This is a genomic window from Sphingosinithalassobacter sp. CS137 (assembly GCF_014334115.1).
Classification (GTDB): domain Bacteria; phylum Pseudomonadota; class Alphaproteobacteria; order Sphingomonadales; family Sphingomonadaceae; genus Sphingomonas.
Window position 1 is genome coordinate 800,001 of the sequence record NZ_CP060494.1, and the last position, 113,250, is coordinate 913,250.

At 67.5% G+C, this 113,250-nt stretch carries 107 protein-coding genes, 1 tRNA gene, 2 other RNA genes and 1 pseudogene (2 of these 111 running past the window's edge); 46 read left to right on the forward strand and 65 right to left on the reverse strand.

Going from position 1 to position 113,250, the window contains the following annotated elements:
• Positions 1-584: the 3' portion of a transcriptional repressor LexA gene (lexA, locus tag H7V21_RS03710; protein ID WP_188055395.1), read on the forward strand. It extends 100 nt beyond the left edge of the window; only the last 584 of its 684 coding nucleotides appear in the window; its start codon lies beyond the left edge, outside the window; the stop codon is at positions 582-584.
• Positions 585-649: 65 nt separating this feature from the next.
• The gene (locus H7V21_RS03715; RefSeq protein WP_188055396.1) at positions 650-793 is read left to right on the forward strand and encodes a hypothetical protein; all 144 of its coding nucleotides are present in this window, start codon (positions 650-652) and stop codon (positions 791-793) included.
• 105 nt (positions 794-898) lie between these two features.
• Here the strand turns inward: H7V21_RS03715 and H7V21_RS03720 are convergent, their stop codons facing one another.
• Positions 899-3,043, reverse strand: coding sequence for a ComEC/Rec2 family competence protein (locus H7V21_RS03720; RefSeq protein WP_188055399.1), 2,145 nt, complete (start codon positions 3,041-3,043; stop codon positions 899-901).
• A gap of 28 nt (positions 3,044-3,071) precedes the next feature.
• Between H7V21_RS03720 and gltX the strand changes: the two genes are divergently transcribed.
• Together gltX and H7V21_RS03730 are read left to right on the forward strand one after the other, a co-directional pair.
• Positions 3,072-4,526, forward strand: a complete 1,455-nt coding sequence (gene gltX, locus H7V21_RS03725; protein ID WP_188055402.1) for a glutamate--tRNA ligase — start codon at positions 3,072-3,074, stop codon at positions 4,524-4,526.
• A 16-nt stretch (positions 4,527-4,542) separates the two neighbouring features.
• Positions 4,543-5,826, forward strand: a complete 1,284-nt coding sequence (locus H7V21_RS03730) for a citrate synthase (protein ID WP_188055405.1) — start codon at positions 4,543-4,545, stop codon at positions 5,824-5,826.
• 63 nt (positions 5,827-5,889) lie between these two features.
• Here the strand turns inward: H7V21_RS03730 and H7V21_RS03735 are convergent, their stop codons facing one another.
• Both H7V21_RS03735 and H7V21_RS03740 read right to left on the reverse strand, forming a co-directional pair.
• Positions 5,890-6,708 (reverse strand): ferredoxin--NADP reductase, encoded by an 819-nt coding sequence (locus tag H7V21_RS03735; protein ID WP_188055408.1) that lies wholly within the window; start codon positions 6,706-6,708, stop codon positions 5,890-5,892.
• Positions 6,705-7,127, reverse strand: coding sequence for a hypothetical protein (locus H7V21_RS03740; RefSeq protein WP_188055411.1), 423 nt, complete (start codon positions 7,125-7,127; stop codon positions 6,705-6,707). The genes H7V21_RS03735 and H7V21_RS03740 overlap by 4 nt, the downstream gene beginning before the upstream one ends.
• Before the next feature lie 154 nt (positions 7,128-7,281).
• On the opposite strand from H7V21_RS03740, the gene H7V21_RS03745 reads away from it, so the two are divergent.
• Positions 7,282-7,533 carry a hypothetical protein gene (locus H7V21_RS03745; RefSeq protein WP_188055414.1) on the forward strand — a complete coding sequence of 84 codons (252 nt, stop codon included), beginning with the start codon at positions 7,282-7,284 and terminating at the stop codon, positions 7,531-7,533.
• A gap of 50 nt (positions 7,534-7,583) precedes the next feature.
• Here the strand turns inward: H7V21_RS03745 and H7V21_RS03750 are convergent, their stop codons facing one another.
• From H7V21_RS03750 to mprF, 6 genes are all read right to left on the reverse strand, one after another.
• Positions 7,584-8,975, reverse strand: a complete 1,392-nt coding sequence (locus tag H7V21_RS03750; protein ID WP_188055417.1) for an ATP-binding protein — start codon at positions 8,973-8,975, stop codon at positions 7,584-7,586.
• Positions 8,972-10,090, reverse strand: coding sequence for a DUF2336 domain-containing protein (locus tag H7V21_RS03755; protein ID WP_188055420.1), 1,119 nt, complete (start codon positions 10,088-10,090; stop codon positions 8,972-8,974). Before H7V21_RS03755 ends, H7V21_RS03750 begins: the two co-directional genes overlap by 4 nt.
• A gap of 35 nt (positions 10,091-10,125) precedes the next feature.
• Entirely contained in the window at positions 10,126-11,301 is a 1,176-nt protein-coding gene (locus H7V21_RS03760) for a hypothetical protein (protein WP_188055422.1), read from the reverse strand.
• Between the two features lie 49 nt (positions 11,302-11,350).
• Positions 11,351-12,550: an exo-beta-N-acetylmuramidase NamZ domain-containing protein gene (locus H7V21_RS03765; RefSeq protein WP_188055424.1), complete on the reverse strand. Its 1,200-nt coding sequence runs from the start codon at positions 12,548-12,550 to the stop codon at positions 11,351-11,353.
• The gene (locus H7V21_RS03770) at positions 12,547-13,173 is read right to left on the reverse strand and encodes a DOMON-like domain-containing protein (protein WP_262503996.1); all 627 of its coding nucleotides are present in this window, start codon (positions 13,171-13,173) and stop codon (positions 12,547-12,549) included. Before H7V21_RS03770 ends, H7V21_RS03765 begins: the two co-directional genes overlap by 4 nt.
• A gap of 266 nt (positions 13,174-13,439) precedes the next feature.
• Positions 13,440-16,121, reverse strand: a complete 2,682-nt coding sequence (gene mprF, locus H7V21_RS03775; protein WP_188055427.1) for a bifunctional lysylphosphatidylglycerol flippase/synthetase MprF — start codon at positions 16,119-16,121, stop codon at positions 13,440-13,442.
• A 171-nt stretch (positions 16,122-16,292) separates the two neighbouring features.
• Between mprF and tyrS the strand changes: the two genes are divergently transcribed.
• Both tyrS and H7V21_RS03785 read left to right on the forward strand, forming a co-directional pair.
• Positions 16,293-17,525: a tyrosine--tRNA ligase gene (gene tyrS, locus H7V21_RS03780; RefSeq protein ID WP_188055430.1), complete on the forward strand. Its 1,233-nt coding sequence runs from the start codon at positions 16,293-16,295 to the stop codon at positions 17,523-17,525.
• An 87-nt stretch (positions 17,526-17,612) separates the two neighbouring features.
• Positions 17,613-17,936, forward strand: coding sequence for a PilZ domain-containing protein (locus tag H7V21_RS03785; RefSeq protein ID WP_262503997.1), 324 nt, complete (start codon positions 17,613-17,615; stop codon positions 17,934-17,936).
• Positions 17,937-17,951: 15 nt separating this feature from the next.
• Here H7V21_RS03785 and H7V21_RS03790 read toward each other — a convergent pair whose 3' ends face one another.
• Both H7V21_RS03790 and moaA read right to left on the reverse strand, forming a co-directional pair.
• A complete protein-coding gene (locus tag H7V21_RS03790) occupies positions 17,952-18,722 on the reverse strand; it encodes an NAD kinase (protein ID WP_188055433.1) in 771 nt (256 codons plus the stop codon).
• Positions 18,719-19,720: a GTP 3',8-cyclase MoaA gene (gene moaA, locus H7V21_RS03795; protein ID WP_188055436.1), complete on the reverse strand. Its 1,002-nt coding sequence runs from the start codon at positions 19,718-19,720 to the stop codon at positions 18,719-18,721. Before moaA ends, H7V21_RS03790 begins: the two co-directional genes overlap by 4 nt.
• Before the next feature lie 88 nt (positions 19,721-19,808).
• On the opposite strand from moaA, the gene H7V21_RS03800 reads away from it, so the two are divergent.
• Entirely contained in the window at positions 19,809-21,770 is a 1,962-nt protein-coding gene (locus H7V21_RS03800) for a putative bifunctional diguanylate cyclase/phosphodiesterase (RefSeq protein ID WP_188055439.1), read from the forward strand.
• Positions 21,767-22,222 (forward strand): YybH family protein, encoded by a 456-nt coding sequence (locus H7V21_RS03805; RefSeq protein WP_188055442.1) that lies wholly within the window; start codon positions 21,767-21,769, stop codon positions 22,220-22,222. The genes H7V21_RS03800 and H7V21_RS03805 overlap by 4 nt, the downstream gene beginning before the upstream one ends.
• Here the strand turns inward: H7V21_RS03805 and H7V21_RS03810 are convergent.
• The 3 genes from H7V21_RS03810 to H7V21_RS03820 all read right to left on the reverse strand — a co-directional run bounded on the left by H7V21_RS03810 (position 22,219) and on the right by H7V21_RS03820 (position 26,522).
• The gene (locus H7V21_RS03810) at positions 22,219-22,704 is read right to left on the reverse strand and encodes an acetyltransferase (protein ID WP_188055443.1); all 486 of its coding nucleotides are present in this window, start codon (positions 22,702-22,704) and stop codon (positions 22,219-22,221) included. The two genes, H7V21_RS03805 and H7V21_RS03810, sit on opposite strands and share 4 nt — an antisense overlap.
• Positions 22,701-26,156: a transcription-repair coupling factor gene (gene mfd / locus H7V21_RS03815; protein WP_188055445.1), complete on the reverse strand. Its 3,456-nt coding sequence runs from the start codon at positions 26,154-26,156 to the stop codon at positions 22,701-22,703. Before mfd ends, H7V21_RS03810 begins: the two co-directional genes overlap by 4 nt.
• A 99-nt stretch (positions 26,157-26,255) precedes the next feature.
• Positions 26,256-26,522 carry a succinate dehydrogenase assembly factor 2 gene (locus tag H7V21_RS03820; RefSeq protein ID WP_188055448.1) on the reverse strand — a complete coding sequence of 89 codons (267 nt, stop codon included), beginning with the start codon at positions 26,520-26,522 and terminating at the stop codon, positions 26,256-26,258.
• Positions 26,523-27,015: 493 nt separating this feature from the next.
• Between H7V21_RS03820 and H7V21_RS03825 the strand changes: the two genes are divergently transcribed.
• The 4 genes from H7V21_RS03825 to H7V21_RS03840 all read left to right on the forward strand — a co-directional run bounded on the left by H7V21_RS03825 (position 27,016) and on the right by H7V21_RS03840 (position 30,135).
• Positions 27,016-27,258: a hypothetical protein gene (locus H7V21_RS03825; protein ID WP_188055450.1), complete on the forward strand. Its 243-nt coding sequence runs from the start codon at positions 27,016-27,018 to the stop codon at positions 27,256-27,258.
• Between the two features lie 115 nt (positions 27,259-27,373).
• Entirely contained in the window at positions 27,374-29,437 is a 2,064-nt protein-coding gene (gene recG, locus H7V21_RS03830; protein WP_188055452.1) for an ATP-dependent DNA helicase RecG, read from the forward strand.
• A gap of 88 nt (positions 29,438-29,525) precedes the next feature.
• Positions 29,526-29,600: transfer RNA gene (locus tag H7V21_RS03835), tRNA-Asn, on the forward strand.
• 307 nt (positions 29,601-29,907) lie between these two features.
• A complete protein-coding gene (locus H7V21_RS03840; RefSeq protein ID WP_188055455.1) occupies positions 29,908-30,135 on the forward strand; it encodes a hypothetical protein in 228 nt (75 codons plus the stop codon).
• A 932-nt stretch (positions 30,136-31,067) separates the two neighbouring features.
• Here the strand turns inward: H7V21_RS03840 and H7V21_RS03845 are convergent.
• A complete protein-coding gene (locus tag H7V21_RS03845; protein ID WP_188055457.1) occupies positions 31,068-31,841 on the reverse strand; it encodes an RHS repeat-associated core domain-containing protein in 774 nt (257 codons plus the stop codon).
• 260 nt (positions 31,842-32,101) lie between these two features.
• Between H7V21_RS03845 and H7V21_RS03850 the strand changes: the two genes are divergently transcribed.
• Positions 32,102-32,686: a CC0125/CC1285 family lipoprotein gene (locus H7V21_RS03850; RefSeq protein WP_188055460.1), complete on the forward strand. Its 585-nt coding sequence runs from the start codon at positions 32,102-32,104 to the stop codon at positions 32,684-32,686.
• A gap of 115 nt (positions 32,687-32,801) precedes the next feature.
• On the opposite strand, the gene secA is transcribed toward H7V21_RS03850, so the two are convergent.
• From secA to H7V21_RS03865, 3 genes are all read right to left on the reverse strand, one after another.
• Positions 32,802-35,564, reverse strand: a complete 2,763-nt coding sequence (gene secA / locus H7V21_RS03855; RefSeq protein WP_188055462.1) for a preprotein translocase subunit SecA — start codon at positions 35,562-35,564, stop codon at positions 32,802-32,804.
• 114 nt (positions 35,565-35,678) lie between these two features.
• Positions 35,679-35,936 carry a hypothetical protein gene (locus tag H7V21_RS03860; RefSeq protein ID WP_188055464.1) on the reverse strand — a complete coding sequence of 86 codons (258 nt, stop codon included), beginning with the start codon at positions 35,934-35,936 and terminating at the stop codon, positions 35,679-35,681.
• A gap of 95 nt (positions 35,937-36,031) precedes the next feature.
• Entirely contained in the window at positions 36,032-36,904 is an 873-nt protein-coding gene (locus H7V21_RS03865) for an energy transducer TonB (protein WP_188055466.1), read from the reverse strand.
• An 85-nt stretch (positions 36,905-36,989) separates the two neighbouring features.
• Here H7V21_RS03865 and argJ point away from each other — a divergent pair, with 85 nt between their 5' ends.
• The gene (argJ, locus tag H7V21_RS03870; RefSeq protein ID WP_188055468.1) at positions 36,990-38,213 is read left to right on the forward strand and encodes a bifunctional glutamate N-acetyltransferase/amino-acid acetyltransferase ArgJ; all 1,224 of its coding nucleotides are present in this window, start codon (positions 36,990-36,992) and stop codon (positions 38,211-38,213) included.
• A gap of 39 nt (positions 38,214-38,252) precedes the next feature.
• Here argJ and trxA read toward each other — a convergent pair whose 3' ends face one another.
• From trxA to H7V21_RS03920, 10 genes are all read right to left on the reverse strand, one after another.
• Entirely contained in the window at positions 38,253-38,573 is a 321-nt protein-coding gene (gene trxA, locus H7V21_RS03875; RefSeq protein WP_188055470.1) for a thioredoxin TrxA, read from the reverse strand.
• 51 nt (positions 38,574-38,624) lie between these two features.
• Entirely contained in the window at positions 38,625-42,071 is a 3,447-nt protein-coding gene (gene addA / locus H7V21_RS03880; protein WP_188055471.1) for a double-strand break repair helicase AddA, read from the reverse strand.
• 18 nt (positions 42,072-42,089) lie between these two features.
• The gene (addB, locus tag H7V21_RS03885; RefSeq protein ID WP_188055472.1) at positions 42,090-45,041 is read right to left on the reverse strand and encodes a double-strand break repair protein AddB; all 2,952 of its coding nucleotides are present in this window, start codon (positions 45,039-45,041) and stop codon (positions 42,090-42,092) included.
• A gap of 169 nt (positions 45,042-45,210) precedes the next feature.
• Positions 45,211-45,921, reverse strand: coding sequence for a DNA helicase (locus tag H7V21_RS03890; protein WP_223177042.1), 711 nt, complete (start codon positions 45,919-45,921; stop codon positions 45,211-45,213).
• A gap of 282 nt (positions 45,922-46,203) precedes the next feature.
• A complete protein-coding gene (locus H7V21_RS03895; RefSeq protein WP_188055474.1) occupies positions 46,204-46,965 on the reverse strand; it encodes a nucleotidyltransferase family protein in 762 nt (253 codons plus the stop codon).
• Positions 46,962-47,945, reverse strand: coding sequence for an aminoglycoside phosphotransferase family protein (locus H7V21_RS03900; protein ID WP_188055476.1), 984 nt, complete (start codon positions 47,943-47,945; stop codon positions 46,962-46,964). The genes H7V21_RS03895 and H7V21_RS03900 overlap by 4 nt, the downstream gene beginning before the upstream one ends.
• The gene (gene tsaE / locus H7V21_RS03905; RefSeq protein WP_188055478.1) at positions 47,930-48,373 is read right to left on the reverse strand and encodes a tRNA (adenosine(37)-N6)-threonylcarbamoyltransferase complex ATPase subunit type 1 TsaE; all 444 of its coding nucleotides are present in this window, start codon (positions 48,371-48,373) and stop codon (positions 47,930-47,932) included. Before tsaE ends, H7V21_RS03900 begins: the two co-directional genes overlap by 16 nt.
• Before the next feature lie 43 nt (positions 48,374-48,416).
• Positions 48,417-50,753 (reverse strand): PAS domain-containing sensor histidine kinase, encoded by a 2,337-nt coding sequence (locus H7V21_RS03910; protein ID WP_188055480.1) that lies wholly within the window; start codon positions 50,751-50,753, stop codon positions 48,417-48,419.
• 136 nt (positions 50,754-50,889) lie between these two features.
• Positions 50,890-52,299: an adenosylhomocysteinase gene (gene ahcY / locus H7V21_RS03915; RefSeq protein ID WP_188055482.1), complete on the reverse strand. Its 1,410-nt coding sequence runs from the start codon at positions 52,297-52,299 to the stop codon at positions 50,890-50,892.
• 145 nt (positions 52,300-52,444) lie between these two features.
• Positions 52,445-53,005, reverse strand: a complete 561-nt coding sequence (locus H7V21_RS03920) for a YqgE/AlgH family protein (RefSeq protein ID WP_188055484.1) — start codon at positions 53,003-53,005, stop codon at positions 52,445-52,447.
• A gap of 106 nt (positions 53,006-53,111) precedes the next feature.
• Between H7V21_RS03920 and H7V21_RS03925 the strand changes: the two genes are divergently transcribed.
• The 4 genes from H7V21_RS03925 to H7V21_RS03940 all read left to right on the forward strand — a co-directional run bounded on the left by H7V21_RS03925 (position 53,112) and on the right by H7V21_RS03940 (position 56,863).
• Positions 53,112-53,591, forward strand: a complete 480-nt coding sequence (locus H7V21_RS03925; protein ID WP_188055485.1) for a peroxiredoxin — start codon at positions 53,112-53,114, stop codon at positions 53,589-53,591.
• A 118-nt stretch (positions 53,592-53,709) separates the two neighbouring features.
• Positions 53,710-54,030: a hypothetical protein gene (locus H7V21_RS03930; protein ID WP_188055487.1), complete on the forward strand. Its 321-nt coding sequence runs from the start codon at positions 53,710-53,712 to the stop codon at positions 54,028-54,030.
• 72 nt (positions 54,031-54,102) lie between these two features.
• Positions 54,103-55,542, forward strand: a complete 1,440-nt coding sequence (locus H7V21_RS03935; protein ID WP_188055489.1) for an AMP nucleosidase — start codon at positions 54,103-54,105, stop codon at positions 55,540-55,542.
• 103 nt (positions 55,543-55,645) lie between these two features.
• On the forward strand, positions 55,646-56,863 hold the full coding sequence (locus H7V21_RS03940; RefSeq protein WP_188055491.1) for an SDR family oxidoreductase: 1,218 nt from the start codon (positions 55,646-55,648) through the stop codon (positions 56,861-56,863).
• Between the two features lie 69 nt (positions 56,864-56,932).
• On the opposite strand, the gene H7V21_RS03945 is transcribed toward H7V21_RS03940, so the two are convergent.
• On the reverse strand, positions 56,933-58,777 hold the full coding sequence (locus H7V21_RS03945; RefSeq protein ID WP_188056339.1) for a M2 family metallopeptidase: 1,845 nt from the start codon (positions 58,775-58,777) through the stop codon (positions 56,933-56,935).
• A gap of 59 nt (positions 58,778-58,836) precedes the next feature.
• Complete coding sequence (locus tag H7V21_RS03950) at positions 58,837-59,598, reverse strand: alpha/beta fold hydrolase (RefSeq protein ID WP_262503998.1); 762 nt, start codon at positions 59,596-59,598, stop codon at positions 58,837-58,839.
• Positions 59,599-59,795: 197 nt separating this feature from the next.
• Between H7V21_RS03950 and H7V21_RS03955 the strand changes: the two genes are divergently transcribed.
• Genes H7V21_RS03955 through H7V21_RS03965 form a run of 3 tightly spaced genes read left to right on the forward strand, consistent with a single transcriptional unit; the run spans position 59,796 to position 62,892 of the window.
• A complete protein-coding gene (locus H7V21_RS03955) occupies positions 59,796-60,242 on the forward strand; it encodes a MarR family winged helix-turn-helix transcriptional regulator (protein ID WP_188055493.1) in 447 nt (148 codons plus the stop codon).
• A complete protein-coding gene (locus H7V21_RS03960; protein ID WP_188055495.1) occupies positions 60,235-61,296 on the forward strand; it encodes an HlyD family secretion protein in 1,062 nt (353 codons plus the stop codon). The genes H7V21_RS03955 and H7V21_RS03960 overlap by 8 nt, the downstream gene beginning before the upstream one ends.
• Positions 61,297-61,302: 6 nt before the next feature.
• Positions 61,303-62,892 (forward strand): DHA2 family efflux MFS transporter permease subunit, encoded by a 1,590-nt coding sequence (locus H7V21_RS03965; RefSeq protein ID WP_188055497.1) that lies wholly within the window; start codon positions 61,303-61,305, stop codon positions 62,890-62,892.
• An 87-nt stretch (positions 62,893-62,979) separates the two neighbouring features.
• Here H7V21_RS03965 and H7V21_RS03970 read toward each other — a convergent pair whose 3' ends face one another.
• Both H7V21_RS03970 and H7V21_RS03975 read right to left on the reverse strand, forming a co-directional pair.
• A complete protein-coding gene (locus H7V21_RS03970) occupies positions 62,980-64,008 on the reverse strand; it encodes an aspartate-semialdehyde dehydrogenase (RefSeq protein ID WP_188055499.1) in 1,029 nt (342 codons plus the stop codon).
• Positions 64,009-64,443: 435 nt separating this feature from the next.
• The gene (locus H7V21_RS03975) at positions 64,444-66,681 is read right to left on the reverse strand and encodes a DPP IV N-terminal domain-containing protein (protein ID WP_188055500.1); all 2,238 of its coding nucleotides are present in this window, start codon (positions 66,679-66,681) and stop codon (positions 64,444-64,446) included.
• A 224-nt stretch (positions 66,682-66,905) separates the two neighbouring features.
• Here H7V21_RS03975 and H7V21_RS03980 point away from each other — a divergent pair, with 224 nt between their 5' ends.
• Together H7V21_RS03980 and H7V21_RS03985 are read left to right on the forward strand one after the other, a co-directional pair.
• Positions 66,906-68,210 carry an OmpP1/FadL family transporter gene (locus H7V21_RS03980; RefSeq protein WP_188055502.1) on the forward strand — a complete coding sequence of 435 codons (1,305 nt, stop codon included), beginning with the start codon at positions 66,906-66,908 and terminating at the stop codon, positions 68,208-68,210.
• 126 nt (positions 68,211-68,336) lie between these two features.
• The gene (locus tag H7V21_RS03985; RefSeq protein ID WP_188055504.1) at positions 68,337-68,786 is read left to right on the forward strand and encodes a PA2169 family four-helix-bundle protein; all 450 of its coding nucleotides are present in this window, start codon (positions 68,337-68,339) and stop codon (positions 68,784-68,786) included.
• An 81-nt stretch (positions 68,787-68,867) separates the two neighbouring features.
• Here the strand turns inward: H7V21_RS03985 and rplS are convergent, their stop codons facing one another.
• The 3 genes from rplS to H7V21_RS04000 are packed head-to-tail and all read right to left on the reverse strand — an operon-like array spanning position 68,868 to position 70,387.
• Positions 68,868-69,260, reverse strand: coding sequence for a 50S ribosomal protein L19 (rplS, locus tag H7V21_RS03990; protein ID WP_188055506.1), 393 nt, complete (start codon positions 69,258-69,260; stop codon positions 68,868-68,870).
• A gap of 1 nt (position 69,261) precedes the next feature.
• The gene (trmD, locus tag H7V21_RS03995) at positions 69,262-70,002 is read right to left on the reverse strand and encodes a tRNA (guanosine(37)-N1)-methyltransferase TrmD (protein WP_188055508.1); all 741 of its coding nucleotides are present in this window, start codon (positions 70,000-70,002) and stop codon (positions 69,262-69,264) included.
• 1 nt (position 70,003) lies between these two features.
• Complete coding sequence (locus H7V21_RS04000; protein WP_188055510.1) at positions 70,004-70,387, reverse strand: PIN domain-containing protein; 384 nt, start codon at positions 70,385-70,387, stop codon at positions 70,004-70,006.
• Positions 70,388-70,448: 61 nt separating this feature from the next.
• Between H7V21_RS04000 and H7V21_RS04005 the strand changes: the two genes are divergently transcribed.
• Positions 70,449-71,357: an NAD(P)/FAD-dependent oxidoreductase gene (locus tag H7V21_RS04005; protein WP_188055512.1), complete on the forward strand. Its 909-nt coding sequence runs from the start codon at positions 70,449-70,451 to the stop codon at positions 71,355-71,357.
• Positions 71,358-71,365: 8 nt separating this feature from the next.
• Here the strand turns inward: H7V21_RS04005 and H7V21_RS04010 are convergent, their stop codons facing one another.
• From H7V21_RS04010 to ffh, 4 genes and pseudogenes are all read right to left on the reverse strand, one after another.
• Entirely contained in the window at positions 71,366-72,778 is a 1,413-nt protein-coding gene (locus tag H7V21_RS04010; protein WP_223177043.1) for a sulfatase, read from the reverse strand.
• Between the two features lie 104 nt (positions 72,779-72,882).
• Positions 72,883-73,401, reverse strand: coding sequence for a ribosome maturation factor RimM (gene rimM, locus H7V21_RS04015; RefSeq protein ID WP_188055514.1), 519 nt, complete (start codon positions 73,399-73,401; stop codon positions 72,883-72,885).
• Positions 73,402-73,531: 130 nt separating this feature from the next.
• Positions 73,532-73,978, reverse strand: a pseudogene (gene rpsP / locus H7V21_RS04020) (30S ribosomal protein S16); the annotation flags it as partial.
• Between the two features lie 116 nt (positions 73,979-74,094).
• A complete protein-coding gene (ffh, locus tag H7V21_RS04025) occupies positions 74,095-75,573 on the reverse strand; it encodes a signal recognition particle protein (protein ID WP_188055518.1) in 1,479 nt (492 codons plus the stop codon).
• A 228-nt stretch (positions 75,574-75,801) separates the two neighbouring features.
• Here ffh and H7V21_RS04030 point away from each other — a divergent pair, with 228 nt between their 5' ends.
• Entirely contained in the window at positions 75,802-77,439 is a 1,638-nt protein-coding gene (locus H7V21_RS04030; protein WP_188055520.1) for a putative bifunctional diguanylate cyclase/phosphodiesterase, read from the forward strand.
• On the opposite strand, the gene H7V21_RS04035 is transcribed toward H7V21_RS04030, so the two are convergent.
• Positions 77,414-77,992 carry a DUF924 family protein gene (locus H7V21_RS04035; RefSeq protein ID WP_188055522.1) on the reverse strand — a complete coding sequence of 193 codons (579 nt, stop codon included), beginning with the start codon at positions 77,990-77,992 and terminating at the stop codon, positions 77,414-77,416. The two genes, H7V21_RS04030 and H7V21_RS04035, sit on opposite strands and share 26 nt — an antisense overlap.
• A 24-nt stretch (positions 77,993-78,016) precedes the next feature.
• On the opposite strand from H7V21_RS04035, the gene mtaB reads away from it, so the two are divergent.
• From mtaB to H7V21_RS04050, 3 genes are all read left to right on the forward strand, one after another.
• Positions 78,017-79,258 (forward strand): tRNA (N(6)-L-threonylcarbamoyladenosine(37)-C(2))-methylthiotransferase MtaB, encoded by a 1,242-nt coding sequence (gene mtaB / locus H7V21_RS04040; RefSeq protein WP_188055524.1) that lies wholly within the window; start codon positions 78,017-78,019, stop codon positions 79,256-79,258.
• Positions 79,258-80,196 (forward strand): signal recognition particle-docking protein FtsY, encoded by a 939-nt coding sequence (gene ftsY, locus H7V21_RS04045; RefSeq protein WP_188056342.1) that lies wholly within the window; start codon positions 79,258-79,260, stop codon positions 80,194-80,196. The genes mtaB and ftsY overlap by 1 nt, the downstream gene beginning before the upstream one ends.
• A gap of 97 nt (positions 80,197-80,293) precedes the next feature.
• A complete protein-coding gene (locus H7V21_RS04050) occupies positions 80,294-80,914 on the forward strand; it encodes a septation protein A (RefSeq protein WP_188055526.1) in 621 nt (206 codons plus the stop codon).
• A 49-nt stretch (positions 80,915-80,963) separates the two neighbouring features.
• On the opposite strand, the gene H7V21_RS04055 is transcribed toward H7V21_RS04050, so the two are convergent.
• The gene (locus tag H7V21_RS04055) at positions 80,964-81,512 is read right to left on the reverse strand and encodes a DUF4142 domain-containing protein (RefSeq protein WP_262503999.1); all 549 of its coding nucleotides are present in this window, start codon (positions 81,510-81,512) and stop codon (positions 80,964-80,966) included.
• A 276-nt stretch (positions 81,513-81,788) separates the two neighbouring features.
• Between H7V21_RS04055 and H7V21_RS04060 the strand changes: the two genes are divergently transcribed.
• From H7V21_RS04060 to H7V21_RS04065, 3 genes are read left to right on the forward strand one after another with little or no spacing between them, the layout of a single operon-like run.
• Positions 81,789-83,939 carry a TonB-dependent siderophore receptor gene (locus H7V21_RS04060; RefSeq protein ID WP_188055527.1) on the forward strand — a complete coding sequence of 717 codons (2,151 nt, stop codon included), beginning with the start codon at positions 81,789-81,791 and terminating at the stop codon, positions 83,937-83,939.
• On the forward strand, positions 83,939-84,520 hold the full coding sequence (locus tag H7V21_RS15815; protein ID WP_262504000.1) for a hypothetical protein: 582 nt from the start codon (positions 83,939-83,941) through the stop codon (positions 84,518-84,520). The genes H7V21_RS04060 and H7V21_RS15815 overlap by 1 nt, the downstream gene beginning before the upstream one ends.
• The gene (locus H7V21_RS04065; RefSeq protein ID WP_262504001.1) at positions 84,517-85,884 is read left to right on the forward strand and encodes a PepSY-associated TM helix domain-containing protein; all 1,368 of its coding nucleotides are present in this window, start codon (positions 84,517-84,519) and stop codon (positions 85,882-85,884) included. The genes H7V21_RS15815 and H7V21_RS04065 overlap by 4 nt, the downstream gene beginning before the upstream one ends.
• 81 nt (positions 85,885-85,965) lie before the next feature.
• On the opposite strand, the gene H7V21_RS04070 is transcribed toward H7V21_RS04065, so the two are convergent.
• Together H7V21_RS04070 and pspF are read right to left on the reverse strand one after the other, a co-directional pair.
• Complete coding sequence (locus H7V21_RS04070; protein WP_188055531.1) at positions 85,966-86,580, reverse strand: superoxide dismutase; 615 nt, start codon at positions 86,578-86,580, stop codon at positions 85,966-85,968.
• Between the two features lie 80 nt (positions 86,581-86,660).
• Complete coding sequence (gene pspF / locus H7V21_RS04075) at positions 86,661-87,692, reverse strand: phage shock protein operon transcriptional activator (RefSeq protein WP_188056344.1); 1,032 nt, start codon at positions 87,690-87,692, stop codon at positions 86,661-86,663.
• Between the two features lie 392 nt (positions 87,693-88,084).
• Between pspF and pspA the strand changes: the two genes are divergently transcribed.
• The 9 genes from pspA to H7V21_RS04120 all read left to right on the forward strand — a co-directional run bounded on the left by pspA (position 88,085) and on the right by H7V21_RS04120 (position 91,243).
• On the forward strand, positions 88,085-88,753 hold the full coding sequence (pspA, locus tag H7V21_RS04080) for a phage shock protein PspA (RefSeq protein ID WP_188055533.1): 669 nt from the start codon (positions 88,085-88,087) through the stop codon (positions 88,751-88,753).
• 4 nt (positions 88,754-88,757) lie between these two features.
• On the forward strand, positions 88,758-89,036 hold the full coding sequence (pspB, locus tag H7V21_RS04085; RefSeq protein WP_188055535.1) for an envelope stress response membrane protein PspB: 279 nt from the start codon (positions 88,758-88,760) through the stop codon (positions 89,034-89,036).
• Position 89,037: 1 nt separating this feature from the next.
• Positions 89,038-89,415, forward strand: coding sequence for an envelope stress response membrane protein PspC (gene pspC / locus H7V21_RS04090; protein ID WP_188055536.1), 378 nt, complete (start codon positions 89,038-89,040; stop codon positions 89,413-89,415).
• A 30-nt stretch (positions 89,416-89,445) separates the two neighbouring features.
• Positions 89,446-89,748, forward strand: a complete 303-nt coding sequence (locus H7V21_RS04095) for a hypothetical protein (RefSeq protein WP_188055538.1) — start codon at positions 89,446-89,448, stop codon at positions 89,746-89,748.
• A gap of 13 nt (positions 89,749-89,761) precedes the next feature.
• Positions 89,762-90,034 (forward strand): hypothetical protein, encoded by a 273-nt coding sequence (locus H7V21_RS04100; RefSeq protein ID WP_188055540.1) that lies wholly within the window; start codon positions 89,762-89,764, stop codon positions 90,032-90,034.
• 31 nt (positions 90,035-90,065) lie between these two features.
• Positions 90,066-90,206 carry a hypothetical protein gene (locus tag H7V21_RS04105; RefSeq protein ID WP_188055542.1) on the forward strand — a complete coding sequence of 47 codons (141 nt, stop codon included), beginning with the start codon at positions 90,066-90,068 and terminating at the stop codon, positions 90,204-90,206.
• Positions 90,207-90,228: 22 nt separating this feature from the next.
• Positions 90,229-90,480: a hypothetical protein gene (locus H7V21_RS04110; protein ID WP_188055544.1), complete on the forward strand. Its 252-nt coding sequence runs from the start codon at positions 90,229-90,231 to the stop codon at positions 90,478-90,480.
• A 74-nt stretch (positions 90,481-90,554) separates the two neighbouring features.
• A complete protein-coding gene (locus H7V21_RS04115; RefSeq protein WP_188056345.1) occupies positions 90,555-90,749 on the forward strand; it encodes a hypothetical protein in 195 nt (64 codons plus the stop codon).
• Positions 90,750-90,832: 83 nt separating this feature from the next.
• On the forward strand, positions 90,833-91,243 hold the full coding sequence (locus H7V21_RS04120) for a SufE family protein (RefSeq protein WP_188055546.1): 411 nt from the start codon (positions 90,833-90,835) through the stop codon (positions 91,241-91,243).
• Here the strand turns inward: H7V21_RS04120 and H7V21_RS04125 are convergent.
• From H7V21_RS04125 to H7V21_RS04170, 10 genes are all read right to left on the reverse strand, one after another.
• On the reverse strand, positions 91,228-91,596 hold the full coding sequence (locus H7V21_RS04125) for a (2Fe-2S) ferredoxin domain-containing protein (protein ID WP_316715494.1): 369 nt from the start codon (positions 91,594-91,596) through the stop codon (positions 91,228-91,230). The genes H7V21_RS04120 and H7V21_RS04125 overlap by 16 nt on opposite strands.
• The gene (locus H7V21_RS04130; protein ID WP_188055548.1) at positions 91,581-92,117 is read right to left on the reverse strand and encodes a J domain-containing protein; all 537 of its coding nucleotides are present in this window, start codon (positions 92,115-92,117) and stop codon (positions 91,581-91,583) included. The genes H7V21_RS04125 and H7V21_RS04130 overlap by 16 nt, the downstream gene beginning before the upstream one ends.
• 309 nt (positions 92,118-92,426) lie before the next feature.
• An RNA gene (gene rnpB, locus H7V21_RS04135) (RNase P RNA component class A) lies at positions 92,427-92,791 on the reverse strand.
• Between the two features lie 52 nt (positions 92,792-92,843).
• Positions 92,844-93,137: a hypothetical protein gene (locus H7V21_RS04140; protein ID WP_188055550.1), complete on the reverse strand. Its 294-nt coding sequence runs from the start codon at positions 93,135-93,137 to the stop codon at positions 92,844-92,846.
• 80 nt (positions 93,138-93,217) lie between these two features.
• Positions 93,218-93,919, reverse strand: coding sequence for an N-acetylmuramoyl-L-alanine amidase (locus tag H7V21_RS04145; RefSeq protein ID WP_188055552.1), 702 nt, complete (start codon positions 93,917-93,919; stop codon positions 93,218-93,220).
• 48 nt (positions 93,920-93,967) lie between these two features.
• Positions 93,968-94,825, reverse strand: coding sequence for a CheR family methyltransferase (locus H7V21_RS04150; RefSeq protein ID WP_262504002.1), 858 nt, complete (start codon positions 94,823-94,825; stop codon positions 93,968-93,970).
• On the reverse strand, positions 94,822-95,787 hold the full coding sequence (locus H7V21_RS04155) for a chemotaxis protein CheB (RefSeq protein WP_262504064.1): 966 nt from the start codon (positions 95,785-95,787) through the stop codon (positions 94,822-94,824). The genes H7V21_RS04150 and H7V21_RS04155 overlap by 4 nt, the downstream gene beginning before the upstream one ends.
• Positions 95,788-95,917: 130 nt before the next feature.
• On the reverse strand, positions 95,918-96,283 hold the full coding sequence (locus tag H7V21_RS04160) for a response regulator (protein ID WP_188055553.1): 366 nt from the start codon (positions 96,281-96,283) through the stop codon (positions 95,918-95,920).
• Positions 96,284-96,362: 79 nt separating this feature from the next.
• A complete protein-coding gene (locus H7V21_RS04165; protein ID WP_188055555.1) occupies positions 96,363-96,794 on the reverse strand; it encodes a chemotaxis protein CheW in 432 nt (143 codons plus the stop codon).
• Positions 96,794-99,118: a chemotaxis protein CheA gene (locus H7V21_RS04170; protein ID WP_188055557.1), complete on the reverse strand. Its 2,325-nt coding sequence runs from the start codon at positions 99,116-99,118 to the stop codon at positions 96,794-96,796. The genes H7V21_RS04165 and H7V21_RS04170 overlap by 1 nt, the downstream gene beginning before the upstream one ends.
• A 296-nt stretch (positions 99,119-99,414) precedes the next feature.
• Here H7V21_RS04170 and H7V21_RS04175 point away from each other — a divergent pair, with 296 nt between their 5' ends.
• Positions 99,415-100,635 carry an RtcB family protein gene (locus H7V21_RS04175; RefSeq protein ID WP_188055559.1) on the forward strand — a complete coding sequence of 407 codons (1,221 nt, stop codon included), beginning with the start codon at positions 99,415-99,417 and terminating at the stop codon, positions 100,633-100,635.
• Between the two features lie 36 nt (positions 100,636-100,671).
• Here the strand turns inward: H7V21_RS04175 and H7V21_RS04180 are convergent, their stop codons facing one another.
• Positions 100,672-101,316: a histidine phosphotransferase family protein gene (locus tag H7V21_RS04180; RefSeq protein ID WP_188055561.1), complete on the reverse strand. Its 645-nt coding sequence runs from the start codon at positions 101,314-101,316 to the stop codon at positions 100,672-100,674.
• Between the two features lie 75 nt (positions 101,317-101,391).
• Positions 101,392-101,763 carry a M67 family metallopeptidase gene (locus tag H7V21_RS04185; protein ID WP_262504003.1) on the reverse strand — a complete coding sequence of 124 codons (372 nt, stop codon included), beginning with the start codon at positions 101,761-101,763 and terminating at the stop codon, positions 101,392-101,394.
• A 42-nt stretch (positions 101,764-101,805) separates the two neighbouring features.
• Between H7V21_RS04185 and H7V21_RS04190 the strand changes: the two genes are divergently transcribed.
• From H7V21_RS04190 to mtgA, 3 genes are all read left to right on the forward strand, one after another.
• On the forward strand, positions 101,806-102,753 hold the full coding sequence (locus H7V21_RS04190) for an RluA family pseudouridine synthase (RefSeq protein WP_188055565.1): 948 nt from the start codon (positions 101,806-101,808) through the stop codon (positions 102,751-102,753).
• Positions 102,754-102,813: 60 nt separating this feature from the next.
• Positions 102,814-103,719, forward strand: a complete 906-nt coding sequence (rpoH, locus tag H7V21_RS04195) for an RNA polymerase sigma factor RpoH (protein WP_188055567.1) — start codon at positions 102,814-102,816, stop codon at positions 103,717-103,719.
• Positions 103,720-103,914: 195 nt separating this feature from the next.
• On the forward strand, positions 103,915-104,697 hold the full coding sequence (gene mtgA, locus H7V21_RS04200; protein WP_188056349.1) for a monofunctional biosynthetic peptidoglycan transglycosylase: 783 nt from the start codon (positions 103,915-103,917) through the stop codon (positions 104,695-104,697).
• A 60-nt stretch (positions 104,698-104,757) separates the two neighbouring features.
• Here mtgA and H7V21_RS04205 read toward each other — a convergent pair whose 3' ends face one another.
• The 10 genes from H7V21_RS04205 to H7V21_RS04250 all read right to left on the reverse strand — a co-directional run bounded on the left by H7V21_RS04205 (position 104,758) and on the right by H7V21_RS04250 (position 113,128).
• Positions 104,758-105,039 carry a hypothetical protein gene (locus tag H7V21_RS04205; protein WP_188055569.1) on the reverse strand — a complete coding sequence of 94 codons (282 nt, stop codon included), beginning with the start codon at positions 105,037-105,039 and terminating at the stop codon, positions 104,758-104,760.
• Between the two features lie 86 nt (positions 105,040-105,125).
• Positions 105,126-105,449: a YbaB/EbfC family nucleoid-associated protein gene (locus H7V21_RS04210; RefSeq protein ID WP_188055570.1), complete on the reverse strand. Its 324-nt coding sequence runs from the start codon at positions 105,447-105,449 to the stop codon at positions 105,126-105,128.
• On the reverse strand, positions 105,446-107,068 hold the full coding sequence (locus tag H7V21_RS04215; RefSeq protein WP_188055572.1) for a DNA polymerase III subunit gamma/tau: 1,623 nt from the start codon (positions 107,066-107,068) through the stop codon (positions 105,446-105,448). Before H7V21_RS04215 ends, H7V21_RS04210 begins: the two co-directional genes overlap by 4 nt.
• Before the next feature lie 220 nt (positions 107,069-107,288).
• Positions 107,289-107,735: a YaiI/YqxD family protein gene (locus tag H7V21_RS04220; protein ID WP_188056350.1), complete on the reverse strand. Its 447-nt coding sequence runs from the start codon at positions 107,733-107,735 to the stop codon at positions 107,289-107,291.
• Positions 107,736-107,737: 2 nt separating this feature from the next.
• Positions 107,738-109,504: a DEAD/DEAH box helicase gene (locus tag H7V21_RS04225; protein ID WP_188055574.1), complete on the reverse strand. Its 1,767-nt coding sequence runs from the start codon at positions 109,502-109,504 to the stop codon at positions 107,738-107,740.
• 109 nt (positions 109,505-109,613) lie between these two features.
• Positions 109,614-109,711, reverse strand: an RNA gene (gene ffs, locus H7V21_RS04230) — signal recognition particle sRNA small type.
• A gap of 34 nt (positions 109,712-109,745) precedes the next feature.
• A complete protein-coding gene (bla, locus tag H7V21_RS04235; RefSeq protein WP_188055576.1) occupies positions 109,746-110,621 on the reverse strand; it encodes a class A beta-lactamase in 876 nt (291 codons plus the stop codon).
• 4 nt (positions 110,622-110,625) lie between these two features.
• Positions 110,626-110,958, reverse strand: coding sequence for a 2Fe-2S iron-sulfur cluster-binding protein (locus H7V21_RS04240; RefSeq protein WP_188055578.1), 333 nt, complete (start codon positions 110,956-110,958; stop codon positions 110,626-110,628).
• Entirely contained in the window at positions 110,955-112,046 is a 1,092-nt protein-coding gene (locus H7V21_RS04245) for a cysteine desulfurase family protein (RefSeq protein ID WP_188055580.1), read from the reverse strand. The genes H7V21_RS04240 and H7V21_RS04245 overlap by 4 nt, the downstream gene beginning before the upstream one ends.
• On the reverse strand, positions 112,043-113,128 hold the full coding sequence (locus H7V21_RS04250) for a cysteine desulfurase family protein (protein ID WP_188055581.1): 1,086 nt from the start codon (positions 113,126-113,128) through the stop codon (positions 112,043-112,045). Before H7V21_RS04250 ends, H7V21_RS04245 begins: the two co-directional genes overlap by 4 nt.
• Before the next feature lie 93 nt (positions 113,129-113,221).
• Between H7V21_RS04250 and H7V21_RS04255 the strand changes: the two genes are divergently transcribed.
• A protein-coding gene (locus tag H7V21_RS04255; RefSeq protein ID WP_188055583.1) for an alpha/beta hydrolase crosses the window boundary here: on the forward strand, positions 113,222-113,250 show its beginning. 628 nt of this gene lie beyond the right edge of the window; only the first 29 of its 657 coding nucleotides appear in the window; its start codon is at positions 113,222-113,224; its stop codon lies off the right edge, out of view.

Genomic DNA, 113,250 nt, shown 5'->3' on the forward strand with positions numbered 1-113,250 from the left:
ATCTCAAGTCGAAGTCCGGCGTTCACCGGCTGATCTCGGCGCTCGAGGAGCGCGGCTTCCTCCGTCGCCTGCCGAACCGCGCCCGCGCGCTCGAGGTGCTGAAAGTGCCCGAGCGCGGCGAGGTGAAGGGCGGCTCGCGCGGCGAAGTCGTGCCGATCACGGCAGCGCGTGCGGCGCCGCGTCCGGCGCCCGAACCCGCGAACGACGTGGTCGAGATCCCGCTCCATGGCCGGATCGCCGCGGGTACTCCGATCGAGGCGCTCGAAGGCTCGACGATGCTGCCGGTGCCTGCCGCGCTGCTCGGCTCGGGCGAGCATTATGCGCTCGAAGTCGCGGGCGATTCGATGGTCGATGCCGGCATTCTCGATGGCGATTATGCGCTGATCCGGCGTACCGACGTTGCCCGAGACGGCGAGATCGTGGTCGCGCTTATCGACGATGCCGAAGCGACGCTGAAATATTTCCGCCGCGAAGGCGCGATGATCCGGCTCGATCCTGCGAACCGCACCTATGACGCGCAGCGCTACCGTCCCGATCAGATCCGCGTGCAGGGGCGGTTGGCGGGGCTGCTGCGGCGCTACTGACCAGCTTCTTCGGTTCCATTCGGATGGGCGGACCCCCATCTGATGGAGCGAAGGAGGCGCCTTGCATGAATCGGATCGAACAATTCCTGGCCGCGCGCAACAGCGGTGAAGTCACGTTGCTGGCGATCGTTGGCGGCATTCTGATCTTTGCGCTGGGAGTCGCCTTCGGCGAGGCGCTCCACCTTGCGCTGGACGCCGTCGGCGGCTGACCGCACATTCGGCGGACGGCCGCTGCACGCGCTCGCGCTAGCGTCCGCGCTACACTACCCAGCAATAGCATCCCCGCCCGTATTGCTGCCGCGAGACCCGGGCGTTCAGAAACCGGCGGCGGCCGATCGCATCTGCCAGGGATGGCGATCGCCTGGCGGCACCACGGTCGCCACTCGTTCCGTCGCGAAGGTGATGCTCACGCCGCCGGTCCGCGCGAGTGTAGCACGGTCGAGCTTCAACCAGCGCGGTGTGCAGGTGCGCGGCAGTCGCCGGTCGCTCACCACCACATCGGCGGTACGGCACAGCGCCACCAACTCTCCGATCGGAACATAATAGGCGCTGCGCGTGGCCACGATTCGCCAGTTCCGCCCGCCCTGGCGCACATCGGCGATGCACAGATCCGCGCTGCATCGTGCGCTCGGCTGTTCGGCGAGCGCAGCAAGATCCTCTTCCACCCCGCCATTCTCGCCCAGAGTGGTGCGAACATAGTCCCCCGCCCGGTCCCGCAGCAGCGCCATGCCGCCACCCGCAGTGCGAAGCGCCAGATGCCGTCCGTCGCCGGTGACGAGCAGATCCGGCGGCGGCGGCGCCAGCGTCCACAGCGCGCCCGCCGTCAGCGGAACGAGCCCGAGCAGCCGCGCCCGCGTCCGCCATAGTGCGATCCACAGTCCGCCCAGCACGACCAGCCCGAACGCACTCTGCGGCATCGCCGGCAGCGCCGCGACCGAACCGGGCGCGTTGGCAGTCGTGTGCGCGAGCCAGAGCAAGCCTTCGAGCGCGAACCCGGCGATCCACCACAGTGGCACGCCCAACCCGGCGAGGTCGAAAACGAGCGCCAGCGCCTCGATCGGCATGATGACGAAGGTGGTGAGCGGGATCGCGACGATGTTCGCCAGCGCGCCGTACAGCCCGGCCTTGTGGAAGTGAAAAAGCGCGATGGGGATCAACGTCACTTCGACGACGATTCCCGTGAGCAGCAGCGCGAGCATGCCGCGCATCAGCCGCCGCCACCACGGCTCCTCGCGGCGTGCGAACCACCCGCGAACCCGCCTGCTTTCGTGCAGCGCGACGATTGCGGTCACGGCGGCAAAGCTCAGCTGGAAACTCGGCCCGGCCAGCGTCTCGGGCCACATCAGCAGAACGAAGGTCGCGCCCGCCGCGACCAGCCGCAGCGTGATGGCTTCGCGCCCGAGGCTCAGCGCCAGCAGAACCAGCAGCGCGGCGGCGCACGACCGGATCGTCGGCACCTCGGCGCCGGTGAGCACCGTATAGCCGACCGCGGCTGCCGCGCCCGCCCCGGCCGCCACCAGCGGAAGCCGCCCGGTCCGCGCCGCCCAAGGGCTCAGTGCCAGCAGCTTGAGCACCAGCAGCATCGCCGCGCCCGTCACCGCCGTGACGTGCAATCCGCTGATCGAAAGCAGATGCGCCAGGCCCGAGCGCCGCATCGCCTCGGCATCCTCCTCGGCGATGCCGCCTCGGTCGCCGGTCGCCAGCGTCGCGGCGATCGCGCCGGCGCTCCCGTCGATCCGCGACTGGACGTGCGCCGAAAGGCGGGCGCGCAGGTCGGCTCCGGGCGCGTCGCCCGGGGCAAGCACCTCCACGGGCGCGAAGCCGCGCCCGGTCGCGCCCAGCCCGTCGAACCATGCCGCCCGCGCGAAGTCATAGGCGCCGGGCACCGCGGCCGGCGGCGGCGGCATCAGCCAGGCGCGCAGCCGCACGGTCGCGCCGCGCGTCAGCCCGTCCGGGACGTCCTTTTCGGCCAGATTGACGCGCACATGCGGCGGAAGCCCGTCGGCGCCGCCGGTTGCGATCCGAACGCGCACCAGCTCCCGCGCGGGCAGCGGCTCGACTCGCTCGACAGTGCCGAGGATCGTTGCGACGCCGGGCCGCGTCAGCACCGGAGCCGCCACATGCTCGGCGCGCCACCACATCAACCCGCATCCGAGCGCCGCAAGCATCGCGAGAATCGCCAGCCACCGTCCGCCACGTCCCGCTGCGGAGCCGGCCGCAGCGAGCAGCGCGACTGCCGCCGCCGCGAGCGCGAAGCCGGTCCATCGCGCCGGATCGGGCAACACGAACCAGGCGCTCACGCCCGCGCCGATCGCGACGGGAATCCAGAGCGGCAACTGGTCGCGCTCGGCCTCGAGCCAGTGTTCGATCGCGCCGCGCGCCCGCGCCAATGGCGCTCCCGCCGCGATTTGAAGCGGCGGAAAGCCCGTGCTAGGGGCGTGCCCGGCTGAACTGGCCATCCAATTTCCAGCTTGGGAGCAGGCGCGATTGAGCGCAAGGTCTGAAACGGGCGAAGCAACCGGCGCATCGCCGGAGGGCGGACGGGTCGTCACGCGATTCGCCCCCTCGCCCACCGGGTTTCTGCATATCGGCGGCGCGCGTACCGCGCTGTTCAATCTGCTTTTCGCCCGCCACCACGGCGGCAAATTCCTGCTGCGCATCGAGGATACCGATCGCGCGCGCTCCACTCAGCCGGCGATCGACGCGATCCTCGACGGCATGCGCTGGCTCGGGCTCGACTGGGACGACGAACCCGTCTTCCAGTTCGCCCGCGCCGATCGTCATGCCGAAGTCGCGCGTCAGCTGCTCGAGAGTGGCCACGCCTATCGCTGCTATCTGTCGCAGGAAGAGCTGGACGCGATGCGCGCCGAGGCGCAGGCGTCGAAACAGCCGTTCCGCATCCGCTCGCCCTGGCGCGACCGCGATACGGCCGAGGGCGGCGACAAGCCGTTCGTCGTCCGGCTGAAGGCGCCGCAGCAGGGCGCCACCACCATCGACGATCGCGTCCAGGGATCGGTCACCGTCCAGAATGCCGAGCTCGACGATTTCGTCCTGCTCCGCTCGGATGGCACGCCCACCTATATGCTCGCCGTGGTCGTCGACGATCACGACATGGGCGTCACCCACGTCATTCGCGGCGACGATCATTTCAACAATGCCTTCCGCCAGCTCGCGCTGCTCCGTGCGATGGGCTGGCCCGAACCGGTCTATGCGCATGTCCCGCTGATCCACGGGGCGGACGGGGCCAAGCTCTCCAAGCGGCACGGCGCGCTGGGCGTCGATGCCTATCGCGACGAACTCGGCATCCTTCCCGAGGCGCTGTCCAATTATCTGCTCCGGCTCGGCTGGGGTCATGGCGACGCGGAGATCATCCGCCACGAGCAGGCGATCGAATGGTTCAGCCTGGAAGGCGTCGGCCGTTCGCCAGCCCGGTTCGATCTGAAGAAGCTCGAGAACCTCAACGGCCATTATATCCGTGAGGCCAACGATGCTCGGCTCGCCGATCTCGTCGCCGCCCGGCTGCCGTTCGAAGTCACTGCCGATCAGCGCGATCTTCTGCGCAGCAGCATGCCCGCGCTGAAGCCGCGCGCCGCAAATCTGCTGGAGTTGGCGGAGGGAACCCAGTTCCTGTTTCGCAGTCGCCCACTGGAAATGGACGAGTCCGCGGCCGCTCTGCTAGAGGGCGAGGCACGCATGCTCCTCTCCCGCGTTCATGCCGCGCTTGACGCGGCCGGATCGTGGGATACGGAGACACTCGAAGCACGGGTACGGCACGTCGCGGAAGAAGCGGGGGTGAAGCTGGGCGCAGTCGCGCAGCCGCTCCGGGCAGCCCTTACGGGGCGCCGCACGTCGCCGGGGATCTTCGACGTCCTGGTTCTGCTGGGGCGCGAGGAAAGCCTGGGACGGATCGCCGATCAGATGGCCGTGCCCGCCGAAGGTTGAACGAAAGGACATTGGGATGACCGACACCGCGAAGCTCCACGCTGCCGGGAACGATACCGACTATCCGATCCTGAAGGGCAGCGTCGGCCCGGACGTGGTCGACATCCGCAAGCTCTATGCCAAGACCGGCACGTTCACCTATGATCCCGGCTTCACCTCGACCGCCAGCTGCGAGAGCGGCCTCACCTATATCGACGGCGGCGAGGGCGTGCTGCTCCACCGCGGCTATCCGATCGGTCAGCTGGCCGAGCACTCCAGCTTCATGGAGGTCTCCTATCTCCTCCTGAACGGCGAGCTCCCGTCGAAGGACGAGCTCGACAAGTTCAGCTGGACGATCACCCGCCACACCATGCTGCACGAGCAGCTGATGACCTTCTATCGCGGTTTCCGCCGCGACGCGCACCCGATGGCGATCATGTGCGGCGTGGTCGGCGCGCTTTCCGCCTTCTACCATGATTCGACCGACATCACCGATCCGCACCAGCGGATGGTCGCCAGCCACCGGCTGATCGCCAAGATGCCGACGATCGCGGCGATGGCGTATAAATATTCGATCGGTCAGCCGTTCCTCTATCCGGACAATTCGCTCAGCTACACGGGCAATTTCCTGCGCATGACCTTCGGCGTCCCGGCCGAGGAATATGAAGTGAACCCGGTGGTCGAGCGCGCGCTCGATCGCATCTTCATCCTGCACGCCGATCACGAGCAGAACGCTTCGACCTCGACCGTGCGGCTCGCCGGCTCTTCAGGCGCCAATCCCTTCGCGTGCATCGCCGCCGGCATCGCATGCCTGTGGGGCCCGGCGCATGGCGGCGCGAACGAAGCCGCGCTCAACATGCTGCGCGAGATCGGCCGCCCCGAGCGGATTCCCGAATATATCGCGCGCGCCAAGGACAAGAACGATCCATTCCGCCTGATGGGCTTCGGCCATCGCGTCTACAAAAACTATGATCCGCGCGCGACCGTGATGCAGAAGACGGTGCGCGAGGTTCTCGGCGCGCTCAACGTCACCGATCCGCTGTTCGACGTCGCGCTCCAGCTCGAGGAAATGGCGCTCAAGGACGATTATTTCGTCGAGAAGAAGCTGTTCCCGAACGTCGATTTCTATTCGGGCGTGATCCTGTCGGCGATCGGTTTCCCGACGACGATGTTCACGGCGCTGTTCGCGCTCGCCCGCACCGTCGGCTGGGTGGCGCAGTGGAACGAGATGATCTCGGATCCCGAGCAGAAGATCGGCCGTCCGCGCCAGCTCTACACCGGCCCGACGCAGCGCGACTACGTCCCCGCCGACAAGCGCTGAGGCATAAAGGGGGCGGACCCCGAGGCGCCCGCCCCCTCCCCCTTTTGCCAGTCCGCGCGTGCTTCAGCCGACGAAGGCGCGCTCGATCACATAGCTGCCCGGCGAGGCGTTCGAACCTTCCTCCAGCCCTGCCGCCTCGAGCAGTGCCGCGGTCTCCTTCAGCATCGCCGTCGATCCGCACAGCATCACTCGGTCGATTTCCGGGTCGAAGTGCCGCGGCCCCAGCACCGGCGGCGCGAACAGCCGCTCATCGGCGATCAGCTCGGGAATCCGGCCGCTGGTCATGAACGGCTCCCGCGTCACCGTCGGGATGTAATGGAACTGCAGCAGCGCCTGATCGCCCACCAGCGGGTCGCCCGCCAGCTGCGCGGTCAGCTCCTCGCGCCAGGCAAGATCGCTCACGCGTCGCACGCCGTGCACCACGATCACTTGCCCGAACCGCTCATAGACTTCGGGATCGCGCGCCAGGCTGAGGAACGGGGCAAGGCCGGTGCCGGTGGAGAGCATCCAAAGCCGCTGGCCGCCCAGCAGCGCATCGCACACCAGCGTGCCGGTGGGTTTGCGCGCCAGATACATCTGATCGCCGGGACGAATCCGCTGCAGCTTCGACGTCAGCGGCCCGTCGGGCACCTTGATCGACAGGAACTCCAGCTCCTCGGCATAATTCGGGCTGGCGATCGAATAGGCGCGCATGATCGGCTTGCCCTCGTCGCCGGGCAGGCCGATCATCACGAACTCGCCCGACCGAAACCGGAACGAGGCCGGCCGCTCGATTGCGAAGCTGAACAGATGCTCGTTCCAGTGGCGCACCCATTTGACGGCGACGGTCTGAAAACTGCTGTGCTCGGGGATCAGCGCGGGCGCGCTGGCATGAAAATTCAACGATCACGCTCCAGGAAAATGCCATTTGAAAGACGCAGCGCGACTTGCTCGACGGCGATCGCCAGCGTCCGCACCGCGTCTTCGCGTACCAATGTCGCTGCAAGCCGGTGCACGCGCGCGGGCGTACCTGCAAGTCCCGCCGCAAACAATACGAGCAACCGTGCTTCGTCGTCGCGCACGGAGCCGAACCCCGGAGGGCCGAAGTGCAGCTTCGCCAGCCCTTCGCGATTGAGCAGCTGCATCGCCATCACGAAATCGCGTGCCGCCTCCGGCGCGCCCGCTTGCTCGAAGCGCCACGCGAGGGCCGCACAGGCGCAGCGGCCGGTGCTGGCATGATGCACCCAGGTCCGGCTCGCTTCGAGAAGAGCCCCATAGGGCGATTCGAGCTCCTGTACGGGTTGGTCGAGAAATGCGTACATCGGCCCCTCTATTGCGATCGCCTCGCATTAGCGAATTGCCGATGACGGGTCAATCGGGAGTGCGGACGGTGGCCGCAGTAGCCCGCGACGTCGGACCGGCTTGAACTGCGCCGCCAACGGAGGTCTAACCGCAGCCAGGCATCGGAGTTCCCCTATGCGCCAGAATATCCTGATCTTCGCCGGCATACTCGGCTTCCTCGCCGGGGTGGCATTCCTTCTCCAGGGCGCGGGCATCCTCCGCGTGCCCACTGACAGCGTGATGATCGGCGACTCCGACTGGGTCGCGCGCGGCGCGATTCTGGCGGTGGTCAGCGCGATCGTCGTGGCGGGCGCACGCCTCGCGCCGACGAAGCAGGATCGGAGGGCGTCGCGCCGGAAAGACAAAGCAAGCGGCGAAGCCGAATAACGCCCGTAATCGGCGGGCAGAGGATGGCCGCTCCCGCCGCCGCTCCCGGGCTACTCCTCCCGGTAAGGAAGCGTGAAGACGAACCGTGCGCCCTGCCCCGGAGCACTGTCTACGGTGATGTCGCCGCCCATCGCGCGCGCCAGCCGCCGGGCGATGTAGAGCCCCAGGCCGCTGCCGCCGGGCTCGCTCGGGTCCACTCGGCCGAACTTCTCGAAGATGCGCGCCTGATCCTCGGCGGCGATGCCCTTGCCCTGATCGGCCACGATCACGCAGCCCATGTCGCCCTCGCGCTCCAGCCGGATCCACACCATCCCGCCCTGCGGCGAATAGCGCACCGCATTGCCGATCAGGTTCACCAGCACCTGCAGCGCACGGCGGAATTCGCCCGTCACCGGCAGGGTTTCGTTGGCATAGGGCTTGTCGATCCGCACATCGGCCTGCGCCGCGCGCACCGCGAGCAGCCCGCCCGCCCGCCGCGCGACATCGGCAAGGTCGAGCGGCTCGGCCGCGGTCTCGAATTCGGGGCGCTCGATCGCCTGCAGGTCGACCAGATCGTCGACGAGCCCCAGCAGATGCCGGCCCGCACTGGCGATATCGCCTGCATATTCCGCGTAATCGGCGCGCAGCGGTCCCTCGGTCTGGGCGCTGATCGAATCGGCGTTGGCGATGATCCGCCCCAGCGGTCCGCGCAGCGCGCGGTCGAGCCGCTGGCTGAACGAATCGGGGAAGCCGCCGAACGGCGCAGCCGGAACCGGCGCATCTACTTTCGGCCGCTCCGGCGCCGTCTCCAGCAGGTGCGCCGCGCCGACGAAGCCGGCAAAGCGCCCGCCCGGATCGGTGCGCGGCGTCGCATCGAGCCGCACCATCCGCCCGGTGCCGCGAATCTCCGCCTTCTGCCCGTCGAACCGCGCCTGCGCCGCCACCGCGCCGAGAATCGGCAGTTCGCCGCTCTCGTCCTCGGCCAGCGCGAACAACCGGGTCAGCGGCTGGCCCAGCATTCCGCTCGAATCGAAGCCATAGCGCGCACCTGCCTCGATCGAGAGATAGGTGATCCGCAGCGACGCATCGGTCTCCCACAGAAAATCGGCAGCCGAACGGAAGAAATCGCTGTCGCGCTCGGGCTCGGAGGCCGGGGCGCGCCACGCCGCCCGCGGGCGCCATCCGCTCACTTCCAGCCGCACGCCGCCCTCCTCGGGCTCCGCGCGGACCCATAGCTCGAGATCGTCCTCGCCGTCGGCGGCGATCACATGGCGCGAAATGGCGATGCCCAGCCGCTGCGCGAGCCGGGCGAGCGTCGCGATCTGCGGCACCGCGAGCGGTTTGCCCGGCGCGCCGCCGGCACGCGCGTTGAGTTCGGCCAGGCGCGATTCGGCATCGAGCAGCCGCCCCTTGGCATCGACTCGCCCGATTGCGATGGGAGGCGCAGGATCGATCGCGTTCACGGCGCCTTCTCCGTTCGCTCCAGCGCCTGCAGCGCGGCGCGATAGTCGGGATGCAGCTTCAGCGGAGCCAGTGCCTCGCGCGCCGCGTCGGCCGAGATCGAAGCGATCGTATCCAGCGTGTCGGCAAACGCCTCGAGGTCGCGGCGCGGATCGCCTTCGCAAAGCGCATAGCCGATCTGGGCGATCGGATCGCGGCCGAGATCAAGCGCGCGCAGCGCCAGCCACAGCCGGTCGGCGGCGGGATCGAGCACCATTTCGCGCGCCAGCTCGTATCCGATGCCCAGCGCATCGGCGAGCAGCGCGGTGAACAGCACGATCCGGCGGTCATTCAGCGATTCGACCAGCAGCTGCGGCAGCTCCTGCGGCTGGGCTTCGATCGCGCCGGCAAAGCGCATCGCCGCCGCCTCCAGCCGATCGCCTTCGTCATAGGCGGAAAGGCTGCGTTGCGCCGCGTCGATCAGCGCGCGGTCGAGGTCGATCGTGGCCTCGCCGGCTTGGCCGGCGACCCGCTCGCGCAGTGCCGCCGCGATCCACCAGACGAGCCGGTGGTGCAGCTCGGCGGGCAGGTCGCTCTGCGCCAGCTGTCCCGATTCGGGACTCCCGCGCCGCCGACTTTCTGCGATCATCACTGCCATCGCCCCGGTCGCCAGCACCCGATCGGGATGCTGGATATAGCGGTTGATCAGGCTCGGCCGCTCGGGATCGTCGGGCGCATGCATCGGCAGCGCAGATCCGATCAGCTCCTGGCGGACGCGGGCCATCAGCTCGGCCATCAGCTCCGAATCGCGCAGCAGCCCGGATCGCATCAGCCGGGCGAGCACCTGCGATTCCTCGCCTGCGAGCCCCTCCGCCTGATCGGCCGCATTCCGCGCGGAAAGCAGCCGAACCGCGTGCTCGCGCACTTCGCTTTCCACCGTCTCGACCAGATTGCGCAGCAATCCGCCGAGCGCCGATCGCGTCCGCTCGTCCAGCCGTGATTCTTCAGGAAGAAAGAAATCGTCCACAGCCACCGTCAACGCGCGAAAGGCGCGCAAATCCTCAGCCGCCGCGCGCGCGAGCAGCTCGTTGGCGCCGATGGTGGCGCCATCGCGCATGTCGACGGGATTGTCCGACATGACCCTCGAATAGCGGAAGTGTCCTTAAAAGGAGACTAAGCCTTTTCGCGAATTGCCTCAACCGCCGCGGCGAGCGTGGCGAAGGCATAGGCGGCGAGCAGCCCCAGCCCGGCGACCGGCAGATCGGCGAAGCCGAAGGGCGTCAACAACAGCAGATAGGCCGTCGGGCTTCCCCACCAGCGGCGGTGTCGCGCGCCGCTGCGCTCGGCCAGCAAATGGGCCGCCACGGCGAACAGCGCGAGCAGCATCGGCGTCGCCGCAGCCGTGGCGGACGTCGCCGTCCATCCGGTCAACAGCATCGCCGCTCCCGCCAACAATCCGATCAGCCCTTCGAACAGGCGCGCCCGCCGCTCCTCGCCGCGCAGCGCCGCCATCGCAGATCCGGTCGCCAGCACTGCCGCCGCGATCAGCGCCACGACCAGCCCCGCCCCGTCGAACCCGAACAGGATCGTGCCGAGCGCCCCCAGCCCCACCAGACTTCCCCCGCCCAGCAGCGCCAGCCCGGGCACGCCGCGCGCGACCAGCGCCGGCAGGGCGAGCCGCGCCATTCGCGTGAAGATCCAGCGGTCCGCCCAGGTCGGCCGCCGTTCGGTCAGCGCCGCGAGCACTGCATTGCTGCGGGATGCGAGCACTTCGGCATTGCGCACCACCGCGTGGCCGCCGCGAATCCATCCGGGCGTCAGCGGCACATGCTCGGCGCGTGCCTGCACCGCCGCGCGTAACAGCGCCGATTGGAAGTCCCAATCGTCGGGCATGCGTGCGATCGCGCCCAGATGATGCGCCGGAACGCGGGCGACACCGGCCCAGCAATCCTTCATGTCGAGCCGCTCGACCGCAGCGGGCGAATTGAAATCGTCGGTCACCAGCAGCGCCTCGGCGCCGTCGCCCGCCATGCGATCGATCACCGGATCGCTCGTCACCAGGCTATCGGCGAGCACGAGCACCCGTGCCAGCGGATGCACCTTCCCCGCCGCTTCCTCGGCCGAGCGGACGATCTCGACGCTCGCGCCGCGCTTCCCCGCACGCGATACCGCCGCCAGCAGCGCGGGAGTCACCCGCGCCACCGCCACCAGTATCTGCTCGGCGCCCGCACCGATCAGCAGCCGCACCTGATATTCGAGCAGGGTCATGCCGCCGAACGGCAGCGTCGCCGCGAGCACCCCCGGGCGATCGGAGGCGTCGTCGGTCGCGAAGATCAGGCCAACCAGCATGGAACGCCCCTAAATCCTTCGCGCGCCGATGCAAAGCCGGCCGGAGGGATCAGTAGCGCAGATACGGCAGCCGCTCCTCTTCCCACGCCTCTTCGTCGGGCGCCGTCAGCGCATCGAGATCGCCCGGAGCCGCGGCGGGATCGTCCACCCATTCGCGCAGCGCGGGCCCGCCGTTGATCACGTCGATCGCCAGCTTGTCGAATTCATATTCATACGGAAAATCGCGCCACAGCGCGTAATCGGGCCACAGCCGCCGGATCGCCTTGAACGCCAGCGCCTGCAACCGCCAGGGCCGGAACGCCTCATGGTCGTAGCCCGGCCCTTCGGCATGGATGTGGACGCCGTGGCACAGCGTCCCCGCATGCTTGTGGAAGGTCGGCTCGAAGCTCACGTCGCGCAGCGTGCAGCCTTCCAGCCATTCGGGCGCCAGCGCGCGCATCTGCGCGATCAGCGCCCGCGCGTCGAGATCGGGGGCGCCGAACAGCTCTAGCGGCCGGGTCGTGCCCCGCCCCTCGCTCAGCGTCGTACCCTCCAGCATCACCGTCCCGGCATAAGCCCGCGCCATGTTGAGATTGGGCGCGTTGGGACTGGGATTGATCCACACCCGCTCGTCGAGCGGCCAACCGTGCCCCGGCCCGGCGGCGGGCGCATAGCCTTCCATGTCGATCACGCGATAGTCGAGGTCGAGCTTGAACCGGTCGACGAACCACGCCCCCATCTCGCCCAGCGTCATCCCGTGCCGCATCGGCATCGGCCCGGCGCCGACGAAGCTCTCCCAGCCGGGGCGCAGCGTCAGCCCCTCCACCGGCCGGCCCGCCGGGTTCGGCCGGTCGAGCACCCACACCGGCTTGCCGTGTTCCGCCGCCGCTTCCAGCGCGTAGAGCAGTGTCGTGATGAAGGTGTAGATGCGGCAGCCCAGATCCTGCAGGTCGACCAGCAGCACGTCGAAGCGCGCCATCGAGCCTGCGGTCGGCCGCCGCACTTCGCCATACAGGCTGAACACCGGAATGCCGTGAACCGGATCGTCGAAATCCGGCGATTCCATCATATTGTCCTGCTTGTCGCCGCGCAGTCCGTGCTGCGGTCCGAAAGCGGCGGTCACGTTCACGCCCGCCGTCCTCAGCGCGTCGAGCGAATGCGTGAGGTTCGCCGTCACCGATGCGGGGTGCGCCAGCAGCGCGACGCGCTTGCCCTCAAGGGGCTTGCGAAGCTCGGGGTCGGCGAGCAGCCGGTCGATACCGAAGTTCATGCCGGCCGTGCTGCCGGGAGTTGGAGCGCGAAGCAAGCCGGATCGTGGAAATCGGGAGCGCCTTCGGGATGCGCCAGCGCCCAATGGGATTTCGCTCCTGATTTCTCCTCGATCACGGCGGAAAGCCCGACATGCCACGGCACGTCGACCGGCAGCGCGTGCAGCCGCTCCAGATCGAGCGTCACCTGCACCCACAGATGCTCCCTCGCGTCCCGCTTCGCTTCCGCCCGGCTGCGGATCGGCTGCGGCTTGGTCGAATCGAACGGCGGGCGAAGCATCAGGTCGATCTGCGGCGCGGCGAGCGGCTCCAGCGCCGCCATCCCCGCGCGATACCCGTCGAACCGATAGGCCGCCCATGCCGCCGAAGGCGAGAAGTTGAACTCGTAATAGCCAGGGCCGTCGCCCGGCCGCACGAACAGCTCGAAGCAGGTCCGCTGCCACAATCCGTCGGTGCGCGCTCCGGCCTCCTGCTCGCGCAAAGGCAGCGCGATGTGCCCCGCGCCGCCCGACGCATGATAGTCGATCCGCAGCATGCGCGGCCGCATCCGCGACAGGCTGGCCGTAATGGCGGCGGGTGCGCCGTCGGCACCGGCATCGTTGCGGCGGAGGGTCTGGCGAAGCATGGCGCGTCGTAGCAAGCGCCGCTGCGGGCGTCACGCCGCCGCGCGCTTCGCCCTCTCCTCTCTTGCAAAGTAGGATTTCGACTGCTTGGCTCGTGGGATGGCGCATCGCTCGCGTTCCCGTTCCGGGCCGGCCGAACCTTCACCCGCAGTTCGCTGCGCCCCCGCGTACGCGTGCGCGGGGGCGCGCCCGCGCGTTGAGGTGCGACTTTTGTGCGACCTTCGGCGGAAAAGCGCGGGTTTCGGTAAAGCACCCCCGCGGCTGCGGGTCAGCGCGGTTGCAGCTTGCGCCGCATCCGGCGCAGCGTCCGCATCTGCTCCCATCGCAGCCCGCGGATCGGTCGCCTCCAGCGGACGACCGGCGGCGCGGAAACCAGCATCGTCACGTCGGTCAGCGCCATTGCCATCGCCAGTCCGCGCGGCGCGGCCAGATATCGGCCCCGCCATTCGGGCAGGAACTTCTCCTTGTATCGCCGCAGCCCGGCATAGCCGTACAGCCGCTCGCCATGGCGAAACACCGATCCGGCCAGCCGCGCCCAGATCGGCGCGAGCCGGCGGCTCTCGATTCCCGAAAGCGGCGCCACGCCCAGCGAGACATGGGCATAGCCCTGTTCCTTGGCCCACAGCATCAGCCGCGCGAACAGCGCGTCCATCGTGCCATTCGGCATCTCGGTACGGTTTCGCATCAGGTCGAACGACAGTTCCTCGCGCGACGGCAGTGTCCAGAGATTGGCAAAGGCGAGCACATGACCGTCCTTCTCGGCCAGCGCCACCGGCCCTCCCTTCAGATAGGCGGGGTCGAACCGCCCGAGGCTGAACTGCTTCTCGCGCTGCCGCTTCGCCGCGAGCCACTCGTCGGATACGGAACGCAGCTCATCCATCAGCGGCCCCAGCTCGGCGCCTTCGACGACGCGAAAGGTGACGCCTTCGCGCTCGGCGCGGCTCACCGCATGGCGCAGCTTCGATCGCGGCTTGCCTTCGAGCGAGAAGTCGGCGAGCGGCACGCGCGCCTCTTCGCCCAGCTTCATGATACCCAGCCCCAGATCGACCGCATGGGGCAGCATTTCGGCGCCGCAGCGATAGAAGACGGTGCGGCCGCCATGCCGGTCGGCAAGCTCGCGGAACTTCCACACCAGCTCGCCCCAGCGCTCGGCCGGACCGATCGGGCTGCCGAGCGCGATGAAACTGCGCCCTCGGACGCGATACATCAGAAATGCGTCGCCGGCCTCGGAAACGAGGAAGAACTTGTCGCCGGTACGGGCCAGATGCGCCTCGGCGATGGTCGTGGCGTTCAGCGCGGCGTCCCATGTCTCCTTCGACAGCGCATGGGCGAGCGCCGGTCGCGCCGGGCGAGCAAGCCGCCGAAGCGCCAGCAGGATCGCCACGACCGCGACAGCGAGCGAGGCGCGAAGAAAGCGCGGCGCATTGGCGCCGGGGCGGATCTGCCACCACAGCGCATCCTGATATTCGACGCTCTTGTAACTGAAGAAGCCGATGAAGATGCTGCCTGCGATCACCGCCGCGATCGCGAGCAGCCAGCCGCCGCCGGGACGTTCGCCGGTGAGCGCCGACTGGCGGTAGAAGGCGGGGTGCGTCCAGAGGAGCAGCAGCGCCACCGTCGCCAGCACCGCCGCCTCGACATAGTCGAAGCCCCGCAGCAGCGCGAGGAAGGCTCCGGCGGAAAGCAGCACGACGCTCACCAGCCAGGCCACGTCGAGCCGGCGATACAGGCCCCAGGCAGTGAACATCAGGATCGTCCCGATGATGCTGCTGGCGATGTGCGAAAGGTCGAGCAGCACCGAGGGCAGGAATTTGGTCAGCGCCGCCACGCGCTCGGGCACGAAGGGCAGCGCACCGGTCAGGATCATCAGCGCACCGGCCGAAAAGACCGCCGCCGCCATGGTCAACGGCGCGATCGACCGGGCGATGTTGCTCCCGGCCCGCATCATCGGCGCGGCGCGGTCGCGCAGCCGCTCGCCTTCCAGTACTGCCAGATAGAGCAGCGCCAGCGCGAACGGCAGCAGGAAATAGATCAGCCGATATCCGATCAGCGCCGCCGCCAGATCGGTCTTGGGCATTTCCGGCAGCAGCAGGAACACCATCGTCTCGAACACGCCGAATCCGCCCGGCGCATGGGTGATCACCGCGACTGCGAGCGCCAGCACATAGGCCGCGAGCAGCTGCGGAAAGGCGTCGATCGCAAGGCTGGGTGCGAGTACGAACACCACTCCGGCGGCGAGCGCCAGATCGAGCGAGGCGGCGGCGAGTTGGGCGGCGGTCAGACCGGGGCCCGGCAACGGCAGGCTCAGGCCGAAGGCGGCAAGCGTGCGCGGGCGCCGCGCGGTCCACAGCCCATAGGCGATCAGCCCCGCGATCAGCAGCGCCGGCGCGCCAAAGCGCACGGCATCGGGAAGCGGGACCGGCCCGAGCGCGATGCCGCTCGGCAGCAGCGGCAGCAGCAGGAGGAATACCGCGAACACGCCGAGCAGGAATGCAAGCGACGCAAGCGTCACCACTCGCGCGACATCCGCCTCGTTCAGCCCGGCGCGTGTGTAGAAATAGAGCCGCACCGCTCCGCCCGTCAGCAGCGGCAGGCCGAGCGTGTTCGAAACGGCGTAGCTCGTCGCCGCGCCGCGCGCGATCAGGCCGGGCGGCACTTTCCGTTCGACGATGCGCAGCGCGGCGACGTCGAACACGATCAGGCAGGCGAAGCTCAGCACCGTCAGCAAGGCGGCGACCAGCCAGCGCTCGCCCGGAATCGCCGTGATCGCCCGGCTGATGTCGTCGATGCGGATTTCGCGCAGCACCGCGCTCAGCGCGACCAGCGAGACGATCAGGATCAGCAGGCCGACGAGAGTCCACAGCAGGTCGCGACGCCCGGCGGCCCAGCGGGCGACCGCCGCGACCGGCCCGATCCGCTTGCTCTCCGTAACCTGGCTTTCTGCTTCCATCCGGTCCGCTGCTCCCCGTTTCGCACTGGACGGATATCAGACGAAGCGCGGCACCTGTTGGTTTCCCCGCCCCTTCCGCCGTCGTGCGGCCGCAGGGCACTAGCCCGCCTGCGCGCGCAGGCCAATCGCCGGGGTGACGCGCGCCAACTTTGTGCTAATCCGCGCGGCGCCATGACCGAACATCGCTCCGATCTGCTCCGCCTGCTCGACAGCCGCGGCTACATCCATCAGCTCACCGATGCCGCGGCGCTCGACGCGCTGGCGGCCAAGCAGATCGTGCCCGGCTATATCGGCTTCGATCCGACGGCGCCGTCGCTGCACGTCGGGTCGCTGGTGCAGATCATGCTGCTGCGGCGGCTGCAACAGACGGGGCACAAGCCGATCGTCCTGATGGGCGGCGGCACCGGCAAGATCGGCGATCCCAGCTTCAAGGACGAAGCCCGCAAGCTGATGACCGACGAGGTGATCGCGTCGAACGTCGCGTCGATCAAGCGCGTGTTTGAGCGCTTCCTCACCTTCGGCGACGGCCCGACCGACGCCGTGATGCTCGACAATGCCGAATGGCTCGACCGGCTAGAATACATCCCCTTCCTGCGCGACATCGGCCAGCACTTCTCGGTCAACCGGATGCTCAGCTTCGATTCGGTCAAGCTCCGGCTCGATCGCGAACAGTCGCTCAGCTTCCTCGAATTCAATTACATGATCCTTCAGGCCTATGACTTTCTCGAGCTGTCGCGCCGCGCCGGCTGCCGGCTTCAGATGGGCGGTTCGGATCAGTGGGGGAATATCGTCAACGGCATCGAGCTGTCGCGCCGCGTCGACGGGACCGAAGTGTATGGCATCACCACGCCGCTCATCACCACTGCCGACGGCGGCAAGATGGGCAAGACCATGTCGGGCGCCGTCTGGCTCAACGACGACCAGCTCTCGGCCTATGAGTATTGGCAGTTCTGGCGCAACACCGACGATCGCGACGTCGGCCGATTCCTGCGCCTGTTCACCGATCTGCCGCTCGACGAGATCGCCCGGCTCGAAGCGCTCGAGGGCGCCGAGATCAACGAGGCGAAGAAGATCCTCGCCAACGAGGCGACTCGCATGTGCCGCGGCGATGCGGCTGCCGACGAAGCCGCCGAGACCGCGCGCCGCACCTTTGAAGAAGGCAGCGCCGGCGAAGCGCTGCCCACGCTGGCTGTTGCGGGCGGCAGCATCGGGATCGTCGACGCGCTCGTCGGCCTCGGCCTCTGCGCCTCGAAGGGCGAGGCGCGGCGCCTGATCCAGCAGGGCGGCGCGCGCGTAGAGGGCGAGAAAGTGGCCGACGACCAGCTGGCCGTTGCGGTCGCCGCTGCGCCGGTTCGCGTCTCGGCGGGCAAGAAGCACCATGGCCTGCTGACGCCTGCCGAATAAAACCTATGTTAAGCAGCTTTGTTTGAACGACTTTCATTCGGCAGCCGTTATCCCGCAAGCGCCAAACCAGAGTAGCGGGGCGCGTGTGTGAGCGTTGGAACGGGAAATCTGGCTTTCGCCGACGTCCGGCGCGAAGGACGCGACGAGGTTCATTATCGCGCCAAGGCGTTCGGCCCCGATGCGCGGGAGCTGCGGCTCCTGATCGTCAACATCTCGCCCCACGGCCTGATGGCGCGCTGCGATCAGGAATTCGACATCGGCTCGCGACTCCGGGTGACGTTGCCGATCGTGGGGGCGCTCGTGGCGGAGGTCCGCTGGGCGCTTGGCGGGCGGATCGGCTGCCAGTTCGAGACCGCAGTCGATCTCGCCAGCTATTACGAGCTTCTGTCGGCACTGGTCCGTCGCCGGTGAGCAAAGTCCTCCGGCTCAGGCGACGAACTGCTCCATCGTGATCCGATCATCGAGCGCATGTTCGGGATCGAACATCAAAGTAAGGTCGCGCAGCTGATCGATCGCGACATCGATCTCGGCGACATCGCGGACCTCGCGCTGGTCGGCCACCGCACTCACCGGCCGCTTGTCCGCATCGAGCACCCGAATGCCGATACGGGTCCGCTCCGGCAGCAGTGCGCCGCGCCAGCGCCGCGGCCGGAACGGGCTGATCGGCGTGAGCGCCAGCAGCCCCGACCCGAGCGGCAGGATTGGTCCATGTGCCGACAGGTTGTAGGCAGTCGAACCGGCAGGGGTCGCCACCAGGATGCCGTCGCACACAAGCTCCGGCAGCACGACACGCTCGTTCGCAGTCACTTGCAGCTTCGCAGTCTGGCGAGTCTCGCGCAGCAGCGAGACTTCGTTGATCGCCGGCAGCACGCAGCGCTCGCCGCTAACGGTGGTAGCGGTCATCGACAACGGCGAGACCCGGAACGGCCGGGCGCGGGCGAGCCGCTCCTCCAGGCCTTCAAGCCGCCACTCGTTCATCAGAAAGCCGATGGTGCCGAGATTCATGCCGAACACCGGAACGATCCGGCGCCGCTCCAGCATTGCGTGCAGCGTCTGAAGCATGAAGCCGTCGCCACCAAGCGCGACCAGCTGGTCGGCCTCTTCGACCGGCACCCAGTCGTAGATCTCACGCAGCTCGTCCGCAGCGAGCTGCGCCGATTTGACCGGAGACGCGACGAGCGCGCAGCGAGACGTCATCCGCCGGTCACGCTCATGTGGCGGGCGACAGCGGGTGCCGACCCCTCGGCGATCCGGAAATCGTGCCGCCGCGGCTTGATCGCGAGCGCCGCGTCGATCGCGGCGTCGACTGCCGGCAAGCCGCCGTCGCGAATCGCAGCTTTGAGATCGACCTGATCGTCATGGCCGAGACACAGATAGAGCCGCCCTTCCGTCGTCAGCCGCACGCGGTTGCAGCCGTCGCAAAAGTTCGCCGTGAGCGGCGAAATAAGCCCGAGGCGAGTGTCGGTCCCCGCCAGCCGCCAATAGCGCGCCGGACCGCCGCTCCGATGCGCGTCGCGACGAAGGTCGAACCGGCCAAGCAGGTCGTCGAGAATGTGCGTGAGCGGCAGGAAGCGATCGGCGCGGTCCTCGTCGACGCTCCCCATCGGCATCGTTTCGATCAGCGTCAGATCGAGCGCCTCGTCCGCACACCAGGCGAGCATGTCTGCGATTTCATGCGCATTGAGGCCTTTCAGCGCGACCATGTTGATCTTGACCGCGAGGCCGGCGGCCTTCGCCGCCGCGATTCCGCCGAGCACCGTCTCGATTTGTCCATGACGGGTAATGTGGCGAAACACTTCCGGATCCCGACTGTCCAGGCTCACGTTCACTCGGCGCATCCCGGCGTCGGCAAGCGCCTCGGCATGTTCGCCAAGCCGCACGCCGTTGGTAGTCATCGTCAATTCGTCGAGTCCACCATCGCCGAGATGCCGGCCCAGCCGCCGCGCGAGATCGATGATATCGCGGCGTACCAGCGGCTCGCCGCCGGAAAGGCGGATCTTGCTCGTTCCCCGGGCAATGAACCGCTCGGCGATCAGCGCAATCTCTTCGAGGCTCAACAGCCGTTCTCTCGGCAGAAAGGTCATCTGCTCGGCCATGCAATAGCGACAGCGCAGGTCGCACCGGTCGGTAACCGAGATGCGCAGATAGCTGATCGTGCGGCCGTGGCGGTCGATCAGGGGAGAGGCGCTTGCCATGCTGCAGGAGCTAGGCTTTCGCAGCCCGAGGGGCAAGCCCAGCGCCGCCCCCTTCGACAAGCGGCACGCGAAAGCGGATAGGAGGAGCATGAGCGAAGCCGAATCGGTCCCGCCGCAGCGCGCGCCCCTGTTCCTCCTCTCTTTCCGCCAGCGCAACGAGCTGGCCACGACCGTGGCGGCCGCCGGGTGGCGCAGCGTTGCCGCGCGCCGTGCGGACGAAGCCGAACGGCGCTTCGCTGCCTCCGGCGCGGCAGTCGCTCTGGTCGACGCGCGTGGAGCGCTGGCCGAGGGGCTTGCGGCGACGCAGGCGCTTGGCGAGGTCGTCGCGGAGCGCGGTGCCGCTCTGCTGGTGCTCGTTTCGCGGGGCGACGCCGGTCGAATCGGCGACTTCTATTCCGCAGGCGCAACGCATTTCCTCGCGAGCCCGATGCGCGCGGTCGAGCTGGTGCAGGCGCTGCGCTTTGCGGAGCGACACGTCGAGCGACTGGGCGGTTGGGAGGCCCGAGCCGGTGCGAACGCCGAGCCGCTCGGCTGGCGCTGGGACCCGCAATTGCGCTCGCTGCAAATCACTCCGGCGCTGGCGCAGCTCGCCGAGCTTCCCGAGCAACCGGGACGCCGTGGCTTGCTGCGCCAGCTGCCGCGCCGCGAGCGAAAGTTGGTGCATAGCGCCCTGCGGCGGCTCGGCGCTGACACTCCGGCAACTGCCTTCGCACACGATCTTCCGGGGGTCGGTCGGCTTGTCCACCATCTGCAGTATGACGCCCGCACTCGGCGTGTGCACGCTCTGGTCGAGCCACTGGGAGCCGCGCCTGATGCAGGGGCGGCAGTTCGCGACGCTTTCGAAGGAGTTCGCGACGCCACTGCCGCACGGCGTTGGCTCGACCAGCGGATCGGCGAAACGCAGACGCTGACGGCGATATTGATTGCACTCGAGCGGTTCGAGGATGTGAATGCAGCGCATGGGCGGAGCGCCGGTGACGCACTGCTTCGTGCCGTCGCGCGTCGGATCGACGAAGCGGTACGGAGCACCGTCGGCAAAAACGCGCTGGTTGCCCGGCTGGGCGGACCCGAGTTCCTGGTCGCGACCGCCCCGGGGAGCGGCACGCTCCTCCGCAGCTGCATCGAAACAGCATTCACACGCCCGTTCGTCGCGGGTGGCGCTGTCACTCCGCTGGAGCCCCGCATCGCCTGCACCGAATCGGAGCCTGACGATAGCGCCGCGACCCTGCTGCGCCGGCTGAGCGAGACCATCGCCGAGCGGGCGGCCGGCCCCGAAGCTCCCGCGCTCGACCGGTTGGCGGGCGATATCGCCAGGGCAATCGCGGACGGCGAGGTCGCAATCGTGTTCCAGCCGCAAGTCGCGATCGCTACCGGTACCATCGCGGGAGCCGAGGCACTGGCGCGCTGGCAGCATCCCGAGCTCGGCGCGATCGACCCAGAAACGCTGTTCGCGGCTGCCGAACGGGCGGAGCTGGGCCGTGCCTTGTCCGAGCATGTCCAGCAGCGTGCGCTCGCCGAAGCCGCGGACTGGCCCGTTTCGCTCGCGTCACTGCGACTCTCGATCAATGTCACTGCGAGTGACGTGAGCCGCCCCGACTTCGCCGATCGACTGCTCGGCCGAATCGACGCCAGCGGCTTTCCCCGCGGCCGCATGACTATCGAAGTCACCGAATCGAGCATCATGGAAGAGCTCGGCGAGGCGGCACGACTGCTCGCCGAGCTGCGCACCGCAGGCTGCCGCGTGGCGATCGACGATTTCGGCACCGGCTATTCGAGCCTCGCCTATCTGAAGGCATTGCCGCTCGACGTGCTCAAGATCGACAAGAAACTCAGCCAGGACATCGCCGGATCGCCGCGCGATCGCGTGGTGGTGCGCGGCGTGATCGATATGGCACGCTCGTTGGGGCTAACCGTTGTCGCCGAAGGCGTCGAGACCGAACAGCAGCTCGAACTGCTCGCCAAGGAAGGCTGCCAATATTACCAGGGCTATCTCTGCGCCGAGCCGCTCGATGCGGCGGCGCTCGCCCGACTTGTGGAGGAACGCGGATGATCCGGATCGCACTTGCCCTGTTGGCGCTGACCTTCGCCGCGCCGGCCGCGGCGCAGGAGGCCCCCGCCCCGGTTCGCGCGGAAATCCGTGCCGCGCTGAACGAATCGGCGGCGGGCTGGAACAGCGGTGACATCGAGCGCTTCCTTTCGGTCTATGCCGATGCGCCGACGACGAGCTTCGTCGGCGCCGATGTGGTGCACGGGATTGCTCCAATCCGGCGGCAGTATCTGGAAACCTATCCCGATCGCTTCTCCGGCCGCAGCGGCGAGGGGGGACGGCAGCTCTCCTTCACTTTCCACGACATCCGCATGCTCGGGCGCGACCATGTGCTGGCGATCGCCCGTTGGCATCTGAGCTCGGCGGGCGACGCCCCGGCCGCGAGCGGGATGACCAGCCTCGTCTTCCGCCGCACCCCGGCCGGCTGGAAGATCATCGCGGACCACAGCAACTAGCCGTTTCCGCTGGCTTCCAGCCGAAGGTGGAGCAGCGGAAACGGGCGTCCCTGATCGTCAGTCGGCGACCGGCCGGTCCGCACGAAACCCAGCCGCTCGTAAAAGCCGACCGCGCGCGGATTCTGTTCGTTGACGTCGACCGTGAGCACATCGTGCCGAGCGCGTGCGAAGTCCATCAGCGCCCTGCCCACGCCGCGGCCGTGGTGCGCGGGATCGACGAACAGCGCGTCGACATGCGCACCCGTCATCCCCAGAAACGCAACCGGGCAGTCGGCAGCGTCACTCGCCACCCAAAGTTCCGCGGCCGGAAGATAGTCGTCGCGCACCATTGCCGCGATCTCGGACCGATCGGCCGGCGAGAGGAAATGGTGCGTCGCCTCGACGGCGGCGTGCCACAGCGCGAACAGTCGGGTCGCGTCTTCCGGCGTGTTGCGGCGGATCCGCAGGCGGCCAGCGGCATCAGAGGGCCCTGTCGCCGTCATCCCGCCGCCTTCGCCAAGCCGCGCGAGAGCTGGAGCGCGCCGTTGAGCCGCGCCTGCGCAGTCGCCCAGCCGCGGGTGATGACGAGCTTCATGTCGGGCCGCAGCTTGGCAGTGCCTTCGAGCCGGTCGACATAGGCGAGCAGCCCCTCGACATTGGGGAAGCGATCCTCGTGGAAGTGAACGAGCGCACCCTTGGGGCCGACATCGATCTTGGCGATGCACGCCTTCCTGGCGTTCAGCTTCGTCTCGATGAGCGTGAGCAGATTCTCGGTCGGCTCGGGCAGCTTGCCGAACCGGTCGATCAGTTCGGCGGCAAAGGCCTCGACGCCCTGCTTGTCCTCGACTTCGTTGAGGCGACGATAGAGGCCCATGCGCAGATCGAGATCGGGGACGAAATCCTCGGGGATCATGATCGGCGCATCGACCGTGATCTGCGGCGAGAGGTCCTTCGGCCGCTCGTCCTTCAGCCCGCCCGACTTGGCGTCGAGAATCGCCTCCTCGAGCATCGACTGGTAGAGCTCGTAGCCGACTTCCTTGATGTGTCCCGATTGTTCGTCGCCGAGCAGATTGCCCGCACCGCGGATGTCGAGATCGTGGCTGGCGAGCTGGAACCCGGCGCCGAGCGAATCGAGATCGGACAGCACCTTCAGCCGCTTTTGCGCGGCATCGGTCATCTGCCGCTCGGACGCAGTGGTGAGATAGGCATAGGCACGCGTCTTCGAGCGCCCCACCCGCCCGCGCAGCTGATAGAGCTGGGCGAGGCCGAACTTGTCGGCGCGATTGACGATCAGCGTATTCGCGCTGGGAATGTCGAGCCCGCTCTCGACGATCGTCGTCGAGACCAGCACGTCGTACTTCTTGTCGTAGAAGGCCGACATCCGTTCTTCGACGTCGCCCGGTGCCATCTGGCCGTGGGCGACGATATATTTCACTTCGGGCACTTCCTCGCGCAGGAACTGCTCGATGTCGGGCAGGTCGGCGATCCGCGGCGTGACGAAATAGGCCTGGCCGCCGCGATAATGCTCGCGCAGCAGCGCCTCGCGCAGCACCACGGGGTCCCAGGGCATGACATAGGTGCGCACCGCGAGCCGATCGACCGGCGGGGTCTGGATCACCGAAAGCTCGCGCAGGCCGCTCATCGCCATCTGGAGCGTGCGCGGGATGGGCGTGGCGGTGAGCGTCAGCACATGCACGTCGGCCTTCAGCCCCTTGAGCCGCTCCTTGTGCGTGACGCCGAACCGCTGCTCCTCGTCGACGATCACCAGGCCGAGCCGCTTGAACTCGATTCCCTTGGCGAGGATCGCGTGCGTACCGATCACCACGTCGATCTGGCCGTTCGCCAGCGCCTCCTTGGTCGCCTTCATCTCGGCCGCGGGGACCAGCCGCGACATCCGCCCGACGTTGATCGGGAAGCCTTCGAACCGCTGACTGAAATGCATGTGATGCTGACGCGCGAGCAGCGTCGTCGGACAGACCACGGCGACCTGCATGCCCGCCATCGCGGCGACGAAGGCCGCGCGCAGCGCGACTTCGGTCTTGCCGAAGCCGACATCGCCGACGATCAGCCGGTCCATCGGCCTGCCGGCCGCGAGATCGCCCAGAGCATCCTCGATCGCGCGGTCCTGATCCTCGGTCTCCTCATAGGGAAAGCGATCGACGAAGGCGGGATAGCCGCCCGCATCGGGCTCGGCGACATCGGCGGGGCGCAGCGCGCGCTTGGCGGCGGTCGCGATGAGTTCGCCCGCAATCTCGCGGATGCGCTCCTTCATCTTCGACTTGCGCCGCTGCCAGGCCTCGCCGCCCAGCTTGTCGAGCGTGGCGCCTTCCTCCGACGAGCCGTAGCGCGTCAGCACCTCGAGATTCTCGACCGGCACGTAGAGCTTGTCGCCGCCGGCATAGCTCAGCGCGACGCAATCGTGCGGCGCCTTCTGCACCGGGATCTGCGTGAGCCCGTCGTAGCGGCCGATCCCGTGATCGACATGGACGACGAGATCGCCGGGCGAGAGAGTCGCCAGCTCGTTCAGGAACGCATCGGTCGACTTGCGGCGCTTCTGGCGGCGGACCAGGCGGTCACCGAGCATGTCCTGCTCGGTGAGCACCGCCACGTCGGGCGCCGTGAACCCGTGATCGAGCGGCAGCACGACGAGGGCGACGCCCTTGTCGGCGATGCCGAGCGCCTCGTGCCAGCTTTCCGCCGGCCGAGCCCCCTTCAGCCCGTGATCGGCGAGCAATCCCGACAGCCGCTCGCGCGCACCACCCGAATAGCTGGCCAGCACCGGCTTGCGGCCGTCCTTGCGCAGCTTCGCGACATGCGCGACGACAGCGTCATAGACATTGCTCTGCGCCGCGCGCTCGGGCGCGAAGTCACGCGGCCCCTCAACGTCGAAATCGAGCACGGTCGCGCTTACCGGCTCGCGGAACGGCGTGGCGAGATGCGCGCGCGCCTTTTCGAGATGCGACGCCCATTCGTCGGCGGTGAGATACAGCGCCTCGGCCGCAAGCGGGCGATAGCTGCCGGGATCACTCGACTGAGCGCGCACGCGATTGGCGTGGTAATCCGCCACCGCCTCGAACCGCGCTTCGGCAGCGCCGGCGGCGTTGCCGTCGCGAACGACCACGGCATCGTCGGGCAAGTGGTCGAACAGCGTCTCGAGCCGCTCCTCGAACAGCGGCAGCCAATGCTCCATGCCCGCGAGCCGCCGGCCGTCCGAGATCGCCTGGTACAGCGGGTCGCCGGTGGCGTTCGCGCCGAACTTCTCGCGATAGCGCGTGCGGAAGCGCTTGATCGATTCGGCGTCGAGCAGCGCCTCGGAAGCGGGCAGCAGCGTGAATCCGTCGATCCGCCCGGTCGTGCGCTGATCGGCGGGATCGAAGGTGCGCACGCTCTCGATCTCGTCGCCGAAGAAATCGAGCCGCAGCGCCTGCTCGGCGCCGCTGGGAAAGAGATCGACGAGGCCGCCGCGCACCGCGAATTCGCCCGCGTCGTTCACGGTATCGACGCGGTGATAGCCGTTCGCCTGAAGCAGCATCGAGAGCGTGTCGAGCGAGATGCGCTCGTCGGGCGCGAGCCGCGCGACGAGCTGGCGGATGCGGAAGCGCGTGAGCGTCCGCTGGGTAGCGGCGTTGACGGTGGTGACGACGAGGCGCGGCCGCTTGGCCGGCGTCTGCAGCGCATGCAGCGCCGCCAGCCGTTCGGACATCACCCGAAGCGTGGGCGAGGCACGATCATAGGGCAGGCAATCCCAGGCGGGATAGCTGACGACTTCGACGTCGGGCGCGAAGAACGGCGCAGTCGATGCCGCCGCCCGCATCGCGACTTCGTCGGGCGCGACATAGACCGCGGTGCCGCCCGCGCGCGCCAGATCGGCCAGCAGCCAGGGCAGAAAGCCGTTCGGCACGGCGGAAAGAGTGAGCGGCCGATCGGCCTTAAGAATGATCTTGAGATCGGGCATCGTCTGACGGTTCCGGACAGTCGCCGGTGCTGGCGTGTCGAAGCTCAGTCGCTTCGGGAGAATGGAGTGCCCTTCGGCGAGCGCAGGGCGGACGGAAGCCTATTCGGCGATCGGCACGTAGGTGACGTTCTTGAGCGCGGCCATCACCGGTCCTGCAAAGCGCACGGGCGTCGGCTGCGTTCCCAGCGCCCAGGCCATGATGTCGACATCCTGTTCCTCGAGCAGCGCCTCGAACAGAGCGACCTCGGCATCCGACCAGCCGGCGTGGTGCGCGTCGAAGAAACCGCCGATCAACAGATCGGCCTCCTTCGTCCCGCGATGCCATGCACGAAAGCGCAGGCGCTTCAGGCGCGTCTCGCGATCCACATTTCCTCCAAACAGCTTCGGGCCGGCGGCGCAGGAAAGCGCCGCCGGCCGTTCGAGAGGCGAGATAGGGTCGTGCGCACGAAAACGCCAGCGCGACCGATCCCGCGGCCGGACCGGAGCCTCGAGCGAAACGCGCGGTTTTCCGCCGAAGGTCGCACTAAGGTCGCACCTCCGCGCGCGTGCGTGCGCCCGCGCGTGAGCGGCCGGTTGGTTCTAGCGCGCAGTCGTAGCGCAGCGATCCGGTGCAGCGGGGTGCGGGGCAGGATCGGAGCGGCATGGCGGTCCTCCATCAGCGGGCGGACCCGTCAGATATGCCGAACGGCCGGCTGTAGGACAGCGGAAACTCCGCAGGAGGCGCAGGAATTCAGCCGCCGCAGCAGCGTTTTGTGGGAACACTGGGCGCTTCGGACTGTTTTGCGGCTGAACGCCGGGTTAACATGCGTCGCGGGACGCGCTAGTCTCGCGGCCGGACGAAACGAAAAGGAGTACCGGAATGAAGACCTTTGCGACGATCGCTGCCGCCGCCACCTTCGCGCTTCTCAGCGCCTGCGGCAACGAACAGGATGCCGCCGGCGACGTGGCCGAGCAGCAGATGCAGTCCGCCGAGGACGTGCTCGAGGAGAAGGCCGATCTGGCCGACGAGCGCGGCAACGAAATGCAGGAAGAGCGCCTCGACGCGGCTGCCGATGCAGTCGGCGACGCCAGCGGCGACGTGGAAGAGGCGATCGCCGAGTAACGGCACGCAGCAACCGAGTTTCGACGGGGTCTCCCGAGAGGGAGGCCCCGTTTCGTATGTGCGGCACGCGCGGCCGCTTCCGTCCCCGCCGTTCCTGCCCTAACCCGGCGGAGCGATGCGCCCCGAACTGCTCAATCCCCTGTTCGCCGAAGTCACGGCTCTCAAAGGCATCGGGCCGCAGCTCACCAAACCGCTCGACCGGCTGGGGCTGGCGCGGGTCGTCGACGTGCTGTTCCACTTGCCGACCGGCTGGATCGACCGCCTTGCCCGCGACGAGCTCGACATCGCCGACGCCGGCCGCGTGATCGCGATCACGCTGACGCCGGTCTCCTATCGCTTCGGCGGCAGCGCGCGGGCACCGGCGCGGGTCCAGGCGGTGGACGCGGCGGGGAATTACGTGAGCCTCGTCTATTTCGGCGGCAATTCCGGCTGGGTGAAGAAGCTGTTCCCGCTCAACGAGCCGCGGCGCGTTTCGGGCAAGCTCGAAAGCTATGGCCAGGAACTGCAGATCGTTCACCCCGATCATGTCCAGCCGCTCGACGGCGGCGAGCCGCTGGCAGAGCGCGAGGCGATCTATCCGCTGTCCGAGGGGATGACCTCGAAACGGCTGGCCGGGCTTGCCGCACAGGCGCTGGAGCGCGCGCCCGAGCTGCCCGAATGGATCGAGCCGGGGCTGAAGGCGCGGCACGGCTGGCCCGACTGGCACGAGGCGCTCGCCCGCATCCATGCCGATCCCGCCGACGCGAAGGCGCGCGAGCGGCTCGCCTATGACGAGGTGTTCGCCAATCAGCTGGCGCTGCTCCTGGTCCGCGGCGAGGCGCGGGCGAAGCGCGGACGGCCGCTGATCGGCGACGGGCGGCTGCGCGAGGCGCTGAGGCTGCCCTATGCCGCGACCGGCGCGCAGGCACGAACGATCGGCGAGATCGAAGGCGACCTGCGCCAGAGCCAGCCGATGCTCCGGCTGCTCCAGGGCGATGTCGGTTCGGGCAAGACGCTGGTCGCGACCATGACGCTGCTGATGGCCGCCGAGGCGGGCACACAGGGCGCACTGCTCGCGCCGACCGAGATCCTCGCGCGCCAGCATTTCGAGAATCTGAGCCGGATGCTCGCCGGGATCGACGTGCGAATCGCGATCCTCACCGGGCGCGACAAGGGCCGCGTCCGCGAGGCGACGCTGATGGGGCTGGCCGACGGATCGATCGACATCCTGATCGGCACCCATGCGATCTTCCAGGAAGGCGTGACCTATCGCGACCTGGGGCTGGTGGTGGTCGACGAGCAGCACCGGTTCGGCGTGGCGCAGCGGATGCTGTTGCAGGCCAAGGCCGCGCGGCCGCCCCACCTGCTGGTGATGACCGCCACTCCGATCCCGCGCACCCTCACCCTCGCCCAATATGGCGAGATGGACGTGAGCCGCCTCGACGAAATGCCGCCCGGCCGCCAGCCGATCGAAACGCGGGTGATCGCCGAGGACCGGCTGGGCGACGTGGCCGACGCGCTCGCCCGGCACCTCGAAGGCGGCGGACAGGCCTATTGGGTGTGCCCGCTCGTCGAGGAGAGCGAAAAGAGCGACCTCGCTGCCGCCGAAGCGCGTGCCGAAGCGCTGCGCGCGCGGTTCGGCGACAAGGTGGGACTGGTCCACGGGCGGATGAAGGGGCCGGAGAAGGACGCGGTGATGGCGCGCTTCTCCGCAGGCCAGCTGGGCGTGCTGGTGGCGACGACGGTGATCGAAGTGGGCGTGGACGTGCCCAATGCCACGCTGATCGTCATCGAGGCCGCCGACCGCTTCGGCCTCGCCCAGCTCCACCAGCTGCGCGGGCGCGTGGGGCGCGGCGGCGGGCGATCCGTGTGCCTGCTGCTGCGCGGCAACCAGCTCAACGAAACCTCGCGCGCGCGACTCGCGCTGATGCGCGAGACCAACGACGGCTTCCGAATCGCCGAGGAGGATCTGCGGCTGCGCGGCGCGGGCGAGCTGCTGGGCACGCGCCAGTCGGGCGAAATGCAGTTCCGGCTGGCGAATCCCGAGATGCTCGGCGAATTGCTGCCCGCCGCCAATGGCGATGCGCGGTTGCTGATCGACCGCGACGGAGGGCTCAAGGGCGAGCGCGGGCGGGCGGCGCGACTGGCGCTCTATCTCTTCGAACGCGACGCGGCGGTGGGTCTGTTGCGCTCCGGATAAGGCACGCCGCCTCCCCTCTTGCAAAGCGCGCGGAGGCGCTGCTATAGGCGCGCCTCCCGACGGCGGCCACGGCCGCACGCCACGGCATTCCCCGGTAGCTCAGCGGTAGAGCAATCGACTGTTAATCGATCGGTCGCCTGTTCGAATCAGGCCCGGGGAGCCACCGCCGCCGCTCAGGACAGCGCACAGGCGCTCAACACCCCTTGTAAAACGTCGCTTTCGCTCGCAGCACGCTGCTCGTGGTGGCTCACTGTTACGCAGCACAGCGCCCCCATTCCGGGGGCATTCTTGTCTCTTTCAGGGGCGCTTCGCCAGCTACCCGATGGACGACGCGCATCTGGTGGCCGCGCTCCGCTATGTCGAGAACAATCCCGTTGCCGCCGGTCTCGTTACGCGCGCCGACGACTGGCGGTGGTCGAGCGCCCGCAGCCGTCTGGCCGGCACTCGCCATGCCGAAGATCCGCTGACCGATGGGCGCGCTTTCGGCGCAGGTACGCAACTGGCGCGCCAATTGGCGCCATGGCACCGCTCTTGCCGAGGCAGAACCGCAAGCGGAAGCGGTCGCCGACGCGATCGAGCAGCGCCTGCGGACCGGACGCCCGCTCGCCACCGAAGAATGGATCGCGAAGCAGGAAGCGCGCACCGGCCTCGCCATGGCGAAACGCAAGCCGGGACCGAAAGCTACTGCCGGGAATTAGGTATTGTGTCCCTGGAACTTCCGTGTCCCCGGAACTTCCCCGCTTCCCCGGAACTCTAAAGGCGGGGGTCACGTCACCGACCCTAGGCACCAGAGCGTGACTTGTCGGGTCGAACAATTGCCCAAAATGAGAACGACACCGAAACTCCAAAAAATATCATTAAAATAGCAATGCCCCAAACCCCACGAGGAACCATCTCGATCCCACCGGGGACCCCATACAACACAATATGGGGTAGGATCAATATTATCGCTACCACAAATAGCGACCCTATTATTCCGGACAACAAATAATGATAATATCTATTCTTGTCGAATTTATACAACATAATGAATAGGGGGAGCCCTATCACCAAACTTCCAACGTATGATATTGGGGCGGCCGCCAACGAAATGTAAATTCCGCCCCCAACGTCTCCTAAAAATATAGAAGCCAGTATCAATATTGCACAGGGGATAGCAGGAGCAAATATCGCACCCTTGATTATCTCTTTCACGGTCGCGCCTCCATTTTCTAACAGTTCGCCCCAGGGTGTCTCCGGCAAAAGTTAATTCGCCCTGGCTGGGGTGGTATGCGACCCGACGGGGGGGCATCCCTGGCGCTGCCCATACGTCATTAATTAGTCCAGCTGAGTAAGAACCTGGTGCTTGAAGCGCTCCATTGCCTTCCCCAAAGTTCTGAATAACGGACGTTCCATTCGACCCCGGCGCGACTTCCCTGACAACTACGCCGTTACCAAGAGGACGCCCGGGGGGCGTAACGTTAACGACAACCGAATTACCCGTCACCTGGTTAACTGCAGAGTATGACATAACAGGACTACTCACAAACAATGTAGCAACCAATGGCGTAGCATTATTTGATGTACCTTGGGGAGTGGCTGGCGACGGGCTGCCCGGAGTAGGGTTGTTACGAACCCACTCTCTCGTCGCCTATACACCTATAGGTGAAACCTTGTTCTTTTGATGTTCATCGTAGTCGGAAGCTTGCGGGTTTGTATTCTTAAATCCATCGGGAGTCGGAACCGTTACGTGATAGTGTTTGGTCACGCACCGGGTTGTCCGGTTTTCGATGTCATTGATGCATTCGGTTCCCGTCGGGTCACGTCCATTGACCGGATCGTTTGCGACATACGCATACAGGTTCATTCCGTCGCCGTACCCGATAGGGTCGGTCTGGAGGAACCTGCCGAGAGTGGGCGAGTAGATGCGGGCCTTGTAGTGGTACATGCCCAGCTCTTCGAGCCAGATCTGACCGGTGTACTGGAACCGCCCGCTGTTCCCGGCGCCGGGAATGCCATAGTCGTCATAGCGGTTGGTCGACAGGTGATTGCCGTTGGCATCGGCAGCGGCGACGATCGATCCCTGCTGGTCGGCGAACAGATAGCGCGGCGACGCCACCCCGGCGCCGACATACTCCACCATCGGATCGTCCACCCCTTCAGCGGGACCATGGACGTAGCGCTTGAGCATGGTGCCTGCAGCGTCATACTCGGCGATCAGCGCGTCGCCGTCGTACAGGAACTGCGTCGTGCCAAACTGCGGGTCTGGGTGTGATATCTGCCACAGCCGCCCCAGCGGATCATAGGTAAGCGCGGCCCCCGTGCTGGTCGACACCAGCCGGTTCTCGATGTCGTAGGTGAAGCTGATCTCGCCGTCGGACGTCAGATTGAAGTTCGGGTCGTCGGCGTACGCATTGCCGGCCACGTTCGCAGGGAAAAGCCAGCTTCACGGGCGCGAACGGGGGCAGTCCGGCACCCGTTTCCGCCGGGCACTGCCGCACCGCCGGTGAGACGAATGCGCACATCGCCTCTGTCCACAGCTGATAAATCCGAGTATTTTCCATCACTTGAGCGGACCCGCGCCAGCTTCATTCATCTGGCAGCAAGGGACACTCCGCGATAGTGTTGCGTTGAGAGAAGACGGCGGATCGCGCCGCCAATCGCGAAACCAACCCTGGAGGGACCATGACCATCCTCACGTCGCGACCGCGCATCCGCGCGCTCACCGTGGCGCTCGCCGGCAGCCTTGCACTGGCGTCCTGCGCCTATCCCACGCCCTATCAGCCTGCAACCGGAGTCGGCCAGAACCGGACCGGCTATTGGGACGAGCAGATCGAATCCAACCGCTTCCGCGTCAGCTTCGCGGGCAACAGCCTGACCTCGCGCGAGACGGTGGAGCGCTATCTGCTGTTCCGTGCCGCGCAGCTCACGCTGGAGCAGGGCTATGATCATTTCATCCTGTTCAACCGCGATACCGAGCGGACGACGCGCACCTATGTCGACCGCAGCTTCGGGCCGGGTCCGTTCGGCTATTGGAGCCCCTATTGGCGCTACTATCGCCCGCATTACGGCTGGGGCTTCTACGATCCCTTCTACGACGATCCCTTCTGGGGGCCGCGGGGCTTCGATACCCGCACCATCGACCGCTATGAGGCGATGGCCGAGATCGTGCTCGGCCGCGGACCCAAGCCGGAAAACGTGCGCGCCTTCGATGCACGCGACGTGATCGAACGGCTCGGCCCGTCGGTGATGACACCGCAGGCCCGCTGATCGTCGCCAGCCACACCGTCCGTGGCGCCCGCATCGCCACGGACCACAGACGGAAAAGCCCCCTTCCGCCGTGCGGGAGGGGGCTTTTCTTTGGCTCACGCCGGCTTGTCGTGGCTTACGCCTGGGCGTTGTTTCCCGAAAGCGCGCCGTGGCAATGCTTGTACTTGCGCCCCGATCCGCACGGGCATGGCGCATTGCGGCTGACGTTGCCGCGCCACTCGCTGGGCTCGCCCGGCGCCGAATCGCCGCTCGGCTGCGCCATCTGGAACGGCGGGAGGCGCGTGGTGACGAGCCCCGCCGTGCCGCCGTCGCGATCGTTGGTATCATCCTCGCCGGTGAGCGGATCGATGTGGGTGGTGAGGAAATCGGGAAGCTCGGGCAGCTCCGGCGGCGGCGCCTGCATGCGGAACTGGGCATAGGCAAGCGTGCGGGTGACATCCTCGCGGATACTGCCCAGCATCCGCTCGAACAGCGCGAATGCCTCGTGCTTATATTCGTTGAGCGGCGTGCGCTGCGCATAGGCGCGCAGATGGATCACCTGACGCAGCGCATCGAGCATCGCGAGATGCTCCTTCCAGTGATGGTCGAGGTTCTGGAGCAGGATCGACTTTTCGACCTGAGTCCAGGTGTCCTTTTCCAGATCCTTCGACTTCTCCTCGATCAGCGCGTCGGCACGCTCGCGCAGCCGCATCTCGAGCGCTTCGGGATCGATCCCGTCTTCCTCGCGGATCCACTGATCGACCGGCACGTCGAGGTTGAGCACGTCGGCAACGCGCTTCTTCAGCCCCTCGACGTCCCATTGCTCGGGATAGCTGTTGGGCGGGCACGCCTCGCCGACCAGCGCATTCACCGTTTCCGCGCGCATGTCGGCCACGACTTCGCCCACCGTATCGGCATCCATGATGTCCGAGCGCTGCTCGTAGATCACCTTGCGCTGATCGTTCATCACGTCGTCGTATTCTACGACCTGCTTGCGGATGTCGTAGTTGCGCGCCTCCACCTTGCGCTGCGCAGTCTCGATCGCCTTGGTGAGCCACTTCGATCCGATCGCTTCGCCATCGGCGATGTTCGAGCGCATCATCTTGGCGAACAGCGTGTTCGATCCGAAGATGCGCAGCAGATCGTCCTCGAGGCTGAGGTAGAAACGGCTGAGGCCGGGATCGCCCTGACGACCCGAGCGGCCGCGCAGCTGATTGTCGATGCGGCGGCTCTCGTGGCGCTCGGTACCGAGCACGAACAGGCCGCCGGCAGCCTTCACTTCTTCCTTCTCGGCCGCGACTTCGTCCTTGATCCGCTGGATCGCGGCGTCGCGCTCCGGCCCCTCGGGCATCTCGCCGAGCTCGTCGTTGATGCGGAACTCGACATTGCCGCCGAGCTGAATGTCGGTGCCGCGGCCGGCCATGTTGGTTGCGATCGTCACCGCGCCCTTGCGGCCGGCCTGGGCGACGATATGCGCCTCATTCTCGTGCTGGCGTGCGTTGAGGACCGAGTGCGGCACCTTCTCGCGCGTCAGGAAGTCCGAAAGCAGCTCGGACTTTTCGATCGAGACAGTGCCGACCAGCACCGGCTGGCCCTTTTCGGCATGTTCCTTGATCGCCTTGGCGATCGCGCCGAACTTGTCCTTGGTGTCCTTGTAGAACTCATCGTCCTGATCGACGCGCTGCACCGGCACGTTGGTCGGGATCGACACCACGTTCATCTTGTAGATGTCGTAGAATTCGGCTGCTTCGGTGGCGGCGGTGCCGGTCATGCCCGAGAGCTTGGGATACATGCGGAAATAATTCTGGAAGGTGATCGAGGCGAGCGTCTGGTTCTCGGGCTCGATGTTGACCCCTTCCTTGGCCTCGACCGCCTGGTGCAGGCCGTCGGACCAGCGGCGCCCCTCCATCATGCGGCCGGTGAACTCGTCGATGATGACGACCTTGCCGTCCTTCACGATGTAATCGGTATCGCGCTTGAACATCACGTTCGCGCGCAGGGCCTGGTTGGTGTGATGCACCACCTGGGTGTTCTCGAAATCGTAGAGATTGGCGCCTTCGAGCAGCCCCGCCGCCTCGAGCATGCGCTCGACCTTCTCGGTGCCGTCCTCGGTGAGGATGATCGTCTTCTGCTTCTCGTCCATCTCGTAATCGTCGGGGACAAGCTGGCGGACGATCGCGTCGACGCGCATGTAGAGCTCGGACTTGTCGTCCGTGGGGCCGCTGATGATGAGCGGCGTGCGTGCCTCGTCGATCAGGATCGAATCGACTTCGTCGATGATCGCGTGATTGAACGGCCGCTGGACCATCGAATTGCGGTCGAACTTCATATTGTCGCGCAGATAATCGAAGCCGAACTCGTTGTTCGTGCCGTAGGTGATGTCCGATCCATAGGCTTCGCGGCGCTGGTGATCGGTCAGGTTGGGAACGATCACGCCGACCGTAAGGCCGAGGAAGCGATAGATCTGGCCCATCCATTCGGCGTCGCGCCGGGCGAGGTAATCGTTCACCGTGACGACGTGCACGCCCTTGCCGGGCAGCGCGTTGAGATAGGTGGCGAGCGTCGCCACCAGCGTCTTGCCCTCGCCGGTGCGCATCTCGGCGATCTCGCCGCGGTGGAGCACGATGCCGCCGACCATCTGGACGTCGAAGTGGCGCATGCCGAGGACGCGCTTCGATGCCTCGCGCACCGTCGCAAAGGCTTCGGGCAGAACGTCGTCGAGCTTCTCGCCGCCGTCGAGGCGGGCGCGGAACTTGGCGGTCTGCTGGGCCAGCTCGTCGTCGCTCATCGCCGAAACGCTGGCTTCGAAGCCGTTGATCTTGTTGACGACGCTGCCGAGCGAACGGACGTAGCGATCGTTGGAGGAGCCGAAGAAGGTCTTGGCAAGTCCGCCGAACATGAGGAGTTCCTGTCGTATCTTGAATGGCTGTGCGCGAGCGCGCCGCAGGCTGCGCTCGACGAAACGGGAGGGCGCCGAAGCACCCGGAGGGGCGGCGCTCCGGCCGCCCCGGCGCTATTCGAGCCGCGATCCCGTGATCGAAAGAACGTCGCGCGCGGGCGCTTCGCGCACCGCGATCGGGGCCGCCGCGGTTTCGGCCGGCTCCTGCGCAGGGCGAGAAGCCGACACCGCCGCCTCCGCCTCGACCATCGCCTGCACGCTGGCCACCGCGTCGGCGGCACGCTCCACTCGCGCCTGTTCGACGCGACGCTCGCCGGACATCGCGCCGGTAAGGCCGCTCAGAAGCGCGGAGAGGAGAAGCAGCAGTTGCAAATTACGCTTTCACGTCGTTGTGGCGTGCGAGTGTCGCCGACATAGGAACTCGGATGGCGTTCGTCTAATCAAAATCGGATCCGGCGTACCGAGCCCTAGCGCGAAACCGGCGCCATCTCCCAGCCGACGGTCTGGAGGCGCTCGTCCTCGGTCGGGGAGCCGTCAGCGTCTTGCGCGGGACGAAAGCGGAACCTTTGTTCGGTGAGCCTGCAGCTAGCCCTGTCCAGAAGAGGAAAACCGGAGCTGATGGCGACGGTACAGTCCCGCACACGGCCTTCCGTATCGATCCGGAAGCGAATGACTGCAGCGCCTTCCTGGCGCTGGCGCAAGGCGGCTGCCGGATAGTCCTCGACGCTAATGTAGCCATCCGTGAGCTCCGCCCGCACAGGAGGGTGATTACCTGATGGCACGACCGTCGCGAAGCCGCGCGAGAGCAACCCAGGCAAATCCGTTGCTTTGATGGAAATCGGCGTATCGCCTCCGGAGGACGGCTGCCCATCTGCCAACCGCTCACACAGTTCTGCCGAGAGCATGATCAGTTCGCCCCCACTGGTCACCCGGCAGGTCGGCGGCAAAATCTCTCGATCAACAACAACTCTGAGAAGCGGCCCTCCGTCGGAAGTGGTCTGGATCGGCAGTGCCCAGCGAATCGACTGAGTGCGGGTTTCGGCAATCGCACGCCCCTCCGCATCCTTCGCCGGTGTGAAACGAAAACGCTGGGACACCAAAGCGCAGCTCGCGCTGTCGAGCGATTCCGAGCCTGAGCTGCCTACAACCGTGCAATCGGTCACGGCACCATCTTCGTTGACCTCGAAGCGAATTCTGACCACGCCTTCTTCGCGGGCGCTCCGTGCCTCGGCGGGGTAGTCCTCTGCGCTGATATGGCCCGCGATCAGCTCCGCACGCGACGCAACTCCCGGCGCATCCTGCGCGAGTACGGCCGCTGCGAGCATCATCATCACCGTCATTAACATCCCCCGTTCGCCCGCATCGCGTGCGGCTGTCCCCTTCTCGCGGCGATGCTATAGCCACGTGACCTCAGAAGGAAGTCCGATGACCCGTTCCCCGCTCGCCCCCGCCGCTTTCCCTGCCTTGCCCGAGCTTCCCGGCGTAACGTTGCGCGTCGCGCGGGCGCGCTACAAGGCGTGGGATCGCTGCGACCTCACCTATGTCGAGCTGGCGCCAGGGACGAGCGTTGCCGGGGTGCTGACGCGGAGCAAATGCCCCTCGCCCGAGGTGGAATGGTGCCGCAAGGCGCTGGTGCTGGGCGAAGCGCGCGCGCTGGTGGTGAATGCCGGCAATTCGAACGCCTTTACGGGGAATCGCGGGCGCGAGGCGGTCGAGGCGATCGCGGCGCGCGTCGCCGGGCACCTGGGCTGCGCGCCTTCGGACGTCTTCATCGCTTCGACCGGAGTGATCGGCGTGCCGCTGCCGGTGGACAAGGCCGAGGCCGGGCTCGACGCCGCCTTCGCCGCCGAGACCTGCGGCTGGGAAGACGCGGCCGCGACGATCATGACGACCGACACTTTCGCCAAGGCCGCCGTCACCGAAGCGATGGTGGGCGGCAGGACGGTGCGGCTGGTCGGCATCATCAAGGGATCGGGCATGATCGCGCCCGACATGGCGACGATGCTGGGCTTCATCTTCACCGACGCGGCCGTGCGGCCCGAGTTCCTGGAAGCGGCGCTGCGCACGGCGAACGCAACGACCTTTTCGTGCATCACCGTCGACGGCGATACCTCGACCAGCGACACGGTGCTCGCCTTCGCCACCGGCGGCGCAGGCAATTCGCCGATCGGTGATGAGGACGACGAGGGGGCAGACGCGTTCATCGCCGCGCTGCACGATCTGTGCCGCCAGCTCGCGCATCTGGTGGTGCGCGACGGCGAAGGCGCGTCGAAGTTCATCACCATCGACGTCGACGGCGCGGAGAGCGACCGCAGCGCCCATCGCATCGCGATGAGCATCGCCAATTCACCGCTAGTGAAGACCGCTATCGCGGGCGAGGACGCGAATTGGGGGCGCGTGGTGATGGCGGTCGGCAAGGCAGGCGAGCCCGCCGAGCGCGACCGGCTCGCGATCCGCTTCGGCACGACCGAAGTGGCGAAGGACGGGCTGGCGGTGCAGGGCTATGACGAAGCGCCGGTCGCCGAGCATCTGAAGGGACAGGAAATCGAAATCGGCGTCGATCTGGGCCTGGGCGAGGGCCGCGCGACCGTCTGGACGTGCGACCTTACCCACGGATATATCTCGATCAACGCCGATTACCGCAGCTGAGCCGGAGCGGCGCTCACGCGCCGTCCGGCCCGGCGAACCTCAGATCTCGCTTTCGATCCACTGCTTGATCGCGCTCTTGGGCATCGCCCCGACCTTGGTCGCGGCGACCTGTCCGTTCTTGAACAGGATCATCGTCGGAATGCCGCGCACGCCATATTTGGTGGGCGCGTCGGGATTGGCGTCGATGTCGAGCTTCGCGACGGTCACCTGGTCGCCCATTTCCTCGGCGATCTCTTCCAGCGCGGGCGCGATCATCCGGCACGGTCCGCACCATTCGGCCCAGAAATCGACGACGACGGGCTTGTCCGCCCGCAGCACGTCGGTGTCGAAGCTGGTGTCGCTGATCGCCTTGGTGGCCATGTCATGTCTCCTGTATCGTTGGTGTCTAGCTAGGATCGGCGGCGGTTCGGCTCAAGCGCCCGATCCCAAGCTTTGCTCCGCGGGCTCCAATCCGGGCTTGTGGCGGGCGAGCAGCTCGGGCGGGAGAAGATGCAGCACCGGCCCGGCGGTGTAGAGCAGCGCCGCCTCCACCGCCCGATCGGGGAAGATGACCGCCAGCGCGGCCGCATAGGCCGCCATCTGCCGCAGATGATAGGGCGGGACCGCGTCGAGGCTGGCCGGGGCGCGGCGCCCGGTCTTGAAGTCGATCACGCGGATGCGATCGGGCAGCACCACCAGCCGGTCGACCGTGCCGGAAACGACCGTGCCATCGACGACGGCAGCGATCGGCGCCTCGGCAAGTGCATCGGCGCCGAACAGCTCAGCGAAGCGCGCATCCTCGATCACCGCGAGCGCGGCGGCGGCAAGCTCGTCGCGCTCGGCCGCGTCGCTCACGCCGCCCGCCCCCGCCAGCCAGCGCTCCGCCGCCGCGGCGCGATCGGCGGGGGCGACACCGGGCAAGCGCTCGAACAAGGCATGCAGCAGCCGTCCGCGTTCGGCCGCTGCGCGCATCGCGGCGGAGGGCGGCGGATCGGCGACGCGATCGTCGCCGAGCGCCGAAGGTGCCAGCGGGCGTGGCGGACGGGCCTCCGCGGGGGCCGCGCGACGCAGCCAGTCGGGTGCGGGCGCCGCCGCGGATGCTTGCGCCGGGACGCCGCGGCGGACGGCGACCGGCTGCTGCGGGACGAGGCCGTGAAACGCGCGGTCGCCCGTGTCTTCGTCGGCCGCCACGCCCAGACAATCGAGCGCACGCGCGGAAGCGGCGTACCAGCTCATCTCCGGCGGGACGCCCTTCGCCTGCGGCCCCAGCGCGCCGGCGATCACCAGCCGCTCCTCGGCGCGCGTCGCTGCAACGTAGAACAGGCGCCAATGCTCCTCCAGCTCGCGCGCGTCGGCAGCCGTCACGACCTCGTCGAGCGGACCGCCGCGTTCGGCGGCGCGCGGGCGGAACACCGGCAGCTTCAGCCCGCGCAACGCCTCGGGAACGAGCGGCCCTTCCGGCGACCAGCCGAGGAAATCGCGCGGGCTGCGCGTGGGATCGACCGTCGCGTCTGCCAGGATCACCACCGGCGCCTGGAGCCCCTTCGCGCCATGCGCCGTCATCACGCGCACCGAATCGCGCGGCTGCGCCGCGTCGCGCACGATCTCGACGTCCCCGCGATCGAACCAGTCGAGGAAGCGCTGGAGCGACGGCGTGGCGACGCTTTCGAAGTTGAGCGCGGCGTTGAGCAGTTCCTCGATCGGATCGCGTGCTTCCTCGCCGAGCCGTTCGAGCAGCCGCCGGCGCCCCTGCATCTCGCCCGAGAGGATTTCCTCGAGAAAGCGATAGGGAGTGGCGAGATCGGCGCGGGCGAGCAGCCGGTGGAGCGGCGCGAGCCGTTCCTGGGGCTGAGTCGCGCGCAGATGCCGCCACAGCCCGCCCCGCTCGCGCACGGCAGACTCCATCAGCGCGTCCTGACTCCAGCCGATCAACGGCGAGACCAGCAGCGCCGCCAGCGAAAGATCGTCCTCGGGCTGGAGCACGAAGCGGACCGCGGCGAGCAGATCCTGCACCGCCAGCGGCGCGTTGAGCCGCAGGCGATCGACTCCGGCCACCGGCACGCCTTCGGCATAGAGGCGGGCGACCAGCAGCGACGCCAGTTCGCCCCGCCGCTTGACGAGCACCATCACGTCCTGCGGCTCGATCGGGCGCCCCTTGCTTTCGAGCATCAATCCGTCGTCGAGCCATTGCCGAATCTGGCGCGCGATCCTGCCGGCAAGCGCGCGAGTCGCGTCGCCGACCCATTCCTCCTCGTCCGCCTCCGCGCCGCCCTCGACCGTGGGCGGCCAAAGCGTCACGGTACCCGGCCCCGGCACTTCGCTGGCATGCGGCTCGGCCTCGCTGAGCCTGCCCATCCCGGGCTCCGGGAGCGCGTCCAGCGCCGCGTCGACGAATTCGAGCACCGGCCGGGTCGAGCGGAAACTGTGGGTGAGCGACAGATTCTCGAGCCGGGGCGCATCGACTTCATAGTCGGGGCTCGAGCGGGCGCGCTCGGCGAACCGCTCGAATGCGGCGCGGAAGAAGATCGGATCGGTGCCCTGGAAGCCGAAGATCGCCTGCTTGTAATCGCCGACGGTGAACAGGGTGCGCACGCCCGCCTCGCGCGTTCCCCGCCCTGTAAAGAATTCGTCGGCGATGGCGGCGACGATCCGCCATTGCGGCGCATTGGTATCCTGCGCCTCGTCGATCAGCAGATGCTCGGTGGTCTGATCGAGCTTGTAGCGCACCCAGTCGCCCATTCCGGGCCGGCTGAGCAGATCGACCGTGGCGCGAATCAGGTCGTCGAAATCGACCGCGCCGGCCCGCCGTTTCGCCCTCCCATAGGTCTCGGCATAGGCGCGCCCGGCCTCCAGCGCCTGGGCCAGCAGATCAGCATAGTCGGCACGGACCTTCAGCGCGAGCAGCTCGGCGCAGCGGCCACCAAGTTCTTCGGCCAGCTCGGCATAGTCGGGATCGGCATCGAGCAGCTTCTTCGGGGGCTTGCGCGGCTCGCCCTTGCCGGTGTGGAACACCAGGACGAGTTCGTGCAGCAGCAGCGCCCGATCCGGCGCGGCCGCGGCGATCCACCGGTCGATCACCTCGACATGACCGCTGCCGGTCGCCGTACCCCAGGCACGGTTGGCGGCGGCGATGCGATCCAGCGCAGCGCAGTCGAACTCGGCATCCTCGCAGCAGCGCGCGATCTCGGCGTCGATGTCGCCGATCGGCAAGTCGAGCGCGCGGCGCAGGAACGGGCGGATGCCGCTCGGCAGCGCCGCCAGCGCATCGGCGGCGCGCGCGCACTCGCGCAGAAAGGCTTCGGCGCGTCCTTCGCCGAGCCGCAGGCTGAGCGCACCGATTGAATCGATCAGCTCGCTGCGGCCCTCGCGTTCGGCCGCCACCAGCATCTCCGCCAGCGCCTCGCGCGCCAGCACCGCCTCTTCGCGCTGATCGAGCGGGCGAAAGCCGGGAACGAGCCCCGCCTCGACGGGAAAGGCGGCGAGCAGGCTCTGGCAGAAGCTGTGGATCGTCTGGATGCGGATGCCGCCCCCCGGGGCGTCGAGGAGCCGCGCGAACAGCGTCCGCGCCCGGGCACGCAGTGCGGGAGTCGCCTCCTCGCCAAGCGATTCCAGATCGTTGAACAGATCATGGTCGTCGGCACGCACCCAATGGGCGAGCCGCCCGGTGATGCGTGCGGCCATTTCCGCCGCGCCCGCCTTGGTGAAGGTGAGGCACTGGATCGCCTCGGGCGCCACTCCGCGCAGCAGCAGGCGGAACACGCGCGCGGCGAGCACCTGCGTCTTGCCGGTGCCGGCCGAGGCGGAGAGCCAGACGTTGCGCGCGGGATCGCTGGCCTGCGCCTGATTGCCCTTGAGGTTGGGGAGCGGCGAAAGGCTCATGGCCGACCCGCCGGCGGTTCAGTCGCGCCCATACCATTCGTCCTTGCGCATCAGCTGGTCGTAATCGGCATAGGGGGCATATTCGGGCACCAGCTTGGCCGTGAACGGCGCGTCGCCGGTCAGCCAGGCCTGAACCGCGTCGCGGAAATTCGCCGCGGCGATCCCGACGAACTCGGCGGTCGGAATCCGGTCGCGCTTGCCTTCGGGGTCGACCGGCGTGGCGATATAGCCGAAGCCATCCTTGTTCTTGCCCAGCGACCAATATTCGAAACAGCCCGCGCGGCCCTCGATCCCCTCGAACCCACCGGCTTCGGCGATGAGGCCCAGCAGCCCGAGCTGGAGGCTGTAGCCCGCCCGCACCGCCTTGGCGGAAGGAGGCTTGCCGGTCTTGTAGTCGATGATCGCCAGGCTTCCGTCGGCCATCCGGTCGACTCGGTCGAAGGTACCGCGCAGCTCGACGCCGGCGAAGTCGATACTGCCGGCACGCTCGACAGCGAGCACGCGGCGCCCTTCGGCTTCCTTGCGCGCCAGCTCGGCGGCGATCCAGTCGACCGCCTCCATCAGCCGCGGCTGCCACAACGCGCGCATCATCGGGTGCGTCCGCGCGTCGGCGAGCATCGCCCGGGCACGGTCGCGCAGGCGATCGGGCGCGCAGCCATCCTCTTCAAACCATTTCTGAAGAACGGCATGTATCGCCGTGCCGCGCCACGCCGCGCTGGGATCGGCATCGACCGCGTCGAGCGGCATCAGCCGCAGCATCCGCCGGGCGTAAAAGGCATAGGGGTCCGCCTTCAGCCGATCGACTTCGGTGACGGAAATCGCGCGCGGCCGCGCCTCGACGGGCGGGCACGGCTCGGGGCGCGGAGTCGGCCGGTGCGCTTCGGGCTCGTCCAGCGCGGCGGTCCAGCGGGCGAGATCCTCGGCACGGTCGAGGCCGCCCGACAGCGCCTCCAGCCGCAGCCAGAAGCGCGAGGCAATCGTAGGCGCGCTTGCGTCGCGCCGCGCCCGCGTGAGCAGCACCTGCCGCGCACCGAGCGCACCCGCGAAATCATGCGCCGAGAGCCCGATCCGGCGTTCGAGCCCCGGCAGGCCGAGTTCGGCGCGGATGCGCGGCGCGAGCCACGGGTCCGGCGCGGGAAGGCCGGGCCAGACACCTTCGTTGAGGCAGCCGAGGATCGTCAGATCGGCGCTCTGCAGCTGCGCTTCGACAAGCCCTAGAATGGAGAGCCGGGGATGTCCCCCCTGCGGCGGCCGCACCGCGGTTTCGTCCATCAGCGTGCGGAGCATCGACGCGAGACTGGCGGGATCGACGAGCGCGGGGCCATGCGCCGCCTGCCGCTCGAGTTCGTCGAGCAGATCGGCGGCCGCCCGACCGTCGGCGCGGCTCCATAGCGAGTCGCCGCCAAGGCTGCCGGCCGCCTCGCGAAGCGCCGCGAGCAGCACGCCAGGCGGCTGTGGTCCTGCGGCGAAGGCCTCCTCGAGCGGTTCGAGGAGCGCCCGCGGCTCAGGCCACCACTGCTGCGCCGCACGACGGACATGGCCGTCGCGCCCCTGCTGCTCGGCAAGATGCCGGTCGACGCCCGCCAAACCCGGCGCCGGCCGCGGCCCGCGCAACGCGAGATCGAGTCGCCGCGCGCCTTCGAGCCATGCGAGCCGGTCATCGGGCCGCACCAGCGGATGCTTGAGCAGCGTGAGCAACGGCAAGGGCGCAAAGCCCTGCGCCGCCGCATCCGCGAGCGCGAGCAGCAGCGTGCCAGGTGGGAGCATCGACAGCGGCCGTCCGGCGCTGTCGTCCACGACGATCCCCCAACGCGCGCAATGCGCCGCCACGCGCCGCGCGAGCGCGCGATCCGGGGTGACCAGCGCGGCCGTGCGGCCGGGAGTCTCCAGCGCCTCGCGAAGCGCGAGGGCGATCGCCTGCGCCTCTTCGGCCGGTGTTGCCACTTCGAGCGCGCGGACGCCGCCCAGCCGCCGGTCGGCCGCCGGAAGGTCGGTCCAGCGATGGGTGCGCTCCGCCGGCGCCATCGCCGAGGCGATCGCGCGGCTGCGCGCCGGGGCGGCGTCATGGTCGCTGGCGGCGACCCAGAGGCGCACGTCGTCGCGGTGCGCGCGCATCCGTTCGAGCAGCAACTTCAGATGATATTGCGGATGCATTTCGAGCGACCGCTTGCGCGCCCCGGTGACGGGATCGGGCGCGTGCGGCCCCAGCATCTCCCATTCGGCATCGTCGATGCCGGTGGCAAGGCCGGGCAGCACGACCATTCCCTCGGGCAGTCCGCTGACCACGCGCAGCAGCCGCGCCACGGCGGGGGCCGAGGCAGTGACCCCGGCCGCACAGACGAAGCTTTCCGGTGGCCGCGCCTTCCACCGATCGGCGACGCGCTCGAGCAGCCGCCGCCGCCGCTCGGCGAGATCGATCCGCCCCAGCTTCTCGAGCTCGCCCGGCCAGCGATCGAGCACCAGATCGAACAGCGCCAGCGAACGCTGCCAATGCTCCGAAAGCTCCGGCGCCATCTCCAGTTCGCGCAGTCGGCGCGGCGGAATTTCCTCGACCAACAGCTGATCGAGCGTGCGCGCGAGATCGCCCGCCAGCCGCACTGCCTCGCCTGCCTCGACGGCGCCGCCCGCCTCGACGATCAGCCGGGCCAGGATCATCCGGCGCTGGAGCGGCCCCACTGCGGGAGGCACCGGCTGGGCATCATCGGCAGGATCGAAGACACTGCCGATCGCCTCGTCCAGCTCGGGATCGCCGATCGCGACCAGCCGGGGCAGCAGCAGCCCCTCACCGCTCGCGCGGACGAAGGCATCGGAGATGGTGCGCCTGGCGCGATTGTTGGGCAGCAGCACCAGCCCGCGCGCGAGCCGCATCGGATCGCCGCCGAAGCGCCGGATCAGACCCGCGACAAGCGCGTCGGCGAATGCCCGGTGCGGCGGAATGGTATAGAGGCTGGGGCGGGATCGGTCGGACATGTGCCCGCATTGCCTAGGTCAAAGCGCAGCGGCGATAAACCATGTTCGATGCAGGCCATGACCGCGCCCGGCGAGCACGGCCCCGGCCCTTCCCCGGAGTAGACGGGTACTCGCCCCACGCGCTGCCGTTCCCTCGCCGGGAGGCACCAAGCGCAGCTCGGCGGAGATCTCAGTGCCGACCGATCGCGTGCAGGCGCATCTCTCCCGCGTGGAGGAAACACGCCTTCGAGAAGAGCGCCGTCGAAACGGCGTTCGGAAAGCGAACGTCCTTCAGACCGGGCGGGCCATTGCGACCGGCAACGAACGATCGATCGATCTGTGAAATGAAAGCAAGGATCACCGCTTCGGCTCGGGCGAACCGGGCGAGCCGCTCCAGCTGCTCGCCCAGCGCCGGCTTCGTCCGCTGCTGATCCAGGATCTGAAGATAATCGACGACGCAAACGGTCCCTTTCGGCGTGCCCGTCAGATGTCCGATGATGAAATCGGCTCCGATCTCCTCCGAAGTGACGATTTCGGAAGCATGCTCCACGCCACCGAGCGACCGGATACGATCCATCGCCTCCCGCTCCGTGAACTCCAGCGTGAAGAGAACGGTTCGCCTTCCCTCTCGAGCGGCATCGATCAGGAGTTTGAGACCCAGCATGGTCTTGCCGTGCCCCGGTCGGGCGCCAAGGAGGATCATGTCTCCCTCGACAAGCGCCGGCAGCAGCGACTCCGGCGTTACGTTCGCCGCCATGCGCGACGAGAGCAGACTCCAGCTACGGAAGCCTTCCGCCTGAGCGATGCGATCCTGTGCTTCGTGCAGCGGGATCTTCGCGTCGCGGGCAAGCATCTTGGCTCGACGCTTCAATTGATGGATCGGTGCAGACAACAGCATCATGGAACCTCCTCCGAGCTATCGTCGCAATCCCTCCTCATACGAACGCTCGGCCAGATGGGTCCGATGATCCTCAGTCGCCCCGCATGTACGATGCTTCCCCGATGGGAGGGAGGAGGCGCGGGCCACGCCTGTACTAGAAAGCTACCGCAGAGCCGCAGACGGAGCAAGTCTCCGCAGGCGGTGGCGTCGCGCCGGCGAAGCGATCCCCAGATCCTGCTGGACAGAGAGATGAATCCTTCGGGAGTTCCAGTAGAACAGAGGTGGGACTCCACCCTCCCCCGCTCACATCTCCGCGAGCACGGCCTCGGTCTTTCCGACTGCCGGGGGCGTGCCGACATCGAACCACAGGCCCTGGTGCACCACGCTCCAGGCGCGGCCAGCGTCGATCGCGCGCTGCCAGAAGACGTTGGTCGAGAAGGGTCCTTCGGGCCAGTCGGCGATGATCCGCGGCGAGAGGATCTGAACGCCGGTGAACACGAACGGCGCCAGCCGCCCCGGCTTGCGCCGGCCGGTGATGCGGCCGCGCGCGTCGAGGTGGAAATCTCCCTGCCCCGGATGATTGTTCGCGCGCGCGAGCGGCACGGTGAGCAACAGCGCGTCCATCCGCTCGTCGTCCCACTGCGCCGCCAGCGTGCGGATCGCGTCGGTCGGACCGTCGATCCACAGATTGTCGCTGTTGACGCACAGGAACGGCCGGTCGCCGAGATGCTCGCGTGCCTTGACGAGGCCGCCGCCGGTTTCGAGCAGCTGCGCGCGCTCGTCCGAAACGATCACGTCGATGTCCTTCACGCGCGCACGCAGATGCGCCTCGAGCGCGTCGGCGAGATAGTGGACGTTGACCACGGCGCGGCGGACTCCGGCCGAGCGCAGCCGATCGAAGACATGATCGATCAGCGGCTTGCCCGCCACGCTGATCAGCGGCTTGGGCCGCGTCGCAGTGAGCGGGCGCATCCGCTTGCCGAGACCCGCAGCCAGCACCATGGCAGTCTCCGGCACGGGCACGCCCGGGTCGGGCCGCAGCGAATGCGTGTGAGCAGTGGTCATCGTGCGGAGACTTCCATGGGGTCGCCCCGCAGGTCGGCGGGGACATTGGCATCGAACCAGTCGGCAACGGGCTTGAGCGCCGGGTGCGCAAGATCGCGCTCGAGATAGCCCCACACCCGTGGACAGAGCGCCGGATAGCGCGGCTTGCCGTCGCGCTTCCACAAGCGGGTGAAGATGCCGATGATCTTGGCGTTCCGCTGCGCGCCGAGCACATGATAGGCGATCCGAAACCCTTCACCCGCGCCGGTAACGCGGCAATAGCGATCGAGCATCGCCATCTCCAGCGAGGGGTGCACGTCGCGCCGCGCATCCTGCAGCAGCGAGACGAGATCATAGGCCGGATGCCCGGCCAGCGCGTCCTGGAAATCGAGCAGGCCGAGCGTCTCGCTGCCGTCGATCAGCATGATGTTCTCGGCATGATAATCGCGCAGCACGGTGACCGGAGCAGTATCGAGGACCGGCGCCAGCGCCTGCTCCCAGGCGGCACGATAGCTGTCGGCATCACCCTCGATACCGATGGCCGGAAGATACCATTCGGTGAAAAGCGCTGCTTCGCGATGATATTCCGGCGCGTCATAGGGGCGTACCGGTGCGGCATCCTCTTCATGGAGGCGGATCAGCAGGTCGACCGCGGCTTCGTAGAGCCGCAACTCGCTCTCCGGCGCGGCATCGACCGTTTCGCGCATGCGCGCGTCGCCGAAATCCTGAAGCAGCACGAGCCCCCGATCGAGGCTTTCGCCCAGGATCTCCGGCGCCGCGAAGCCATGGGCGCGCAGCCAGCGCGCGATCGCGATGAACGGCCGCGGATCCTCGTGCGGGGGTGGAGCATCCATGAGGATCGCCGTCCGGCCCGGCGCCACCGCGCGGAAATAGCGGCGGAACGAGGCGTCTCCGGCGAGCGGCAGGATCGTGGCGTCGTCCCAGCCCACCTGCGCGAGGAATTCGGAAGCAGCGGCGGGAGGATTCAGGTCAGCGGCCATCGGGCCCTCCATGCCGCTGGGACCTGCGCTGTCAAGGAGCGGGTGCCGTCCCCGGCGACATCCAGCGTCAGATGCAACGCGTCGGGCCAGGCGTTCGCGCCCAGCCGCTCGGGCCATTCGATCAGCAAAAGCGAATCGGCGCGTGCTTCGTCGAGCCCCAGCTCGGCAGACTCCGACGGATCCTCGATCCGGTAGAGATCGACGTGCAGGACGGGAAAGCGCGTTTCGGGCACGTCATAGGGCTGGATAATGGCGAAACTCGGCGAAGGCGCCTCGCTCTCCAGCCCGAGCGCGGCGAGCAGCCCGCGCGCGATACTCGTCTTGCCTGCACCAAGCGGGCCCGAAAGCGCAATGACATCGCCCGGCTGCGCAACCGCGGCGAGACGCGCGCCGAGCGCGTGCGTGGCGGCGAGATCGGCGAGGATCACCCGGCACCTCCCGCCGACGTCCAAACGAGAGCGCCCCGTGCCCTCATCGCGGCAGCTCGACGATCAGCAGGGTGCCCTCGCCGGGTTCGGACACAAGCTCGATCGTCCCGCCATGAGCTTCGACGAACCGCTTCGCGAGCGGCAGGCCGAGGCCGAGCGCACGCTCGCCGCTGCGCGAAGTGCCGGGCTGGGCGAAACGATCGAATGCCTTGGCGACCGCCTCCGGCGGCATCCCGGGTCCGTCGTCGGACACGATAACACGCGCCGCCTTCTCGCCGCCGTCGACATGGAGCAGCACCCGCCCCTTTTCGGGCGTGCCGGCGATGGCATGGCGCAGCAGATGCTCGACGACTTGCCGCAGCCGCCGCGCATCGCCGGTGACGACTCCGGCCGAACCCTGCACCTCGACTGCCAGATCAAGCTGCTTCGCCTTGGCGAGCGGGGCGATTGCCTCGGCCGCGGCGTGGGCGGTGAGTTCGAGATCGACCGGGCCCCGTTCGAGCGGGGCGCCTTCGTTCTGCGTCAGGTCGAGCACATCGTCGATCAACGCGCCGAGCCGCTCGACCGATACGAGGATCGCCTCGGCATATTCGCCGCCGCTTTCGCTCAGCGCGCCGGCATAGCCGCCGTGCAGCATCTCGGCGAAGCCCTTGATCGAAGTGAGCGGGGTGCGCAGCTCGTAGCTCATATTGGCCACGAAGGCGGTCTTCACTCGATCCGCGGCTTCGAGCGCCTCGTTGCGATCGCGCAGCGCGCGCTCGATGCGGTGCCGGTCGGTCGTGTCCACCATGGTGAATAGCGCGTTGCCGTCCGGCAGCGGCACTGCCGAGACTTCGAAGTGGCGGCCGTCCTTCATCGCAATGCTGCCGCCACGCTGCTGACGGTCCTTGGCGGCGGAGCGGATGAGATCGCCGATCATCTCGGCGCTGCCCGGCCGCACCAGGCGCGGTGCGGCGTCGCGCACCAGCGTCGGGATCTGGGGATGGCCGTCGAGGAACTCCTCTTCGAATCCCCAGACGGTGCGGAACTTGCGGTTCCAGAGCTGCAACCGACCCTTCGCGAACACCGCGACTGCCTCCGTGAGGCTTTCCAGCGTGGCGGTGCGCACCTGCTGCATTTCGCCATGTTCGCGCTGCAACTCGAACTGCTGCGTGCGATCCTCGAAAATCAGCAGCAGCCCGCCCTCGGGCAGCGGCTGGGCGACGACGCGCAGATGCGTGCCGGAGATCGACCAGGTTTCCTCGACCGGATCGGCGCTGGTGAACCATTCGCGCCGCTCGGCCTTCCACGCCGGGAAGTCGCGGACGTCGGGCAGGCGATTGGTTTCGCGCATCCGCTCGAGCACGCGATCGAATTCGGGCCGGTCGGCGAGCCATTCGGGCTTCATCGCGAACATGCGGCGGAACGGCTGGTTGCAGAAGGCGAGCGTCCGATCGGGCGCGAACTGCGCGACACCCGCCGAAAGCCGGTCGAGCATGGCGCGCTGGGCCTCGGCGAAACGGCGCATGCCGCCGCGCGCCTGCTCGAGCTCCTCGATATCGACCGCATAGCCGGCGACGCCGCCCGTCGGCAGCGGAATATCGTGCAGGCGCAGCATCCGGCGCGCGCCGTCGATCGTCGCCGGCATCGCGGCGGTCTGCGGCTCGCGCGTGTCGCGCGCGATCGCGGCGTTGGCGAGCGGACCGCCCAGCCCCGCGCCTTCGACGAGTTCAAGCCCCCGTTCGACCACATCCTCCGAATCGCGGCCTTCCACGGCGCGGACATAGGCCGTGTTGACCATCAACAGCCGCAGGTCCGATCCGCGGTACCACATCGGGATCGGCGCCGCCTCGATCAGCGCAGTCAGCGCGTCAAAGGCCGTCCGCAGCCGGCTCGCCTCGCGCTGCAGCCGCGTGATCTCGTTGCGGCTCTCGGTCGCGTCGAGAAACCAGAGCACGACCCCGCCAGGCGCGCGCACGGCATCGGGCGCACGCATGCCGACCACCACCAGCGCCCGATCCGAACCCTGCGCGGTGACCGTCAGGTGAAAGGGCCGCGCCGCCTTCTGCGCGGCCGCCACTTCGCGCGCGAGCGCCTCGGCCTGCTCGGCGGGAAGCCCGCTGTCGCCGACCGTGAGTTCGCTCAGGTCGCGCGGCAGATGCGCCAACCCCAGCCAGTCCGCCAGCCTGCGCGACAGCTCGAGCCGGCCATCGGCACGCACGATCATCGCCTGTGCGGGCGATCCGGCGACCAGCGCCTCCAGCCGCGTTGCGCGATCGAGCTGATCGCGCGCCTCGCCGCGCGCGCGCAGCCCGGCGTATAGCGCCCAGGTCGCGACGACCACGAGCAGCGCCAGCACTGCGCCGGCAAGCGCCGCCGCACTCTGCGTGACTTCGATCAAGACGCGCCGCTCCGGCCCTTCATGTGCGGACCCTTAGGCCATCTTTGGCGCGGACGGGAAGCGGGTACGGCGCCGCAAACGCGAAGGGGCGCGCCTGCCATCGCAAGCGCGCCCCTTTTCGGCCGGTTTTCCGGACTTAGTAGCGATAGTGATCCGGCTTGTACGGCCCTTCGACCGGGACGCCGATATACGCCGCCTGCTTCTCGGAAAGCGTGGTGAGCTTCACGCCGAGCTTCTCGAGGTGCAGCGCCGCCACCTTCTCGTCGAGGTGCTTGGGCAGCACATAGACGTCGTTCTTGTACTGGTCGGTGTTCTGCCACAGCTCGATCTGCGCCAGCACCTGGTTGGTGAAGCTCGACGACATCACGAAGCTGGGATGGCCGGTGGCGCAGCCCAGGTTCACCAGCCGGCCCTTGGCGAGAACGATGATCTTGTTGCCCTCGGGGAACTCGACTTCGTCGACCTGCGGCTTGATCTCGGTCCACTTGTAGTTGCTGAGGCCCGAAATCTGGATCTCGCTGTCGAAGTGGCCGATGTTGCAGACGATCGCCATGTTCTTCATCGCCTTCATGTGATCGGCGGTGATCACGTCGGCGTTGCCGGTGGCGGTGACGAAGATGTCGGCGCGCTTCACCGCGTCTTCCATCGTCACGACCTCATAGCCTTCCATCGCCGCCTGCAGCGCGCAGATCGGATCGATCTCGGTCACGAGCACACGGGCACCGCCGTTGCGCAGCGAATCCGCCGAACCCTTGCCGACGTCGCCGAAGCCCGCGACGCACGCCACCTTGCCGGCGAGCATCACGTCGGTGGCGCGGCGGATCGCGTCGACCAGCGATTCCTTGCAGCCGTAGAGGTTATCGAACTTCGACTTGGTGACGCTGTCGTTGACGTTGATCGCCGGGAAGGGAAGCTTGCCAGCCTTCGACAGGTGATAGAGGCGGTGGACACCGGTGGTCGTCTCTTCGCTGACGCCCTTGATGTTCTTCACCGTCTCGGTGAGGTAGCCGGGACGCGCCTTGAGGAACGCCTTGAGCGCCCGCTGCATCTCGACTTCTTCCTCATTCTCGGGCTCGGGCAGCGCCTCGCCCGCTTCGACGCGCGCGCCCCACAGCGCGAACATCGTGGCATCGCCGCCGTCGTCGAGGATCATGTTGCAGGTTTCGTCGCCCCAATCGAAGATGCGGCCGACATAGTCCCAATAGTCGGCGATGCTCTCGCCCTTCACCGCGAACACCGGCACGCCGGTCTCGGCGATGGCGGCGGCGGCATGATCCTGCGTCGAGAAGATATTGCAGGTCGCCCAGCGGACCTGCGCACCGAGGGCGGTCAGCGTCTCGATCAGCACCGCGGTCTGAATCGTCATGTGGAGCGAGCCGACGATGCGCGCGCCCTTGAGCGGCTGCGACGCGCCGAACTCCTCGCGCAGCGCCATCAGACCGGGCATTTCGGTCTCGGCGATGTCGATCTCCTTGCGGCCCCAGGGCGCAAGCGAAATGTCCTTGATGACGGAATCCTTGGCGGGCGTCTCGGCGAGGGTAGCCACTCAAACTTCTCCTGACGGCATGTAAAAGGCTGCCGGGCGCGCGGCCCAGCGGTTCACCGAGCATCTAATGGCTGGCGGCGCGATTTGCAAATCGAATATAAAGATATCTTTATATCTGATCGGGAAGAAGGCAGCGCCCCTTTTTTCAGGCAGTGCCGGTATTAGTCGTCAGCAGGCGCGGGTCGATGCCGGCCGCGGCATAACCCTTTGCCCAGCGCTCGGCAGCGGGCACTTCGTAGAGCAGCGACGTCTCCGCATCCGTGTTGAACCAGCCATGGCGGGTCAGTTCCTCGTCGAGCTGCCCTTCCGTCCACCCTGCATAGCCGAGCGCCACCAGCCATTGCGACGGCCCCGCGCCTTCGGCGATTGCACGCAGGACGTCGATGGTTCCCGAGAGTGCCCAGCGGCCGCCCACGTCGATCGTGTCCTGCCCGCCCCAGTCGGTGGAATGGAGGACGAAGCCGCGCCGCGGTTCGACGGGCCCGCCGAAATGGACGGGCGCGTCGGGCGCCGCGCCGGGATCGATCTCAAACTGCTCGAGAAGGTCGTGCAGGCCCAGCCCCTCGATCGTCTCGCCGATACCGATGCCGAGCGCGCCATCCGAGTCATGCGCGCAGACCGCGATCACGGCGCGCTCGAACCGAGAATCGCCGATCCCGGGCATCGCGAGCAGGAACTGGCCGGTCAGAAAGCGGGATATCTCCATGCAGACAGAACCATAGAGGTGCTGATCCGGCTCCGCCAGCGCTTGAAAAAGTGCCGCATACTGTCATGGGAGGCGGGAACCCACCTTCGCCATGAGGAGACAGGATATGACGATCGCCACCGGAGACCGCCTCCCCCAGACCACGCTCGTCAAGGTCACCGAAGCTGGCCCCGAGCAGGTATCGGTCGAAGAGTATTTCGGCGGCCGCAGAGTGGCGCTGTTTGCCGTCCCTGGCGCCTTCACGCCGACGTGTTCCGCGCGGCACCTGCCGAGCTTCGTCGAAAAGGCCGACGCGCTGAAGGCGAAGGAAATCGACGAGATCGCGTGCACTTCGGTCAACGACGCCTTTGTCATGCAGGCGTGGGCCAAGGCCAATGAAGCCGGAGCCATCACCATGCTCGCCGACGGCAACGGCAACTTCGCCGAGGCAGTCGGCCTCACGATGGATGGCTCGGGCTTCGGCCTCGGCAAGCGGAGCCAGCGCTATGCGATGATCGTGAACGACGGCGTGGTCGAGCAGCTCCATGTCGAGGCGCCCGGCGAGTATCGGGTGAGTTCGGCCGACTATCTGCTCGAGCAGCTCTGAGCTGCGGAAGCACCGAACGACACGGACCGGCAGTGAAGCACGACTCCTCCGGCGGAACCGCCGGACGGGGTCGTAGTTGATCCTTTTCAGGAATCAGCATCATTGCAGGGAGCTGTCGATGACCAAAGCCACCACGCCACCCGAGCCAGCACCGGCAACCAAGACGCCGGCCAGGAAGAAAACCGGCGAGCGCGCCGGGGAACTGATGGAGTCGGCACGCGAGCGCACCGAGGACGCAGTCGACGCGACGGTGAAGGCGGTGAAGAAAAAGCCGGTCGCAGCGGCAGCGATCGCCACCGGCGCGGCCGCTGCCGTGGCCGGAGCGGTCTATGGCGCCACGAAGCTGCGCAAAAAGGGCGACGAGAGCGCTGCGGCGGCGCCCAAGAAGCGCGCGACGGCATCGAGCAAGACCGCAGCATCGAGCAAAACGGCCAAGTGATGCCCGCAGCAGCCGTGGCGATACGCTACGCCACGGCTTGCCAGGCTTTCGGCGCAGCGGTAGCGGCAGCGCATGACTGACGCCGCCGCCACCGTCGCCGAGCTCCAGCGGCTCTACCAGGCATCGGTCGATCGGCTTCGCGCCGCGCTCGACCGCTACATCGGGGAAGGAATTGCGCCCGATCCGCGAGCGCGGACCGATGGGTCGTTCGCCTATCCCGAGCTTCAGGTCCGCTATCGCGGTGCCGACAGCGTCGTCGCGCCCCCGTCGCGCTCGTTCGGCAGGCTGGTCGAACCCGGCGACTACCGGATCAGCGTCACGCGCCCCGATATGTTCGCCGATTATCTGGTCGAACAGCTCACGCTGCTCTCCGAAGACTATGACATCGAAGTCGAAGTCACCGCGGGCCGTCAGGAAATCCCGTTCGTCTATGTTCTCGATCGCGGCGAGGCGCTGAACCTGGACGCGGTTTCGGCGACCGATCTGGCACGGCACTTCCCCGCCACCGAACTGGCGCACATCGGCGACGAGATCGCCGATGGGCTATGGAACGACATGGGCGGCGCGCGGCCGCTCGCGCTGTTCGACGGCCTGCGCACCGATTTCTCGCTCGCGCGCCTGCGCCACTACACCGGCACGCCGCCGGAGCATGTCCAGCAATATATCCTGTTCACCAACTATCACCGTTATGTCGACGAGTTCGTGCGCTGGTCGTGCAGCCAGCTTGGCACCGACAGCGGCTATACCGCGGTTTCAGGACCGGGCGGGATCGTCATCGAAGCGGGCGACAACCCCGAGAAACTGCTCGAGGATTCGGCGTGGCGCCGCCACCAGATGCCCGCCTGGCATCTGATGGCCCCGGGGCGGACCGGCATCACGCTGGTCAACATCGGCGTCGGACCGTCGAATGCGAAGACGATCTGCGATCATCTCGCCGTGCTACGGCCCGAAGCCTGGCTGATGATCGGCCACTGCGGGGGCCTGCGCCCCAGCCAGCGGATCGGCGACTATGTGCTCGCCCACGCCTATCTGCGCGACGACCATGTGCTCGACGACGTGCTTCCGCCCGAAATCCCGGTTCCGGCGATCGCCGAAGTTCAGCTTGCGCTCGCCCGCGCCGCGGAGACCGTTTCGGGCCAGCCGACCGAGGAGCTGAAGCGGCGCCTGCGCACCGGGACGATCGTGACAACCGACGATCGCAACTGGGAACTGCGGTTCAGCCGCTCGGCCCTGCGCTTCTCGCTGAGCCGCGCCGTCGGCATCGACATGGAGTCGGCAACGATCGCGGCCCAGGGCTTCCGCTTCCGCGTCCCCTATGGCACGCTGCTCTGCGTGTCGGACAAGCCGCTGCACGGCGAGATCAAGCTGCCGGGCCAGGCGAACCGCTTCTACGAGCGCGCGATCGGCGAGCATCTCAAGATCGGCGTCCAGACCGTGGAAGAGCTGCGCCGCGAAGGTCCCAAGCTTCATTCGCGCAAGCTGCGCGCGTTCAACGAGCCCCCCTTCCGCTGATCCGTTCCTAGCCTTCCGATCACGGGCGCCCTCGCCGCGACCGGAAACCTAGCCGGCGCCGTGCGTTGCCTTCACGAACCCGAAATTCGTGGAGAGAAGCCTCATGACCCCGACGCTCAAGCCGCTCGACCAGCAGACAATCGTCATCACCGGCGCATCCAGCGGGATCGGCCTCGCGACCGCTCGCCGCGCTGCGCGCGAAGGCGCCAATGTCGTGCTTGTCGCCCGCAACGAGGAAGCACTGCGCGAGGCGGTCGATTCGATCACCGTGCGCGGCGGCAAGGCCGTCCATATCGCGATCGACATTGCTGAAACCGACGCGCCAGAGCGCATCGGGCGCCGCGCCGAGGAAGCGTTCGGGGGTTTCGATACCTGGGTGAACGATGCCGCCGTCGCGATGTACGCCAAGCTGATGGACACCACGCTCGACGAGCAGCGCCGGGTTTTCGACGTCGGCTATTTCGGGCTGGTGAACGCCTCGCTGTACGCCGCGCGACGGCTCACCGAACGCGGCGGCGGCGCGCTCATCAACATCGGCTCGGTGCTGTCGGAGCGTTCGGTCCCGATCCAGGGCGCGTACAGTGCAATGAAGCACGCCGTGCTCGGCTTCACCGAGGCGCTGCGGATGGAACTTGAGATCGACAAGGCTCCCGTGTCGGTCACGCTCATCAAGCCCAACGGCATCAACACGCCCTATCCCGAACACGCCCGCAATAAACTCGACAAGCCCGACCGCATTCCGCCGATCGTCTATGATCCCGAGCTCGCGGCGAAAGCGATCTGCTTCGCCGCCGCGCATCGCAAGCGCGACCTCACCGTCGGCGGACAGGGCTATGTGCTCACCAAGATGGGCAATGCCATGCCGCGCACTATGGACCGAGTGATGGAGAAGTTCTTCGGCAAACCCGCCCAGACGATCGATACACTCCCCGAGCCGGGCGCCTCCGACAATCTCTACGAGCCGCGCGCCGACGGCCGCGAGCGATCGAACCAGGACATCTATGTCCGCAAGCAGAGCCTCGCGCTCGAAGCGCAGATGCGCCCGTGGACGGCGGCGGCCCTGATCGGCGGCGTGGGTGCTGCGGTGACGCTGGCGACGCTGAAGCTCACGCGGTCGGGCCGCACCGACGGCGCGGAAGCGCATCAGGCGGACGGCACCGATTCCTCGCGCTCGTTCGAAGCGGGGATTGCGGACGAAGGCACCATCCCAGACCAGATGCCGAAGGACACGCCGCGCGCGGAGCGCGAGACGCGCCCTGTCGGCAATTCCGCCTCGGCAACGGCTGGGATAGCCGACGAGAATTCGATTCCCGCCAGCTGAGCGCGGGAACGGTTCAACCGAGCGTCAGACAGCGGGGAGCGGAGCGCCGCTCCCCGCATGCGTTTGGGCTTACCAGCCTTCGGCCTGGCCGGCGTTCTGCTCTTCGAGCCACTCCATCAGCGGCGCGAAATATTCGAGCATCGCTTCGCCCGAAGTTTCACGCGTGCCGGTGAACGCTTCCAGCGCGTCCGGCCAGGGCTTGGACATCCCCATCTCCAGCATCGCGTTCAGCCGCTCGCCGACTTCCTCGTTGCCGTAGAAAGAGCAGCGGTGAAGCGGACCGGTCCAGCCCGCCTGTTCGCAGGCCGCCTTGTAGAACTGGAACTGAAGCAGGCGTGCGAGGAAGTAGCGCGTGTAGGGCACGTTGGCCGGAATGTGATATTTCGCACCCGGATCAAAATTGGTCTCGTCGCGTGCGACCGGCGGCACGATGCCCTGATATTGCAGCCGCAGCCCGTCCCAGGCGGACTGGTAATGCTCGGGACGGATCTGCCCCGAGAAGACACCCCAGCGCCATTTGTCGACTAGGAGACCGAAGGGCAGGAAGGCGACCTTGTCCATGGCCTGGCGCAGCAGGAGGCCGGTATCGCGCTCGGGTCCGGGAACGCGCGCCTCATCGAGAAGCCCGATTTCGACGAGATAGTCGGGCGTGATCGACAGCGCGACCATGTCGCCGATCGCTTCGTGGAAGCCGTCGTTGGCGCCTGTGCGATAGAGCAGTGGAAGTTCGTTGTAGGAGCGCTGATAATAATTGTGCCCGAGCTCGTGATGGATGGTGACGAAATCGTCCGAGTTCACCTTGATGCACATCTTGATCCGCAGATCGTCGACGTCGTCGAGGTTCCATGCCGATGCGTGGCACTGGACCTCGCGATCCTCGGGCTTCACGAACATCGAGCGCTCCCAAAAGGTTTCGGGCAGCGGCTCGAACCCGAGCGAGCTGAAGAAGGACTCGCCCGTCTTCACCATCTTGAGCGCATCGTAGTTCTGAGTCTGGAGCAGCTCGCCGATGTCGTAGCCGAGATCGCCGCTGCCTTCAGGGGCGACGACGTCATAGATGTTGCCCCATTCCTGCGCCCACATATTGCCGAGCAGATCGGCGCGGATCGGGCCGCTCGCCGCCTGCACCTCGGCGCCGTAGCGCTCGCTCAGCTTGCGGCGGACATAGGTGTGCAGCGCCTGATAGAGCGGCTTCACCTCGTTCCACAGCTGGTCAGTGAGCTGGGCGAATTCCTCGGGCGGCATGTCGTACACCGAGCGCCACATCGTGCCGACGTCGCGGAAGCCGAGTTCGCGCGCGCCTTCGTTCGCAATGCCCACCATCCGCTGATAGTCGTTGCGCATCGGCGAACCGACATTGTTGTGCCAGCTGGTCCAGAGCTCCTGCAAATCCTCGGGATCGCGGAGCGTGCCCATTGCCGCCTCGGCATCGTTGCCGCTGATCGGCTCGCCGTTCAGCGTTGCACGGCCGCGGCCGTAGAGCGACTGCATGCCCGTGGCGAGCTCGGACAGCGTAGTCGCCGCTCCGTCGCGGGTAGGTGCCGGGAGCGTAATCGCGCTGCGCAGGATATCGAGCATGCGGCGCGTATCGGGCGTGAGCCCCGCGACGTCCTGGAACTTCGCCGCCTCGAGCGCAAACTGCACCGCCATGCGCGTACCCTCTGCCTGGCTGTCGGCAGCGAGTGCGTCCGTGTCAGGAGTGATATAGGTGGCGTTGATCCACGCGATCCGCGAGGCGCGCAGATTGAAGTCGGCATATTCGCGCTGGACACGCTCGACGAATGCCTCGGCGTCGGCGGCGGTCAGCGCCTCGGCCGACTGCGCCTGGTGCGACGGCTGATTGCGGTCCTGCGCCAGCGCAGGCGTGGCGAGAAACGCTGCAAGCGCGAGCAGCGACGTGCCGGTACGGATCATCATGTGCCTCGGATTGTGTCGGGTGATAGCCGCAGACTGCGCGCACAGGACGCCGTCGGTCAAGCGGTCAGGAAATCCGCGATTGCCTGCCCCAGTTCGGGTCGGGTCACTGCGCTCATGTGCGAGCCCGGCACTTCGCGCAGCTCCGCGATCTGCAGCAGTTCGGCCAGTGCCGCGTGGCTGCCGTTGTCGCTGTCCTCGGCGCCGGCGAGAACGAGGACCGGCTGTTCGATCGCTTCGACCTGACCGCGGTCGGTGTCGACGAAGGTGCCGAGCAGCTGCATCAGCGCCTCGGGATCGCCTCCGGTCGTCTTCAGGAATGCCTCGGCCAGCCACTCCGGCGTGCCGCGCGCATGCTGGCCGAGATTGGCGAGGATATTGCGGAAATGGCTCGCTCGGAGCTGGGTATCGAGGATGCCTTCCAGCCCCATGCCGGCGAGGATCACCCGGCGCGGTGCCGCGCCCTTCACCAGCATCCGCACGGTAGTGCGCGCGCCGAGCGAATAGCCGCCGAGATCATAGTCGCGCAGGTCGAGGTGGCGCAGAAGCGCCAGGCCATCGAGCGCCGGCGCGTCCGGCGGATAGGCTTCGAGATCATGCGGCGCCGCGCTGCTGCCGTGCGCGCGCAGATCGGGCATGATGACGCGGAAGCCCCGCGCCGCGATCGCTTCGGCATGGCCGTAGCGGATCCAATTGGTCCAGGCGTTCGAGAACAGGCCATGGATCAGCACCACCGGCCTGCCCTCGCCGATCTCGTGCCACGCCATGCACGCGCCGTCGAAGCTCTCGAAGAATTGGGGTTCGGTGACTAGCTCCGCCAAGAAACCTACTCCAGCGACGATCCTCCCGCGTCGGTAGGGGCGCAGCGCGCCTGTGTCGACCCGCAACGCCCTCGCCGCTTCCGGGTGGACGTTCCCCGTTTCCGCCTGCACCGCGTGACTTGCCTGCACTTGCTGCGGCGCACAATGCAACTAGGTTGCAAGTTGGAATTAATGTCTATGCTTATTATATGCCCGTCATGACCGAAGCTCTGGGCTTTTCCCTCAGCGAGATTTCGCGGCTGATGCGCCGCCGGTTCGACGCGCGTGCGCGAGCGATCGGCGTTACGCGGCCGCAGTGGCACACGCTGGCGATGCTCTCGCGCCACGAAGGTGTGAACCAGGGCGGTCTCGCCGAGCTGATGGAAGTCGAGCCGATCACGGCCTGCCGCATGATCGACCGGCTGGAGGAAGCCGGGCTCGTCGAGCGGCGGCGCGATCCGAACGACCGCCGCGCCTGGCGCATCTATCTCACCGATGCGGCAAAGCCGCTCATCGAGCGCCTCCGCGCAATCGGCAACGAAGTCACCGAGCAGGCGCTCGCCGGCATCGGTGAAGACGATCGGGAGCGGCTGACTGCGCTACTCGCCGCCATTCGAACCAACCTCGTCCAGGACGACCAACAAGAGACTGCCGCCAATGGCTGATGCCGATCCCCAGGTCCAACCCGCGGCTGCGGAGGAAACCACGCTGGAGCCGCGCCGCAGGCGGCGGTGGCTCCGCCCGCTGCTGCTGTTGGGAGTGCCGTTGCTCGCGCTCGGTGTGATCGGCTGGATTTGGGCGACATCCGGCGGGACCGTATCCACCGACAATGCGCAGGTAGCGCAGGACAAGGTGGCGGTGTCGACCGAAGTTGCGGGGCGGATCGTAGGGGTCGCGGTGCGCGAAAACCAAGCGGTGGCCGCGGGCGACCTGCTGTTCCGTATCGACCCCGAGCCCTATCGCATCGCCGTCGAGCAGGCGAACGCCGCGATCGCCGACGCGCAGGTCCAGATCGCGACGCTGCGGACGAGCTACGAGGGCACCGGCGCCGATATCGAAGCGGCACGCGACCAGCTTCAGGCGGCGCAGGAAGATTATGAGCGCCAGGCGCAGTTAATGGATCGCGGCTTCACCACCACGGCGCGGCTCCAGCAGGCCGAGCATGCGGTCGAGCAGGCGCGCGCCGCCGTGCAGCGGGCGCAGGCCGACGCCGCCGAGGCGCGGGCGCGGATCGCGACCGGTGCTGCCGTTCCGGGCGAGAACCCGGCGATCGCCGCCGCCCGCGCGCGACGGCGGGAGGCGCAGCTCCAGCTCACACGCACCGAGATTCGCGCACCGGTAGGCGGCGTCGTCTCGCAGGCCGACCGGCTGCAGGTGGGGCAGCAGCTGATGACCGGGCTGCCCGCACTCACGATCGTCTCCAACGGCCGCTCGTGGATCGAGGCGAACTTCAAGGAGACCGATCTCGATCACATGCGGGTCGGCCAGCCGGCGACGGTGCGGTTCGATGCCTATCCGGGGCTCGAGCTGCGCGGTCATGTGGCATCGATCGGCGCGGGCACCGGATCCGAGTTCTCGGTTCTTCCCGCCCAGAATGCCAATGGAAATTGGGTGAAGGTAACCCAGCGCGTTCCGGTTCGCATCGCCCTCGACGAGGAAAGCCCGCGCCCGCTGATCGCCGGCATCTCCGCCGACGTGACGGTGAACGTGCGCGACTGATCCGCCATGGCCAGTGCCAGCCCTGCCCGCGGCGCCGCTGCCGCAACCCCGCGTCCGCAACCGGGAGTCGCCGCGCTCCCGGTGCGGAACCGCGCGCTTCTGACGATCGGCGTCATGCTGGCGACGATCATGCAGATCCTCGACACGACGATCGCCAATGTCGCGCTGCCGCACATGCAGACAGCACTGGGAGCCACCGCCGACACGGTTACCTGGGTACTGACGAGCTATATCGTCGCGACCGCCATCGCGATCCCGATCACCGGCTGGCTTTCGGACCGGATCGGATCGCGGAACCTGTTCCTGATCTCGATCGCGGGATTCATCCTCTCCTCGGCGCTGTGCGGGATGGCGACCAGCCTGCCCGAGATGGTCGCGTTTCGCATCCTCCAGGGGATTTCCGCGGCCTTCATGAACCCGCTGAGCCAGACGGTGATGCTCGACATCAATCCGCCCGAGCGGCAGGCCAAGGCGATGGCGATCTGGGGCATGGGCATCATGATCGGCCCGATCCTCGGCCCGGTGCTCGGCGGCTGGCTGACCGACAATTACAACTGGCGCTGGGTCTTCTACGTCAACCTGCCGCTCGGCGTGCTGTGCTTCGCGATCCTGTGGGTGCTCCTCCCCTCGCGGCCAATCCGAAAGCGACAGTTCGACCTTTTCGGCTTCGCACTGCTGGCGGTAGGCATTTCGGCGCTCCAGCTGATGCTGGATCGGGGCCAGGGCGAGGACTGGTTCCAGTCGACCGAGATCTGGATCGAGACTCTGGTCGCGGGCATCGCGCTCTGGATGTTCGCGGTGCATCTCGCCACCGGTCGCAACCCGATGTTCGACCGCGAGCTGTGGAAGAACCGAAACCTCGTGGCGGCGATCGGATTCATGATGGTGATCGGCGTCGTGATGATGGCGACCATGGCGCTCCTGCCGCCGATGCTCCAGACGCTCTACGGCTATCCGGTGATGGACACCGGGCTGCTGCTGATGCCGCGCGGTTTCGGCGTGGTGCTGACGATGGCCGTGGCGGCGCAGCTCCAGAGCAGGGGAGTCGATCCGCGGCTGATGATCGGCGCCGGCCTCGCGATCGCCGCCTATTCGCTGTGGGACATGACGCGCTGGACGCTCGACATGGGATCGGAGCTCATCATCCTTTCCGGCTTCATTCAGGGGCTCGGGCTGGGGCTCGTGTTCATGCCGCTCAACGGCATGGCCTTCGCGACACTGCCGCCGCAGTTCCGCACCGAGGGATCGAGCCTGCTCAACCTCTCGCGCTCGATCGGCTCGTCGGTCGGCATCTCGCTGGTGACGACGATCCTGGTGCGCAGCGGGCAGACGAGCCATGCCGCGCTCGGCGAGCATGTGACCCCCGAAGCGCTCGGCACCTTCGACCCGACCCTGCTCCAGGCGCTCGGCGGCACCGGAGACACGGCACTGGCGATGCTGAATGCCGAAGTCACGCGGCAGGCGATGATGATCGCCTATCTGAACGACTTCTGGGCGATGATGCTGCTGACCGCCGCATCGGTGCCGCTGGTGATCTTCCTGCGCCGGCCGAAGGGGGCGGCGATGGCCGTCGATCCGGCGGCCGCCGGGCACTGACACTCAGCGCCGGACCCGCCCGGCGGCGAAAGGGCTGCAGGGGCTGCGGAACGACCGGAGAGATCGGTCCGCAGCGCCTCGATCCGATCAGGCCGCCTTCTGCAAGTGCCGCCGGCCGAGCAGCTCGGCGATCTGCACTGCGTTCAGCGCAGCGCCCTTGCGGAGATTGTCCGACACGCACCAGAGCGACAGGCCGTTGTCGACCGTGGGATCGTCGCGGACCCGGCTGACATAGGTCGCATATTCGCCGACGCACTCGACCGGCGTGACGTATCCGCCGTTCTCGCGCTTGTCGACGAGCATGACTCCCGGCGCCTCGCGCAGGATCTTCTGCGCCTGCTCGGCCGAAAGCTCGTCCTCGAACTCGATGTTGATCGCTTCCGAATGGCCGACGAACACCGGCACGCGCACGCAGGTGGCGGTCACCTTGATCTTCGGATCGAGGATCTTCTTGGTCTCGACCACCATCTTCCATTCTTCCTTGGTCGAACCGTCCTCGAGGAAGCTGTCGATGTGCGGGATCACGTTGAACGCGATCTGCTTGGTGAACTTCTCCGGCTCGGCGGTGTCGCCGACGAAGATGTTGCGGCTCTGGGTGAACAGCTCGTCCATCCCCGCCTTCCCGGCGCCGGAAACCGACTGATAGGTCGCGACCACCACGCGCTTGATCTTCGCCGCGTCGTGCAGCGGCTTGAGCGCGACCACCATCTGCGCAGTCGAGCAGTTGGGATTGGCGATGATGTTGCGCGCCTTGTAGCCGTCGATCGCCTCGGGGTTCACTTCGGGCACGATCAGCGGCACGTCCGGGTCCATGCGGTAGAGCGAGGCATTGTCGATCACCGTGCAACCCGCCGCGGCGAATTTGGGCGCATAGGTCTTGCTGCCGTCAGACCCGATCGCGAACAGCGCCATGTCCCAGCCGGTGGGATCGAAATGCTCGATGTTCTGGACCTTGAGCTTCTTGCCGGTCTCGCCGAACTCGACTTCGTCGCCCTGGCTGCGCGCGGAGGCGAGCACGGCGATCTCGTCGATCGGGAATTCCCGCTCGGCGAGGATGTTCAGCATTTCACGGCCGACGTTGCCCGTCGCGCCGGCGACCACGATGCGGTAGCCCATTCCGGTCCTTCCAATATTCGTTTTCCCCGCCCCCGGGGCGCGGATGCCCGCTACTTAAGTTGCGCGGGCCGGATTGAAAGAGAGATTTCCTTTCCCGCTCGCCAATCGGCGGCACCACCGGCGAGACTCTTGCCGCGAGGCGAAACCGCGGTTTTCCGTCGAAGGTCGCACTAAAGTCGCACCTCAACGCGCATGTGCGCCCCCGCGCGCATGCGAAGGCAGGATGCGACCGCCGAGCGGGGAACGATGCGGCTTTCTGGAACGGATGCGCGTGGCACAGGCTGTCCTCCATCGATCGGGGACTCCTCCGATATGCCAGGCGGGGGCTTGTAGGACAGCGAAAAAAGCGCGGAGCGGAACGGCACAGGGGCGTGCCGCCGCAAGCGAGCAGGGACGCGGATGCCGCGCCCCTGCCCTTGCCGGATCAATCGGCGATCACTCCTCGCCGTCGTCCGCGATGCTGCGATCGAGGAAGTCGAGGATGGTATTCCACAGATGGACGCTCACGCCCGGGCCGCCGACACGGTGAGTGTGGCCGGGATAGAGCATCAGTTCGAACGGCACGCCCGCCGCCTGCATCCGCGCCATCATCACGGTCGAATGGTCGAGCACGACATTGTCGTCGGCCATGCCGTGGATCAGCAGCAGCGGATCGGAGATGCGAGTCGCATTCTCGACCGTGTTCGAAGCGACATAGGCTTCGGGCACTTCGCGCGGATCGCCCATGTAGCGCTCGGTATAATGGGTGTCGTACAGCTCCCATTTGCTGACCGGCGCGCCCGACACGCCCGCGGCGAAGGTGCCGGGAGCTTCCTCGAGCATCTTGAGCGTCATATAGCCGCCATAGGACCAGCCATAGGTGGTGATCGCGTCGGGATCGACGAAATCGAGCGTCTTGAGATATTCGGCGCCGGCGATCTGATCCTCGACCTCGACCGTGCCCATCGCGCGGTAGATCGCGTCCTCGAATTCCTTGCCGCGATTGGCCGAGCCGCGATTGTCGATCTGGAACCAGATATAGCCGCGATCGACCAGATATTGCTGGAGCGTACCGCCCCAGGCGCGCGTGACCGTTTGTGCGCCCGGGCCGCCATAGTGCTGGAAGAAGACCGGATAGCGTTTGCCGGGCTCGAGCTCGGGGGTGATCATCTCCCAATGGAGCGTCTGCCCGCCGGGGCCGGTGATCGTGCCGAACCGCTTCCCGCGATGGCTGGGCAGATACGGATGATAGGGGTGCTCGGGATTGTCGACGTCATTCTCCTCGATCCAGCTCAGGCGCTGGCCCGAGGCATCGGCGAGATAGACCTGCTGCGGCTGCCCGGTGTTCGAGCGCGAGACGATGATCCGGCTGGCCGACTGGTCCATCGACGCCGAATTCCACCAGCCGGTTTCGGTGAGGCGAGTCACGGCGTTCGGCTGGGCGATATCGACCGTGTAGAGATGCCTTTCGAGCACGCCATCCTTGTTGGCGAGGAAATAGATGCGGCCCTGTTCCTCGTCGATGCCGGCGACATAGGCGACTTCCCAATCGCCGCTGGTGAGCTGGGTCCAGTTGCCGTCGCTCCAGCGATAGAGATGGCCGTGGCCGTCGCGTTCGGACCACCAGATCAGGCTGCCGTCGTCCATCGGGTGGAGCGCGTCGTGCAGATTGACCCAGCTGCGCGCGCCCGCCCGCTCGGTGAACAGGACGGTCGAGGCGCCGGTCTGCGGATCGACGCGCAGCACGTCGAGCTCGGTCTGGGCGCGGTTCTGGCGCTGAACGAGGAGCGCCGAGCCGTCGGGAGTCCAGTCGACCCGGGCGAGATAGATATCGGGGTTCGTGCCGAGATCGACCTTGACCCGACCCGAGCCGTCAGGGCGCATCACATAGAGTTCGACGAGGACATTGTCGGTGCCCGCCTTGGGATAGCGCTGATCATAGACGCGCGTGCCCTCGGCGCCGATCGCCGAGCGCGTGACGACTTCGACAGGGCTTTCGTCGAATCGCTGGACGGCGATCAGCCGATCGTTCGGCGACCACCAATAGCCGGTGCTGCGGCCCATTTCCTCCTGCGCGACGAACTCCGCCTCGCCGAAATGGATCATCCCGCCGCCGCCTTCGGTCACCTGGCGCTCGGCCCCGGTCGCCAGATCGACGACGACGAGATTCTGGTCGCGCACGAAGCTGACATAGCCGCCGTCGGGGCTGATGACCGGATTGAGCTCGCTCGCTTCGGTCTCGGTCAGGCGGCGGACGCTGCCGTCGAGCGCCGCGAGATAGAGATCGCCGTCAAGCGGGACGAGGATGTTCTGGCCGTCGGGCGCCCAATCATAGGCAACGATGCCCTTCACGCCGCCGATGCGGGCGCGCTCGCGCTGCATCCGCTCTTCCTCCGACAGCGCGGCGCCGGTGCCGACCCGCTCGGAATCGACCAGCATCCGCCAGTCGCCCGAGGCGGTGTCCATCGCCCACAGATCGTACCGCTCGCGCTCATCGGCGCGGTTGCGCAGCACGGTGACGAATTTTCCGTCCGGCGAGAGGCGCAGCGCACGCGGCGTCGAGCCCGCCAGATCGGGGCTGCCGAACACCCGCTCGAGCGTCAGCGCCGGGGGCGACGGGGCCTCCGGCTCATGCTGCGCCATGGCGGCGCCCCCCGATGCGAGCAACGCGAGCCCGACCGCCCATTTCAACATCCGTCCTCTCCGACAAAAGTTCGCCCGCGAACGCGGGGCAGAGCAGGGTTATGTCGGCGCGACGCGGCTCCGTAAAGGGTGCGGGCCGAGGGCTTTCGCCATACCGGCTTTTGCAGTTTCGCGACGGAACGCTATGGGGAGCCGGGGGTTCTCCCCGCGAGCGCGCACCCGCGCGGGTCACCCAGACCAACCCGAATCAGAAAAAAGCAGAGAGTCGCATCGCTATGTCCGTTCGTGTTTCCCTCCCGCTGCTCGCGGGAACGATCCTCGCCGCGTCGTTCGCACTGCCCGGCACCGCGCAGGCGCAGGCCTTCTATCTTCAGGAACAGTCGGCAAAGGCCGCCGGCCGCGCCTTTTCGGGCGAAGCCGCCGATCGCGGCGCCGCATCGCTGTGGTGGAACCCGGCCGCCAGCGCCGGCATCGCCTCGGCCGAAGCGACCGCCAGCGCCAGCCTGATCCTGCCCGCGGGCGAAGTGGTGAATACCGGCACGGTGATCGTGCGCCCCGGCCAGCCCCCCGCCCCTGTCGGCGGCATTCCGGTTTCGACCAATCCGATCGAGGACGGCCTGCTGCCGAGCGGTTCGATCGCGGTTCCGCTGAGCGATCGGTTCTCGGTCGGCCTGACCGTCGCCTCGCCGTTCAGCTTCACCACCGACTATTCGGACGACAGCTGGGCGCGCTACACCGCCGATCGCACGCGGCTGCGCACCTATGACATCCAGCCTTCGATCGCATTCGCCGCGACGCCGTGGCTGCGCGTGGGCGCGGCGCTGAACGTCGAATATGCCGAGGCCACGCTTTCGAACGCGCTGCCCAACCTTTCGGCAACGCTGCCCGACGGATCGCAGACGCTTCAGGGCGAAGGCTGGGATCTGGGCTGGACCGCGGGCGCGCAGGTCGACATCGGCCGGCTGACGATCGGCGGCGCCTATAAGTCGAAGGTCGAGCACACGCTGGAAGGCAGCATCACGACCAGCGGCCTGCTCGGCCCGCTCGCGGCGCAGAACGTCGAGATCGAAGGCGTCGAGGCGCGCTTCAGCACGCCGTGGCAGGCGATCGGCAGCGTCCGGCTGGCCGCGACCGACCGGCTGACGCTCAGCGCCCAGGTGATCCGCTATGGCTGGAGCGAGTTCGACGCGATCCGCCTCGGCGAACCGCTGAACACCGCGATCCCCGAGAACTACAAGGACAGCTGGAGCTTTGCCGGCGGCGTCGAGCTTGCGGCGAGCGAGGCGATCACGCTGCGCGCCGGAGTGCAGCACGCCGAAACGCCGACCCGCGACGGCGAGCGCGACGCGCGCGTGCCGGATTCGGATCGCTGGAACTTCGCGACCGGCGCCAGCATCGGCGTGAGCGAGCGCTTCACGCTCGATGTGGCCGCCAACTATGTCGCGTTCGACGACACGACGATCGACCGGACGACCGCCGCCTATCCGGGCACCGCGGTCCAGACGCCGATCCTGGTCGACGGCCGGCTGCGCGACGCCAATGCGGTGGTGCTCTCGCTGGGCGGGCGCTTCACCTTCTGATCCTGTGGGCGCAGCCGGATGGCTAACGGAATTTCACCGTAAGGTCAGACGTTTGCTTAACGTCGTTTGCCGGGAGCCGGCATCCGGCTGCGCCGTTCTTCCAGTATAGACTTGCTGGAGGAACCGATGTCGAAGATGCACGATACCGCCAAGCTGGACGATCTGATCGTCACCACGATCGACAGCGTCCGCGGCTATGAATATTCGGCCGAGCACGCCGAGGCCGGGCGCCACGCGACCTTCTTCGCCGAAATGGCCGAGGAGCGGCTCGCGGTGGTCGACCGGCTGCAACGTGCCAGCCATGCGCTGGGCGGGACACCCGCCGACTATGGATCGGTGGCCGGGACGGTGCACCGCCGGATCGAGGCGCTGCGGCGCGTGTTGGGCGGCGACGATGCGGCGCTGCTCTCGGAGATCGAGCGCGGCGAGGATTATCTCAAGGAAGAGTTCGAGCGCGCGCTGGACGATGCGCATGTCTCGGACGCCACGCGCGACATCATCCGCGACTGCTATGCCTCGGTACGGCGCGGGCATGATCGGGCCCGCGCGTTGCGCGAGATCGAGCGCGCGGCCTGAGCGGCCCTCCCGCCCGTCCAGACGCAAACGGGGCGCGGAAGCCTTTGCCTCCGCGCCCCGCCGTATCGGATCGGTCCGGGCTTATTCCGCCGCTTCGACGGTCTTGCTCGGGCGCGGATCGCGGCGCTCGGCGATACGCGCCGCCTTGCCGGTGCGGCCGCGCAGATAATAGAGCTTCGCGCGACGCACGACGCCGCGGCGCACTACCTCGATCGACTCGACGTTGGGCGAATAGAGCGGGAAGACGCGCTCGACACCCTCGCCAAAGCTGATCTTGCGGACAGTGAAGCTGGAGCCCATGCCCTTGTTGGCGCGGGCGATGCAGACGCCTTCGAAATTCTGGACGCGGGTGCGCTCGCCCTCGACCACCTTCACGCCGACGCGCAGCGTGTCGCCCGGGCGGAATTCCGGAATCGCCTTGGATTCGGTGAACTTCTTGATCTGCTCGGCTTCGATCGTCTGGATGAGGTTCATCTCATTTGGTCCCATTCCCGTGCCGCGCGCCAGAGGGAGGTCGGGCCCGAGCGCCCTCGTGGCGCTCCCAAAGGTCCGGCCTCCGTAGCCGTGTATCGCTCTCGGCGCTGGCGCGTCGCCATGCCTCGATCCTCGCATGATCCCCCGATCGCAGCACTTCGGGGATCGTGCGCCCTTCCCAGTCGACAGGTCGGGTATATTGCGGATATTCGAGCAGCCCCGTTTCGAAGCTCTCGTCCATGCCGCTTGAAGCCGCGCCCATTACTCCCGGAAGCAGGCGAATGCAAGCGTCGAGCAGCACCAGCGCCGCCATTTCGCCGCCCGACAGGATATAGTCGCCGATCGACACCTGCTCGACCTGGCGGCCCTCGAAAATCCGCTCGTCGAACCCTTCGAAGCGTCCGCAAAGAACCGTGACGCCGGGCCCCTCCGCCAGCGACCGGACCCGCGCCTGATCGAGCGGACGGCCGCGCGGGGTCATCGCGAGCACGGGGGCGTCCGGCTGCCGTTCGCGCGCGTGATCGACTGCCGCGGCGAGGACATCGGCACGCAGCACCATCCCCGCCCCGCCCCCCGCGGGCGTATCGTCGACCGAGCGGTGCCTGTCGGTGGCGAAGTCGCGGATCTGCACGGTATCGAGCGACCAGGCCCCCTCGCGCAGCGCGCGACCGGCGAGCGACGCCCCGAGCGGGCCGGGAAACATCTCCGGATAGAGCGTCAATACGGTCGCGGCGAAGGTCACGTCAGGTCCAGTCCTCGATGCGCAGCCCCGCCACGTTGCGGAAGTCGCGCAGATTGTGAGTCACCAGCGTGGCGCCGAGCGACAGCGCGTGCGCGGCGATCAGCCGGTCGAGCCGCCCGCGCGCCGCGCGCGCCGCCGGAAAGGCCCGCGCCGCAGCCGCATCGAACGCCAGCAGGGGCACGCTTTCGAGCAAGCGGTCGAGCGACGCAAGCGCCGCCTCGCCCCGCCGCGCACTGCCCTCCATCAGCTCGGCGAGGCTGATCGCCGAAACGGCGATGCTGCCGGCGGGGGCCCGCGCGATCCGCAGCGCCAGCCGCGCCGCGTCGCCGCGGAGCAGCCGGATGCAGATGTCGCTGTCGAGCAGATGGCGCGGCGCAGGTTCCATTCGCCCGCCGATAGCATCGGCCGAGGGAACCTGTCGCCCGCCACGCGCGCTACGCCACCGCATGGACGATTGCATCATCATCGGAGCGGGACCGGCGGGGCTGACGGCGGCGATCTATCTCGCGCGCTTCCATCTCGACATCCGCCTGTTCGATTGCGGGACCAGCCGCGCGGCGCTGATTCCGCAAACGCACAATCACGCCGGTTTCCCGCAGGGGATTTCGGGCACCGACCTGCTGGCGCGGATGCTGGAACAGGCGCAACGCTATGGCGCCGCGCGCGAGCTTGCCCGGGTGACGGCGGTTCAGCCGGAGGACGACGGCTTTCGAGTCGAAGTGGAGGGGCAGCGCTATCGCGCCCGATCGGTGCTGCTCGCGACCGGAGTCATCAACAACCGGCCGCCGGGCATGGCCGACGATCTGCATGCGCTGGCGCTCTCACGCGGCCTGCTGCGCTATTGCCCGATCTGCGACGGCTATGAAGCAACCGACCAGCGGATCGGCGTGATCGGCAGCGGCGGGCACGGCATGCGCGAGGCGATTTTCCTGCGCGGCTACAGCAAGGACGTGACGCTGATCGCGCCCGAGGCCGAGCATAACCTCGATTCCGAGTGCCAGGCGGCGCTCGACGCAGCGGGGGTCGCCCGTATCGACGGCCCCTGCGGCGGCTATGGCATCGAGGACGGGCGGATCGCGCTCGACACCGCCAGGGGCAGGATGACGTTCGACACGATGTATCCGGCGCTGGGATCGCGCATCCGATCCGAACTGGCGATCGCCGCCGGTGCGCGCGGCGACGACAGCGGCTGCCTCGAAGTCGACGATCACCAGCGCACGTCGATCCCCGGCCTCTTCGCGGCGGGCGATGTGGTGAAGGGCCTCGACCAGATCAGCCACGCGATGGGCGAAGGCGGCGTCGCAGCGACGACGATCCGCAACATGCTCGCGGAACAGCGGCCCTTGCGGCGCTGAGGAAGCCGTCAGTAGCGGTCGGCGTCGACGTCCTTCACGTCGTAGCTGAAGCTGTTCGGCGGATAGGGAAGCATCGAGGCGTTCCAGCGGTCCCAGGCACCGCGCAGCTCGGCCAGCCGCGAAGGTTCGTCGCCCGCACGATCAGCGCGCTCACGCGCGTCGGCGGCTAGATCGAACAGATGCTCTTCCGCGCCGAGGCGAACATATTTCCAGTTCCCGTCGCGCACTGCCGCCTGCTCGCCCGCACGGTGCCGCCAGAACAAGGTCCGCGCGACGATCGGCTCCGCACCTGCGAGCACCGGCATCAGGTTCATTCCGTCGGAAGGAAAGGCCGGATCGGGAGCACCGCCGACGGCCGCGAGCAGCGTCGGAAGGAAGTCCATCGAGATCATCACCTGATCCGAGAGGGTTCCCGGAGCGATCCGCCCTGGCCAGCGAACGATGAGGGGCACGCGCAGTCCACCTTCCAGCACTTCGCCCTTCACGCCGGTGAAGGGCCAGGTCTCGGAGAAGCGCTCGCCTCCATTGTCGCTGGTGAAGACCACGATCGTGTTCGAAGCGATTTCCGAGGCAGCAAGTGCCTCCAACACCCTGCCGATGTTGGCGTCCATGTTCATGATCATGCGGGAATAGGTTTCGAGATCGCCGTGATTGCGGTCGAGCGGGTCGTTCCATGCCGCCGCCGCTGCCGTGTCTCCGGGCCCCACCCAGGGGGCGTGGCCGGCGCTGAAGTGCAAGCTCAGGAAGAACGGCGCCGATCCGCCCGCGATCCAGCGCATCGCCTCCTCGGCGAGCGCATCGGTCAGATAGCCGTCCCAACCCGCGGGCGTGCCGTTGCGGGAGAGATCGTCGGGAAACTGCGAGGCAGGCGTGCCGCCCGACTGCTGGTAATAGTTGATCCCGCCGCCGGTATAGCCGAAAAAATGGTCGTAGCCGTAGTTGTTGGGGCCGGAAGTGGGCGTGGATCCGATGTGCCACTTTCCGATCAGCGCGGTGCGATAGCCGAGTCCTTTGAGCAGCGATGGCAGCGTCGGATGTCCCGGCGGCAGCATATCGAGCGGCGACGGCGTAGTGATCGGCTCCTCCAGGCCCACCGGAAGCCGCTGCTGATATCGGCCCGTGACGAGACCGATCCGCGTGGGCGAACAGACGCAGGAATTGGCATAGCCGTTGGTCAGTCGCACGCCGCCCGCAGCCAGCCCGTCGATGGCCGGGGTGAGATAGTCGCGGCGACCGTAGCAGCTGACGTCGGCGTAGCCGAGATCGTCGCCCATGATGAACAGGATGTTCGGCCGGGTCGCGGCCTGGGCTGGCGGAACGAGCGCGCCGTCGCCGCATGCGGCCAGCACGGGAAGCGCGCTCGCGAGCGTCAGGCCCGCCGCCCCACGAAGCACCTCTCGACGGTTCGCACCCTCGTCCACGGATCGGCTCCCCCCGAAGGATCTTACCCGCTCGAGACTATCCTGTCCTACGAGCTTCTACAAGGAAGCCGTTCGATCCTCTCTCGGGGATCGGGAGGCGGAAATCACTCGGCATACGCGTCGGACACGATCAGCCGCTCCACCGTCCATTCGGGCACCGCGGCGGGGATCATCGGCACCATGAAGCGTTTGCCGTCGGGCTTTTCGATCTCGAGCACGTCGCCGGCGCCGTAATTGTCGATCGCGACGACGCGGCCGATCGGCGTGCCGGCCTCGTCCTCGACGGGCAGGTCCAGCAGATCGACGTGATAATATTCGCCCTCTTCGAGCGGCGGCAGCGCCGAGCGGGGGACGGTCAATTCGGTCCCCCGCAGCGCCTCGGCGGCATTGCGGTCGGCGATCTCGACGAAGCGCGCGATGGCGCCGTTCGGCCCCTCGCGCAGCGATTTCAGCGTCAGTGCGCCGCCATTGAACTGCTTGTGGCGACCGATATCCTCGGCGAACACCTTCAGCCGAACCTCGCCGGTGATGCCGTGGGCGCCGATGACGGCCGCGAGCGTGACGGCTCGATCTTCGCTCCCGCGTGCGGGAGGCGTGGGGGGAGGATTTGCGTCAGCGGCCATCGCGAAACGCCATGCCCTCCCCCGATCCCTCCCGCAAGCGGGAGGAAGGTCTTCCTCAGCCTTCGGCCGGCTCCTGAGCGGACTCGCCGTCCTTCACCGTGCCTTCGTCGCCCGCGTCGCCATTGGGCGTCGCTTCGTTCGTGCCGGCTTCCTGCGCGTCCTCGGCAGGCGCTTCGGCGGCGGGAGCTTCCTCGGCGGGCGCAGGCGCAGCGGCGGCCTCGGCAGCGGCTTCCTCGGCCGCCTTCGCCTTCTCGGCACGCTCCTCGGCGCGCTCCTTGGCCTTCTCGCCCGGCTCGGCCTTGTTCGGGTTGTTGCGCGCGGCGCGCTCCTTGATGCCGGCGGCGTCGAGGAAACGGGCGACACGGTCGGTCGGCTGCGCGCCGACGCTCAGCCAATGCTTGGCGCGATCGCCATCGAGAACGACGCGCTTCTCGTCGTCCTTGGCGAGGAGCGGGTTATAGGTGCCGATCTTCTCGATGAAGCTGCCGTCGCGCGGGCTGCGCGCATCGGCGATCACGATCCGGTAATAGGGGCGCTTCTTCGATCCGCCCCGCGACAAACGCATGCTGACTGCCATGGTGTTCTTCTCTCTTCCGTCGCCCCCGCGGAGGCGGGAGCCTATCGCTCTTCCAACAATCGCCGCCCCTCAGTCGCGAGAGACATGGGCCCCTGCCTCCGCAGGGGCGACGAAACTCATTTCTTCTTCATCAGATTCTCGAAGCCGGGCGGCAGACCGGGCTGACCGCCGCCGGGAAGCCCGGGCAGGCCGCTGTCCATCTTGCCCATCATCTCGCCCATCTGCGCACCGCCCAGCGCGTTGCCGACGCCGCCCATGCCACCCTTGCCGAGCATCGCCATCAGCCCCTTGATGCCGCCCATCTTCTTGAGCTTCTTCATCGCGGTCTGCATTTCCTGATGCATCTTCAGGAGCTTGTTCACGTCCTGCACGGTCGTGCCGCTGCCCTTGGCGACGCGGATCTTGCGCTTGGCGTTGAGCAGTTCGGGCTTGGATCGCTCCTTGGGAGTCATCGAGCCGATCATCGCGTCCATCCGCAGCAGGATCCGCTCGTCGACCGCGCCGCTCGCCATCGCCGCCTGCGCCTTCTTCATGCCGGGCATCATGCCCGCCAGCGCACCGATCCCGCCCATGTTGCGCATCTGGGCAAGCTGGGCGCGCAGGTCGTTCATGTCGAACTTCCCCTTGGCCAGCCGCTCGGCCATGCGCTCGGCGTCTTCCTGCTCGATCGACGCCGCGGCCTTTTCGACCAGGCTGACGACATCGCCCATGCCGAGGATACGGCCGGCGACTCGCTTGGGATGGAAGGGCTCGATCGCATCGAGCTTCTCGCCCATGCCGGCGAACTTGATCGGCTTGCCGGTGACGGCGCGCATCGACAGCGCGGCGCCGCCCCGCGCATCGCCGTCCATCCGCGTGAGGATGACGCCGGTGAGCGGCACCTGCGCCAAGAAATTCTCGGCGACGTTGACTGCGTCCTGTCCGGTGAGCGAATCGACGACGAGCAGGATTTCCTGCGGCTGCGCGATGTCGGCAACCGCCTTCATCTCGTCCATCAGCGCCTGATCGACATGGAGTCGACCGGCAGTGTCGAGCATGACGACGTCATAGCCCTGGAGTTTCGCCGATTGGAGTGCGCGGCGCGCGATGTCGACCGGCTGCTGCCCCTGGACGATCGGCAGCGTGTTCACTTCGGTCTGCGTACCGAGGACGGCGAGCTGCTCCTGCGCGGCCGGGCGATTGACGTCGAGCGACGCCATCATCACCTTCTTGCCCTGCTTCTTCAGCAGCTTGGCGAGCTTGGCGGTGGTCGTCGTCTTGCCCGAGCCCTGAAGGCCGACGAGCATCACCACCGCGGGCGGGGTGACGTCGACATTGAGCTCGGCAGTGTCCTCGCCGAGCATCCCGACGAGCGCGTCGTGGACGATCTTGACGACCTGCTGCCCCGGCGTGACCGAGCGCAGGACATTCTGGCCGACCGCCTGTTCGGTCACCTTCTCGACGAACTGGCGCGCGACGGGGAGCGCGACATCGGCCTCGAGCAGCGCGATCCGCACTTCGCGCATCGCCGTCCGCACATCGGCTTCGGTCAGCGCGCCGCGGCCCCGCAGGCGCTCGAAAACGCCGCCCAGCCGATCGCTCAGAGACTCGAACATGCACTACTCCAATCCGCCGACCCCGAAACGCAAAACGCGCCGGCGGACGAAACCTCGTCGGCCGGCGTCACGCCCCGCAGGGCCGATCAGCGCACACGTTCCGGAAGAACGGTCGGCAGCCCCATAGCCGCACCGATGGCCAGGCGCAAGCCGCCAGCAGCTTAACCCGATCTATACGGTCGCGGGTCCAAACCCGTAAGCCATCAGTATCAGGGGGTATTCCCGGCAATGGCGCTGGATCTCGACGAGAACGTCCTCGACATCAAGGAACGGCGGCAGAGCGAGCTGCTGACGGGCGCGATCAGCGTTGCCGCGATCCTGCTGTTCGTGGGAACCGGCAGCCAGGTTCTCTCCACCACGCTCCAGCATTATTTCCAGGGCGGCGCGACGGCGGACCGCACGCTGGTGATCGCGCTGCTGCTCAACGTCGCGCTGATCCTGTTCGGATGGCGCCGCCATCAGGCACTTTCCGAGGAAGTGCGCATCCGCGCGGCGGCCGAGGAACGCGCCCAGCAGCTCGCCAGCCGCGATCCGCTGACCGGCTTCCTGAACCGCCGCAGCATGGCGGAGGAAGGCGCCGCGATGTTCGTGCGCGCCGGACGCCGGCGCAAGGCGATGGCGCTGCTCATCGTCGATCTCGACCATTTCAAGACCGTCAACGACATGCACGGCCACGCCGTGGGCGACGCGCTGCTGCGCGCGGTCGCCAGCGAAATCGCGCAGGCGATGCCGCCGATCGCACTCACCGCGCGGCTGGGCGGCGACGAATTCGCCTGCGGCTTCCTGTTCGATCCCGAGCAGCCCGACACGGTGGAGCGGATCGCCGAACGGCTGGTGAGCCGCATGGCGCAGCCGTTCGAGGCGGAAGGGCTGCGACTCCACATCAGCTGCTCGCTGGGCATCGCGCGTTCCGACTTCGACTGCGCCTCGATCGACGCGCTGATGCGCTCGGCCGACATCGCCATGTATGCGGCCAAGAAATCGGGCCGCAACCGCTATGCCTGGTTCGACCAGTCGATGGAACGCGAACTGCAGACGCGCAACGAACTGGAGTCAGGCCTCCGCACTGCGATCCCGCGGCAGGAGATCGTTCCCTATTTCGAGCAGCAGATCGATCTCACCACCGGCCGGCTCCACGGCTTCGAAGTGCTGGCGCGCTGGGAGCATCCGCAGCGCGGGCTGATCAGCCCCGAGCTGTTCATTCCGATCGCCGAGGAAACCGGCATGATCGCCGAGCTGTCGCTGTCGATCATGCGGCAGGCCTTCGCCGCGGCGCGCGACTGGGATCCCGCGCTCAGCATCTCGATCAACATCTCGCCCTGGCAGCTACGCGACGCATGGCTGGCGCAGAAGATCATCAAGGTGCTGACCGAAACCGGCTTCCCCGCCAACCGGCTGGAAGTGGAGATCACCGAAAGCTCGCTGTTCGACAATCTGGCGCTCGCCCAGTCGATCGTCGGCAGCCTGAAGAACCAGGGCGTGCGGCTGGCGCTCGACGATTTCGGCACCGGCTATTCGTCGCTGGCGCATCTGCGCGCACTGCCGTTCGACCGGATCAAGATCGACAAGAGCTTCATCATGTCGCTCAACGAGAGCGCCGATTCGGCGGCGATCGTCAATGCGATCGCGCGGCTGGGCGAGAGCCTGAACCTGCCGGTGACCGCCGAGGGCATCGAGGATGCTGCGATCGAGGAACGGCTGCGGGCGATCGGATGCTCGAAGGGCCAGGGCTGGCACTATGGCCGCCCGATGTCCGCAGCCGCCACGCGCCGACTGCTCGCCGAGCGCCGCCTGCTTCAGCAACCGCCGCAGGCCCGCAGCGGCGAACCGCCGCTCGACGCTACCAGCCAGCGTCTGGCTGGCTGAGATACTCGCGCTCGGCGGGGGTGCTCTCCCGCCCGAGCGCCGCATTGCGACTGGGGAAGCGACCGTAGCGTTCGATCACGTCGCGATGGTCATAGGCATAGTCCAGCGCCTCCTCCAGCTCGGTCTCGGCGAATTTCGCGACGCTCAGCTGCTGGAGCCTGATGTCCTCGGCATGCATCAACGGCATGTAGAGGAACTGGCGATGCGGATCGGGCATGCCGCGATCCCAGCCGCGGTTGATCGCATCGATCGCAAGCTCCCGCGCCAGCGGATCGGCGGCATAGGCCTCGGCATCGCCGCGGAACAGGTTGCGCGAAAACTGGTCGAGCACGATCACCGCCGCCAGCAGCGTCTCGGGATCGTCGCGCCAGCCGCGCGCGCCGGTTTCCAGCAGCTCTTCGCGCAGATCGGCGAAACGCTCGCGGATCGCCGCATCGACCGAATCGGATTTCGCGAAATGCTGTTCGGGCATCAGCACTTCGAACCAGAAGGCGAGCACGTCGCGCGCCTTCGCGTGGACACTGCGCTCCACCGTCTCTAGATCACCGCTCATGCCTGTATCCGAGCCTTTCCTGTCGTGAGCGTACCGCACGTCATTACGCTGGGCTGCAGACTCAACCTTGCCGAAAGCGAAACGATCCGTGCGCTGCTCGCGGACCGGAACGCGGTGGTGGTGAACAGCTGCGCCGTGACCGGCGAAGCGGTGCGCCGCACGCGCCAGGCGATCCGCCGGGCGCGGCGCGAACGGCCGGACGCCGAGCTGGTGGTGACGGGCTGCGCGGCACAGATCGATCCGCACGGTTTCGCCGCGATGGCAGAGGTCGACCGCGTGATCGGCAATGCCGACAAGCTCTCTCCCGCCGCCTGGCGATCGCCCGAACCGGTGGTGGCACGCGACGTGATGGCGCTGACCGAGACCGCGCCCCACCTCGCCGCCAGCTTTTCCGAGCACGCCCGCGCCTTCGTCGAAGTCCAGAACGGATGCGATCATCGCTGCACCTTCTGCACCATTCCCTATGGCCGCGGAAACAGCCGCTCGGTGCCGGCGGGCGCAGTGGTGGCGCGGATCGCCGCGCTGATCGAAGCGGGCCATCGCGAGATCGTGCTGACCGGAGTCGATCTCACCAGCTATGGCCCCGACCTGCCCGGCGCGCCAAGCCTGGGGCAGCTCGTCGAGCGGATCCTGACGCATACCCGGGTCGCACGACTGCGGCTTTCCTCGCTCGATTCGATCGAGATCGACGACCGGCTGTTCACGCTGCTGACGCAGGAGCCGCGCGTGATGCCGCACGTCCATCTTTCGCTGCAGGCGGGCGACGACATGATCCTCAAGCGCATGAAGCGGCGCCACGGCCGGGCGGACGCGATCCGGCTGGTCGAGCGGATGAAGGCAGCGCGGCCGGAGATCGCGATCGGCGCGGACCTGATCGCCGGCTTTCCCACCGAAACCGATGCGATGGCGGCGAACACCGCCGCGCTGATCGACGCATGCGACATCGTGCACGCGCACATCTTTCCCTACAGCCCGCGCGCGGGAACCCCCGCCGCGCGGATGCCGCAGGTGGCGCGCGACCGCGTGAAGGCCCGCGCGGCGGCGCTCCGCGAACGGGCGGCGGATCGGCGAACCAGATGGCTCGAAACGCTGATCGGCACGCGTCAGCAGGTGCTGGTGGAACGGCCCGGCGACCGCGGCCATGCAGGCAATTTCGCCGAGATGCGGCTCGCGGCGCCGCAGCCGGTCGGAACCATCGTATCCGCGCGCGTCACCGGCGTTGCCGATGGAATAGTGACCGCGACTCCCGACGAAGAGATTTCATGATGAGCACTCGATCTTCCTGGCACACCAAGCTGCTCGGCGGCTTTCGCAAGACATCCGACCGGCTGCTCGGCAACCTGGCCGGGCTGACCGCCGCGCGGCTCGACGAGGAGACGCTCGACGAGATCGAGGAAGCACTGATCGCTTCCGACCTTGGCCCGGCCACGGCAGCCCGTGTGCGCCAGCGGCTCGCCGAGGGCCAGTTCGAGCGCGGGCTGGAGGAGCTCGGCATCCGGCTGATCGTCGCCGAGGAAATCGCGAGGACGCTGGCGCCGGTCGCCAAGCGGCTCGAGATCGAAGCCTTTCCGCGGCCGCAGGTGATCCTGGTGATCGGCGTCAACGGATCGGGCAAGACGACCACGATCGCCAAGCTCGCCAACCTGTTCCTCGAGCAGGATTACCGCGTGATGCTGGCCGCGGGCGACACGTTTCGCGCCGCCGCGATCGGCCAGCTGCGCACCTGGGCCGAGCGCATCGGCGTACCGATCGTCTCCGGCGCGGAGGGCGGCGACGCTGCGGGAATCGTCTATGAGGCAGTGAAGCAGGCGACGCAGATCGGCACCGACGTGCTGATCGTCGACACCGCCGGGCGGCTTCAGAACAAGCGCGAGCTGATGGACGAGCTCGCCAAGATCCGCCGCGTGCTCGGCCGCCTCAATCCGGAGGCGCCACACGACGTGGTGCTCGTGCTCGACGCCACGACCGGCCAGAATGCGCTGTCGCAGATCGAAGTGTTCAAGGAAGTGGCGGGCGTCACCGGCCTCGTGATGACCAAGCTCGACGGCACGGCGCGCGGCGGCGTGCTGGTCGCCGCGGCGGAGAAATACGGGCTGCCGATCCATGCGATCGGCGTCGGCGAGAAGGTCGACGATCTGCGCCCGTTCGATCCGGAAGAGGTTGCGCGGATCATCGCCGGCGTGGAACAAGCGGTGAAGGGATAGCCCCCGCTCCCCTGCCGTCGCTCAGGCGCCGGAGCCAGGCATCAGCTCGACAGGGCGAGCTTCCGACAGGCGCCGCCCCAACGGATCGTTGAGAGACATGACACCCCCCACCAAGAACCCCGCTTCACCCGGCCTGCGCATGCTGATCGATTTCGGTCCGCTCGCGGTCTTTTTCCTCGTCAACAGCCTGTATCCGGGCGAATCGCAGCTCGACAAAGTGTTTGCGGCCACCGCCGCCTTCATGATCGCGATGGCCGGCGCGATGGCGCTCTCGCACTGGAAGAGCGGCCATATCTCGCCGATGCTGTGGGTTTCGGGTGCGCTGGTGCTCGTGTTCGGCAGCCTGACGCTCTATTTCCACAATGAAGTCTTCATCAAGGTGAAGCCGACGATCGTCTATGGGATGTTCGCCGCGGTCCTCGCCTTTGGACTGGCGACGCGCCGCCCGCTGCTGAAGACGCTGCTCGAACAGGCCTATCCAGGCCTTTCGGAGCGCGGCTGGAAGCTGCTGACGATCAACTGGACGATCTTCTTCGTGGTGATGGCGGGGCTGAACGAGCTCGTCTGGCGGACCCAGAGCTGGGACTTCTGGGTCGGCTTCAAGCTGTGGGGAGTGGTGCCGATGACGCTGATCTTCGCCATCGCAAACGTGCCGATGCTGATGAAGCACGGGCTGCAGGCAAGGCCGGAGGAAGCCCCGCTGCCGCCGGAGGGGTGAGCGACAGCGGAACCCCGGAGGGGCTGCGGACCGGCGCCCGCAGCGCGCCTTACATGTTCATGGTGCGCAGCGCCGCGATGTGCCGCTCGATAAGCGGTACGGCGCTGTTCGCCGCCTGGCGCAGCTCCATCGAATCGCCGCGTTCCGAATAGGTGCGGTGGAGCGTCAGCGCCATGTCGTGCGCTCGCCGCTGCTGCATCAGATAGGTGCGCTCGAACGCGGCACCGGTCATGCCGCGAAGCTCGTCCAGCATCTGCCGCTGCATCGGCATCAGCGTGGGAGCGGGCGGGTTCATGCCGGCCTGCCGCGCCGCGGCCATCACCGTATTCGTCGTCAGCGTGTGATGGTCGATCATCATCTGCGCGAACTCGCGAATCTGCGGATTCTGCGACTTCTGCAGCGCGAGGCGCGACGATTCGATCTCATAGAGATCACTCGCGCCCGCCATCGTGACATAGGGCATCGCCTCGGTGGGAGTCATATCGGACATGGGAGTGCCGGCGGGCATCTGCCCGTCATTCATTCCCATCATTCCGTTCGAAGTACATGCGGCGAGCGGCATCGCCGCCGCCGCGGCCAGAAGAGCAAGGCGTTTCATATTGGTCTCCGTTGTCGGTTGCTGAAAATCCAACTCGACGGCGAGATCATATGTTCCATTTTTCTCTTTCAGGTTCTTGATTTCACGGCCGTTATTTAAAGATGCCGTACTCTGGTACGTTCATTGTGGCTTCGCAACTACCCGCCTCTAGCCAGCGCTGAGCACATAGAATCGGAACGACCGCCCGCTCGGCGATGCCGAACGAACCTTGCTAATGCGACTAACTCTCATTACTGGCGCCGCAATCAAGAAATTCACGGGGAAAAGGGTCACCACATGAATCGCATCGTCTTTGCCGCACTCGCCTGCACCGCGCTGACCACGGTGCCCGCCGCGGCGCAGGAAGCGCGCGAGAGCAGCCCGGGCACGCGGAGCGAGATCGTCGTAATCGGCGCCGCCGAGGCGAGCGCGGGGACGAAGACCGACACACCCCTCGTCGAAACCCCGCAGCCGATCAGCATCGTTCCCGACGAGGTGTATCTGGCGCAGGGCGCGCTATCGGTTTCCGACACGCTCAACTATGTCGCCGGCGTTACGGCGAGCCCCTATGGCCCCGACAGCCGCGTCGACGGCGGCTTCATCCGCGGCATCGCCCCGCTGCAGTTCCGCGACGGGATGCGCGACCTGTACAGCTATTACGCCAGCATCCGCTCGGATCCGTACAACTTCTCGCGCGTCGAAGTGGTCCGCGGTCCGGCCTCGGTGCTGTTCGGCGCCGGATCGATCGGCGGACTGGTCAATCTGGTTTCCAAGGCGCCGCAGGAGACTCCTGCCGGCGAAGTCGCGGTGCGCTATGGCAGCTTCGACCGGTTCGAGGTGCTGGGCGACGTCACCGGCGCGTTGGCGCCCGGACTGTCGGCGCGGATGGTGGCGCGCGTGCGCGATGCGGGCACCCAGGTCGATTATGTCGAGGACGACCGGGTGATGCTCGCCCCGTCGCTGCGGATGGAGTTCGGCCCTGCGACCGAGCTGACGGTGCTGGGCCTCTATCAGGAGGACGATTCGGGTTCGACGTCGCAGTTCCTGCCCGCCGTGGGCACGATCCTGCCCAATCCGAACGGCCAGCTGCCCAACGACCGTTTCATCGGCAAGCCCGGCTGGGACCGCTATGACGGACGGCTGCTCGAAGGTACCGCGATCCTCGACCACCGCTTCAGCGAAGCGGCGCGGCTGAATCTGAAGGCGCGCATCATCGACAGCGACGTCACCTATTTCACCCACTATCCGAACAGCTATTCGCACCCGCGCAACCCCTATATCCAGCTCGACCCGACCGGTGCTCCGGTCCTCGATCCGGTCACCGGACAGCCGCTGCCGGACCCCGAGCAGCGCACGATCGGCCTCTATGCCGACGGCAGCTATGCCACGATGGATGTGTTCTCGACCGACAACAACGTCCAGTTCGACTTCACTACCGGATCGGCGGTCGCGCACACGCTGCTGGCGGGTGTCGACTACAGCTGGAACCGCGTGCGCAAGACCAGCGGCTTCGCGGTCGAGGCGATCGACATCTATGATCCGAACTACGATCTTCTGTCCGACTGGGACGGCGGCCTTCCCAATGCCGCCTTCGCCTCGACCACGGACACACGCGGCGAACAGCTCGGCTTCTATCTGCAGGATCAGGTGCGGCTGTGGGATCGCGTCTCGGTCGTGCTCGGCGCGCGCCATGACGATGTGCGCACCCGCGCGGTGGGCGGCGCGACCGAAAGCGACGATGCCTGGTCGTTCCGCGCCGGCATCATCGGCGAGCTGGTGCGCGGCGTCTCGCCCTTCTTCAGCTATACCGAAAGCTTCGAGCCGGTTTCGGGCACCACCAGCGACGGCAGCCCCTTCGTTCCCAAGCGCGGGCGCCAGTACGAGCTGGGCGTGAAGTTCCACCCCGATGCCGCGACGCTCGTCACCGTGACGGCGTTCGACATCCTCGAGAGCAATCGCCCGGTCAGCGATGACAGCACGCCCGATCCGCGCGACCAGATCCAGGCGGGCGAAGCCTTTTCGCGCGGCTTCGAGATCGAGGCGAGCCGCACCCTGCCCGGCGATTACACGCTCATCGCCGCCTACAGCTACAACGAGGCGGAGATCGAAGGCACGGGCCAGCAGCTCAACGACGTTCCCGAGCAGATCGCCTCGCTGTGGGGCACCAAGACGCTTCCGCTCGGCAGCGAAGCGTCGCTGCGGCTGGGCGCGGGCGTACGCCATGTCGGCGAGCACCGCTCCTACGGCCCCGCCTTCCCCGACGGGCTGGTAACGCCGTCCTACACGCTGGTCGACGCGCTGGCCGAGATCGACTGGCGCAACTGGCGCCTCTCGGTTAACGCGACAAACCTGTTTGACGAGCAATACTACGCCTCGTGCCTCGCGCGCGGCGACTGCTTCATCGGCGCCGAGCGCAACGTGTTCGCCACGCTGGGCTACCGGTTCTGATGGCGCCGCCCATGGCCCTCACCTGGCTGGCGATGGCGGCGGCGCTGGCGGCGGTCGCCCTGCTGCGGCTGGCGTGGCAGCGCCGCAGCCGCGGCCGCCCGCTCTCGGTCGCCGGATGGCTGCTGCTGCTGGCGAGCTGCGTGCTGGGGACCGTCGCCGACGGCGAATGGGGGCTGTGCCTGGTCGCTCTGGCGGCGATGGCGGGGGCTGCGGCGCTGCTGGCGCATGCGGCGCTCACCGCTCCGGCGGGCAAGGCGCCTCCGCCCGACCGGCGCGCGAATATCCTGCCGCCGACCGATGCGCCGGCGCGGATCGGACGGCGCCTGATCGTCTTCCTGCTCGTCGGGCCATTGGCGTTCGCGGTGTCGCTGGTGCTTGCGCTCGCCTCGCGGGTGCTGGCGCACTGGGCCGGCTGGCAGGAGGCGGACGGCATCGTACTGTCGCTGCTGGTGTTTCCGCTCTACTGGGCCTTGCTGGCCTGGCTGATGCTGATGGAAACCCACCAGGGGCGGCGCACCGCAATGCTGGCGGTGCCGGGACTGGCCGGCGGGCTGTTACTCTGGACGGGAGCAGGCATGTGAACGCACCGACCGCCGTGAAAGCCGACCCCGGCGTCGCGCAGCGCGCGCTTTCCGCGCATGCGACGATCGGATTGATCGTCAGCGCGCTCCTGTATCTCCTCTGCGTCACCGGCACGGTGATCGTCTTCAAGGAGGAGTGGCAGCGAGTCGAGCAGCCCGGCGCTCCGGAAATGGCGTCGATCTCCCCCGAAGCGGTGCAGGCCGGCATCCGCAACGTACTGGCGACCGAGGCCGGCAAGCCGACGACCACCCATCTCTACGTCCACCTTCCGGTGCCTGCGCTCCCCCGCACGACCGTGACGACCGACACTCAGGCGGTTCATCTGGCGGCCGACGGCAGCATCGTCGGGCCGGAGGAGAACGGCTGGGCGACTTTCCTCGAGGACATCCACTATCGGCTCACCATGCCGGGGCTGACCGGCTATGCCGTGGTCGGCGCATTTGGCACGATGATGCTGGCGCTGATCTTCTCGGGTGTCGCGGCGCATCCGCGGATCTTCCGCGACGCGTTTTATCTGCGCGCGCGCAATCGGACCGGCGTGGGCCTTTCGGACTGGCACAATCGGCTCGGCGTGTGGACGTTGCCCTTCGCTGTCGCCATCGCGCTGACCGGCGCGGTCCTAGGCCTTTCGGTCGTGTCGGGCTATGGCCTGGCGAGCGCCTTCTACGGCGGCGACATCGAGAAGGTCTATGGCCCGGTGTTCGGCGAGGAGCATCCCGCGGATGCCACCCCTGCCGCCTTGCCCGATGCCGCCGCGGCGCTGCGCGCCATGGCCACCGACCATCCCGAGGCGCATCCCTATTACGTCGTGCTCCACGATCCCGGCACCGCCGGCCAAGCGGTCCAGATCATCGCCGAGTACCCGAAGCGGCTGATCTTCGGCGAGTATTTCACGTTCGACGCCGCGGGCCGGCTGCACGGGACAGCCGGCCTCGCCGACGGCACCGTGGGGCAGCAGATCGCCGCGTCCAATTATCGGCTGCATTTCGGCAATTTCGGCGGGCTGCCGGTGAAGATCGCCTATGCGGTCTTCGGCATCGCGCTGTGCGTCGTCTGCGCGACCGGCGTGTCGATCTGGCTGGGCAAGCGCGCGCGGCGCGGGCATCGCGAGCCGCGCCTGCGTGCGGCGTGGGACGCAGTCGTCTGGGGCGTGCCGCTGGCGTTGACGCTCGCACTGCTCGCGCGGCTGCTGATCGGCAACGCTGCGCCGATGGCTGCGATCTTCTGGGGCCTGTCGGTCGCGCTGGTGTTCGCGGGCATCGTCTTCGGCGCCCGCTGGAGCACGGCCGGCCGCGACCTGGCGCGAGGCTTCTGGGGCAGCCTGGCGGCCACCATGGTAATCGCCACCGCCGGCGCGCTCTAAGCCGCGCGCCGCCACACCGCGTGCACGAAAAAGGGCGCCGAACCGATGGTCCGGCGCCCTCTTCGCGTCGGGTGCGCGCGCTTACTTCTTCGCGTCGGCGTAGCGCTTCGCCACCACGTCCCAATTCACCACGTCCCACCACGCCTTCAAATAGGCGCCGCGATCATTGCGATAGGTGATGTAATAGGCGTGCTCCCACACGTCGTTGCCCAGGATCGGCGTGCCCTTCACCTCGGCAACGTCCATCAGCGGATTGTCCTGGTTCGGCGTCGAGCAGATCTGCAGCTCGCCCTGCTGGTTCACGATCAGCCATGCCCAGCCCGAACCGAACTGACCCGCGCCAGCGGTGTTGAATTCCTCCTTCATCTTGTCGAACGAGCCGAACTTGGCGTCGATCGCCTGCGCCAGCTCGCCGCTGGGCGCACCGCCGCCGTTCGGGCCCATCGTCTTCCAGAAGAAGTCGTGGTTCCAATAGCCGCCGCCATTGTTGCGCAGCTTGGACGGCTTGCCCGACATGCTCGCCAGGATGTCCTCGATCGACTTGCCCTGCAGCGACGAATCCTCCTGCACCGCTTCGTTCAGCTTGGCGGTGTAGGCCGCGTGATGCTTGTCGTGGTGGAGCGTCATCGTCTCCTTGTCGATCGTCGGCTCCAGCGCGTCATAGCCATAGGGAAGCGGCGGCAGTTCGAAAGCCATGGGGGATCTCCTTTTCTCGGGTTCACCGCGCGAACGCAGTGGGCGGCATATGGGTCCGTAAAACTCGTTTCGCCAGCGTATTAGCCGCCGGTCTTCAACAGATCGTGGCGACGCAGTGCGTGGCGCAGCTGATCATAGGTAAGACCCAGCGCATCGGCGGTCGCCCGCTGGTTGTGCCGATGCTCGACCAGCGCGCGCGCGAGCAGTTCGCGCTCGAACCGGGCGACGCGCTCCTTGAAATCCAGCGGCTCGGCGGGATCGGGCGCCGATCCGGCCGGTGCAGCCTCGGGCGCTTCCTTCGGGGATGCCTCGGAATCTGCCCGAGCCACGGTGCGCGGCCGATAGGGAGAGGCGAAAGGATCGATCTCGATCGCATCGACCGGGCCCTCGCGCTCCCAGCGATAGACCGCGCGCTCGACTGCGTTGCGCAGCTCGCGCACATTGCCCGGCCAGCTGTGGCTGGCGAGCGCGTCGAGCGCATGCGGCCCGAACCCGGGCCAATCCTCCCATCCGATCTCCGCGGCCATCCGGCGCCCGAAGAAATCCGCGAGCACTACGATATCGCCGGCGCGCGCGCGCAGCGGCGGGAGCGTGACGACTTCGAAGGAAAGCCGGTCGAGCAGATCGGCGCGGAAGGTGCCCTGCTGGACTCGATCGGGCAGATGCTCGTTCGTCGCCGCCACGATGCGGACATCGACACGCAGCGGGCGCGACGAACCGATCCGCGTGATCTCGCCATATTCGACCGCGCGCAGCAGCCGATCCTGCGCCGCCATCGACAGTGTCCCGAGCTCGTCGAGGAACAGCGTGCCGCCGTCGGCTTCCTCGAACCGACCAGCGCGGGCCTTGGTGGCGCCAGTGAACGCGCCCGCTTCATGGCCGAACAGCTCGGCCTCGATCAGCGTTTCGGGAAGCGCGGCGCAGTTCATCACCACCAGCGGCTGATCCCAGCGGGGGCTGAGGCGGTGGAGTCGCTCGGCAACCAGTTCCTTGCCGGTGCCGCGTTCGCCGATCACGAGCACCGGCCGGTCGAGCGCGGCCGCGCGGCTGGCGCGTTCGAGCGCGTCGAGGAAGGCCGATGACTGGCCAATGACCTGTGCGGCGCGCTCCATGCCCACCTGTTGGCGCATCTTGCCAAAAGTTGGCAACAGAAAAATTGTCGCTCGGTCCATTCATCGGGCTGAAAGCTTGAAAATCCGCCATTTTAAAAATTGGCACGCTTCCTGCGAAGCATGAGGCAAGCCCGGAGCAACGGGCGCAACGACAAACCAAGCTTCAGGGAACGAGACATGACCACTCAGGGCACCGACATCCGCACCACCGCCGCAGCGGTCTTCTGCACCATCGCACTCAGCGCGATCTTCATGCTGGGTTCGGTCGGTCCGGCGATCGCCTGACGGGAAGCGGAACGCATTCCCGCTCACTTGCCCCGGTGAGCGGTTCCGCCGGGACGGGGCCCCCTAGCCCGTCCCGGCGGTCTCACAATTCGAAGGAGTTCAACTCAATGGGCATTTTTTCGCGAACCCGCGACATCATCGCCGCCAACGTCACCGACCTTCTCGACAAGGCCGAAGACCCGGCGAAGATGATCCGCATGATCATCCTCGAGATGGAAGAGACGCTGGTCGAGGTCCGCGCCTCCGCCGCGCGCACCATCGCCGATCAGAAGGAAATGCGGCGCCACATCGCGAAGCTCGACAAGCTCCAGGAGAGCTGGACCGAGAAGGCCGAGCTGGCACTGAGCAAGGGTCGCGAGGACCTCGCCAAGGCGGCGCTGGTCGAGAAGCAGAAGGCTGCCGACATGTGCGATCAGCTGACCGGCGAAATCGCCGTTCTCGACGAATCGCTCAAGGCGTCCGAGGCGGACATCCAGAAGCTGCAGAACAAGCTGCGCGAGGCGCGTGCCCGCCAGAACACGATCATGACGCGGCTGGAGAGCGCCAACAATCGCTATCGCCTGCGCGAGATGACCAATGGCGCCAAAGTGCACGACGCCTTCTCGCGTTTCGACATGCTCGAGCGTCGGGTCGACCTTGCCGAAGGCCGCGCCGATGCGGCGGGCATGGGTGGCGAGCCCAAGAGCCTGGAGGAAGAGATCGCCGAGTTGCGCTCTTCCGAGAAGGTCGATGCGGAGCTGGAAGCGCTCAAGGCGCGGATGAACAAGGGAAGCTGATCCGATGGATGAAGTTATCGTCCCACTCATGGTCGTGGGCATGCTCTTCATCGGGCTGCCCTGGGTAATCATGCACTATGTCACCAAGTGGAAGCAGTCGGCGAGCATCACCGGCGAAGACGAGAAGCTGCTCGACGATCTCCACTACACCGCCCGGCGCCTCGAGGACCGGCTCCAGACGATCGAACGCATCGTCGCCGCCGACAACCCCGACTTCCGCCCGGCACCGCCCGCCGCGGGCCCGTCCGAACCGGGGCCCTATGACTACACCAGGAGGAACTGAGATGTCCGTCAGCCGTACCCGCTTCTATCTCGACAAGCAGAATGCCAAATGGCTGGGCGTCTGTTCGGGCCTCGCGGACTATACCGGCATCGATCCGGTCTGGCTGCGGGTGGGCTTCGCGCTCTTCACCTTCATGACCTTCCCGGTCGGGCTGATCGCCTATCTGCTGATCGCATGGTTCGCTCCGGCGCGGCCAAAAGGCCTCTACGAGAATCCGGAGGACGCGAAATTCTGGCAGGGCGTGCGGAGCAATCCGCGCCGATCGACCCACGAGGTCCGCTCCAAGTTCCGGGACATCGACCGCCGGCTCGCCGACATCGAGATGTATTACACGAGCCGCAACACGCGCCTTTCGGACGAGATCGACAGCCTGCGCTGATCGGCGGACGAAGCCAAAGGGAGAAGAAACATGAGCTGGGGTGGCCCCGCCTTCATCCTCGCACTGGTCCTGGTTTCGACCATCGGCTGGGTCGCGACGAGCTGGATCCGCGCCCGCCACGGCTATCCGGTGGAAAACGAGTGGGGCGGCAGCAGCCATCGCACCGATCCGGAAGCCGAACGCAAGGTGGCGCTGCTCGCCCAGGAGAACGAGCGCCTCACCGGCCAGGTGAGCCGGCTGGAGGAACGGATCGCCGTGCTCGAGCGGATCGCCACCGATCCGGCAGAACGCACCGCTCGCGAGATCGAACGGCTGCGCGACACCAACGACTGACGGGAGAGCTTCAATGGACGGCCTGTACACGCTTGGCTTCTTCATGATCGTCGTCGGCATCCCCGTGATCTTCGGGATCGGCTACGCGACCTTCGAGAAGTGGCTCGACCACAAGGAAAAGATGGGCGAGCGGCTCGCCGCCGAGACCGCCGAGAAAGCCGCGCAATATGCCGCCCACGTCGAGCGGCTGGAGCAGCGGGTCCGCGTGCTCGAGCGCATCGCCACCGACCGCGGCGCCGATGTCGCCGCCGAAATCGAACGCCTGCGCGATCAGCCGCTCAACTGAGCGCGACCGCAGATCAAAGGGAAGAATCGCAATGTCCGCACTGATCATCTTCGTCGCCATCCTCGCGCTCATCACCGCGGTGGCATGCTACTTCACCGAACGGGTGGACCGCCCGATCCGCCGCGCCGAACGCCTCGCCGCACAGGCGAAGCGCGAAACCGAAGCCGCCTGAACTCAACACCGGGAGACGACCAATGGACCCGTTCGAAATGGTGGTCGCGATCATCATCGTCGTGACGATCGGCAAGGTGCTCCAGGCCCGCTTTCGGGCCTCGGAGCGGCGCTCGGAAGATCCGACGGAGAATATCGACGCGCTCCGCATGCGCGACGAGATCCGGACGCTGAAGGAGCGGATCGCCGTTCTGGAACGCGTGATCACCGACAATAATCGCAGCATCGAACTCGATCGCGAAATCGAGCGGCTGCGCGACAACAACCGCGTCTGACGGGAGGAGACGACGTGACTCAGGATCCCAATCTCTACATCACCCTGTCGCTGGCCGGTCTGGTTGCCGTCGCGATGGTCACGGCCGCGGGACTGGCCGGCTGGCGCGGCTGGCTGGCGCTGAAGCGGCAGGAACTCGGCGCGCGCTTCGGTGGGGATCGCGACGACAGCCCCGCCCCGGCCCCGTCCGCCGCATCGCGGATCGAAATCGCCGACCTGAAGGAGCGTATCCGCAAACTCGAGGCGATCGCCGCCGGAGTCGATCTCTGAAACACGTGCCCTCCCCCTCACGGGGAGGGCTGCCGGGCGGCTTGGACGGTTCACATCGCGCGCGCCGGCGCTATAGCGCCCCGATGGCCAGTCTAGCCGACATCCGCGACGAATATAGCTTCCTCGAAGCCGACGACCGCTACCGGCTGTTGATCGACCTTGGACGCGATCTCGAACCGATGCCCGAAGCGCTCAAGACCGACGCGACACTGGTTCGCGGCTGCTCCGCGGCGGTTTGGGTCTATCCGACGGTCCACGACGACGGCAGGCTCCATTTCCTCGCCGATTCGAATGCGGCGATCACCAAGGGGATCATCGCTCTGGTGCTGCTGACCGTGCAGGACCGCACGGCGGCGGAAATCATCGCCACCGACATCGAGCGCGAACTGGAGCCGTTCGACCTTCGCAATCAGCTCAGCTCGAACCGGACCCAGGGCATCCCCAACATGATCGCACTGATCCGCAGCACTGCCGAGCGCTATTCCGGCGACTGATCCAGCGCCCGGCCGCTCGCCCCTCGGATTTCCTGCCTCTCACCGGTCAGCCCCAGCGCTTCGGCCACTTCGTCGAGATCGGCGCCGGCGGGGACGAGGTTCCATACACTCGCCGTAGCGCCATTCACCACGGTTACGGCGTTCTTCGGACAGACGCCGAGGCACTTCACATCGAGTATCCCGACAGCGCTCTTTCGGCCCTTATTGAGCCCCAGATGCTTGCGAAGCGCCTTGGTGAGCGGAGTCTTGCCCTTGGGCCCGAAGCCGCCGCCGAGCTTCTTCGAGCATTTGGCGCAGACGAGTACGGCACCCGACCAGTTCGAACGAACCTGCGTCTTCAATCCGGGCGCCACTGCCGCCGTTCCTCGGCCGCCTTCAGCACGTCATAGGCAGTCTGCACCGCCTGAAAGCGCTTGGCGGCCTCCGGATCGTTCGGCTTCACATCGGGGTGGTTGGCCTTGGCCATACGGCGCCACGCGGCACGCACAGCCTCGAAATCGGCGTCAGCTTCGAGCTCGAGCACTTCGAGCGCGCGCATCTCGTCGCCCGAGCGGCTGCCGTCGCCTGGCCCCGCCCAGCCATAGTGATTCGCCTCGGCATAGCCCTTGTTGGTCCGTTTCTCGTCCGCTTCGCGCTGCGCAGCCTCCTCCGCGGAAAGCCCCTGAAAATAGTCCCAGTTGCGGTTGTATTCAGCGGCGTGGCGCTCGCAGAAATACCAGCGTTCGCGGCTGTTCGGCGCCTTGGGCGCGGGGCGATCGCCAGGTTCGTCACAGCCTTCGCGATCGCACACCTTGACCTGCTGCGCCTCGCGACTGCCGCCATAGCTGCGCCAGCGGGGAAAACCCCAGTCGTAGGATCGGGAAGAACGTACCACGCCGGCTAGATAAGGAGCCCCGCGCAGCTTGACCAGCGCTAGCGAATTTCGGGCGTGGCGAGGGTCGACAATCCCCCGTCGCTTGGGCAAGACGCGCACGGAATCCCTCCAAGGAGATCCTCGAAGGTGCTCAGCTGGTTACTCGGGCGTATGCGTTGCTTTTCCGGCAAACACGAACGGTCGCAGAAACATGCGGTGCGGCTGGATGGTGACGAACAATATACCAGCAAATGCGCCTATTGCGGAGTGCCGATGCGGCGGCTGGCAAAACGCAGGTGGATTGTCGACCGCCACGCCTGATCGGAAGAAACGGCCAGAGGGTCTGTAAGCCGGGTTCTGTCCACCGCATCGCTGCGGATGGGCGACCATTCCTCTAGCCCCGCAGTCGCCTGCGGAGTCCAGCAACCAACCCGGGCCGCGAGGCGGAACACCTCATGCGCGGCCCCTATTCGGTCTTGCTCCCGGTGGGGTTTGCCGTGCCGCTCCCGTTACCGGTCGCGCGGTGCGCTCTTACCGCACCCTTTCACCATGGCGAGGCCGAAGCCCGCGCCGTCTGCTCTCTGTGGCACTTTCCCTGGGGTTGCCCCCGGCGGGCGTTACCCGCCACCGTTGTTCCGTGGAGCCCGGACTTTCCTCGGGTGCCCTAAGGCACACGCGGCCGCCCGACCCTCTGGCCGAGCGCCGATGTAGCGCCTTCGCAGCATGCCGCAAGCGCCTTCCTGCGGTTCAGCCCTTCCGCCGCACTGCGGTGCCCCAGGCGTTCACTTCGACAGCAGCCGAATTGCCGCCGGGGCCGGCCGCAAGCGCCAGCCGGCGATAATCGCTGGCGACGCGCAGCACCTCGTCCGCACCCTGAACGCGCGCAGCGCGCTGCAACGCGGCGGTCGCCTCCTGCTCGGTTGGCAGCGTGACCGATGCGACCGCGTTGCCTTTCGCGTCGCGTCGCTCGATCCCCGCCAGTCGCACCCGTACGGGATTCATCACAACGGCATCGCCATAGAGTCGCAAGTCGATTTCCATAGCCAGTCCTCCGCTCGCCAGGATCGCGCGAAAGGCGTTGCGGGACGATTGCGAAACCAGGCTTACGACGCGCCAACCATCTAGTCGTCTCCCTGTGGTCGCGGCAGAAGCAGGGCGAGTAGAATCATCCTGCTCTCGGCATCGATCATCCCGTCGACCAGCTCGGGACGAAACCGGCGCTGGAATGCGACCACTGCCGCCTGCTGATCGCCGACGTCATAGCCGAACCGGTTGAGCGCCATCAGGAAGCCGCCATCGGTCCAGCCCGGATCGATCAGTCCGCGCGTGGGCCGCGGGAGCGCCAGCCGGAGCCGCGCGAGCTTACCCCAGGGAAACAGTTCGCCCGGATCCTGCTTGCGCGCGGGCGCGATGTCCGAATGGCCGACGATGTTGCCGCGCGTCACCGCGTGGCGTTGCTTGATCGCGTGCACCAGCTGGATCACCGAGGCGATCTGCTCGTCGGGGAACGGGGAGTAACCGAATTCGTGTCCGGGATTGACGATCTCGATCCCCACCGACGCGCTGTTGATGTCGGTCGTGCCGCGCCAGTAGGAGCGGCCGGCGTGCCACGCGCGCTTCTCCTCGTCGACCAGGCGCAGGATCGTGCCGTCCTCCGCGACCACATAGTGTGACGACACCTTGGCTTCGGGGTCGCGCAGCCGGGCGATCGCCGATTCAGCATCCTGCATGCCGGTGTAGTGCAGCACGATGATGCTGACCGGCAGTTGCCGCTCGTCGAAATTGGGCGACGGCGCTTCGATGATGTCAGGCAGGTCCTGCATGGCGCCGCTGTGCCGCGAAATCGACGCCGCGGCAATCGCTCGGTCAGGTCAGCCGGTGGCGGCGCAGGCCGCCGGGTCGGCGAGCCGGTAAAAGCCGCGGAACTGCTCGCTCGGGCGGAATTGGCCGGTCTGGCCGATCACCGTCTCGCCCGCTCCCAGCACGAGCAGCCCGCCGGGGCGGACGGCCCCGGCGAGCGTGTCGAACACGCGCGTGCGCAGCGACGGCGAGAAATAGAGGAGAACGTTGCGACACAGCACCAAGTCGAACTTGCCCGGCGGTGGCGGATCGGCCGCAAGATTGTGGCGACGGAATCGGATGCGGCGGACCAGTTCGGCTTTCGCGACCCATTCGCCCTCGCCGCCTTCGAACCATTCGATCATGCGCCGCACGGGCAGTCCCCGCTGGATCTCGAACTGCGAATAGCGACCGGCCCGGGCGCGGGCGAGCGCGCTGGGCGATACATCGCTGGCGAGGATCTCCGGCGCGAGCGCCCCCTCCGCCATTCCGCGTTCGGCGAGCAGCATTGCCAGCGACAGCGGCTCCTGGCCGGTCGCGCATGCGGCGGACCAGATGCGCAGTCGGCGATGCGGCACATCCGCTTGCAGCGATGTCAGTGCATCGGCGGCCGTCTCGAGCACGGCGGCATCGCGAAAGAAGGAGGTCTCCTGATTGAGCAGCGCATCGACGACTCGCTCCGCCAGCTTCGGCTCCGCTCGAGTGAGAAGCTTCGCCACGAGTGCGTCGGCCGACTCCAGTCCCTCGGCGCGCAGCATGGTCTTGAGCGCGGTCTCAATTCGCCAGACGCGGTTCGCCGTGATCTGTTGACCGGTGCGCTGTTCGAGCAGGCTCGCGATCAGATTCATCGCGCCGGCCGAGATCGTGCCGCTGGGCATCGGTCCCGTCATGCCGGCCGCCGACGGCTTGCAATCAGACGGCCGATCTCGTCCGGCGGGAGAATCGCACTGGCGCAGCCTGCATTGGCGACGCTACCGGGCATTCCCCAGACCGTCGAACTCTCCCGATCCTGCACCACCACGCTGCCGCCCGCCGCCGCGAGGCGGCGCGCGCCTTCGCTGCCGTCGCGGCCCATACCCGACAGGACGATGCCGAGCGTACGGTCGCCGAAGGTTTCCGCCAGCGAATCGAACATCGGATCGACGGAGGGCATGCACCCGCTCGCGACCTTCTCGTGCGAAAGGCGCACTGCCGCGCCTTCGGACATGCGTACGCAGCGCAGATGTGCGTCGCCGGGCGCGACGATGATCCGGCCGGGCCGGATCCGCATCGGATCGGTCGCGACTTCGCAGGGCCTGCTGGCGAGCACGGCAAGCTGAGTCGCGAAGTAGCTCATGAACGAGGCGGGAAGATGCTGGGTGACCAGGATCGGCACCTGAAAGGTCGGCGGGATCGCCCGCAGCACCTGGCTGAGCGCGTGGATGCCGCCGGTCGACGCACCGATCGCCACCACGTCGAAATGGTCCGGCACCGCTGCAGGTCGGAACTGGCCCGGAGCGGAGGCAGGAGCTTCGGCGGGAGCATCGAGCAGCCGGCTAAGCTTGTCCTCGAGCACCTCCGCGAATTTGCCCGCGAACGCGCCCACGCCCGGCTTCACGAGCGTGTCTGCCGCTCCGAGCGCCAGCGCCTGGATGGTCGCCGCACCGCCCTCATCGGCCGAGGAAGAGACGATCAGAACCTTGGCACCCTGGCCCGCCGCCAAGACATCGGGCAGCGCAGTGAGCCCGTCGATCCCCGGCATCTCGATATCGAGCAGGATCACATCGACGCGCTGCGACTTCAGGGATTCGAGCGCGCGGCGCACATCGCTGACCGCATCGGCGACAACGAATCGCCCGCTTGCCTCGACCATTCGGCCGAGCACCGATCGCGCGACCACCGAATCGTCGACGATCAGGACGCGGGGATGCTCCGGCGCAGACGGAGTCGCGCGATTCGCCTGACTCTTGATGCGCGACACGAGCGCGTCTCCTGCTCTTCGCTCAGGCGACGCCGACGATCTGGAGCTTGCTTTCGAGCGTCTCGCGATCGAACGGCTTCATGACATATTCGTCGGCCCCGGCCTCGATCGCCGCACGGATGTAGGCCATGCCGTTCTCGGTAGTGCAGAATACGACCTTCGGCCGCGTGGGAAGCCCCGAATCCTTGAGCGCGCGCAGGAAATCCATGCCGCTCATGACCGGCATGTTCCAGTCGAGCAGAATCACGTCGGGAGGAGTTGCCAGACAGCTATCGAGCGCCTCGCGACCGTCGCCGGCCTCGCGTACCTCGAAATCCAGCGTCTCCAGAATATGCCGTGCGACCTTCCGGATGACCTTCGAGTCGTCCACGACGAGGCAGCTCTTCATTGCGTTACGTTCCCCGGTCCTGCTTTGCGCCCGCATCCTTGTGCGGGAGAAGCCGTAAGCGCCACGTTAACTCGGCAAATCATTCTGCGGCAGCGACTTGCCCCGGCACGAGGCTTGCCAGGTCGATCACCAGGATGGGTTCGCCGTCACGTTCGATGATGCCGCGGCCCGCCGCGCGCCACGCCCGGTCAAGCGCCACGCCGCTTCCGAGCGGCAGCAGATCGAACGGCGCGATATCGTCGAGCGAATCGACGAGCAGCGCGTAATGCTGGGCTTCGACTCGCGTGATGACTGCGCGGCGAGCGTTGTCGCTGCTCGCATCGAGCCCGAGCGCGGCCTTGGTGTCGACCACAGTCACGACCCGGCTCCGCAGCGCTGCGAGCCCGCGCACGTTCGCGTCGGCGCGCGGCACCGCAGTGACTTCGCCGATATCGACCACGGATTCGACCTGATCGGCATCGATCGCCACCGAGCGCCCGGCGATCTGGGCGACGAGATAAAGTTGCGGCATCAGCAGCCTCCCTTTGCCGAAAGACGCGCTTCGAGAGCGGAGAGCAGCCCCGCGCGGTCATACCGATAGATGCTGTCATCGTCGGCGCCTGCGGCCGCCCGGCGGCTGCGCAGGCGCAGCAGCGGAGCGCCGGTGACCGGCGGCGCTTCGGAATCGTCGGCGGAAAGAACGATCGCCGGCGCTTCGCCCTGCGTGTGGCCGAGCGCCACGCGGTACCCCGCCGCTTCGAGCAGCGGCCGAACGAAGGTGCCCATCCAGCCGGCTGCACCGCCGGTCAACAGACACAGCGGGAGCTCCCGGCCTTCGTCGCGGTCGAGATGTTCGGCGAAAAGCCAGTGCACGTCGAGCAGCTCGATCTGCTCGTCACCCAACAGCACGACACCCGCGACGGGACCCGGAGCGGTCGAGGGTGCCATCTCGTCCGGCAGCATCACGATATCGCATGCCTCGTCGATCGCGTAGGCGACTTCGTTGGCGCCGTCCTTGAGACGCAGCACGCCGAGCTTGTCACGATCGCCGAAAGTGCCCTGCGCGGCGAGCGGAAGCAGCCGTCCGTCGATCGCGAGACGCAGCCGCCCGGCCGTGCGGCGAATGCTGTCCACGGTCACTTGTTCGACGCGGTCGACAATGCCCAGCGGAACCGTGCGGCGCGCGCCATCCAGATCGACGAACAACAACGCCGGAAGGCCCGGCTGCTCGGTTTCGGTCGCTGCGGCTTCCTCGCTTTGAACCACGCCGAGGCCGCAATCGAGCCCCGCCGTGGCGGCTATTCCAGCTGGGTCGAGCAGCAGCATCGGCAGCCCGCTATCGGGCAGCGTCTGGCCGGCATAGAGCCCCGCTGCCATCACTGCGGGCGAAGCAGGCTTGATGACGAGTTCTTCATTGTCGATCACCGTATCGACCGAAAGCGCATAGCTCGCGGCGCCGAGGCTGACGATCGCTAGCATCCGCGCACCCGGTTCGGCGCGTGCCGCGAGCCCCAGCATCGCGCCGAGATCGACCATCGGCAGTCGCCTTTCGCGCACAGTGACGACGCGCGTGCCGCCGAGTATGTCGACTCGGATCGATGCGTTGCGCTCGCTCACGATCTCCTCGATGCTGGGCCGCGAAATCGCGAAGCGCTGATCGCCCACGCCCACGACGATCGCCGAGATGATCGAAAGCGTAAGGGGGACGTGAACCGCGATCCGCAGTCCCTTGCCGGGGGCATTGTCCAGATCGATTCGGCCGCCGATCTGCTCGATGCAGGCGCGCACCACGTCCATCCCGACGCCGCGGCCGGAAAACTCCGTCACTTCATCGCGGCTCGAGAGACCGGGCTCGAAGACCAGTTCGAGCCGCTGGCGCTCGGAAAGCTCCTGAAGTTCGCGTTGGCCGCGCGTGCCGTTTGCGATCAGTTTTCGCATGAGCCGATCGGTATCGATCCCGCGGCCGTCATCGAGAATCTCGACGATGATCTGATTGCCAGACTGCCGCGCCGACACAGTGAGCCGCCCGTTCTCGCTCTTGCCCGCCGCGCGGCGTTCGGCAGGCGATTCGATGCCATGATCGATCGAATTGCGCACCATATGGACGAGCGGATCGCGCATCAGCTCGATCATCTCGCGGTCGAGCTCGACGTCGGCGCCTTCGATCTGGAGCGTGACCGACTTGCCGAGCCCGGCCGCGGTATCGCGCACCATGCGCGGCAACGCCGAGAAAAGCGCGTCGATCTTCTGCATGCGCGTGCGCGTCACGGTATCGCGCAGCTCAGCGACGGTATGCGACATGCGCTCCAGCGCCGCTTCGATCTCCGGCTCGATTTCAGTCGCGCGCAGCCGGCGGGCAAGTTCGTTGCGGGCGAGCACCATGTCCGACATGCCGCTCATCATTCGGTCGAGCAGGTCGACGTTCAGCCGCACGCTGCGCGTCGGCGCCCGCTGTGGGACGGGGGCAGTCGCCGATGCGATCCGGTCCGATCCTTCGGCGAGCGCGGAGATCAGCAGATCCTCGCCCGAGTCGTCGAGGCTGCTGCCGGCGTCGATCGCCTCGACGATCTCGCCGATCCGATCGACCACCGCGAGCACTGCGTTGACGAGCCCGCGGTCGGGCGTGCGCTCGCCCGATCGGACCTGCGCCAGCACATCCTCGGCGGCATGGCTGAGCCGCCCGAGCCGCGGCAGATCGAGAAAGCCGCAGCTTCCCTTCACCGTGTGGACGAAGCGAAAGATCGCGTCGAGCCGCGCCCGGTCCCCCGGCGCCGCTTCCCAAGCGACGATTTCGCCGGAAAGTGCCTCCAGCGTCTCGCGCGTCTCGGCGATGAATTCCTGCAGTAGATCGTCCATGGGGCCCCGGTGGCAATGCGCACGGACATCCTGGGGCAGAAGTGGTTAAGGCGCGGTTAGCCGGATGGCTCCGCTTGCCTGGGTGCGGCATTTCGGATACTGGAATCCTGCTATGACCGCCACGACCCGCCTCTACCCGCAAGTCGGTAGCGTCTCCCGCGAGGGTTGACGGAACGGGTCGCTGCACCCGTTCGGGGTGTGGCTTGGCGACGACGGCAGAGGACCCACGGGTCCGGCAGACACCCTGAAAAGCGCAGCAACCGGCCGTTTGGGCCATGCGACAGGAGTGTCCGACGATGCAGTTTTCGACGCATGAGACGGGAGCCAATCCCCTCAAGCTGTGGGACAGCGCGGGTCCGTTCGAGGCCGGCGCGATGCAGCAGCTGCGCAACGTTGCGCAGCTTCCGTTCATCCACAGCCACATCGCGGGCATGCCGGACGTGCATTGGGGCATGGGCGCCACGGTCGGCTCGGTTATCGCCACGCGCGCGGCGATCGTGCCGGCGGCGGTGGGCGTGGACATCGGCTGCGGAATGATGGCGGTGCGCACCTCGCTGACCGCCGACCAGCTGCCCGACAGTCTGAGCGCGATCCGTGCCGAGATCGAACGCGCGGTGCCCAAAGGGATGGAAACGAACCAGAAGGCCAACCATGCCAAGGGCGGATGGGCGGCGACGCCCAATTCGGTGGCGCGGACCTGGTATGATCGGTTCGAGAGCCGCTGGCGCGCGATCCTCGCCAAGCATCCCAAGATCGACGGCAAGACCGGCGATCAGCTCGGCTCGATGGGCGGCGGCAATCACTTCATCGAGGTGTGCCTCGATGAGGCGGATCGCGTGTGGGTGATGCTCCATTCAGGCTCGCGCGGAACGGGAAACCGGATCGGCACCTATTTCATCAACGCCGCGAAGGAAGCGATCGCGAAGGAGACGCTCGACTTCCACTTGCCCGACAAGGATCTGGCGTTCCTCAGCGAAGGATCGCAACTGTTCGACGACTATATCGAGGCGATGCACTTCGCACAGGATTATGCGCTCGCCAACCGCGAGCTCATGATGGCGCGCACGCTCGACGCGCTGCGCAAGCACCTGCCGGCGTTCAAGACCGACAAGGCGGCGATCAACTGCCACCATAATTACGCCGTGCGCGAGACTCACTTCGGCGCGGACGTGTGGGTGACACGCAAGGGCGCGGTGCGTGCGCGCAAGGGCGATCTGGGTATCATCCCCGGATCGATGGGCACCGGCAGCTTCATCGTCGAGGGGCTGGGCAACGAACAGAGCTTCTGCAGCTGCTCGCACGGCGCGGGACGGACGATGTCGCGCGGCCAGGCCAAGCGATCGATCACGCTCGACCAGCATCGCGCGGCGGTGAAGGGAATCGAGTGCCGGGTCGACGAAGGCGTGCTCGACGAAAGCCCCGCCGCCTACAAGGACATTGGCGCGGTGATGGCGGCGCAGGAGGATCTGGTGACGATCCGGCACCGCTTGCGCCAGATCATCAACATCAAGGGTTGACGCCTCTCGGCGCGGCGCCTTCGGGTGCCGCGCCGGTCAGCCGACGCGGAATGCGGCGCCGAAGAGCAGCACTTCCGCGTCGGGCGGGCTCACCTGCAAGTCGCCCCCGCCCTGATCGACCAGTTCGTGCACCAGATAGGCCGCCGCCGCGCGCGGCGTGACCGGGACTTCATCGGACCCGCCGGTTAGCGCGACGCGCAGCTCGGGATCGAGCACGATGCGCGGCCCGTCGGCCCGGACGACGATCTCCACCTGCCCGTCGACGACTTCGGCGCCGATATCGAGCTGGCCGCCGCGGATCAGTGCATCGCCGCCGATCAGCGCGAGATTGAGCAGCACCTTGATGGCTTGTTTCGGCAATGTCGCATGCTCGATCAGCCAGCCGACCTTCACGCGATGGTTGTCACCGAACAGCCCCTCGATCGCGGCGTGCGCCTCGCGCGTATCGACCGTCTCGCCGAAACCGCCCGCTGCGCCGAATGCCAGCCGAAAGAACTTCAGTTTGTTCGCCGATGCCCGTGCGCTTTCGCCGAGAAGCTCGAGGCACCTCGCGCGCATTTCCGGATCATGCTCGTCTGCCAGCAGCTCCAACCCGTTGTTGAGCGCGCCGACGGGGCTCAACAGATCATGGCACAGGCGGGAACAGAGGAGACTCGCGAATTCGGTCGGGCTGATGTTCAAGGATGCGCTCCAGCTTGCATGATGCCTTTTGCAGCAGCGCCCCCGCCGGATCAAGCGAAGGTGGCGGAGGCACGATCACGCGATCGGATCGATCCCGATCGGATCAAACCCGCCCGTGCCGTTCGAGCGCCAGGCCGTCACGATCTCGCCCGCCACGATCAGCCATAGTTTTCCATCACCGGCCGCCATTTCCCTATCAGTGGCCGAAGGCTCGGCCGAGCCGTTCGGATGCGAATGCCAGTAGCCAGCTACTGCCTGTCCCCCACTCCGCTCGGCACGCAGCGCGACGAACAACGCGGCCGGATCGATTTCGAACCGGCTCTCGGGTGTTTCGGCAACATTTTCCGTCGCTTGCCAGCCGCTGATTTCCGCTGCAGCGCCGAACAGGAGCCCGCACGCCTCGCAGGGAGCGGCAGCCGCCGATTCCTGCCGGATTCCGTCCAGCACCGATCTTGAAATCCGGGTCCGCATTCCCATCTAGAATGACGAATGAACCGGGGGGTTTCCAGCATTGAGGCACAAATCGCGGAGGCGGCGGACGGCTGGCGCCTCGACCGCGCGCTCGCCGATGCGATCCCCACCCTTTCCCGCGAGCGGCTGAAGGCGCTGATCGCGTCCGGCCAGGTCCAGGGGCCCGAGGGGTTGGCGCGTGATCCGGCGCGCAAGGCGCTGGCGGGCAGTATCTTCACCGTGACGGTGCCCGAACCCGAACCGGCGCACAACGAAGCGCAGGATATCCCGCTGTCGGTTGCGTACGAAGACGAGCATCTGATCGTCGTCGACAAACCCGCCGGGCTCGTCGTGCACCCGGCTGCCGGAAATCTGGATGGTACGCTGGTGAACGCGCTGCTCCACCATTGCGCCGGGCAGCTTTCCGGCATTGGCGGGGTGGCACGGCCCGGGATCGTGCACCGGATCGACAAGGATACATCCGGGCTGATCGTGGCCGCCAAGACCGACCGGGCGCACGAGGGGCTGGCGAGGCAGTTCAAGGACCATTCAATCGACCGCCGCTATCTGGCGATCGTCGCGGGGCGGCTCAGCCCTTCGGAAGGCTCGGTGGACGCGCCGCTCGCGCGATCGCCATCGAACCGAAAGAAGGTTGCGATCGTTAGCAGTGGCAAGCGCGCCGTGACTCATTATCGGATGGTACGGCCGCTGCGCGAGGCGGCGCTCGTCGAGTGCCGGCTGGAAACCGGGCGGACGCACCAGGTGCGCGTCCATATGACCTCGCTGGGGCACCCGCTGCTTGGAGACCCGGTATATGGACGGACTCGACCGGCTCACCGCGGCATGCTGGAAACCTTGGGTTTCCGGCGCCAGGCGTTGCATGCGGCCGAGCTCGGGTTCATTCATCCGGTGAAAAGCCACGCTTTGGCGTTCCGAAGCGAAATGCCTGCGGACATGCAGGAACTGTTGGGTAAGCTTCTCGTATAAATTTCGGTGGCAGACTCGCATGGCAGAGCGCCCCCACCAACTTCGAAGGGAGACATGATCATGGCTAGCGGCAGCAACGTCCCCGCGACGATTCCCGCTCTCGGCGGTGAGGCGAGCCTCAATCGCTATCTTGCCGAGATCAAGAAATTCCCGATTCTGGCGCCCGAGCAGGAATATATGCTTGCCAAGCGCTTTCAGGAGCATGGCGATACCGAGGCAGCGGCGCAGCTCGTCACGTCGCACCTGCGACTCGTTGCGAAGATCGCGATGGGGTATCGCGGCTATGGCCTGCCCGTTTCGGAGCTGATCTCCGAGGGCAACATCGGCCTGATGCAGGGCGTGAAGAAGTTCGAGCCCGATCGCGGCTTCCGCCTCGCCACCTATGCGATGTGGTGGATTCGCGCCTCGATCCAGGAATTCATCCTGCGCTCGTGGAGCCTGGTGAAGATGGGCACCACCGCCGCCCAGAAGAAGCTGTTCTTCAACCTGCGCCGGATGAAGGCCAAGCTCGATGCGTTCGAGGACGGCGACCTGCGGCCCGAGGATGTCGCCAAGATCGCGACCGATCTTGGCGTCACCGAGGACGAGGTCATCTCGATGAACCGCCGCATGGCGATGGGCGGCGACACCTCGCTCAACGTGCCGATGCGCGAGGATTCGGAGAGCCAGTGGATGGACTGGCTCGCGGACGAGGAGCCGCTGCAAGACGAGCGCGTCGCCGAAACGCAGGAAGCCGACGTCCGCCACGAGATGCTGGTTGAGGCGATGGACGACCTCAATGACCGTGAGAAGCACATCCTGACCGAACGCCGGCTGACCGACGATCCCAAGACGCTGGAGGAACTGAGCCAGGTCTATGGCGTCAGCCGCGAACGCGTTCGCCAGATCGAGGTGCGCGCGTTCGAGAAGCTCCAGAAGGCGATGATGCGTCTCGCCGGCGAAAAGCGGCTGCTGCCTGCCGGCTGATCCAGAAGGCGACAGGCGCGCTGCGAAAGGCAATTGCCGCCGCTGCGCACCTGCGGCAGACGATCGGGCATGACCAGCGGCGGCGACGAGAGCGACCAGGATCGGCCGGGCGGGCCGAGCGATACTCCGGTGCAGATCGCCACGCCCGAAGGCTGGCCGGCCGGCGGCCGTGATGCGCCGAAGGTGCCGGTCCGCATGGGAGCGCCGCTCGGCGAGCGGCCGCTTCCGGACCTCCAGCCGCTCGGCGAGGAGGGCGCGACCGTACCTCCCCGAAAAGCACGATCTCGCAAGCGCAAGCCACTGCTCCGGCGCCTGCTGGTGGGTTTGGTCAAACTGATCGTGGCGCTGGTGCTGCTGTCGGTGCTGTGGGTCGCGGCCTATCGTTTCGTGCCGCCGCCGATCACGCTGACGATGATCGGCAATATGATCGAGGGCCATGGCGCCCGGCGCGACTGGGAGCCGCTGGAGCGAATCGATCCCGATATGGCTCGCGCAGTGATCGCCGGCGAGGATTCGCGGTTCTGCAGCCATGACGGCTTCGATTTCGAGGCGATCCGCCAAGCCTGGGAGCGCAATCGCCAGGGCGGGCGGATCCGGGGGGGCTCGACCATCAGCCAGCAGACCGCGAAGAACGTGTTCCTGTGGCAAGGCGGCGGCTATTTCCGCAAGGCACTGGAAGCCTATTTCACGGTCCTCATCGAAGCGATCTGGGGCAAGCGCCGGATCATGGAAGTCTATCTGAACGTGGCCGAGACCGGGATCGGCACCTTCGGCGTCGAGGCCGGGGCGCAGCGCTATTTCAGACACGGCGCCGACCGGCTGAGCCGGCAGGAAGCCGCCCAGATCGCGGCGGTGCTGCCGCTTCCCAAGAAGCGCGCCGGCATCGCCCCGACCGGCTTCACCCGGCGCTGGGGCAACACCATCCGCGCGGGGATCGGCACGATCGAGGCGCAGGGCCTCGACGCCTGCCTGCGCTAGCCGCCTCACGCCGAGCCAAGCGGCCCGGTCCCCGGAGAAGGGACCGGTTTGCCAGCCGCATCAGTTCGTCACGGTGTCGGCTGCGTCCTGTGCCGCATCGCCGACGCTCTGCGCGGCATCGCCGACGCTTTCCGCCGCACCGGTGATCGCCTCGGTCTGTGCCGCTTCCTGATTGCTCTGGTTGAGCAGGAAGATGGCGCCGACGACCACCAGGATCAGCACGGCGAGGCCGATCAGAAGACCGCCGCCGCTGCCGCGGCGCTCGATCACGGTGGTGTGCGTCTCGGCCGGGGCCGTCGCGGGCGCCGGTGCCGTGGTGGTGGTCGTGCGATCGTCCGTCATCTTGCTTCCTCCAACTGGACTGGCGCTCAGAACGGAGGAAGCGAAACGACGTTCCCGTTACGGAAAAACAACGAGCGGTTCAGCGCTCAGAAAGGCAGCTTGAACCCCGGCGGGAGCGGCAGTCCGCTGGTCATCTTCGACATCTGCTCGGCGCTCGCGGCATCCGCCTTGGCGCGCGCATCGTTGATCGCCGCCGCGACCAGATCCTCGAGCATCCCCTTCTCGGACGGCTGGAGCAGCGATTCGTCGATGTCGACGCCGATGATCCGGCCCTTGGCCGAAGCGCGGACCTTGACCATGCCGCCGCCCGATGCGCCTTCGACTTCGATCGTGTCGAGGCTTTCCTGCGCCTTTTGCAGCTCGTTCTGGACGTTCTGCGCCATCGCCATGATGTCTTCGAGATTCTTCATGCCTGTTTGCTCCTGGGTCGGTTCCAGCCGATCAGCTCGGCATCGGGAAAGGCTTCGAGCGCCGCCGCCACTACGGGCGAGCGCAATACGGCCTCACGCTCCGACGCTTCGCGCGCGGTCTGTATCTCGTGCAATGTAGGGGCTGTGGCGTCGTCGCGCAGTTGCAACTGCCAATGAACACCGGTGGTATCGCGCAGCGCCGCGCCGAGCTCGCGCACGAAATCGAACGGCAGCGCGCGCGCCGCGCCGAATTCCAGCTCGGGCGGCTCGAAGCGGACCGGGCGGAGATAGTCGCGGACCTGCTGCGCAAGCTGGAAGCGCCGGTGCTCCTCCAGATGCGCGGCAAGTTCGGCCATGTCGCGCGGCACCGCCGGAGCCGCGGGCGCCGGTGCGGAGGGAGCGGCAGCGGCAGGCGCCGCGCCACTGGCGATCTGACGCGCGAGATCGCCCGGATCGGGAAGCTGCGAGGCATGGATCACGCGCAGCAGCGCCATCTCGCACGCCTCGATCGGCATCGTCGCGCGGCCGACCTCGTCATGCCCCTTCAGCAGCAGCTGCCACAGGCGGTGGAGCGCGGGGAACGACAGGTCGACGCTCCACTCCTCGAGCATCGCGCGTTCCTCGGCCGGCTGCGCCGTGCTCGGATCGGTGCCGAGCTTGACCAGCGTGACGCCGTGAACCGTTTCCAGCAAGGTGCGCAGCACCGCCTGCGGGTCGACGCCGAGATCATATTGCGCCCGCAGCGCCCGTAATGCCCCCTGCCCGTCGCCGGCCAGCAGCAGGCCGAACAACTCGCGGATTGCCCCGCGATCGGACAGGCCGAGCATCGCGCGAATCGTTTCCGCCTTCACACCGCCGCCTTCGATATCGGCATGGGCGATCGCCTGATCGAGAATCGACAGGCCGTCGCGCGCCGATCCTTCGGCAGCGCGCGCGATCAGCGCCAGCGCCTCGGGCTCGGCCTCGACTCCCTCGGCATCGGCGACATGCGCGAAATGCGCGGCGAGCAATTCGGCCGGAATGCGGCGGAGATCGAACCGCTGGCAGCGCGAGAGCACCGTCACCGGCACCTTGTTCACCTCCGTGGTGGCGAACAGGAACTTCACATGGCCCGGCGGCTCCTCGAGCGTCTTCAAAAGCGCGTTGAACGCATTCTTCGAGAGCATGTGGACTTCGTCGATGATGTAGATCTTGTAGCGCGCGGAAACCGCCGAATAGCGCGACGCATCGATGATCTCGCGCACGTCGTCCACGCCGGTGTGGCTGGCGGCGTCCATCTCGATCACGTCGATGTGCCGCCCCTCGGCAATGGCGACGCACGGCTCGCACACGCCGCACGGATCGATCGTCGGCCCGCCCTGCCCGTCCGGCCCGATGCAGTTGAGCGCCTTGGCGACGAGCCGCGCGGTCGAGGTCTTGCCGACGCCGCGCACGCCGGTGAGCAGAAAGGCATGCGCCAGCCGGTCGCGCTTGATCGCATTGCCCAGCGTGGTGACCATCGCGTCCTGCCCGATCAGCTGGCTGAACGTCTGCGGCCGGTATTTGCGCGCCAGAACGCGATACGCCTCCGGCTTCACCGGCTGCGGGGGTTCTTCGAGGCCAAGCGAGGAATCGGTCATCGTGCCTGCCAATCTAGGCGCTGCGGGCGGGAATGTCGAAACCACGGATTTCCGCCGAAGGTCTCACTAAAGTCGCACCTCAGCGCGTGCGCGCGCCCCCGCGCGCGCGAAGGCGCGCGACGGGAGGCGGAGCGGCGCTGCCGAGAAGGGGTGATCTCCATTTGTTCCCGGTAGCACGGGCGGCGGGCTGTAGGACAGCGCAAACCCTCCGCCGCCCGGATCAGCGCTTCCGCAACCGCACGATCGCGGCGTCGAGCGCCTGAAGGAAGTTCGAGCGATCCGCCTTGCCGAACGGCGGCGGGCCGCCGATCTGGTCGCCGCCCGCGCGAAGATCGGCCATGATCGCGCGAGTCGCGATGGCGCTGCCGATCGAATCGGCGGTAAAGGGCTTGCCGCCGGGCGCCAGCACGGTCGCCCCCGCCTTGAGGCAGCGGTCGGCGAGCAGGATATCGGCAGTGACCACGATGTGCCCGGCGCCGGCGGCCTCGGCAATCCAGTCGTCGGCGGCGTCGAACGCATCGCTCACCACGACGCGCGTGATCAGCGGGTGATCGGGAACGCGCAGCCAGCCGTTGCTGACGATGGTGACGGGCACGTCATGCCGCCAGGCGACCTTGTAGATCTCGTCCTTCACCGGGCAGGCGTCGGCATCGACGAGAATCGCCAGCGTCACGACGGGCGCGCCTTATGCCCCCGTGGCCCACCCTTGGCTCCCCTGGCGCCCTTCGGACCGGCGCGGCCCTTCGGCCCGCCCGAACGAGCCTCGCGCGCGCGATGCGGGGCGGCGGCTCGCCGGCTTCCCTCCGGCCCGGGCCCGGCGCGCGCAACGTCGCGCGGGGCTTCGGACGGCTCGATATGCACGCTTTCCTCATCGCCCTCGGACTGGGCGGTGCGCGCAAGCGCGGCAGTGAACTTGCCGGCAATGGCGCGCGGCACCTGGAAATAGGTCTCGTTGGCAGCGATCCGGATCGCGCCCACTTCGTTGCGCGTGATGTGGCCGCGGCGGCACAGCAGCGGGAGGATCCAGCGCGGATCGGCATTCTGGCGGCGTCCGACGTCGGCGCGGAACCAGACCACATCCTCGAAGCCGGGGCGATGCCGCTCCTGCTGCGCGGCGCGGCGTGCCTCGGGCGTGTTCTCGATCATCTCCTCTGGCTGCGGCATCGCGGCGCGATGCGCGCGGACCAGCGCGGCGGCGATATCCTCGGGCGAGCGCTCGGCCATCAGCCGCTGGGCGAGCGCGCGATCCTCGTCGTCGAACTCGGCGGGCTGGAGCAGATCGGCGAGCAGCCGCTCGCGATCCTGCGCACGGATCGTCTCGGGAGTCGGCGCGTCGATCCACTCGGCCTGGATGCGAGCGCCGCGCAGCATCGATTCGACTCGCTTGCGGCGCGGATAGGGCACGATCAGCACCGCCGTGCCCTTGCGACCGGCGCGACCGGTGCGGCCCGAACGATGCTGCAGCGTCTCGGCATCGCGCGGGATCTCGACATGAATGACGAGGCTGAGGCTCGGCAAGTCGATCCCCCGCGCAGCGACGTCGGTGGCGACACAAACGCGCGCGCGGCGATCGCGCAGCGCCTGAAGCGCGTGGTTCCGCTCGGACTGCGAATGTTCGCCCGAAAGCGCGACCACGGCGAAGCCGCGATCCTGAAGCGTGGCGTGCAGCCGCCGGACATTGTCGCGCGTGGCGCAGAACAGGATCGCGGTTTCCGCCTCGTGGAAGCGCAGCAGGTTGATCGCGGCGGCTTCGATCTCCGCGGGGGAGACGGTGACCGCCTGAAAGGCGATGTCGCCGTGCCCGCGATCGTCGCCCGCGGTGGAGATACGCAACGCGTCACGCTGGTAGCGCCGGGCGAGCGCGACGATCGGCTTGGGCATCGTCGCGGAGAACAGCAGCGTGCGGCGATCGGCGGCGGTGGCATCGAGGATTTCCTCGAGATCCTCGCGGAAACCCATGTCGAGCATCTCGTCGGCTTCGTCGAGCACCACCGCGCCGAGCGCGGAGAGATCGAGCGCGCCGCGTTCGAGATGATCGCGCAGCCGCCCCGGCGTGCCGACGACGATATGGGCACCGCCGCGCAGCGCGCGCCGCTCCTTGGAGGCGTCCATGCCGCCGACGCAGGTGGCGATCCGGGCGTGCGCCTTGGCGAACAGCCATTGCAGCTCGCGGCTGACCTGAAGCGCGAGTTCGCGCGTGGGCGCGATGATGAGCGCGAGCGGCCGTTCGGCCGGCGCGTCGAACCGATCGAGCAGATCGCCGGCGAGCGCCAGACCGAAGGCGACGGTCTTGCCCGATCCGGTCTGCGCCGAAACGATCAGGTCGCGGCCGGCGGCATCGGGGGCCAGGACGGCGGCCTGCACCGCAGTCGGCTCGGCATAGCCGCGCTCGGCAAGCGCTTCGGCAAGGATCGGGGGGAGATTCGAAAAGGTCATGACGCTCGCGGATCGGCCGGGCCGCTGGAGCGGCGGGCGAGGAACAGGGGCATTGCGGAGCGGCCGTTGGTGCCGCGTGCAGCCGAGAGCGAACAAGCTCGCCTGAGACTGAGGTGGGAGCCGGAACGACCCGCAACGCGGTCGTTACGGCTGCTTCCTTCCGGACCTGACCGGGTTGGCGACAGTTACGTCCGCCCGACTCCCGGGCGCGAGATAGGCGCGCGCGCCGCGAAACGCAATGTCATGCGAACACCTGCACCACCGCGCGCGCGACATCGGCATGGGTGCGGTCGCGCTGCTCGGGGCTCGCATCGGGCGAATCGACGTAGCAGGCGATCAGGATCGGCGCGCGGTTCGGCGGCCAGGCGATGGCGACGTCGTTGGCGGCGCCGTTGCCGCTGGTGCCGGTCTTGTCGCCGGCGCGCCATTCGGGCGGGAAGCCGGCGCGCAGCCGGTTCAGCCCGGTGCGGCAGGCGGTCATCCAGTCTGCGAGACGTGCGCGAGAGCCAGGGGAAAGCATGTCGCCGAGCAGCAACCGCTCGGCCGTCACCAGCATCGCGGCGGGCGTGGTGGTATCGCGCGGATCGCCGGGCAGATTGGTGTTGAGATCGGGCTCCCAGCGGTCGAGCCGGCTCGCGGCGTCACCGGCATCGCGGAAGAAAGCGGTCATCGCCGCCGGTCCGCCGATCAGTCGCAGCAGCAGATTGGCCGCGACATTGTCGCTCACCGTCACCGCCGCTGCGCATAGTTCGGCGACGGTGAGCGTGCCCGCGGCGAGATTCGCCTCGATCACCGGCGCATAGGGAACGAGATCGTCGGCGCCGAAGCGGATCGGCGTGTCGAGCGAGAGCGCGCCGCGCTCGACCTCGCGCAGCACGGCGGCGGCGAGCGGCAGCTTGAAGGTGGAGCACATCGCGTAGCGGCCGTCGGCATCGAGTCCGATCCGCCTGCCGCTGCCGGTATCGAGCGCAGCCACGCCGAGGCGGCCGCCGGTCCGCTCGCGGATCGCGGCGAGCGGACCGGCTGCGGCAGCAGCGGTCGGGCGCGCGCATCCGGCCAGCGCGAGCAGCGCGGCGCGAACGATCAGATCGCGGCGGCCGATATGCACGGAGCGCACGGTCTCAGCGGCCCTGCATGTCGCGATGTTCGGGCGGCAAGTGAACGGTCAAGCCGTCGAGCTCGGGCGCGACTTCGATCTGGCAGGCGAGCCGGCTGGTGCGCGTGGCACCGAGCGCGAGATCGAGCATGTCCTCCTCCTCCTCGCTGGGCGGCGCGAGGCGATCGAAATCCTTCGCGTCGACGATGACGTGGCAGGTCGAGCAGGCCATCTGGCCCTCGCAGGTGCCCTCGAGCGGCTGGCCGACGTTCTGCGCGACCTCGAGCAGCCGCTCGCCATCGGGTGCGTCGACTTGCTGGACGCTGCCGTCGCGCGCGACGAAGCGGATGCGAGTCATGCCGCGACTTTCTGCGCGGCGGCGGCGGCGTCGATGCGGTCGAGCGCGGTCATCCATTCCTCTTGCGTGGTGTAGCGGCCGAAGCCGAGCCGGATGCTCGACCGCGCCTGCGCTTCAGAAAGGCCGATCGCGCGCAGCACATGGCTCGACCGGCCCGAGCCACTGGCACAGGCCGAGCCGGCGGAAAAGGCGATGTCGCGCAGGTCGGACATCAGCCGCGCGACGTCGAGCCCGTCGCGGCGGAGGTTGAGATTGCCGCGATAGCGCGCGGTGGCGGAGCCGTTGAGCCGCCACCCGGTCAGGCGATCGAGCGCATGGTCGAACAGGCGGCGGACATGGGCGTCGTCGTCCGCGCGCCGCTCGGCCATCAGCTTCGCCGCCGCGCCGAAACCGGCGCAGAGCGCGGGGCTGAGCGTGCCCGAGCGACCCGCCTTCTCCTGCCCGCCGCCGTGCAGCAGCGGCGCGAGCGCCACGCCGTCGCGGATCCACAGCGCACCGACCCCCTTCGGCCCGTGGATCTTGTGCGCCGACAGCGCGATCAGATCGGGGCCTTCGGGAATCGTCACGCGCCCATAGCCCTGCACCGCGTCGCACAGCATCAGCGCGCCGACTTCATGCGCCAGCCGCGCGAGTTCGCCGACCGGCTGGATCGTTCCGATCTCGTTGTTGACCAGCATGCACGCGATCAGCGCGGTGCCGGGGGCAATCGCCTCGCGCGCGGCGTCGAGATCGACGATACCGTCGCCATCGACCGGCAGCACCACCACCTCGCGCCCCTGCGCGCGCAGCGCCTCAACCGTGTCGAGCACGGCGGCATGCTCGGTCGCCTGAGTGACGATGCGGCCGGGCGCGGCGCCCTTCAGCGCCCAGTTGAGCGCCTCGGTCGCGCCGCTGGTGAAGGCGAGCGTGCCTCCCGGCGGCAGCAGCGCCGCCACCCGATCACGCGCCGCTTCGACGACGGCGGCGGCGGCGCGGCCGGGCGCGTGCGGCGAATGGGGATTGGCGTGCTGCGTCTCGAGCCAGGGCAGCATCGCCGCCAGCGCCTCGGGCGCGAGCGGCGTCGTCGCCTGATAGTCGAGATAGATCACGCGGCGCGATCCCGAACGTCGCGGGCGATCGCGCTCCAGGCCTGCGCGAAGCGATCGACGTCGGCGGCGGTGGTGCCGCGGCCGAAGCTGACGCGGATCACTTCACGCGCCGCCGCCTCGTCCCAGCCCATTGCGCTCAGCACATGGCTGGGCTTCACGCTGCCCGACGAACAGGCACTGCCCGAGGAAATCGCGATTCCCGCCATGTCGAAGCGGACGAGCTGCACCGCCGCGGCGACGCCGGACATGCGATAGCCGGCGATCGCAGGCGAGCGCGGCGCATCGCGCGCGACCGTCTCGCCCCCCGCCGCTTCGATCGCGCTGTCGAGGCGCGTGCGCAGCGCGGCCATCGCCGCGCGGTCCTCCGCCACCTCCAGCGCAGCCGCGAAGCCGAGTGCTCCCGGGAGATTCTCCGTCCCGCCGCGATAGCCCTTTTCCTGCCCGCCGCCGGGAGTGAGCGTGGCGAGATCGCGCACCAGCAGCGCCCCCATGCCGGGCGGGCCGCCGCGCTTGTGCGCCGAGACGGCGACGAAATCGGCATGGTCGGCGATCACGCCCTCGTCCCAGCCCGCCGGCATCTGCGCGGCATCGACCATCACCAGCCCACCGGCGGCGTGAACCAGCGCGGCGGCTTCGGCGACCGGCTGCAGCACGCCGGTTTCGTTGTTCGCCCATTGCAGCGTCAGCAGCACCGGTCCCTCGGCCTGCGCGAGCTCGGCTTCGAGCGCGGCGAGCACCAGCCGGCCATCGGCACCAACGGCAAGCTGCGGCGCCCCGCCCGAGGCGCGGCGCACCGCCGGATGCTCGATCGCGCTGATGAGACGCGTGGCGACCTTCGCACGTCCCTGCGCCAGCGCGACGGCCTCGCTCGCGCCGCTCGTCAGGATCGTTTCGTGCGACCAGCCATAGGCGGCGGCGATGCGACGGCGCGCGTCCTCCAGCGCGCTGCGCGCTGCGCGGCCCTCGGTGTAGGGCGAGGACGGATTCGCCCATGCCGCCAGCCCCTGCGCTACCGATTCGCGAGACTCGGTGAGCAGCGGGGTGGTGGCGGCATGATCGAGATAGAGACGGTCGGTGGCCAAGCGGCAACTCCAGGCATTTGCGCGGACGATGGTCGCGCCTATATAGCCCCAACCTCATCCCGCGCCACAGCGCCGCAGCCCAGCAGGTCCGCCTTGCCCGAAGTCATTTTTCCCGGCCCCGA

Bases quoted from the DNA above. Each gene is read 5' to 3' on its own strand.
- H7V21_RS04140 (WP_188055550.1), bottom strand. From the start codon at position 93,137: ATGGAAATCGACTTGCGACTCTATGGCGATGCCGTTGTGATGAATCCC.
- addB (WP_188055472.1), bottom strand. From the start codon at position 45,041: ATGTCCGACCGATCCCGCCCCAGCCTCTATACCATTCCGCCGCACCGG.
- mtgA (WP_188056349.1), top strand. From the start codon at position 103,915: ATGGGAGCGCCGCTCGGCGAGCGGCCGCTTCCGGACCTCCAGCCGCTC.
- H7V21_RS04105 (WP_188055542.1), top strand. From the start codon at position 90,066: ATGTCCGCACTGATCATCTTCGTCGCCATCCTCGCGCTCATCACCGCG.
- argJ (WP_188055468.1), top strand. From the start codon at position 36,990: ATGACCCGTTCCCCGCTCGCCCCCGCCGCTTTCCCTGCCTTGCCCGAG.
- H7V21_RS04050 (WP_188055526.1), top strand. From the start codon at position 80,294: ATGACACCCCCCACCAAGAACCCCGCTTCACCCGGCCTGCGCATGCTG.
- rpoH (WP_188055567.1), top strand. From the start codon at position 102,814: ATGGCTAGCGGCAGCAACGTCCCCGCGACGATTCCCGCTCTCGGCGGT.
- rplS (WP_188055506.1), bottom strand. From the start codon at position 69,260: ATGAACCTCATCCAGACGATCGAAGCCGAGCAGATCAAGAAGTTCACC.
- H7V21_RS03920 (WP_188055484.1), bottom strand. From the start codon at position 53,005: ATGGAGATATCCCGCTTTCTGACCGGCCAGTTCCTGCTCGCGATGCCC.
- H7V21_RS03945 (WP_188056339.1), bottom strand. From the start codon at position 58,777: ATGATCCGTACCGGCACGTCGCTGCTCGCGCTTGCAGCGTTTCTCGCC.
- H7V21_RS03805 (WP_188055442.1), top strand. From the start codon at position 21,767: ATGATCCGGATCGCACTTGCCCTGTTGGCGCTGACCTTCGCCGCGCCG.
- H7V21_RS03975 (WP_188055500.1), bottom strand. From the start codon at position 66,681: ATGTTGAAATGGGCGGTCGGGCTCGCGTTGCTCGCATCGGGGGGCGCC.
- H7V21_RS04115 (WP_188056345.1), top strand. From the start codon at position 90,555: ATGGTCACGGCCGCGGGACTGGCCGGCTGGCGCGGCTGGCTGGCGCTG.
- addA (WP_188055471.1), bottom strand. From the start codon at position 42,071: ATGAGCCTTTCGCCGCTCCCCAACCTCAAGGGCAATCAGGCGCAGGCC.
- H7V21_RS04005 (WP_188055512.1), top strand. From the start codon at position 70,449: ATGGACGATTGCATCATCATCGGAGCGGGACCGGCGGGGCTGACGGCG.
- H7V21_RS03740 (WP_188055411.1), bottom strand. From the start codon at position 7,127: ATGTACGCATTTCTCGACCAACCCGTACAGGAGCTCGAATCGCCCTAT.
- H7V21_RS04170 (WP_188055557.1), bottom strand. From the start codon at position 99,118: ATGGACGATCTACTGCAGGAATTCATCGCCGAGACGCGCGAGACGCTG.
- H7V21_RS03745 (WP_188055414.1), top strand. From the start codon at position 7,282: ATGCGCCAGAATATCCTGATCTTCGCCGGCATACTCGGCTTCCTCGCC.
- rimM (WP_188055514.1), bottom strand. From the start codon at position 73,401: ATGGCCGCTGACGCAAATCCTCCCCCCACGCCTCCCGCACGCGGGAGC.
- H7V21_RS03810 (WP_188055443.1), bottom strand. From the start codon at position 22,704: ATGACGGCGACAGGGCCCTCTGATGCCGCTGGCCGCCTGCGGATCCGC.
- H7V21_RS04035 (WP_188055522.1), bottom strand. From the start codon at position 77,992: ATGAGCGGTGATCTAGAGACGGTGGAGCGCAGTGTCCACGCGAAGGCG.
- H7V21_RS03720 (WP_188055399.1), bottom strand. From the start codon at position 3,043: ATGGCCAGTTCAGCCGGGCACGCCCCTAGCACGGGCTTTCCGCCGCTT.
- H7V21_RS04030 (WP_188055520.1), top strand. From the start codon at position 75,802: ATGGCGCTGGATCTCGACGAGAACGTCCTCGACATCAAGGAACGGCGG.
- H7V21_RS04205 (WP_188055569.1), bottom strand. From the start codon at position 105,039: ATGACGGACGATCGCACGACCACCACCACGGCACCGGCGCCCGCGACG.
- H7V21_RS04145 (WP_188055552.1), bottom strand. From the start codon at position 93,919: ATGCAGGACCTGCCTGACATCATCGAAGCGCCGTCGCCCAATTTCGAC.
- mfd (WP_188055445.1), bottom strand. From the start codon at position 26,156: ATGCCCGATCTCAAGATCATTCTTAAGGCCGATCGGCCGCTCACTCTT.
- H7V21_RS04100 (WP_188055540.1), top strand. From the start codon at position 89,762: ATGGACGGCCTGTACACGCTTGGCTTCTTCATGATCGTCGTCGGCATC.
- H7V21_RS03985 (WP_188055504.1), top strand. From the start codon at position 68,337: ATGTCGAAGATGCACGATACCGCCAAGCTGGACGATCTGATCGTCACC.
- moaA (WP_188055436.1), bottom strand. From the start codon at position 19,720: ATGGCAAGCGCCTCTCCCCTGATCGACCGCCACGGCCGCACGATCAGC.
- H7V21_RS04190 (WP_188055565.1), top strand. From the start codon at position 101,806: ATGAACCGGGGGGTTTCCAGCATTGAGGCACAAATCGCGGAGGCGGCG.
- H7V21_RS04210 (WP_188055570.1), bottom strand. From the start codon at position 105,449: ATGAAGAATCTCGAAGACATCATGGCGATGGCGCAGAACGTCCAGAAC.
- H7V21_RS03925 (WP_188055485.1), top strand. From the start codon at position 53,112: ATGACGATCGCCACCGGAGACCGCCTCCCCCAGACCACGCTCGTCAAG.
- H7V21_RS03980 (WP_188055502.1), top strand. From the start codon at position 66,906: ATGTCCGTTCGTGTTTCCCTCCCGCTGCTCGCGGGAACGATCCTCGCC.
- H7V21_RS03715 (WP_188055396.1), top strand. From the start codon at position 650: ATGAATCGGATCGAACAATTCCTGGCCGCGCGCAACAGCGGTGAAGTC.
- H7V21_RS03765 (WP_188055424.1), bottom strand. From the start codon at position 12,550: ATGAACTTCGGTATCGACCGGCTGCTCGCCGACCCCGAGCTTCGCAAG.
- trxA (WP_188055470.1), bottom strand. From the start codon at position 38,573: ATGGCCACCAAGGCGATCAGCGACACCAGCTTCGACACCGACGTGCTG.
- H7V21_RS03800 (WP_188055439.1), top strand. From the start codon at position 19,809: ATGAGCGAAGCCGAATCGGTCCCGCCGCAGCGCGCGCCCCTGTTCCTC.
- H7V21_RS04120 (WP_188055546.1), top strand. From the start codon at position 90,833: ATGGCCAGTCTAGCCGACATCCGCGACGAATATAGCTTCCTCGAAGCC.
- ffh (WP_188055518.1), bottom strand. From the start codon at position 75,573: ATGTTCGAGTCTCTGAGCGATCGGCTGGGCGGCGTTTTCGAGCGCCTG.
- H7V21_RS04055 (WP_262503999.1), bottom strand. From the start codon at position 81,512: ATGAAACGCCTTGCTCTTCTGGCCGCGGCGGCGGCGATGCCGCTCGCC.
- H7V21_RS03955 (WP_188055493.1), top strand. From the start codon at position 59,796: ATGACCGAAGCTCTGGGCTTTTCCCTCAGCGAGATTTCGCGGCTGATG.
- pspF (WP_188056344.1), bottom strand. From the start codon at position 87,692: ATGGAGCGCGCCGCACAGGTCATTGGCCAGTCATCGGCCTTCCTCGAC.
- H7V21_RS04175 (WP_188055559.1), top strand. From the start codon at position 99,415: ATGCAGTTTTCGACGCATGAGACGGGAGCCAATCCCCTCAAGCTGTGG.
- H7V21_RS04215 (WP_188055572.1), bottom strand. From the start codon at position 107,068: ATGACCGATTCCTCGCTTGGCCTCGAAGAACCCCCGCAGCCGGTGAAG.
- H7V21_RS03935 (WP_188055489.1), top strand. From the start codon at position 54,103: ATGACTGACGCCGCCGCCACCGTCGCCGAGCTCCAGCGGCTCTACCAG.
- H7V21_RS04160 (WP_188055553.1), bottom strand. From the start codon at position 96,283: ATGAAGAGCTGCCTCGTCGTGGACGACTCGAAGGTCATCCGGAAGGTC.
- H7V21_RS03755 (WP_188055420.1), bottom strand. From the start codon at position 10,090: ATGTCGGACAATCCCGTCGACATGCGCGATGGCGCCACCATCGGCGCC.
- H7V21_RS04095 (WP_188055538.1), top strand. From the start codon at position 89,446: ATGAGCTGGGGTGGCCCCGCCTTCATCCTCGCACTGGTCCTGGTTTCG.
- H7V21_RS03840 (WP_188055455.1), top strand. From the start codon at position 29,908: ATGGGCGCGCTTTCGGCGCAGGTACGCAACTGGCGCGCCAATTGGCGC.
- H7V21_RS04110 (WP_188055544.1), top strand. From the start codon at position 90,229: ATGGACCCGTTCGAAATGGTGGTCGCGATCATCATCGTCGTGACGATC.
- mprF (WP_188055427.1), bottom strand. From the start codon at position 16,121: ATGGAAGCAGAAAGCCAGGTTACGGAGAGCAAGCGGATCGGGCCGGTC.
- H7V21_RS04225 (WP_188055574.1), bottom strand. From the start codon at position 109,504: ATGACCTTTTCGAATCTCCCCCCGATCCTTGCCGAAGCGCTTGCCGAG.
- H7V21_RS04165 (WP_188055555.1), bottom strand. From the start codon at position 96,794: ATGCCGCAACTTTATCTCGTCGCCCAGATCGCCGGGCGCTCGGTGGCG.
- H7V21_RS04240 (WP_188055578.1), bottom strand. From the start codon at position 110,958: ATGACTCGCATCCGCTTCGTCGCGCGCGACGGCAGCGTCCAGCAAGTC.
- pspB (WP_188055535.1), top strand. From the start codon at position 88,758: ATGGATGAAGTTATCGTCCCACTCATGGTCGTGGGCATGCTCTTCATC.
- H7V21_RS03900 (WP_188055476.1), bottom strand. From the start codon at position 47,945: ATGGCCGCTGACCTGAATCCTCCCGCCGCTGCTTCCGAATTCCTCGCG.
- H7V21_RS03890 (WP_223177042.1), bottom strand. From the start codon at position 45,921: ATGATGCTGTTGTCTGCACCGATCCATCAATTGAAGCGTCGAGCCAAG.
- H7V21_RS15815 (WP_262504000.1), top strand. From the start codon at position 83,939: ATGGCGCCGCCCATGGCCCTCACCTGGCTGGCGATGGCGGCGGCGCTG.
- H7V21_RS03940 (WP_188055491.1), top strand. From the start codon at position 55,646: ATGACCCCGACGCTCAAGCCGCTCGACCAGCAGACAATCGTCATCACC.
- H7V21_RS04060 (WP_188055527.1), top strand. From the start codon at position 81,789: ATGAATCGCATCGTCTTTGCCGCACTCGCCTGCACCGCGCTGACCACG.
- H7V21_RS03730 (WP_188055405.1), top strand. From the start codon at position 4,543: ATGACCGACACCGCGAAGCTCCACGCTGCCGGGAACGATACCGACTAT.
- H7V21_RS03895 (WP_188055474.1), bottom strand. From the start codon at position 46,965: ATGACCACTGCTCACACGCATTCGCTGCGGCCCGACCCGGGCGTGCCC.
- H7V21_RS03965 (WP_188055497.1), top strand. From the start codon at position 61,303: ATGGCCAGTGCCAGCCCTGCCCGCGGCGCCGCTGCCGCAACCCCGCGT.
- H7V21_RS03970 (WP_188055499.1), bottom strand. From the start codon at position 64,008: ATGGGCTACCGCATCGTGGTCGCCGGCGCGACGGGCAACGTCGGCCGT.
- H7V21_RS03770 (WP_262503996.1), bottom strand. From the start codon at position 13,173: ATGCTTCGCCAGACCCTCCGCCGCAACGATGCCGGTGCCGACGGCGCA.
- H7V21_RS03850 (WP_188055460.1), top strand. From the start codon at position 32,102: ATGACCATCCTCACGTCGCGACCGCGCATCCGCGCGCTCACCGTGGCG.
- ftsY (WP_188056342.1), top strand. From the start codon at position 79,258: ATGAGCACTCGATCTTCCTGGCACACCAAGCTGCTCGGCGGCTTTCGC.
- pspA (WP_188055533.1), top strand. From the start codon at position 88,085: ATGGGCATTTTTTCGCGAACCCGCGACATCATCGCCGCCAACGTCACC.
- pspC (WP_188055536.1), top strand. From the start codon at position 89,038: ATGTCCGTCAGCCGTACCCGCTTCTATCTCGACAAGCAGAATGCCAAA.
- H7V21_RS04070 (WP_188055531.1), bottom strand. From the start codon at position 86,580: ATGGCTTTCGAACTGCCGCCGCTTCCCTATGGCTATGACGCGCTGGAG.
- secA (WP_188055462.1), bottom strand. From the start codon at position 35,564: ATGTTCGGCGGACTTGCCAAGACCTTCTTCGGCTCCTCCAACGATCGC.
- H7V21_RS04000 (WP_188055510.1), bottom strand. From the start codon at position 70,387: ATGGAACCTGCGCCGCGCCATCTGCTCGACAGCGACATCTGCATCCGG.
- H7V21_RS03960 (WP_188055495.1), top strand. From the start codon at position 60,235: ATGGCTGATGCCGATCCCCAGGTCCAACCCGCGGCTGCGGAGGAAACC.
- recG (WP_188055452.1), top strand. From the start codon at position 27,374: ATGCGCCCCGAACTGCTCAATCCCCTGTTCGCCGAAGTCACGGCTCTC.
- tyrS (WP_188055430.1), top strand. From the start codon at position 16,293: ATGACCGAACATCGCTCCGATCTGCTCCGCCTGCTCGACAGCCGCGGC.
- H7V21_RS03930 (WP_188055487.1), top strand. From the start codon at position 53,710: ATGACCAAAGCCACCACGCCACCCGAGCCAGCACCGGCAACCAAGACG.
- H7V21_RS03825 (WP_188055450.1), top strand. From the start codon at position 27,016: ATGAAGACCTTTGCGACGATCGCTGCCGCCGCCACCTTCGCGCTTCTC.
- H7V21_RS03790 (WP_188055433.1), bottom strand. From the start codon at position 18,722: ATGACGTCTCGCTGCGCGCTCGTCGCGTCTCCGGTCAAATCGGCGCAG.
- H7V21_RS04150 (WP_262504002.1), bottom strand. From the start codon at position 94,825: ATGACGGGACCGATGCCCAGCGGCACGATCTCGGCCGGCGCGATGAAT.
- H7V21_RS04155 (WP_262504064.1), bottom strand. From the start codon at position 95,787: ATGGTCGAGGCAAGCGGGCGATTCGTTGTCGCCGATGCGGTCAGCGAT.
- H7V21_RS03865 (WP_188055466.1), bottom strand. From the start codon at position 36,904: ATGACGGTGATGATGATGCTCGCAGCGGCCGTACTCGCGCAGGATGCG.
- H7V21_RS03760 (WP_188055422.1), bottom strand. From the start codon at position 11,301: ATGCTGGTTGGCCTGATCTTCGCGACCGACGACGCCTCCGATCGCCCG.